Source organism: Candidatus Sysuiplasma jiujiangense, assembly GCA_019721075.1.
Lineage (GTDB): Archaea > Thermoplasmatota > Thermoplasmata > Sysuiplasmatales > Sysuiplasmataceae > Sysuiplasma > Sysuiplasma jiujiangense.
The window spans coordinates 1-91,986 of record JAHEAD010000011.1; the positions used below are offsets into that span (position 1 = coordinate 1).

Annotated in this window: 89 protein-coding genes and 4 tRNA genes; 47 read left to right on the forward strand and 46 right to left on the reverse strand. The window is 50.5% G+C overall.

Going from position 1 to position 91,986, the window contains the following annotated elements; all coding sequences use genetic code 11:
* The 5 genes from KIS29_07215 to KIS29_07235 all read left to right on the forward strand — a co-directional run.
* Nucleotides 1–184, forward strand: a 184-nt coding sequence (locus KIS29_07215; GenBank protein ID MBX8640108.1) for a hypothetical protein, incomplete at its 5' end; no start/stop codon positions are given.
* Between the two features lie 133 nt (nt 185–317).
* Nucleotides 318–1,961 (forward strand): TCP-1/cpn60 chaperonin family protein, encoded by a 1,644-nt coding sequence (locus KIS29_07220; GenBank protein MBX8640109.1) that lies wholly within the window; start codon nt 318–320, stop codon nt 1,959–1,961.
* Between the two features lie 126 nt (nt 1,962–2,087).
* Nucleotides 2,088–2,300, forward strand: coding sequence for an RNA-binding protein (locus KIS29_07225; protein MBX8640110.1), 213 nt, complete (start codon nt 2,088–2,090; stop codon nt 2,298–2,300).
* Between the two features lie 38 nt (nt 2,301–2,338).
* Nucleotides 2,339–3,319, forward strand: a complete 981-nt coding sequence (locus KIS29_07230; GenBank protein MBX8640111.1) for an NDP-sugar synthase — start codon at nt 2,339–2,341, stop codon at nt 3,317–3,319.
* A 2-nt stretch (nt 3,320–3,321) separates the two neighbouring features.
* The gene (locus KIS29_07235) at nt 3,322–4,908 is read left to right on the forward strand and encodes a DEAD/DEAH box helicase family protein (GenBank protein MBX8640112.1); all 1,587 of its coding nucleotides are present in this window, start codon (nt 3,322–3,324) and stop codon (nt 4,906–4,908) included.
* 17 nt (nt 4,909–4,925) lie between these two features.
* Here KIS29_07235 and KIS29_07240 read toward each other — a convergent pair whose 3' ends face one another.
* Entirely contained in the window at nt 4,926–5,684 is a 759-nt protein-coding gene (locus KIS29_07240; protein ID MBX8640113.1) for a TrmB family transcriptional regulator, read from the reverse strand.
* A gap of 177 nt (nt 5,685–5,861) precedes the next feature.
* Between KIS29_07240 and KIS29_07245 the strand changes: the two genes are divergently transcribed.
* Entirely contained in the window at nt 5,862–6,053 is a 192-nt protein-coding gene (locus tag KIS29_07245) for a 4Fe-4S binding protein (GenBank protein MBX8640114.1), read from the forward strand.
* An 84-nt stretch (nt 6,054–6,137) separates the two neighbouring features.
* Complete coding sequence (locus KIS29_07250; GenBank protein MBX8640115.1) at nt 6,138–7,331, forward strand: NAD(P)/FAD-dependent oxidoreductase; 1,194 nt, start codon at nt 6,138–6,140, stop codon at nt 7,329–7,331.
* Between the two features lie 25 nt (nt 7,332–7,356).
* On the opposite strand, the gene KIS29_07255 is transcribed toward KIS29_07250, so the two are convergent.
* The 4 genes from KIS29_07255 to KIS29_07270 all read right to left on the reverse strand — a co-directional run bounded on the left by KIS29_07255 (nt 7,357) and on the right by KIS29_07270 (nt 12,924).
* Nucleotides 7,357–10,017, reverse strand: a complete 2,661-nt coding sequence (locus KIS29_07255) for a hypothetical protein (protein ID MBX8640116.1) — start codon at nt 10,015–10,017, stop codon at nt 7,357–7,359.
* A 127-nt stretch (nt 10,018–10,144) separates the two neighbouring features.
* On the reverse strand, nt 10,145–11,377 hold the full coding sequence (gene hutI / locus KIS29_07260; GenBank protein ID MBX8640117.1) for an imidazolonepropionase: 1,233 nt from the start codon (nt 11,375–11,377) through the stop codon (nt 10,145–10,147).
* Nucleotides 11,355–12,293 (reverse strand): mevalonate kinase, encoded by a 939-nt coding sequence (gene mvk, locus KIS29_07265; protein ID MBX8640118.1) that lies wholly within the window; start codon nt 12,291–12,293, stop codon nt 11,355–11,357. The genes hutI and mvk overlap by 23 nt, the downstream gene beginning before the upstream one ends.
* Before the next feature lie 25 nt (nt 12,294–12,318).
* Nucleotides 12,319–12,924 (reverse strand): DUF1295 domain-containing protein, encoded by a 606-nt coding sequence (locus tag KIS29_07270; GenBank protein MBX8640119.1) that lies wholly within the window; start codon nt 12,922–12,924, stop codon nt 12,319–12,321.
* A gap of 153 nt (nt 12,925–13,077) precedes the next feature.
* Between KIS29_07270 and KIS29_07275 the strand changes: the two genes are divergently transcribed.
* From KIS29_07275 to KIS29_07305, 7 genes are all read left to right on the forward strand, one after another.
* Nucleotides 13,078–13,899 (forward strand): aldo/keto reductase, encoded by an 822-nt coding sequence (locus KIS29_07275; GenBank protein MBX8640120.1) that lies wholly within the window; start codon nt 13,078–13,080, stop codon nt 13,897–13,899.
* A gap of 75 nt (nt 13,900–13,974) precedes the next feature.
* Nucleotides 13,975–14,940 (forward strand): ABC transporter ATP-binding protein, encoded by a 966-nt coding sequence (locus tag KIS29_07280; GenBank protein MBX8640121.1) that lies wholly within the window; start codon nt 13,975–13,977, stop codon nt 14,938–14,940.
* Entirely contained in the window at nt 14,937–16,034 is a 1,098-nt protein-coding gene (locus KIS29_07285; GenBank protein ID MBX8640122.1) for an ABC transporter permease, read from the forward strand. The genes KIS29_07280 and KIS29_07285 overlap by 4 nt, the downstream gene beginning before the upstream one ends.
* A 131-nt stretch (nt 16,035–16,165) precedes the next feature.
* Nucleotides 16,166–16,894, forward strand: a complete 729-nt coding sequence (locus tag KIS29_07290; protein ID MBX8640123.1) for a TraB/GumN family protein — start codon at nt 16,166–16,168, stop codon at nt 16,892–16,894.
* Between the two features lie 40 nt (nt 16,895–16,934).
* A complete protein-coding gene (locus KIS29_07295) occupies nt 16,935–17,855 on the forward strand; it encodes an ABC transporter ATP-binding protein (GenBank protein MBX8640124.1) in 921 nt (306 codons plus the stop codon).
* On the forward strand, nt 17,845–18,591 hold the full coding sequence (locus tag KIS29_07300) for an ABC transporter permease (GenBank protein MBX8640125.1): 747 nt from the start codon (nt 17,845–17,847) through the stop codon (nt 18,589–18,591). The genes KIS29_07295 and KIS29_07300 overlap by 11 nt, the downstream gene beginning before the upstream one ends.
* A gap of 151 nt (nt 18,592–18,742) precedes the next feature.
* A complete protein-coding gene (locus KIS29_07305) occupies nt 18,743–18,934 on the forward strand; it encodes a 30S ribosomal protein S17e (protein ID MBX8640126.1) in 192 nt (63 codons plus the stop codon).
* A gap of 4 nt (nt 18,935–18,938) precedes the next feature.
* Here the strand turns inward: KIS29_07305 and KIS29_07310 are convergent, their stop codons facing one another.
* A complete protein-coding gene (locus KIS29_07310) occupies nt 18,939–20,138 on the reverse strand; it encodes an MFS transporter (GenBank protein MBX8640127.1) in 1,200 nt (399 codons plus the stop codon).
* Between the two features lie 108 nt (nt 20,139–20,246).
* Between KIS29_07310 and KIS29_07315 the strand changes: the two genes are divergently transcribed.
* Nucleotides 20,247–20,320: transfer RNA gene (locus KIS29_07315), tRNA-Arg, on the forward strand.
* 100 nt (nt 20,321–20,420) lie between these two features.
* Nucleotides 20,421–20,792: a DUF488 family protein gene (locus KIS29_07320; protein ID MBX8640128.1), complete on the forward strand. Its 372-nt coding sequence runs from the start codon at nt 20,421–20,423 to the stop codon at nt 20,790–20,792.
* Between the two features lie 6 nt (nt 20,793–20,798).
* Here KIS29_07320 and KIS29_07325 read toward each other — a convergent pair whose 3' ends face one another.
* Genes KIS29_07325 through smc form a run of 3 tightly spaced genes read right to left on the reverse strand, consistent with a single transcriptional unit; the run spans nt 20,799 to nt 25,789 of the window.
* The gene (locus KIS29_07325; GenBank protein MBX8640129.1) at nt 20,799–21,311 is read right to left on the reverse strand and encodes an SMC-Scp complex subunit ScpB; all 513 of its coding nucleotides are present in this window, start codon (nt 21,309–21,311) and stop codon (nt 20,799–20,801) included.
* A 14-nt stretch (nt 21,312–21,325) separates the two neighbouring features.
* The gene (locus KIS29_07330) at nt 21,326–22,198 is read right to left on the reverse strand and encodes a hypothetical protein (protein ID MBX8640130.1); all 873 of its coding nucleotides are present in this window, start codon (nt 22,196–22,198) and stop codon (nt 21,326–21,328) included.
* Nucleotides 22,199–25,789: a chromosome segregation protein SMC gene (smc, locus tag KIS29_07335; GenBank protein ID MBX8640131.1), complete on the reverse strand. Its 3,591-nt coding sequence runs from the start codon at nt 25,787–25,789 to the stop codon at nt 22,199–22,201.
* A 287-nt stretch (nt 25,790–26,076) separates the two neighbouring features.
* On the opposite strand from smc, the gene KIS29_07340 reads away from it, so the two are divergent.
* From KIS29_07340 to KIS29_07355, 4 genes are all read left to right on the forward strand, one after another.
* A complete protein-coding gene (locus KIS29_07340) occupies nt 26,077–26,439 on the forward strand; it encodes a DUF202 domain-containing protein (protein ID MBX8640132.1) in 363 nt (120 codons plus the stop codon).
* A 165-nt stretch (nt 26,440–26,604) separates the two neighbouring features.
* Complete coding sequence (locus tag KIS29_07345; protein ID MBX8640133.1) at nt 26,605–27,765, forward strand: glycosyltransferase; 1,161 nt, start codon at nt 26,605–26,607, stop codon at nt 27,763–27,765.
* A 117-nt stretch (nt 27,766–27,882) separates the two neighbouring features.
* Complete coding sequence (locus KIS29_07350) at nt 27,883–29,889, forward strand: APC family permease (GenBank protein MBX8640134.1); 2,007 nt, start codon at nt 27,883–27,885, stop codon at nt 29,887–29,889.
* 130 nt (nt 29,890–30,019) lie between these two features.
* Nucleotides 30,020–31,054, forward strand: a complete 1,035-nt coding sequence (locus KIS29_07355) for an aldo/keto reductase (protein ID MBX8640135.1) — start codon at nt 30,020–30,022, stop codon at nt 31,052–31,054.
* A gap of 48 nt (nt 31,055–31,102) precedes the next feature.
* Here KIS29_07355 and KIS29_07360 read toward each other — a convergent pair whose 3' ends face one another.
* The gene (locus KIS29_07360) at nt 31,103–32,287 is read right to left on the reverse strand and encodes an MFS transporter (protein MBX8640136.1); all 1,185 of its coding nucleotides are present in this window, start codon (nt 32,285–32,287) and stop codon (nt 31,103–31,105) included.
* Between the two features lie 208 nt (nt 32,288–32,495).
* Complete coding sequence (locus KIS29_07365; protein ID MBX8640137.1) at nt 32,496–33,173, reverse strand: hypothetical protein; 678 nt, start codon at nt 33,171–33,173, stop codon at nt 32,496–32,498.
* A 539-nt stretch (nt 33,174–33,712) separates the two neighbouring features.
* On the opposite strand from KIS29_07365, the gene KIS29_07370 reads away from it, so the two are divergent.
* From KIS29_07370 to KIS29_07385, 4 genes are all read left to right on the forward strand, one after another.
* Nucleotides 33,713–33,883, forward strand: a complete 171-nt coding sequence (locus KIS29_07370) for a DUF2080 family transposase-associated protein (GenBank protein ID MBX8640138.1) — start codon at nt 33,713–33,715, stop codon at nt 33,881–33,883.
* Between the two features lie 267 nt (nt 33,884–34,150).
* A complete protein-coding gene (locus tag KIS29_07375; protein ID MBX8640139.1) occupies nt 34,151–34,405 on the forward strand; it encodes a hypothetical protein in 255 nt (84 codons plus the stop codon).
* Between the two features lie 34 nt (nt 34,406–34,439).
* Nucleotides 34,440–35,309, forward strand: coding sequence for a hypothetical protein (locus KIS29_07380; GenBank protein ID MBX8640140.1), 870 nt, complete (start codon nt 34,440–34,442; stop codon nt 35,307–35,309).
* 188 nt (nt 35,310–35,497) lie between these two features.
* A complete protein-coding gene (locus KIS29_07385) occupies nt 35,498–35,989 on the forward strand; it encodes a hypothetical protein (GenBank protein ID MBX8640141.1) in 492 nt (163 codons plus the stop codon).
* 49 nt (nt 35,990–36,038) lie between these two features.
* Here KIS29_07385 and KIS29_07390 read toward each other — a convergent pair whose 3' ends face one another.
* The 4 genes from KIS29_07390 to KIS29_07405 all read right to left on the reverse strand — a co-directional run bounded on the left by KIS29_07390 (nt 36,039) and on the right by KIS29_07405 (nt 38,328).
* The gene (locus KIS29_07390; protein ID MBX8640142.1) at nt 36,039–36,425 is read right to left on the reverse strand and encodes a hypothetical protein; all 387 of its coding nucleotides are present in this window, start codon (nt 36,423–36,425) and stop codon (nt 36,039–36,041) included.
* Nucleotides 36,426–36,484: 59 nt separating this feature from the next.
* Nucleotides 36,485–37,735 carry an ATP-binding protein gene (locus tag KIS29_07395; protein ID MBX8640143.1) on the reverse strand — a complete coding sequence of 417 codons (1,251 nt, stop codon included), beginning with the start codon at nt 37,733–37,735 and terminating at the stop codon, nt 36,485–36,487.
* Between the two features lie 281 nt (nt 37,736–38,016).
* On the reverse strand, nt 38,017–38,175 hold the full coding sequence (locus KIS29_07400) for a hypothetical protein (protein ID MBX8640144.1): 159 nt from the start codon (nt 38,173–38,175) through the stop codon (nt 38,017–38,019).
* Between the two features lie 60 nt (nt 38,176–38,235).
* Nucleotides 38,236–38,328: transfer RNA gene (locus KIS29_07405), tRNA-Arg, on the reverse strand.
* A 112-nt stretch (nt 38,329–38,440) separates the two neighbouring features.
* Here KIS29_07405 and surE point away from each other — a divergent pair.
* A complete protein-coding gene (surE, locus tag KIS29_07410) occupies nt 38,441–39,226 on the forward strand; it encodes a 5'/3'-nucleotidase SurE (GenBank protein MBX8640145.1) in 786 nt (261 codons plus the stop codon).
* Nucleotides 39,227–39,257: 31 nt separating this feature from the next.
* Here the strand turns inward: surE and KIS29_07415 are convergent, their stop codons facing one another.
* Entirely contained in the window at nt 39,258–40,841 is a 1,584-nt protein-coding gene (locus KIS29_07415) for a hypothetical protein (protein MBX8640146.1), read from the reverse strand.
* A 184-nt stretch (nt 40,842–41,025) separates the two neighbouring features.
* Here KIS29_07415 and KIS29_07420 point away from each other — a divergent pair, with 184 nt between their 5' ends.
* Complete coding sequence (locus KIS29_07420; GenBank protein MBX8640147.1) at nt 41,026–42,042, forward strand: alcohol dehydrogenase catalytic domain-containing protein; 1,017 nt, start codon at nt 41,026–41,028, stop codon at nt 42,040–42,042.
* Between the two features lie 63 nt (nt 42,043–42,105).
* On the opposite strand, the gene KIS29_07425 is transcribed toward KIS29_07420, so the two are convergent.
* Both KIS29_07425 and KIS29_07430 read right to left on the reverse strand, forming a co-directional pair.
* Entirely contained in the window at nt 42,106–42,807 is a 702-nt protein-coding gene (locus KIS29_07425; protein MBX8640148.1) for an alanyl-tRNA editing protein, read from the reverse strand.
* 13 nt (nt 42,808–42,820) lie between these two features.
* A complete protein-coding gene (locus KIS29_07430; protein MBX8640149.1) occupies nt 42,821–43,711 on the reverse strand; it encodes a hypothetical protein in 891 nt (296 codons plus the stop codon).
* Nucleotides 43,712–43,913: 202 nt separating this feature from the next.
* Here KIS29_07430 and lsrF point away from each other — a divergent pair, with 202 nt between their 5' ends.
* The 4 genes from lsrF to KIS29_07450 all read left to right on the forward strand — a co-directional run bounded on the left by lsrF (nt 43,914) and on the right by KIS29_07450 (nt 46,001).
* Entirely contained in the window at nt 43,914–44,738 is an 825-nt protein-coding gene (gene lsrF / locus KIS29_07435; protein ID MBX8640150.1) for a 3-hydroxy-5-phosphonooxypentane-2,4-dione thiolase, read from the forward strand.
* A 278-nt stretch (nt 44,739–45,016) separates the two neighbouring features.
* Nucleotides 45,017–45,089 (forward strand) — tRNA-Glu (locus tag KIS29_07440).
* A 503-nt stretch (nt 45,090–45,592) separates the two neighbouring features.
* On the forward strand, nt 45,593–45,793 hold the full coding sequence (locus KIS29_07445; GenBank protein ID MBX8640151.1) for a type II toxin-antitoxin system HicB family antitoxin: 201 nt from the start codon (nt 45,593–45,595) through the stop codon (nt 45,791–45,793).
* On the forward strand, nt 45,786–46,001 hold the full coding sequence (locus tag KIS29_07450) for a type II toxin-antitoxin system HicA family toxin (protein MBX8640152.1): 216 nt from the start codon (nt 45,786–45,788) through the stop codon (nt 45,999–46,001). Before KIS29_07445 ends, KIS29_07450 begins: the two co-directional genes overlap by 8 nt.
* A gap of 254 nt (nt 46,002–46,255) precedes the next feature.
* Here KIS29_07450 and KIS29_07455 read toward each other — a convergent pair whose 3' ends face one another.
* The 6 genes from KIS29_07455 to KIS29_07480 all read right to left on the reverse strand — a co-directional run bounded on the left by KIS29_07455 (nt 46,256) and on the right by KIS29_07480 (nt 52,724).
* Nucleotides 46,256–47,374 (reverse strand): transposase, encoded by a 1,119-nt coding sequence (locus KIS29_07455; protein ID MBX8640153.1) that lies wholly within the window; start codon nt 47,372–47,374, stop codon nt 46,256–46,258.
* Between the two features lie 660 nt (nt 47,375–48,034).
* Nucleotides 48,035–48,535, reverse strand: a complete 501-nt coding sequence (locus KIS29_07460; GenBank protein ID MBX8640154.1) for a hypothetical protein — start codon at nt 48,533–48,535, stop codon at nt 48,035–48,037.
* A 77-nt stretch (nt 48,536–48,612) separates the two neighbouring features.
* Entirely contained in the window at nt 48,613–49,248 is a 636-nt protein-coding gene (locus KIS29_07465) for a helix-turn-helix domain-containing protein (GenBank protein ID MBX8640155.1), read from the reverse strand.
* A gap of 79 nt (nt 49,249–49,327) precedes the next feature.
* A complete protein-coding gene (locus KIS29_07470; GenBank protein MBX8640156.1) occupies nt 49,328–50,551 on the reverse strand; it encodes a hypothetical protein in 1,224 nt (407 codons plus the stop codon).
* A 177-nt stretch (nt 50,552–50,728) separates the two neighbouring features.
* A complete protein-coding gene (locus KIS29_07475; GenBank protein MBX8640157.1) occupies nt 50,729–51,388 on the reverse strand; it encodes a DUF2249 domain-containing protein in 660 nt (219 codons plus the stop codon).
* Nucleotides 51,389–51,461: 73 nt separating this feature from the next.
* A complete protein-coding gene (locus KIS29_07480) occupies nt 51,462–52,724 on the reverse strand; it encodes a hypothetical protein (protein MBX8640158.1) in 1,263 nt (420 codons plus the stop codon).
* Nucleotides 52,725–52,894: 170 nt separating this feature from the next.
* Here KIS29_07480 and KIS29_07485 point away from each other — a divergent pair, with 170 nt between their 5' ends.
* Nucleotides 52,895–53,335, forward strand: coding sequence for a ferredoxin family protein (locus KIS29_07485; GenBank protein ID MBX8640159.1), 441 nt, complete (start codon nt 52,895–52,897; stop codon nt 53,333–53,335).
* Between the two features lie 412 nt (nt 53,336–53,747).
* Here KIS29_07485 and KIS29_07490 read toward each other — a convergent pair whose 3' ends face one another.
* Together KIS29_07490 and KIS29_07495 are read right to left on the reverse strand one after the other, a co-directional pair.
* The gene (locus KIS29_07490) at nt 53,748–54,299 is read right to left on the reverse strand and encodes a hypothetical protein (protein ID MBX8640160.1); all 552 of its coding nucleotides are present in this window, start codon (nt 54,297–54,299) and stop codon (nt 53,748–53,750) included.
* 486 nt (nt 54,300–54,785) lie between these two features.
* A complete protein-coding gene (locus tag KIS29_07495) occupies nt 54,786–55,478 on the reverse strand; it encodes a class I SAM-dependent methyltransferase (GenBank protein MBX8640161.1) in 693 nt (230 codons plus the stop codon).
* A gap of 206 nt (nt 55,479–55,684) precedes the next feature.
* On the opposite strand from KIS29_07495, the gene KIS29_07500 reads away from it, so the two are divergent.
* Nucleotides 55,685–56,212: a CBS domain-containing protein gene (locus KIS29_07500; GenBank protein ID MBX8640162.1), complete on the forward strand. Its 528-nt coding sequence runs from the start codon at nt 55,685–55,687 to the stop codon at nt 56,210–56,212.
* 159 nt (nt 56,213–56,371) lie between these two features.
* Here KIS29_07500 and KIS29_07505 read toward each other — a convergent pair whose 3' ends face one another.
* A complete protein-coding gene (locus tag KIS29_07505) occupies nt 56,372–57,172 on the reverse strand; it encodes a class I SAM-dependent methyltransferase (protein ID MBX8640163.1) in 801 nt (266 codons plus the stop codon).
* 458 nt (nt 57,173–57,630) lie between these two features.
* Between KIS29_07505 and KIS29_07510 the strand changes: the two genes are divergently transcribed.
* Both KIS29_07510 and KIS29_07515 read left to right on the forward strand, forming a co-directional pair.
* The gene (locus tag KIS29_07510; protein MBX8640164.1) at nt 57,631–58,542 is read left to right on the forward strand and encodes a glycosyltransferase family 2 protein; all 912 of its coding nucleotides are present in this window, start codon (nt 57,631–57,633) and stop codon (nt 58,540–58,542) included.
* A 327-nt stretch (nt 58,543–58,869) separates the two neighbouring features.
* On the forward strand, nt 58,870–59,901 hold the full coding sequence (locus tag KIS29_07515; GenBank protein ID MBX8640165.1) for a glycosyltransferase family 2 protein: 1,032 nt from the start codon (nt 58,870–58,872) through the stop codon (nt 59,899–59,901).
* Nucleotides 59,902–59,929: 28 nt separating this feature from the next.
* Here the strand turns inward: KIS29_07515 and KIS29_07520 are convergent, their stop codons facing one another.
* Both KIS29_07520 and KIS29_07525 read right to left on the reverse strand, forming a co-directional pair.
* Nucleotides 59,930–61,018 carry a glycosyltransferase family 2 protein gene (locus tag KIS29_07520; protein MBX8640166.1) on the reverse strand — a complete coding sequence of 363 codons (1,089 nt, stop codon included), beginning with the start codon at nt 61,016–61,018 and terminating at the stop codon, nt 59,930–59,932.
* Between the two features lie 243 nt (nt 61,019–61,261).
* Entirely contained in the window at nt 61,262–62,047 is a 786-nt protein-coding gene (locus KIS29_07525; protein ID MBX8640167.1) for an NAD-dependent epimerase/dehydratase family protein, read from the reverse strand.
* A 205-nt stretch (nt 62,048–62,252) separates the two neighbouring features.
* Between KIS29_07525 and KIS29_07530 the strand changes: the two genes are divergently transcribed.
* The 4 genes from KIS29_07530 to KIS29_07545 all read left to right on the forward strand — a co-directional run bounded on the left by KIS29_07530 (nt 62,253) and on the right by KIS29_07545 (nt 64,173).
* Entirely contained in the window at nt 62,253–63,113 is an 861-nt protein-coding gene (locus KIS29_07530) for a glycosyltransferase family 2 protein (protein MBX8640168.1), read from the forward strand.
* Between the two features lie 245 nt (nt 63,114–63,358).
* Nucleotides 63,359–63,533, forward strand: a tRNA-Trp gene (locus KIS29_07535).
* A gap of 73 nt (nt 63,534–63,606) precedes the next feature.
* Nucleotides 63,607–63,849, forward strand: coding sequence for a hypothetical protein (locus tag KIS29_07540; protein MBX8640169.1), 243 nt, complete (start codon nt 63,607–63,609; stop codon nt 63,847–63,849).
* A gap of 54 nt (nt 63,850–63,903) precedes the next feature.
* Nucleotides 63,904–64,173, forward strand: coding sequence for a hypothetical protein (locus tag KIS29_07545; GenBank protein MBX8640170.1), 270 nt, complete (start codon nt 63,904–63,906; stop codon nt 64,171–64,173).
* A 79-nt stretch (nt 64,174–64,252) separates the two neighbouring features.
* Here the strand turns inward: KIS29_07545 and KIS29_07550 are convergent, their stop codons facing one another.
* The gene (locus KIS29_07550; protein MBX8640171.1) at nt 64,253–64,933 is read right to left on the reverse strand and encodes a PD40 domain-containing protein; all 681 of its coding nucleotides are present in this window, start codon (nt 64,931–64,933) and stop codon (nt 64,253–64,255) included.
* Nucleotides 64,934–65,033: 100 nt separating this feature from the next.
* Entirely contained in the window at nt 65,034–66,557 is a 1,524-nt protein-coding gene (locus tag KIS29_07555; GenBank protein ID MBX8640172.1) for a polysaccharide biosynthesis C-terminal domain-containing protein, read from the reverse strand.
* A 246-nt stretch (nt 66,558–66,803) separates the two neighbouring features.
* Here KIS29_07555 and KIS29_07560 point away from each other — a divergent pair, with 246 nt between their 5' ends.
* Together KIS29_07560 and KIS29_07565 are read left to right on the forward strand one after the other, a co-directional pair.
* Nucleotides 66,804–67,454 (forward strand): pyrrolidone-carboxylate peptidase, encoded by a 651-nt coding sequence (locus KIS29_07560; GenBank protein MBX8640173.1) that lies wholly within the window; start codon nt 66,804–66,806, stop codon nt 67,452–67,454.
* Nucleotides 67,455–67,523: 69 nt separating this feature from the next.
* On the forward strand, nt 67,524–68,141 hold the full coding sequence (locus KIS29_07565; protein ID MBX8640174.1) for a hypothetical protein: 618 nt from the start codon (nt 67,524–67,526) through the stop codon (nt 68,139–68,141).
* A gap of 77 nt (nt 68,142–68,218) precedes the next feature.
* Here KIS29_07565 and KIS29_07570 read toward each other — a convergent pair whose 3' ends face one another.
* The 7 genes from KIS29_07570 to rfbB all read right to left on the reverse strand — a co-directional run bounded on the left by KIS29_07570 (nt 68,219) and on the right by rfbB (nt 74,393).
* Nucleotides 68,219–68,659 carry a hypothetical protein gene (locus KIS29_07570; GenBank protein MBX8640175.1) on the reverse strand — a complete coding sequence of 147 codons (441 nt, stop codon included), beginning with the start codon at nt 68,657–68,659 and terminating at the stop codon, nt 68,219–68,221.
* Nucleotides 68,660–68,781: 122 nt separating this feature from the next.
* Nucleotides 68,782–69,219 carry a hypothetical protein gene (locus KIS29_07575; protein MBX8640176.1) on the reverse strand — a complete coding sequence of 146 codons (438 nt, stop codon included), beginning with the start codon at nt 69,217–69,219 and terminating at the stop codon, nt 68,782–68,784.
* Nucleotides 69,216–70,403 (reverse strand): FAD-binding oxidoreductase, encoded by a 1,188-nt coding sequence (locus KIS29_07580; GenBank protein ID MBX8640177.1) that lies wholly within the window; start codon nt 70,401–70,403, stop codon nt 69,216–69,218. The genes KIS29_07575 and KIS29_07580 overlap by 4 nt, the downstream gene beginning before the upstream one ends.
* 191 nt (nt 70,404–70,594) lie before the next feature.
* Nucleotides 70,595–71,176 carry a PH domain-containing protein gene (locus KIS29_07585; protein MBX8640178.1) on the reverse strand — a complete coding sequence of 194 codons (582 nt, stop codon included), beginning with the start codon at nt 71,174–71,176 and terminating at the stop codon, nt 70,595–70,597.
* Between the two features lie 221 nt (nt 71,177–71,397).
* A complete protein-coding gene (locus tag KIS29_07590) occupies nt 71,398–71,988 on the reverse strand; it encodes a DNA-3-methyladenine glycosylase I (GenBank protein ID MBX8640179.1) in 591 nt (196 codons plus the stop codon).
* A gap of 95 nt (nt 71,989–72,083) precedes the next feature.
* A complete protein-coding gene (locus tag KIS29_07595; GenBank protein MBX8640180.1) occupies nt 72,084–73,319 on the reverse strand; it encodes a GDP-mannose 4,6-dehydratase in 1,236 nt (411 codons plus the stop codon).
* A 90-nt stretch (nt 73,320–73,409) separates the two neighbouring features.
* The gene (gene rfbB / locus KIS29_07600) at nt 73,410–74,393 is read right to left on the reverse strand and encodes a dTDP-glucose 4,6-dehydratase (GenBank protein MBX8640181.1); all 984 of its coding nucleotides are present in this window, start codon (nt 74,391–74,393) and stop codon (nt 73,410–73,412) included.
* Between the two features lie 100 nt (nt 74,394–74,493).
* On the opposite strand from rfbB, the gene KIS29_07605 reads away from it, so the two are divergent.
* The 3 genes from KIS29_07605 to KIS29_07615 are packed head-to-tail and all read left to right on the forward strand — an operon-like array spanning nt 74,494 to nt 77,006.
* On the forward strand, nt 74,494–75,009 hold the full coding sequence (locus tag KIS29_07605) for a dTDP-4-dehydrorhamnose 3,5-epimerase family protein (GenBank protein MBX8640182.1): 516 nt from the start codon (nt 74,494–74,496) through the stop codon (nt 75,007–75,009).
* A gap of 6 nt (nt 75,010–75,015) precedes the next feature.
* Entirely contained in the window at nt 75,016–75,882 is an 867-nt protein-coding gene (locus KIS29_07610; protein MBX8640183.1) for an SDR family oxidoreductase, read from the forward strand.
* A gap of 56 nt (nt 75,883–75,938) precedes the next feature.
* Entirely contained in the window at nt 75,939–77,006 is a 1,068-nt protein-coding gene (locus KIS29_07615; protein MBX8640184.1) for a glucose-1-phosphate thymidylyltransferase, read from the forward strand.
* A 93-nt stretch (nt 77,007–77,099) separates the two neighbouring features.
* Here the strand turns inward: KIS29_07615 and KIS29_07620 are convergent, their stop codons facing one another.
* Nucleotides 77,100–78,314, reverse strand: a complete 1,215-nt coding sequence (locus KIS29_07620; protein MBX8640185.1) for an MFS transporter — start codon at nt 78,312–78,314, stop codon at nt 77,100–77,102.
* Between the two features lie 748 nt (nt 78,315–79,062).
* Here KIS29_07620 and KIS29_07625 point away from each other — a divergent pair.
* Both KIS29_07625 and KIS29_07630 read left to right on the forward strand, forming a co-directional pair.
* On the forward strand, nt 79,063–80,265 hold the full coding sequence (locus tag KIS29_07625; protein MBX8640186.1) for a S53 family peptidase: 1,203 nt from the start codon (nt 79,063–79,065) through the stop codon (nt 80,263–80,265).
* A gap of 353 nt (nt 80,266–80,618) precedes the next feature.
* The gene (locus KIS29_07630) at nt 80,619–81,014 is read left to right on the forward strand and encodes a hypothetical protein (protein ID MBX8640187.1); all 396 of its coding nucleotides are present in this window, start codon (nt 80,619–80,621) and stop codon (nt 81,012–81,014) included.
* A 928-nt stretch (nt 81,015–81,942) separates the two neighbouring features.
* Here the strand turns inward: KIS29_07630 and KIS29_07635 are convergent.
* Nucleotides 81,943–83,151, reverse strand: a complete 1,209-nt coding sequence (locus KIS29_07635) for a hypothetical protein (GenBank protein ID MBX8640188.1) — start codon at nt 83,149–83,151, stop codon at nt 81,943–81,945.
* A 1,489-nt stretch (nt 83,152–84,640) separates the two neighbouring features.
* Here KIS29_07635 and KIS29_07640 point away from each other — a divergent pair.
* Entirely contained in the window at nt 84,641–84,865 is a 225-nt protein-coding gene (locus tag KIS29_07640; protein MBX8640189.1) for a hypothetical protein, read from the forward strand.
* Nucleotides 84,855–85,241 carry a transposase gene (locus KIS29_07645; protein MBX8640190.1) on the forward strand — a complete coding sequence of 129 codons (387 nt, stop codon included), beginning with the start codon at nt 84,855–84,857 and terminating at the stop codon, nt 85,239–85,241. Before KIS29_07640 ends, KIS29_07645 begins: the two co-directional genes overlap by 11 nt.
* Before the next feature lie 357 nt (nt 85,242–85,598).
* On the opposite strand, the gene KIS29_07650 is transcribed toward KIS29_07645, so the two are convergent.
* From KIS29_07650 to KIS29_07675, 6 genes are all read right to left on the reverse strand, one after another.
* On the reverse strand, nt 85,599–87,032 hold the full coding sequence (locus tag KIS29_07650) for a glycoside hydrolase family 1 protein (protein MBX8640191.1): 1,434 nt from the start codon (nt 87,030–87,032) through the stop codon (nt 85,599–85,601).
* A 51-nt stretch (nt 87,033–87,083) separates the two neighbouring features.
* The gene (locus KIS29_07655) at nt 87,084–88,292 is read right to left on the reverse strand and encodes an ABC transporter ATP-binding protein (GenBank protein ID MBX8640192.1); all 1,209 of its coding nucleotides are present in this window, start codon (nt 88,290–88,292) and stop codon (nt 87,084–87,086) included.
* A gap of 6 nt (nt 88,293–88,298) precedes the next feature.
* Nucleotides 88,299–89,042, reverse strand: coding sequence for a carbohydrate ABC transporter permease (locus KIS29_07660; GenBank protein MBX8640193.1), 744 nt, complete (start codon nt 89,040–89,042; stop codon nt 88,299–88,301).
* 82 nt (nt 89,043–89,124) lie between these two features.
* On the reverse strand, nt 89,125–90,009 hold the full coding sequence (locus KIS29_07665) for a sugar ABC transporter permease (GenBank protein MBX8640194.1): 885 nt from the start codon (nt 90,007–90,009) through the stop codon (nt 89,125–89,127).
* A 49-nt stretch (nt 90,010–90,058) separates the two neighbouring features.
* Complete coding sequence (locus tag KIS29_07670) at nt 90,059–91,666, reverse strand: ABC transporter substrate-binding protein (protein MBX8640195.1); 1,608 nt, start codon at nt 91,664–91,666, stop codon at nt 90,059–90,061.
* Between the two features lie 136 nt (nt 91,667–91,802).
* Nucleotides 91,803–91,986: hypothetical protein (locus KIS29_07675; GenBank protein MBX8640196.1), on the reverse strand; the 184-nt coding region annotated here is incomplete at its 5' end.

Genomic DNA, 91,986 nt, shown 5'->3' on the forward strand with positions numbered 1-91,986 from the left:
CATGCGATCCAATGCGGAAACTGTAATGTCCATGCTGAAGAGGAGACTCCCGGCAAAGATAAGGAAGAAGCTGCCGGAGAGAAAGAAGACGGAAGAGTTCCTGAAGGCGGATGTGCACAATGTAAGGCAGTGCTGCTACCTCACATACACACATCCGGAAATGCTGAAAGGGACCGAACAGTAATTTTGTCCCAAAGCGAGACCACTAGAAGCCTTTTTATAGAAGTGCTTACTTAACAATTCGCAACAAACAGTACGGTCTGCCGTCCGGATGGCGGGGCAGGCCTGCACAAGATCTGAACGAAGGGGTAAAAACTATGATAGGACAAGCAGGAAATACACCAATACTGGTTCTGAAAGAAGGAACAAGAAGAGAAAAGGGAAAAGGTGCTCAGTTCGAGAACATTGCAGCCGCAAAGGCTATTGCGGATGCAGTAAGAACAACGCTCGGACCGAGGGGAATGGACAAAATGCTGGTCGGGGGCCTTGGTGATGTCACAATCACAAATGACGGCGTGACAATACTCAAGGAACTCGAAGTCGAACATCCGGCGGCAAAAATGATCATTGAGGTTGCAAAGACTCAGGATGAGGAGGCCGGCGACGGCACAACGACTTCGGTGGTTCTTGCAGGCGAATACCTGAAGAAGGCTGAATCGCTCATAGAGCAGAACGTCCACCCGACGGTCATCATCAAGGGCTACAGAATGGCCGAAGCAAAGGCAATCGAAGTCCTTGAGAAGATATCTCTTCCCGTTTCAGTTAAGGACAAGGATGTCCTTGTGGACATTGCAAAGACGGCCATGTACAGCAAGAGTGCCAGCAGCTCAATGGACGTGCTCGCGAAGGTTGCTGTTGACGCTGTTACCTCTGTTGTGGAGGAGAGGGACGGAAAATACCTGGTCGACGACGACAACATTCAGTTCGTGAAGAAGCATGGCGCAAGCATAGACGAAACAGAGCTCATTTCCGGTATCATAGTCGACAAGGAGGCCGCGCACACGGCAATGCCGAAACAGGTCGAAAAGGCAAAAATAGCACTGCTCGATGCGGCACTCGAAATCAAGAAGACGGAGATTGACGCAAAGATAGAGATAACCGACCCTTCGAAATTGCAGCTCTTCCTCACCGAAGAGGAAAACATGATAAAGAGGATGGTTGAGAAGGTGAACGAAAGCGGTGCAAATGTCGTGTTCTGCCAGAAGGGCATCGATGACCTGGCCGCACACTACCTTTCAAAGAACAAGGTCTATGCTGTCAAAAGGGTAAAGAAGTCCGATATGGAGAAACTGGCCAAGGCCACCGGCGCCAATATAGTCAGCAGAATAGACGATCTGACACCCTCGGACCTCGGAAACGCACAGCTCGTCGAAGAGAAAAAGGTGCTCGATGACAGAATGACATTTGTCACCGGATGCAAGAATCCGAAGGCTGTTTCAGTTCTGATACGCGGCGGGACAGAGCATGTTGTCGACGAGATTGAGCGTTCACTTGTCGACGCCACCAGCGTGGTCTCTGTTGCAATCGAAGACGGAAGAATGACATACGGCGGAGGCGCGACAGCCACAGAGCTGGCGCTTAAACTTAGGGACTATGCAACATCCATCGGCGGAAGGGAACAGATTGCGATTGAGGCATACGCAGAGGCGATGGAGGTCATTCCGACAACACTGGCCGAAAATGCGGGTCTCGACCCGATTGACATACTGATTGACATCCGGAAGGCACACAAGAACGGACAGGTATCAGCCGGCGTCAATGTTGTCACGGGCAAAGTTGGTGACATGAAGAGGGAGAAGGTCATTGAACCGATACGCGTCGGAAAGCAGGCAATACACTCCGCAACGGACGCGGCCGTTATGATACTGAAGATAGACGACGTAATAGCATCAAAGGCCAAGGATCTCACGCCTCCGAGGGGCGGGCCCGGCGCAGGCGGAATGGGCGGAGACGAATACTGAAGCCGCCGGCTCAGGGACACTGCATCGCAGACAGTTCAAACCATTTACATTTTTTCATTTATGTTTTTTTCACGGCAAAAGAGCGAAAGCATTAAATTTCAATCCAATGTTAGATGCGTGGTTGTTATGGTAATGCCTCTCGCACTCCTCGAGAAATCGCTGAACAAACGCGTAACGCTGATACTGAAGGACAGCAGGGTCCTGGAAGGCAGACTTATCGGATATGATGAATTCATGAACGTCGTTCTCGAAGACACCGAGGAAAGGACGGCAGACCAGACAAGGAAAATAGGCTCCGTCATACTGAGAGGGAACAACGTAGTTTGCATTTCGGCGTGAGTTCAATGGCCTGCACCCTGAAAATGGTGTGATGCCTGTTGGTCAGTGCAGTCATTCTTGCGGGAGGACTCGGTACAAGACTGAGACCGCTGACCAATCACATACCGAAGCCGCTGGTAAACATGGCGGGCACCCCGCTCATCAGGAGAATTGTTGATTCAATTCCTCAGGAGGTGGACAATGTATACATTGCCGCAGGATACAGATCGGATGATTTGCGCGCCTACTTTACCAGCGCGGAGAATGTGCGACCCGGAATTGAGGTCGTGCCCGAAGAGAAGCCGCTGGGAACTGCCGGTGCGCTATGGAATCTGAGAAACAGACTCGGCGACGAATTTATCGTTTTCAACGGAGACGTGGTTAATTCACTCAGGATTGGCGATATGCTCTCCTTTCACAGATCCATGGGGTCTACTGCAACAATATCTCTTTGGGAAGTGGATGAACCCGAACATTTCGGCATCGTGAGACTTGAGAAGGACTTCACAATCACTGAATTCATGGAGAAGCCCAGGCGGGAGGAGGCCTTCAGCCGCCTCATCAATGCCGGAACATATATCATGGACAGCACCATATTCGACTCGATGGACGGCAGATCGTTCTCGCTGGAAAAGGATGTGTTTCCCGGACTCGCAGGATCCAGGCTGTATGGTTATCAGTTCAGCGGTTACTGGGTGGACTGCGGCTCCCTCCGTTCCTACCTGACAGCGCAGAGGATATTGCTCACGATTGAAGGGCTGGGCATAGAGAAGGGTGCAAAAGTCGACGGCTGCGCAATAAGCAGGCCGGTGGCCGTCGAGCGCGGCGCCGCCGTGAAGGGTTCAAGGATAGGCCCCAACGTTTATATCGAGTCCGGTGCAGGCATTTCTGAAGGATGCGCAATAGAGAACAGCGTCATAATGAGGGGGGCCGAGGCAGGAAGGGAGTGCACAATCAGCGGCTCGATTGTCGGTCCGTCTGTGCGCCTGCCGGACGGGCTGGAGAGCCACAATCAAATATTAGTGAGTTCATCGCAGTAGGCGTGCAGAATTCCCAGTCGACACTTTTTGATTTCATCACAATAGACACTAAAAGGGGAATAGAAAGGGACGGGGAGTTTGTTTACCACCCGTTCCTGGCGGAGAAGGTTGTACAGTACAGGGAATTCCAGGTCGAACTGGCCAGGATTGCAGTTGACAGCAACCTGCTTGTTGTCCTGCCGACAGGTCTTGGGAAAACGCTGATTGCGATGCTGGCAGCAGCGGAGGTGCTGAGGAAGGGAGGGAAGAAGATACTTTTTCTTGCACCTACACGCCCGCTGGTGATGCAGCATCTAGAGAGTTTCAACAGAATGTTCTCCCTGAAATCGTTTGCGCTCTTCACCGGATCGATTCCGGCCTCTGACAGAAGAGAACTGTGGGTTTCAAAGCGAATAATTTTTTCCACACCGCAGTCAATAGACAATGATCTGAAAGAGAAGCTGTATGACCTCTCCGATGTTTCGCTCTGTGTGTTCGATGAGGCTCACAGGGCTGTAGGAAACTACTCCTACGTTGAGGTCGCAAAGCAGTGCACCGAAATGGGGGTGCGCATCCTCGGCCTCACGGCTTCTCCTGGAGCAAAGAGGGACAAGATAGAGGACATACTCGCAGCACTGAACATAGACAGGGTGGAAATCAGGGAAAGGGAGGACATCGATGTAAACTCCTACATCAAGGATGTGAAGGAGGATATCGTGAGGGTGAGGCTCACCGATGAGATGGACAAGCTGCTGAGGCCCATGGATGATCTGCTGCATGAGAAGATTGTCAGGCTGCAGAGAATGGGATTCCTGCGTTACAAGAAGGCTGACATGGTTTCCAGGAAGGATCTTCTCTCCGTGAGAGCGGCGATAATGGCAAGGAAAAAAAGAAGCGGCTACCTGTTCGGCGCCATGCACAACAGCATTGTTGCAATCCATGCGTATCACTGCTCGGAGCTTCTGGAGACGCAGGGAATAGAGCCGCTGCGTCTGTATCTTGAAAGACTGTCAAATTCTGAAAAGCCCAGCAGGATAGAGAAGGGGTTTCTCAACGACAGCCGGGTGAAGGAGGTCGTCGGAATGCTCAAAACCGCCGGCAGTCTTTCCCATCCGAAAATTGTACGCCTGAAGGAAATACTGGAAGAGCAGATGGCACGGAAACCGGGCAGCCTCATAATGGTCTTCACGCAGTACCGCGATACGATAGAGAGTATTGCACCCGTACTGGAGGAAAGGGGCATCAGGTTCGAGAGATTCATAGGGCAGGCGGATCGCGGGAAGAACAGGGGGATGACCCAGAAGGAGCAGAAGAAGACGATTGGCGATTTCGCGGCCGGCAGGTTCAATGTTCTGCTTGCAAGCAGCATAGGGGAGGAGGGGATTGATGTCCCGGATGTGGACCTGGTCGTTTTCTATGAGCCCATTCCCAGCGAAATAAGGTACATACAGAGAAAGGGGAGGACGGGAAGGAGCTCTGTCGGAAGGGTTGTAATCATGGTCGCGGAGAATACGCGTGATGAGGCTTTTCTGCGTGCAAGCTCGAAGAGGGAAAAGAAGATGAAGAGAATCGTCCGCTCTATGAAGGAGCGGGAGCGGGATGCCGGCTGATCCTGGTGCCGGTGCACTCATTCCCGGACAGAAGGGTTCAGTGCGAGCTTTGTAGTGAGCATCTTCAGAAATGATTCGAGATGCTCAGCAAGTGATTCATTGTCGGTGAAACCGCACGCATTAAGATCCGGGGCCGCAATAAGAGCCTTCTTTCCGTCGCACACTATATCTGTGGCGAGCAGTTCCGTAACACGGAAACTGTCGGTGTGCTCCGGCAGTTTGACGGAAGGGGCGGTTATGACGGTAATATGCACTCCCCGCTTCTTTGCATCGGCGAACTTCTTTCCGATCTTCTTGCGGATATCCCTGATGGCGGGCGTTGAGATTATAAGTCTGGAAGTCGCGGAATCGACGAGCTCGGCAATCTTCTCCATCACCTTTTCGTTTCCGACAATTGTATAGATGAGCTGCGGAACGCCTTTCTCGCTCAGCATGCCGCTGACGAGTGAAAGTTTTCTGAATGCATCCCTTATCTGCTCGGCAACCTCATCCCCTTTCGTAATGGGGTCTTCCGGATGAAATACCTTCGGCTTGCCGGCAGACGAACTTGCGTACCCCCTCTTTTCCAGCAGCGTCAGAGCCTTGTATGCGGAAGTCCGCGGTATCTGGGCAACCTCTGCGACCCGCTGGGGCGTCCCGAAACTCAGCACAACAAGAGCCATGTACGAACGTGCTTCATATTCGGAGAGTCCGCAGTTTTTCAGCACTGCTATGACACTTTCATACTCCTGGCGGAGCTCATCGAGATTTTCCCCCAGAAGCTTAATGAGATTCATGTATTTGTAGCACTTATGACTACAATACATTTAAACTTATTCAGTGAAATCAGTGGACTGGACCGGAAGGCAGAGAGACGCCGGACGGTTGTCCCGTCCACGGCGCTTTCAGTCGGAATAAACTGCTGAATAGGGTTTAATAGTAGTTGGAAGTTTGTTCGCGGAGGTATCGGATTGATAGAACTAAACGATGACAGGTGCATGCATTGCGGCGCATGCGTAGGTGCCTGCCCTGCAAATGCGATATACCTTAATGAGGTCATACTGGACTTCAATGACGACTGCACGGACTGCGGCCTTTGCGTAAAGGCATGCCCGGTGGGCGCCCTGAGTCTTATAAGGACGCGCGGTCTCAGGGTTCCCGCCTGAACGAAGGATAAGGTTTTAAGCACGCCTTTCAATCGAGTACAAACAGTGATTTGAGACAAATCACTCCCATTGTCCGGTGCAGCTATGTTCTTCAAAGACGAATACGATGTTGTTGTTGTCGGTGCCGGCCCCTCGGGCAGCACCGCAGCCAGATATGCGGCAATGAACGGCGCAGACGTCCTGCTGGTCGAAAAGAGACAGGAAATAGGGTCGCCGGTCAGATGCGGCGAGGGTGTCTCCATGGAAATATTCAAACATGTGGACATTCAGCCGGATCCGCGCTGGTTCGTCAATCAGGTCACCGGCGCCCGTATTTTCGGCCCTTCGGGAAGGCATCTGCTGATCGATGCCAAAAACGCCGGCGATGAGGTTGGTGCCGTCATCGAAAGGGACGAGTTCGACAAACATCTCGCGATGCTTGCTGCCAGGGCCGGAGCGGAAATTTCGACAAAGACGGCTGTCATTTCGCTCCTGCATGACGACGGAAAAATCTCGGGAGTCACGCTAAGGCGCATGGGAGAAACCCGGGATGTCAGGGCAAAGCTGATCATAGGAGCGGACGGTTTCGAATCGCAGGTTGCCAGGTGGGCCGGAATGAACACGAACCTCAAGACGCGCGACACCACCTCCAACCTGCAGTACCGTATGACAGGTCTTGACCTGGACCCCAGATTCACTGACTTCTATATCGGATCTGTGGCTCCAGGTGGGTATGTATGGATATTTCCCAAGAGCAGGCAAGTCGCCAATGTCGGCATTGGTCTTCTGCTTTCGAAAATAAAGGGTGCCAGCGAGGCCAAGGACTATCTGGATGCATTCATAGAGAAGGACAGCCGCTTCAGGAATGCGGACATACTCGAAACTGTCAGCGGGGGTGTTTCCGTTAGCGCACCGCTTGACAGGACTGTCTCCGACGGCATAATGCTTGTCGGAGATGCTGCGAGGATGATAGACCCTCTTACAGGCGGAGGAATAAGCAACGGCGTGATCGCCGGCAGCGTGTGCGGACGCATTGCAGCAGAGGCTGTGAAGGCCGGGGACGTATCGTCGGAATACCTCCAGCGTTACGAGGAAGGCTGGAGGGCGCTTCTCGAGGAAAAATTATACAGAGATTACATGGCAAAGGAGAAGCTGATATCACTTGACGATGAAACGCTTGACAAGCTCATTGATGCGCTCTCGTCCGTTCCGATGGAAAACCTGTCGACGAAGGAGATACTCAGGGCCGTCAGGGAAAAATATCCCGAACTCGTCAGGGAGTTCGAAGACCTGATCTGAGAACATCCGCCATGCAGGCTGATGATCAATGCGCTTCATCGATCAGGAAGGGTGAAACGGAGCCGACCACCGCCTCGAACATCCTGCCTTCCCTTTTTGAGAATGCCCAGGGTGATTTCCTCCAGAGCACCACCGAACCCCATGGAGATCCGCCGTCCGTTATCCTGCATACGAGAGCGGATCCGACCGACTGACCGAAGAGCGAGGGAATACGCGTGTTGTTTCTGGTAAGGCAATTTCCCTCATCCGGGTGCGAAGAATCGTAAACATCAGAGAGGGATATCAGTGCGTGACTGCCTGGACTTTCCTTTTCCCTGAGTGTGAATTTCCTTCTCGCAAAACCGTCTCCCGTGTCGGCAAGCAATTCCAGATCATCATGCGGAATGATTCCGTAAAGGGCCTTTGAAAGCGTCTCTGCCCTCGGGCGATCCCGGAAGTGCGCGTTGAAACTGGCGATTGCGGTTGCGAGCGATTTGTAGAACAGCTCACTGTCAGACATGTCCGCCATCTTCCGCCTCTGACGTTCAGAACGGGACACAATAGCCGACAGGACTTCAGCAAATTCGATATCGTCGAAGCTGAAACTTACCCCCTCCGGTGCCATGACAGAGACGACCCTGTCCACACCTCCGGCGGAACCGGCGGGAATGAGCAGCAGTTCGCGGACCGCTTCGGTGCCCACAGCTGACCTGCCGTCAGTCTTCACTTCCGCCTTCAGGCAGTCAAGGGATGCGGCGCATGCGCTTATCTCGGACTGAAGCTGCTTTGAAATTGTTTCGGCGGCCATCATGTTTTTAGCCATTCGCAGGTTGTCGGCGCCGGCGTAAACACCGTCCTTCAGCGAGAAGATCGCAGTTTCATCCGGGCGGAAGGATTCGCGGACACATCTGAGGATTTCGTCCAGTCTCCGCTCGTCGGATATATACGACATCGATGTTTCGGCCAACATATTCAGGAGCCTCGCTCTCATTGAGCTCCTTTCCTGTCTTTCTATCTCCCTCACGGACGATATGATGAAATTGATATGGCCGACGGCCATACGTGCGGCGTAAAACCCGGCGGATTCAGCATCGATCTTCTCCCTGCATGCCACCGCGGTGAATCCGTACAGGCCAGGTGAGGCATGCCTGACGATTACGACATCCACTTCCGCGTCGACCTGAAGCGCCTCACGGAGCGATTTCTGCTCCTTTCCGAGAATCCAGACGTCCGATTTAATGGCCTGACCGTCAAATGTTTCGCCGGAAACGGCTGACTTGCCCTTGCCCTCCGGCTTGGCTCCGTCCGCCGCAACCATTGTGTAGTCCGTTCCGTCTCCGGTCCTGAAAAATGTGAACGAGGCGTATCCGCTAAACAGATAGCGCAGTTCCCTGGAGAGTGACTGGTAGAGCTGAGACGATCTGAACGACTTTTCAAGCTTCCTTACAATATCCCAGAGAGTGCTGTGTACCTGCAATTCGAGCCTGATTCCCTGAATCCTGCGGAACACCGTCAGTTTTCTGGCAGCTATCCCGGAGAGCACTGTGAGATAAGAATGGTCGTCCTCCTCAGCCGGCCCTCGGTCCATATAGAGCATGAATATTGCGCCTACGGATCTTCCATCGTAAACAAGCGGAATGGAGACGAGCCTTTCAAACGGAGTGTAGAGATATCTGAGAGCGGTCTGGTACTGGCTGTCCTCGGTCACAACTGTCTCTTCTCCGCTCCGCATCAGTTCGCTTTCGAATATGTTTCCCCCCTCACACGAAAGCAGTCTCCTTGAAATACCGACGGGACACGCCGTTTCGCCTATCACCTTTGCCATGCCTTCGGCTTCTTCGAATATTATCACAGCGCCGGCGTCATATGCATCTGCAATGCCCTGCGCCATCTTGCTGAAGTAGCCGTCCTTTTCCAGAAACTGCTCTGTCTCGCTCAGCAGGTGCAGCAGTTTCACAGCCTCATCATCGATGCCGGCGCTTGATGCTGACGCCTGGTACTTCCTGTGTGTGCGGCCGATGAGGAAATAATATCTTCCCTTCTTTCCACCGTCATACTGCGTCACAGTAAATTTAACCGCATCCCGGCCGGAGGAAAAACTTCCGCCTGAGAATTCCAGCGGCCTGGAAATCTGTCCTGTGCCTGCGCTGCATTGCTTCAGCATATCGGCGAACAGCGGGCGGCTGGCGATCTCAAGGATGCCGGAAAAGGGTGCACCGGCTGTAAAATCAACATTTCTGTCGTGCAGCAGTTTGGACGCCTCGCGGTTCCACGATACACCGTTGCCTTCGGCATCTACGACAAAAAGCGGAAACGGAACAGCCTCTATCATACCGGAAAGGCCGAGACCTGCATCCCCCCGGTTCTGACCGGAGGGGTGCAGTGTGCAGTATACAAAATCCTTTCCGTCCCTGGTGACCACGGGCACGAATGTCGCTATGTAACCGGAATTCGCGGCAGTGAACGTAAATTCGAAGCTCTTTCCCGTCGAGATGAAAAGCAGTACATCCGATTTGTAGCTCTGCCATTCGCTTCCTACGGAAAGTTCGCTTCCCCTTTCGATGCCGCCCAGTACATTCAGCACTGCATGATTGAATTCGACAACAGTGAGTTTCCTGTCCGTGATTACGACAGCTTCAGGCAGCAGCTCTATGAATGCGCCCAGGTTGTAATTACCTGTTTCCTCTCCGATCGGCTCCGACTTCAATGGCAACCTCTCCATGCACGAAATGACTCCCGGGATGCCGGAAGCTGCCGAAATGAGCCATGATTCGTTAGATAAAATTATGCAGCAAAATATCCAGAGAAAAAGTCAGTGATACCGGACACCGCTCCTATTGCCTTCTGTATACTTCATGTCCTGCAGAGTATACAGACAATATCAGAGAGTCCGAATGGCTGTAAAACAGGCGTCCGAAGCTCGCAATGTCGAGACATATGAAATCCGCCCTTTTGCCCGCCTCGATGCTGCCGCACTCACTGCCCGTACCTGCCGCGCAGGCGGCATTCAGGGTTGCTGCCGTGAGAGCTTCCTCCTGCGTAAGGCCGCATCTGTATACTGAAAGAAGTGCGGAGAGCATCATGCTCTCGTTCCAGGAGTTGGGACTCAGGTCTGTCCCGAGGGCAACCGCCATGCCCTCCGAAATCATCCTTGAGGCTTTCGGATACTCCGAGCTCAGGGAAAACAGCGGCGTGGAGGGCAGTATGATGCCTATTGTACCGTTTTCAGCAAGAACGGAGAAACTGTCGGAGGAGGTATGTGCAAGATGAGAGAGGCTTGCCGCTCCCATTCGTGAGAGTATTTCGGATGCGCCGGTGCTTGAGAATTCATCCACATGCGCAGTCAGCCTGAAACCGAGTTTGGAGGCGGCGGCAAATATCCTGACCGCGTCTTCCGTCGTGAAAGCGCCCTCCTCAACAAATATGTCGCAGATTGAGGACAGGCCGCTCCTGATGACGGCCGGAAGCTGCCTGTCTATTATATTATCGACGTAAGTCCTCCTGTCCGATTCGGGCGGGACAGCATGCGCTCCCAGGTAGGTTGGGACGGTAAGCTGTCTTTCGGAGCCTAATCTCCCGATAGCACGAAGCATCCTGAGTTCCTGCTCCAGGTTCAGCCCGTATCCGCTCTTCACCTCCACACAGGTAATGCCGTTCCTGAGCATGCTGTCAAGCCTTTTACGTGTTTCCGACATGAGCTGCCGTACGCTTGCCCGCCTGGTTGAAGCGACCGTCCTCAATATGCCGCCCCCTTCCTTCAGTATCTGCATATAGGGCACGCCGCGCAGCTTCTTTTGCAGCTCGTCCTCCCTGCTCCCTGCGAAAAGCGCGTGCGAGTGGCAGTCGACAAAGGACGGTATGATCAGCCTGTCACCCAGCTCGATCTTCCTGCCTGTGAAGTCTCTTTCGATCCTCTTCCGTTTTCCGCATGCGGCGAATCTCCCGCCGGCTATTGCCATTGCTGCATCATCCGTCAGCGAAACCGAATTCATCCCGTCGCCTGAAAGCTGACCGCTTCCTTTCGGGGTTGCAATCTGGCCGCACTCAACTATCACGTCTGCCTTCAACCGGCTCCCTCCTGAGTCCCTCTTCTCCGGTCACGCATATATAGGGTATTCCACCCCTTGCGGCAATGGCGTCCGACGCCCTGGACGGTTTGTCGGTGAGCGCTATGATGCTGCCCCCTCCGCCGGCGCCGGTAAGCTTTGCTCCGTAAGAATAGGGCAGAACCGCGCTGATCAGGCTCTCGAGTTCACGCGTGCTCACGCCGATGACCGAAAGCAGTACCTGATTCCTGTTCATCAGATCCCCTATTTTCACAATATCACCGTTTCTCAGGGCGGACCTGGCTTCCATGGCAACGGCACCAATCTCCGCAACTGCGTCCCTGGCCGTGGCGAAGCGCTCGTACAGGTTTCTGACCTTTTCGACCATCGGACCCGTCGCGGCTCCCTGCCCGGTAAAACCGACGACCACGCCGAGTTTTCCGATGTCGAGTCTGCCCACATGCCACTGGACTGCAGCCCCCCTGACAAGCCATATCTCATCGGGAACGGTCCTGCTGCTTATGAAGATTGCATTGCCATGAACAGCCGTCGATGTGTCGATGGGGCTTGCCCGTCCCTGTGCATGGAATTCGACGTCGTATGCAGTCTGGGCAATCTCATGGCGTTCCGCGCCCGGAAGGAGGGAGGCAACAAGGGATGCTGAAAGGGCCGCCGAAGAGCCGAGACCGCCGCCGGACGGTATGTCCGATTTTACGGTTATCGATTTTCCGCGGTTTCCGGTGAGCCTCAGTGCATGAAAGGCATAGGGGGCAGCTTCCCTGGTTACCGGAAAACCGTTGAGCCTGGTGTCATCCGAGTCTGCGACCGTAACGTTGCTGCGAAGATTGATGGCCGTTGATATTGCCGGCTCGCCGAACACAACAGCATGCTCTCCGAAGAGTATTATTTTTCCCGGCGCTGAAAATGTATGAGGCATTGTGCAGAAGGGAAAGTGTCTTGGGTTATATTTTTTGCATCCGGTCCGGGGCATCCCCGCGCCATGCATTTTTCCGTGACGGAAACAGGGCATTTACGTCCTTCTGGTAAGCGGCATATGCCGCACCAGTCTTCGAACGCCAGTAAGCGTCTATGACATGCACCGACCTGACCACCACGGGTATTACGACAACGATGGCAACCACCGTTCCGGCAGGGCTCAGCTGTTCGATCGCAAGACCGAACGAACAGAGTATGAGACCGAAATACATAGGATGCCTGCAGAACCTGTAAAAGCCGGCGGGTGAAAGCGCCGGACCCTCCTCCCCCTCTGTTGCAATTATGCGTGAAAGCGGCGACTTTGCGCCAAAGAAAAACACGGCGCCTGCCAGAAACAGTGACATTCCGGCAAGGGCAACCGCATAGGAAAACAGGTCGTCTCTCCTGAAACTGAACAGGATGGATATGAACAGCAGAAGCACTCCGGACGCGTACCGCAGAAGGGAGTAGCGGTTGAACGGTATCCAGTATGTTGGATCACCGGGCTGTCTTCTGACTGTTGATGCGAACATGGACACAGCGGTAATCGCTATTACGAAATCCAGGATGCCGAAATAACCGTCGTAGAACATGGATTGCTCCGCAACGGCTCACAATACCTTCAATTATAGTTTACTGTTGCCCATGGTGGCAAAAAGACATATCTCCCTCCAGTCAGCCGATACCACCGGAAAAACCTCTCATTTTAATACAGGCAGAACAGATCCGGATGGCCGATACGCAACATGAAATCACTGGAATTCGGCCGCAGGGAAAAGGTGAGGATGCCTGACATCGGCCTCGGAACATGGAAGATGGGCGGAAGCTCGAAGCCGGACAACTCAAACGATCGGCGAGAAATGGATGCAATCAGGAACGCACTTGAAATTGGCTACAGTTTCATTGATACGGCTGAAATGTACGGGGGAGGCCATACCGAGGAGCTTGTGGGAGAGGCGGCAGAAGGCAGGGAGGTGTTCATTGCGACAAAGGTCTGGCAGACGAACCTCCATTACGACGATGTCATCAGGGCCGCGGAAGCGAGCCTGAAGCGTCTCAGGAGGAAGCAAATCGACCTCTACCAGATACACTGGCCAAGCGATGACATACCCCTGCGCGAAACGATGAAGGCGATGGAAAAGCTCGTTGATGACGGCAGGGTGAGGTACATTGGCGTGAGCAACTTCGGCCCGGAGCTCATACATGATGCCAGGAGCCATATGTCTAGGTACGACATAATCTCTGACCAGGTTTCGTACAGCCTTGCCGACAGGAATCCGGAAAACGGCCTGACGGATTACTGCAGGAAGGAGGGCATAGGCATCATCGCCTACGAACCACTGTCGAGGGGAAAGGTATTCAGCGGCAGAACCGGCAGAATACTCGCCGAAGCGGCAAGCATGGTTTCCAGGACGAAGGCCCAGGTCGCACTCAACTGGCTCATTTCCAAGGGAGCACTCCCGATACCGAAGTCGAGCAGCGCCGATCATCTTCATGAGAATTTCGGTGCAGCCGGCTGGAGGCTTCCTGAAAAGGTACTGAAATTCATCGACGACGGCATTCGCTGAAAGCACCGATGCTGAAATACAGTAACACCTGTCCGCCGCCAGGCCTTTTCCGTAAAGTTTTATAGGCACTTCAGGTTGAATGAACGGCATATCGGCCGAAGCCTGACGGCCGGAGGCAGTGATGAGGCAGTGGCGGAAACTGTCATTGAAGTGGAAGGACTGGTGAAGAGTTACGGCAGCCTGAAGGCTGTAGACCATCTCAATCTCAGCATAAAGAGGGGTGAGGTATACAGTCTGCTCGGTCCCAACGGCGCCGGGAAGACCACAACAATAGAGATAATGGAAGGACTGAGAAAAGGCGATTCGGGAAGCGTGTCCATTCTTTCGACAGACCCATGGAAAAATTCCCGGGCGCTCAGGAAACGCGTCGGCATAATACCGCAGGACTTCAATTTCATCGGAAAGATAACGCCGGCAGAGGCCATCAGGCACTACTGCAGACTGTTCGGCATACCGGACAGATCCGGCGAGCTTCTCAGGCTGGTGGATCTCCTGGACATGGAGAACACATATTTTGAAAGACTTTCCGGCGGGCAGAAACAGAAACTCGGACTTTGCCTTGCCCTCGTAAACAATCCGGAGGTAATATTTCTTGATGAACCCACGACGGGACTGGATCCGCAGGCACGCAGAAACATGTGGGATGTCATAAGAAAACTGAAATCGGAGGGAAGGACAATCATGCTCACAACGCACTACCTTGAGGAAGCCGAAATACTGGCAGACAGGGTGGGTATAGTAAACCACGGCAGAATGATGATCGAGGGAACGCCGGACGACATCATACGAAGCAGCGGCGGTGCAAGGATTCTGAGAATCAACGGTGACGCCTCGCTGCTTGAGGATATCAGGGCAGGGACAGGGCTGGAGTGCACCCTTGCAGGCAGCGTTGTCGATATACGCATCAGGGAAAACAAGCAGATACTTGATGCGCTGAGGATTGCCGGAATGAGCGGCAGGCCTCTCGAAAGGATAGAACTCAGGCAGGAAGGTCTCGAGGATGTATTCGTGAAAATGGTGGGGAAGGTGGAGGAAGAGTGATGAAAATTTCAAGGGTGCTGAGCGATCTTGCGGTATACACGAAAAATTTCAGCAGGAGCAGGGAAGGTATATTCTTCACATTCATATTTCCTGTCATACTGGTGGCCGTATTCGGCGCAATCTTTTCAGGCGGGAGCAGCGGGGCCGTGCCGCTCTACGTCCAGAATCTCAGCGGACCGGCGCCCGCCGCGCAGCAGTTCATGGAGGCGCTGAACAGCACACATCTCGTCAAGCTGCATTTCATACCTCCCGCAGCGAATCTGCACACCTACATTACACAGAATTCCATAACCGCCGCGCTGCTGATACCGTCGAATTTTCCTCAGATGGTGTCATCGGGCACCGCCGTCAACCTCTCTTTCTACTACAATCCAACGCAGTCCTCCTCACAGATTGCTGCACAGGCAATAAACATAGTGGTGGAAAACTTCAACCTGCATCTGAGCGGGGCTCACAGTGTCGTAGGCGTCAGCGAGCACACGAACTCCGTTGTTGCCACGAGCTACATAGATTTCCTCGTGCCGGGGCTTATAGGCTTCACAATCCTCACATCTCCGATGTTCTCGATGACATACGTCGTCAGCTCCTACAAAAAGGAGAAGATATTCAGGCAGTTTTCACTTACGCCGCTGACCAGGGGGGAGTGGATCCTTTCCAAATTCATCTTCTTCACTTTTATTGCACTTGCATCTGCCGCCGAAATGATAGCCATCGGGTACTTCCTTTTCAACGCGCATGTGACGGTTACGCCGCTTGTGATCCCATTCCTGCTGGCCGGCGTCATCCTGTTCGTCTCTCTCGGTACGTTTGCAGGCTCCATCTCGAGGACGGAGGAGGGCGCCTCGGTCATCGGCAACATAATCACATTCCCGATGATGTTCCTTGCAGGCACATTTTTCCCCGTTTCCATCATGCCGGGATGGCTGCAGGCAGTGGCGCATGTGCTTCCGCTCTACTACATCATCGACGGCCTTAATGCTGTCATGGTCTATTCCAATTTCAGCGGTGCGATGGTCGATCTTGCCGTGAGTGCCGTCCTTGCAGTGGTATTTTTCATACTCGCAATGTCAGTTTTCAGCTGGAAGGAGGCCTGAGAAACCGCCCTCTACGTCGTGCGGATTCATTCATCTGCCTGACTCTTCGGAAAGTGTGACCGCCTGCCGGCGAGGGACACGGGCATGGGGCTTGCGAAGATTGATATATTGACTGCCGGGATATTTGAATCGTGATTACACTAGTCGGAGTAGGTCATGTATTCAACATAGGGGACGCTGTCAGGTCCGTGATATTCCAGGAGAGGCCGGCAGCCGTCTGTCTTGAGCTTGACGAGGAGAGGCTGGCAGGGCTCCTTGCAAATGTCAGGCGGCAGGCGGGAGACGGACAGAGCAGGGTTTACAGATCACTCGGCGACTTCCAGGCGAAGGTTGCAAGCAGTTACGGCACCACTGTCGGGTCAGAAATGCTTGCAGCCAACGAGGCGGCCTCGCTCCTTGGCGTCCCCGTCCACTGCATCGACATGAAGGCGTCCGAGTTCTTCGACAGGGCATTCAAATCCATGTCACTGAAGGAGAAGATATACCTCGTTCTGAACTCAGTTGCGGCGAAATTTGCGGGGCGGAAGAGGATCGAGGGGGAGCTTGAACAGTATCAGGAAAATGATACGGCATACATAGATCAGTTTGGGAAGAAATTCCCGTCGCTTAAGAGAGTCCTGATAGACGAAAGGAATGAATACATGGCATCGGGGATACGCAAACTTGCCGGAGACAGCAGCAATGTTGTTGCGGTGATAGGGGACGGACATGTCGAGGGGGTAAGCAGACTGCTCTCGGGTTATCCGGTTAAACTTATTAGACTGAAGGAGTTGCGAGCAATGCAGGAGAGCCTCACGGATACGGGGCTCTCGAGAAACAGGGGAAACAGCGGGGTTTCATTCTCATTCAGCTACAGATGAGAGGCGCCTTCCCTCTGCACATGTCCGGACAGACGATACCATGCCGAATGCAATCGAAGCGTCAAGGCTTGAAAAAACATACCATACCAGAAGGAGGAGTGTTACTGCTCTCCAGGGAATAGACATAGAAGTGGGAAAAGGCACACTTTTCTCATTTCTCGGCAGGAACGGGGCCGGCAAGACTACATTCGTCAAGATAGCGTCGACGCTCCTGGTGCCGACATCGGGCAGCGTGAGCGTACTCGGCCATGACGTCATGCTTGAAACGGCACAGGTCAGGGAGAACATTGCGCTTGTGCCGCAGGATGTAAGGCCGTATTTCCACCTTACGCCGCGTGAGCATTCTTACAACTACCTGAGGATAAGGGGTTTCGGGAGGGAGGAGGCGAAGAGCAGGACTGAATGGGTCATGGAGGAGATGGGACTGTCCGGCTTCGCTGATGTGCCTGCACTTCAGCTTTCCGGCGGTTTGCAGCAGAGGACGATGGTCGCTACGGTCCTAGCAACGATGGCGCCGGTGATATTCCTCGACGAGCCGACACTGGGTATGGATCCGGTGGCAAGAAGGGAAGTGTGGAAGCTCATTGAGGAGATAAGGCAGAAGGGGTCGACAATCCTTCTAACCACCCATTACCTTGACGAGGCTGAGAGGCTGTCCGAAAAGCTTGCTGTGATCAGCAGAGGCAGGGTCCGTTTTACGGGCAGCGTGCCAGAGCTCAAGGTGGTTGTCGGCTCCGACTACAGGGCGATCATGAGTATCAGGGCACCGAGGGAGCTGCTTGACGGATATGGAAAAATTGTGGAGGACGGAAACAGGCTGCTCGTCCTGACCGACAGGAAGGGGGCAATGGAGCTTGCGGAAAGGGCGAGTCGTGCGAACACCGAAATATCTGTCGGTCCCGTGACGCTTGAAGAGGCATTCATACAGCTGGTCGGGAGCGCGGAGGAAGATGAAACTTAGGCTCCAGCTCCGGGCAATGGCCATACTGCTCGTGCTCAACGGTCTCATCGCTCTGAGAAGGCAGACGACGATACTGATATCCATATCGCTCTCGCCCTTTACGTTCATCTACTTTCTTTACCTCGTCAGCCCAAGGGCGGAGCTCCCTTACGGCATTGTCGGCGCAATAGTGTTCACGACGGTCTTCACCGGAAACATGATGCTCAATGATGCAGCATATGCACGCCTGGAGCGGCATCTGCAGGCGCTATATGTTGCGTCGCCGGTACGTGCATTCTCATACGCCACGGGGATAGCGATATCGGAGCTCGTGTTCATTGTTCCTCCTCTTGCGGTACTGTTTGCTGTGCTATCCCTGGTCGTGCACCTGACTGCATCTGTTTTCCTTTCCCTGCTCGGCATAATATTCATGACATGGGTGATGTCGTCGAGCCTCGGTTTCATGATATCTTCGTTCTTCAGGCAGCTCAGGGAGATATGGCCGATTGCGAGCCTGGTGTTTTCCGTGATATCGATAATACCGCCGATATTCTATCCCATAACAGCCATACCGGCAGGCGTGCGGTGGATTGCCTACATTGCACCGACAACCTATTCTGCCCTGCTGGCCGACAGTGTGGTGGGGATAACAAGGGTGTCCACGCAGACACAGTTCTTCTATGTCGCCGGACTACTCGTTGCAACGCTCATTTTCATGGGAATCGCGGCTGCCTTCACCAGGTGGAGGGAAAAGTAGCGCTGTTCCGCAGCGGTGGGGCACGCAAACACGCATTCCCCATGTGCATTCCTCTGCGCCGGCGCATGCTGTTAGATGAGGGGGCAATGAGCTGCTTCGACATGTTTAAATATGAACGCATTTGTGCGACTCACCTACAGCAGTGGATATAATGGGCAATATCAGACCTACGTACATAAAAAGGGTGGCGGTCGAGCTGGTCAGCAGATACCCCACGCTCTTCACGGCAGACTATGAGCACAATAAGCAGATCGTTGCCAAACTTACAGATGTCAAGTCCATCATGATGAGAAACAAGATAGCAGGCTACGCGACGACATTCAGGAAGAGGCCCAGGCTCTGATTTTTCATCCTGCCATATCCGGCAGGAGCAGGTAGAATGGCAGGAAGGCGACAGAGATTATTACCATCGAAAGCCAGGCGTATTCGAAACCGTAGCTGAATGCAATTGCACTGTAAACGAACGGAACCCAGAAACCGCCGATGACCTGGATTCCGTTCACCAGACTGACCGCCAGCGGTATGTTTTTCAGGCCGATAGATGGCATATGCGCAGGAAGTGCGTATGTTATGGACACGCCGGCAGTGAAGAGTATGCCTGTGAGTATGCTGCCTGCAACGGCACCGATCACAGAGCCGGACAGGAAGAAGAGCATCGAGAGGGTGAATGCGATCACGCTCACCACCAGAAGCTTGCGCGCATTCTTCATGTTTCTGTGCAGCGGACCGCTCAGCACACCTCCGATCAGGCCGATGAACAGTATGAGCGAGGAAAGGATGCTCGCGCCGAAGGTGTCGATTTTCAGGTAGTCCACCGAATAGATATAGAGATATGAGCTTGTCGCGGTGTATGCACCCCATACACCGACAAATCCGAGCGCAATGAACCAGACATTCCTGTTCTTCAGCACAGCGGCGATTTCCGCGGGCGTGACACCGGCGGAAACGTTCTCAATGGCATCCTCCATACGTATTGTGTACATGCTGGCAAAATAGGTCGCAAGTGCAATCGCGCCGCCGGCGATGACGCCTATCTGCCAGTCCGTGAACTTGATTATGTACGGCCAGAAGAGTATGGCAACGCCGGCGCCGAGATCAAATGCAGCATTGTAGTAGCCTATGACATGTGTCCGCCTCTCCCTGCTGAAGAAGGATGAAAGTATGCCGACCGCGGGAGAAAAGAACAGGGCCGCTCCAGCACCTGCAATGAACCGGAACAGCAGAAGGATGAGGTAGCTGGGCGCAAACGGGGTGGCGATGCTGAAGACAGAGAGCACAAGCAGGCCGTTCATGGCAGTCTGCTTCGCGCCAAACCTCGAGGAAAGGACGCCGGCAGGAATCTGGAATATGCCCACCGCCAGCAGAAACGATGAAGTTATCAGCCCCGACAGCGTCGATGAAACGCCGTACGCCAGCGCAATGGTGACCAGTGCCGGGGCTGTAGTGTACCAGTTCAGGGCGTAGGCAATCCTTGAAGAGAGAATGGAGGTGAGAACCGCATTGCTCCTCGTTCCGGTATTCGGCTGACTGTTCCCGCCGGTGGACATCCGGTAGTCCTTATAAAGCTGAAATAAGTAGTTTTACATGGGCGGGCAGGCACATGCAATGGATAAGAATAAGAACAGCATCGCAATGTTTTTTATTGCGGCGCACAGGCCCGAGTGGGGTAGCCAGGACATCCTTGAAGATTGCGGATCTTCGGACCCGGATTCGAATTCCGGCTCGGGCGCGCCCTTCCTGTACGGGAATGCAGCCACGGCTTCGGCCTGGTCCAATACAGGGATTAGCCTAATATTCCCGTAATCCGATCTGCCGCCTGATGAGTCCGCATGCCGTTAAAAATAAAGAGAATATATGATGTGCCGGAAAGTTCGGATGGATACAGGCTGCTTGTCGACAGGCTCTGGCCCAGGGGGCTCTCAAAGGAGAAAGCGTCCATCGATGAATGGCTGAGGGACATAGCGCCGTCCGACGAACTCAGAAAATGGTTTTCGCACGACAGGGAGCGGTGGAATGAATTCAGGGCAAAATACTGGAAGGAGCTGGAGGGGAAAAATACGCTTGTCGAAGCCATCAGGGAGAGAGCGGCAAGGGGAATGGTCACGCTGCTCTATTCAACCAGGGAGACCGTTGCCAACAACGCCGCCGCACTTAAAGAGTTCATAGAGCGGACCGATGTCAGGGGAAGGAAGAAAAAATGATGCGGTTCACCGCTTCTCGGACAGAAGCTTTTCAAAATACTGCCTGACCTCGGAGCTGTTCCTCGCCTCTATGCCGAAGAATTCAGCAAACCTGGAACTTGTTGTCAGTTCAAGAGAATGGGCCTTCGACCTAACACTGACGAGGCCGAGGTCGCGCAGTTTTGCGACGCTCTCATATATCCTGGGGCCGATTTTCCGGGCGAGTTCGCTCTGCAGCACAGGCTGGTAGTATGCAATCACCGATATCGTGTTGAGCAGATCCTTCGAAAGGCCCGTCGGCGCAACCGTCCTGGCGCTCACCTGGAATTCCTTCCTGAGCTGCATGGAGTACTTTTCACCTATGCGCAGTATCTCGACGGAAGTGCTCCTGCCGTCATAAATGCGCTTAAGTTTTCTAAGCGCCTTCCTGACCTCGGCTACCTCGATGCCGGAACTCGCGGATATCTCCCCGGGATGCAGCGGCCTGCCGGATGAAAAGAGCATTGCTTCGATGACGAGCAGCTTTTCCTCCAAATTCATTCCTCCGGCCTGTATCAGAGACCAGGCTCCTGCTGGGCTTCTCCGCTGAACTCAACCGTCACATACTGCTGCTGGCCGGTGGGCTCAAGATAAATCTCCCGGCTGCCTTCGTCCTCCTGCCATATCCGTATCTTTCCGAGCCTGGCGAGGAAGAGCATTGCCAGGAAGACGGTAACGACCTCATCCCTTGTCGACGCCATGTCCGAAAAGGCAACGGGTCCCGGTCCGAGCGAATAGAGTTTTTCCAGGACAAAGTTAATTTCCTTTTCAGGGTCCTCCCTGTGGGCATTGTCGCTGAACTTCCTTTCCGGCATGACAGCGGCAGACGAGGCGCGCGTCAGGTGCTCCTCGATCTCCTTCTGCGCCTCCGTGAAGGCGTCGAGCAGATCCATGATGCTGACCTCCCTCGAGAAATTGGACCTTATGGCAGGCTGAAGCTCGAATTCATCATCGAAGCTTACAGGATCGTCGTCGAATATGTAGAAGAAGTTGGGGTTTACATCAGCACGCTCCTCCTTCTCCTTCACTATTCTGCTCAGCATCATGTCGCTCTCAAGCCTCAGCACGCTCCACGCCATGAATATGATGCGGCCGGAAACGACAAAATTGACGGCGTTCTCCTCCCTGACCTTCTGCAGGTACAGACGGGAGAAATTCACGATGTCTATTGATCTCGGATCCATGTTATTGCTAATGACAAGTTCGAATACGATGGCAATGCTCCTGTCGAAAGGATCCCTGATGGCATGATGGTCGGCCTCTGGCAGCGATTTTGCGATCTCCATATACCTGTCAAGGCGGGTGTATTTCTTTGCATCCTCCACCAGCAGCGATTTCTGGAACAGAAGCTCGTTGAATATCGCCCTGAAATCGGACTCCTCCGTCATCTATTCCTCCGCCCCCTGCATTTCGGCCTGCTGCATATCGCTATCCTCCGGCATCTCCCTCAGGAACACCTCGGACACGCCTGAAAGCTGCTTTGTCACGCCTATGAGCCTGTCGGCGCTGTTCAGCGTCACTTTTCTGAGCGAAATCTGCAGGAACTGGGCAGTGTTGGACAGTCCCCTGACCATCTTCGACACAGCCTCCGTGTTTATGCCGTCGAGGAACATGTCTACCTCATCCAGGACGTAGACGGGGGAAGGGTCGTACTGCTGTATGGCGAATATAAAGGCAAGCGCGGCAAGACTCTTTTCACCGCCGCTCAGAGCCTCGATTCTGAGCGTCTTCTTCTCCTTCTGCTTTACGCGTATCAGCAGCCCGCCCTGCAGCGGGTCGTCGGAATTTTCCAGGACGAGCTCGCCTTCGTTGCCGCCAGAGAGCTGCGAATAGATTTGGGAGAAATTGCCGTTTATGGAAGTGAAAACAGTGATCAGGCCGGATCTCTTCTTCTTGTTTATCTCCTCGACAAGGTGTAAAAGCGACTTCTTCTTTTCTAGGAATGCGGATATTTCGGAATCGAGGTCCTCGCACCTCGACCTTGTGTGATCGTAACTTTCGATTGCAAGCATGTTGACACCGCCGATCGAACCAATTGTCTTTTCGGCCTCTGCAATCGCCTCCTTCAGCTTCTCCATCGTCAGGTTCTCCTCAAGTTTAACAGCACCGGCTTCGCCGAGCACCCTGATTTCCTCTTCAATCTCCCTCCTGCGTCCTTCGATTTCCACTATGCTGGTCTTGAGCCTGATCTTCAGGTCATTGAGCGTGTCGGCACGCTCCGATGATTTCGACAGCCCGGCTTCAAGTGATATCTTCGCCTGAAGCAGGGCGTCGCGCTGCGCCCTCAGGGATGACTGCGATCTGTAAAGCTCGTCTTCCATCTTCTGGAGGGCAGCAACCTCTATGCCGGACTTCGCTGCCTGTTCATCATACTCCGAGATCCTGGAGTCGAGGGAGGCAATGGCCTCCTTTGCCTCCGAAATGCTGCTCTCCAGCCCGGAGACCTCTTTCTCTATGAACTGCAGTTCCGTCCTGCCCGTGCCCAGACCCAGTCTGATGTTCTGAATCTGTTCATAGAGTGAGTGTACCTCCTCCCTGAGCGTGCTGATGCGGCTGCTGATTTCCCTGGGCTTGTCGGCCAGGAGTTCTTCTGATTTTGAGTTGAGCCTTTTGCCGAGTTCCTCTTCCTTCCTCTTGGCCTCGTCAAGCTGTGCCTTGACAGCCGCCTGTTTTTTCTCGCTCTCCGAAAGGAAGTCCCTGAGCTTCTTTATCTCAAATGTGAATGTGTTCAGTTCCTTCTCGATCAGCGACTTCTGGGAGTTGAGTGCGTCCAGGCTTACCGTTCCCTCTCCCATGTTCGACCTTATCGAGCGTATCCTCTCCTCCAGCACCTGAAGCTCTGAACGGACGGAGGAGAGTTCGGCCGATTTCTCCTCCGATTCGGCAACGAGACCCCGCAGCCTTGAGCCGAGCTCCTCCACCTTTCCCTTTTCGGTAAGCGCCTTTCCCGCTGTGCGGTCCAGCGAACCGCCAATCATGGCACCGCTTGCCTCGGCTATGTCGCCTTCAAGCGTCACCAGCCTTATGCCGCCCATCAGTTTTCGCAATTCGTCAATGCCGCCGACAACAAGCGTGTCCCCGAATACGTACCACATCGCCGGCCTGAATTTCTCGTCGAACGACATGTGGTCTATCATGAAACCGAGTGTCTGGGGCTGCATCATCACCGCTTTTCCCCTGGGTCTTCCCTCTATCATCTTGTTGAGCGGCAGAAATGTCAGTCTGCCGAGACCCGCCCTCTTGATAAGGCCTATGCATGCGGCCGCCACGCCATCATCCTCGACGATGACCGCCTGCATCCTGCTCCCTGATGCAGAGAATACTGCATCAGTGAATTTGTCCTCGATCCTGCAGAGTTCGGAAACTGTTCCGTATACGCCCTTTATCTCCCCCCTGTCCCTTGCCTCAAGGACGGCTCTGAGAGCCCCGCCGTTTCCGAGCCTTGCATCCGCCCTGGCATCGTTCTGAGCCCTTGCCCTTTCATATTCCCTGGTTACCTGCTTTAACTCCTTCTCCAGTTCCTGTACCGCGGAGGAGAGCGCCTCCTCACGCTTCTTCTTTATATTGAACGAATCCTGGCATACCTTAAGCTCGTCCTCCTTCTCCCTGCTGCTCTTCCCCGTCTCCTTGAGTTTCCACACGATGTCCTTGAACTCGAAATCCTTTGAACTCTTCTTTTCCTCCAGCAGTGCCAGTTCCTTCGCCTGCCTGTCGATGGCGTCGGCCAGCCTGTCGGATTCAAGCTGCATCTCCCTGATCCTGCCCTGCAGTTCGGTGACGCTCACAACGAGCTGATTCCTCTCCTTCTGGATCTTCTGCGACCTGTCGTCTCCCTCCACGAGCTTCTTTTCCAGCTCCTGGAGCTCATTCTTTTTTGAGTCATGCTCATTCTGAAGAGAGGAGAGACTTTCCTGCATTACGCCCAGCGATTTCTTCTGGCGTTCCAGCACCTTCTGCCTCTCTGCGAGCGTTTTCTTCATTCCTGAAAGTTCAGCCTTCTTTTCCTCAAGCTCTGTCCGGGATGTTGCGGATGCGTCCGTGTTCCTGGCCCTGGCAATTTTTGCAGCATCGAGCCTGTCCCTCAGTTCCTTTGCTTCCTGCCCGCCCGAATTGTTGAGTTCCTCGTCCTTCTTCCTGAGATCCTCCTGAAGCCTCACGGATTCCTCCTTCCCTTTTTCAATTTCCTCCCTCAGCTTCAGTATCTGCGATTCGTAGTTTTCAATCTGCCCGGTTACCGATTTAATCTCTTCTTCCGTTGTCGCCAGCCTTTTCATTGCCAGCGTCAGGCGTGAATCATCGAGCCTCTTCTTTTCTGCAATGTACCGTTCGGCGGCCTTCTTTTCCGATTCCAGCCTCCTGAGTTCAGACCTGAGTTCGTTGAGCACCGATTCAGCCGTGAGCAGATTCGTTTCAACCTGAGCCTTTTCCTTCTCCGCATTCTCAATCTCGGCATCAAAGGCGGTTATGCCTGCTATGTCGTCAAGAATCTTCCTTCTCTCGGTGTTGCCCATCTCGATTATCCTTGTTATATCCCCCTGCTGGACGAAATTATAGCCGTCCGCACTGAGCTTCGCATCGCGGAGGAGCGCGTCGAATTCGCTAAGGGAGGAGCGCCGCTCGTTGACGTAGAAGTAGGAGGTGTAGTCGTCACCATCCGATGCACGCTTCACCGTTCTGGTGAACACCACTTCGTCATTGTCTATTGGTATAGTCCGGTCGCTGTTGTCAAACACGACGGACACCGTGACAAACGAGGCTGCATTCCTGGACTTTCCGCCATTGTAAATCAGATCGGTCAGCTTCCCTGCCCTGATGACCTTGGAACTTTTAGGTCCCAGTACGAAGAGTATTGCATCCGATATGTTCGACTTGCCGGACCCGTTCGGCCCGGTTATCACCGTATAACCGGGGTGCAGCGGAACCCTTACCTTTTTTGCGAATGACTTGAAATTTTCAAGCGTTATCTCCTTCAGATACATTCAGATCTCACCTGCCAGAATGAGAAAAAGTGTCAACTCATATTCCGACTTCAACGTGCATCCCGCTCTGCACGGATAATGCTAGAGGTTCTTTATAATATATGCGACGGGGAGAAGACGGAAAGACCGCCACCTGATAAAGATGTCATGGGGAAATCGGCATCTTCTCCTGCGCTGGAATCCCAGGGCGTGAATCAGAATGCGTGACTGTGAGATGGTCGCACTGCATGACGAAGGCCGGTTGGTGGCTGGACAAAGCATAAGGTCACGATGGCTATTTCCTGCATATGGAAGAGGGTAAATCCCATGTGACGGATCACATGGCCAATGTGCGGACATACCTCGCATGGATTCGCACAGGCATAACCGTTATTGCGCTGGGCTTCGTCGTTGCAAAATTCGGCATCATAATCAAGGAACTGGTTCCGTCCGCGCCGACAACAACATACCACCTTTCATCAGCAATAGGGATAGCACTCGTTGTTGCCGGGGGTTTCATGCAGATAATGGCGCTCAGAACATTCCTTGTCAACAAAAGGAGCATCGAGGCAGGGGATTATTCACCTTCGTCGCTTGGAGAGATAGCGACAGGCATCATTTCCTTCTTTATCGCGGTCGTGCTGATAGTTTATCTCATACTGACGCTATGAGGACGGGAACAGAGCTTCCCCGCCCTGGGCATGGCATTGTTCCCTGTCTCTCCACGAAAACGGTTTGAGGTCCATTTTCATGGGACTGTCCGGCACGTGCGGCTGGCGGTCTGCGGACTCATTCTGGCAGAATTGGTAAATATGAAATTCGTATTCCCCTCAGCAATGCATTCATTCTCCCTTGCTGTCTCTATTGCTGCAGCCCTCCTCGTCCTGCTCTATTTTCCCATTGCGATAATGCAGGACTGGCTGCTCATCAGGAACAGAAAGACATTCAGAATAGAATGCGACCATTCAGCCAGCGCGGAACAGGGAAGACGTGTACTGTGTGTTGTCACGACAAGCGGGCAGAATCCCATGGTCGTCGAGCACATACTCTCAGTGTTACGCTCCTACAACCTTAGCATAGAGCTCTTCGTGATTAAGGAGGAAAAGGACAGATTCACCTATTCAGCGACCGAAATCACAGTTCCGGGTGCCTATGAAACAGGCAACAGGACAAAACACAAAATGAGGGCCCTGCAGTACGGCATAGAGCATCTGCATTACCTCGGATACGACAGGGAGACCTACATATGCCACCTTGATGACGACTCCCTCGTCACGGAAGAGTATCTTGAGCACATCTTCAGGATGAAGGAGGAGGCGGGACAGGGTTTCCTGCGGCTCAGAAAGACCGGCGTGCATATGCTCTCGACGCTCGCCGACATGGTCAGAGTGTCAAATTGCGATTCATTCTGTCATTTCTTCAATGCAGGTGGCCACCCCAAATCCGTTCATGGAGAGGGGCTGGTGATAAGAGCTGATGTGGAATATCAGCTCGGATGGGATTACGGAACGTATGGTGCGGATGACCTCATCATGGGGCAGCTCATAGTAAAGCAGGGGTACTCGTTCGGCTTCATCCCCCATCCCATATTCATTGCACCGCCAGTGTCCGCCAGGGACTTCTACAAGCAGAGAAGGCGCTGGATCATGTCGATCCTCTGGTCGAGCAGGAGAATCAGGGAAATAGATGCGGTGACGATGGACTGGTTTCTATACAGGTACGCAGTGGGGTGGACTGGCGTGCTCGGCATCGTCGTTTTCGCCTTCGGATTACTGGAAGGGTTTATGCTCCCTCTCCCGGTGGAGGCCATGCTTGTATTCAACCTGCTCAGCTATTTCCTCTTTTATCAGTATGGTTCAGCGAGAACTTCAAAGAAGTACATGATCCCCATGGCGCTGCTCCAGTTTCCGGTTGCGCTCTATGAGGGCGGAACACTGATCTATTCGCTCCTGTTTCCACCGGCCAGGGACTCGTTCGACGTCATAACAAAGGTCTGAATTCAAAACAAGCGATGCCTGCATACGGAAAAACCGGTGCTGGAATTGCTGTTTAGCTTAACTAAAATAATTAAACCAAAATCATTGTAAATTACGAGATTCAGTAAAAACTTTTAAATGCATTACCACTATAAAAGGGATTACAAAAGGGGGCTTTTGAAATTGGTCTCTAGTACTGGAACAACAGCAACAATTGAATCGGACAAGAAACTGAGGAGAGAACTGTCCTTCCGTGACCTTCTGATGCTTTCCCTCGGAGGCATCATAGGTTCGGGATGGCTTTTTGCAGTTCTTGCCGCAAGTGCCGATGCCGGTCCTGCAGTCATTGTCAGCTGGATCGTTGGGGGAATACTGGTACTGTTCATAGCACTGAACTACGCGGAGGTCTCGGGCATGATACCGAGAAGCGGAGCGATTGTGCGATATCCGCACCTGTCGCACGGAAGCTATACCGGTTACATACTGGGGTGGACATACATGCTTTCGGCAGTCACTGTCCCGACGATAGAGGCCGAGGCAGTGGTCGGATATGCAGCAACCTATGTTCCGAGCCTGACGTACAGCACCAGCACGCTGCTCGGCACGGTAACAATACTCAGCGGCACCGGAATCGCCCTTGCATTTGTGCTCCTTGTTTTCTTCTTCTTCCTGAACTACTTTGGAATAAGATTCCTTGGAAAGTTCAACCAGTACGTGACATGGTGGAAATTCATAATACCGGCGCTCACCTTTATACTGCTCTTCAGTGTCTTCAGGGCAAGCAACTTCAGTGCCTATGGCGGCTTTACACCGTTCGGCTGGGGACCCGTGTTCCTTGCCATACCCACAGCGGGCATTGTCTTCTCGTACCTCGGCTTCAGGCAGGCGCTTGAATACGGCGGCGAGGCAAAAAATCCACAGAGGGATGTACCCAAGGCGACCATCGTATCTGTGCTGATAGGCATCGTTCTCTACACGCTGCTCCAAGTAGCGTTTACCGGGGCGATAAACTGGGCCAACATAGACATAGTGAATTCAGCAGGCAAGGTTGTAGGGCCGATAGCTGCCGGGAACTGGGCGGCGCTGAAGTCCACAACCTGGGCTTCCGGGCCTTTCTACAACGCACTCAAATCTTCGGGGCTTGCACTTCTGGGAGCCTTTGCCGTATTCCTGCTGATAGATGCCTGGATTTCACCGTCGGGAACAGGCTGGGTCTACATGGGCACGGGAACGAGGACATTCTACGGTCTCGGTGCCGACGGCTACCTGCCGAAGGCGTTCACCCAGCTCTCGAGCTACAAAATACCATGGCTCTCCCTGATCGCAGCTCTGATTGTCGGCCTGATATTCCTTCTCCCGTTCCCGAGCTGGTACCTGCTTGTCGGTTTCATCTCAAGCGCAACGGTCTTCACATATGTGATGGGAGGCGTTGCACTTCAGGTCTTCAGGAAGACTGCACCGTCGATGAAAAGACCGTTCAGGCTGCCCGGAGCGCTCATACTCGCGCCTATAGGGTTTGTTTCCGCGGCGATGATCGTCTACTGGTCCGGAATAACACTTGTCATCATACTCGTATATGCGATACTCGCAGGTCTGCCGCTCTACATAATACTCTACGGCCCCAATAAGCTCGGAATTAACCGCGGCGTGGCTGCAGTGCTGGGCATTGTCTTCTGGATCCTGCTTGGCGTTTTCTTCTTCTACGGATACAACAGCATCATAACACCGGGCGTCACCGAGGCCACCGGCGGAGTGCCGAGTTCCATAGGCAACGGTATGACCGCAGCAATACTCAACACGAGATTCTTCATATTCTTCGGCGTGACTGCGTTGCTGTCACTCGGAACAACGGCAATCATACACGTGCTTACGGACAAGGAAAAGAAGAGGGAGATCGCCTCGGGGTACTGGCTTGTGCTGTTTGCGCTTGCAATACTCTTGCTTTCCTACTTCGGAGCATTCGGCTTTGACACCGTTATCGCGTTCCCGTGGGACAATGTCGCGGCGATAGTGCTTGCGATTGTGTTCTACATTGCTGCGGTACTCAGCGGCTACAAGACAGATGACATTACAGACATACTCGGTTCAGAGGGGGTTCCTGCGCCCGTTGTTGGAGCATCGGAAGCTGCAGAAGAAAAGAGCTGAAACTGCAGCGACAGGTACCATTCAAACCATTTAATAAACACTTTCCTTCATTCTTGTGAGCACCCCTTTCCATGGGCAGGGACTGTTTTTTGCTTATTTTATTAATCGTGAATATGCATGCGGCAGCCATATGAATACGAAATACCTGGGCAGGACGGGAGTCAGAATAAGCGAGCTGTGCCTCGGCACAATGACATTCGGCTGGAGGGCGGATGAACGAATCAGCCATGCCATACTCGATGCTTTCAGGGATGAGGGCGGAAATTTCATTGACACGGCCGATGTCTATGCGGGAGGGAAATCGGAACAGATCGCCGGAGAGTGGCTGAAGAGGAACGGGAGGGATGATTTTGTTGTCGCCACCAAGATCCGTTTTCAGACATCGGGGAAGGCAAACGACATCGGCCTTTCAAGGAGGCACATACTCAGCGGTGTGAGGAGCAGCCTGAAACGGCTGCAGACAGACTACATCGACCTTTACCAGATTCATGCCTGGGATCCGGCAACGCCGGTGGAGGAAACGCTGCGTGCACTCCAAACACTCGTCGATGATGGGGTTGTCAGGTACATCGGTGCAAGCAACCTCAGGGCATGGCAGCTGCAGCTTGCCCTGGACAGCGCAAGGGAAAACGGTCTGAGCGGTTTCGTATCACTGCAGCCGCAGTATAGCCTGCTCTGCCGCGCAACCGAATTTGAACTCATTCCTGCTTGCAGGCACAATGGTCTTGCCGTAAACCCATGGAGTCCTCTGGGCCGGGGCCTGCTGACCGGAAAGTACAGCAGGGAAATGAAGAGCCCGCCCGAAAACACAAGGATTGGCGCATCCTACAGGGAAGGCAGGAAGGACATCTGGGACAGGCAGAATAACGACCTGACATGGCGTATTGTCGAAACGGTCGGCAGGATTGCGGCAGAAACGGGAAAGACGCATTCCCAGATCGCACTCAACTGGCTGCTCGGCAGGGAGGGAGTGACCTCGCCGACACTCGGCGTTTCAAGCGTCGAACAGCTGAGAGACAATGCCGGTGCTGCCGGATGGAGACTGGAAAAGGGTCACTCCGATGAACTCGACAGGGTGAGCGCACCACAGGTCTCATACCCCTACGACCAGGCGGCCGAGGAGCAGCAGAAGAGGGGCAGGGAGGATTTTCAGGCACAGGAATGAAAAGAAGGACCATTTCAGATATAGCCGGCCGGACAGCATGATTATTGCTTATCGGACAGCGGCAATCCGCACCGGCACCTTTCTGAATTCCATCCTGTAGAAGATCACAGCTGCAAGAGCCGTTACTGCACTCGCCATGTACATTACTGCGATATAGCCGTTGAAAAGGCTGAAACCTAAACTCACAGCAGAGGTTGCGAGTACGCCCCCTGCGAGCGGACCGCCTATGCCGGACAGGGCCATAAGCGATGCGAGCATCCCTGCGGAAGCACCTCTTTCGGATGAGCGCTCGACCACATACCGCAGTCCGCCGACATACATGAATGCCCATGCCACACCGAGGAGTACCTGGGTCGCTGCCAGCTCGTCAAAATTCCTGGCAAATGCGAAGGAAACAAATGTCACGGATGAGAGCGCAATGCCAAGCTGCACGAGGTATCTCGGCTGCATGCCGCGCGTCAGGAATCGCATGGAAAGCACCTGTACGACCGAATTGAGGACGTATATGAACGAAACGAGTGCAAGCCTTACGCTGTAGGGGTAGTAGGACGGTGTGAGCTCAAGGCTGAAAATCGGAAAAATTGCCCAAATAGCAGTCGCACCGAAATGCCTGAGCGACAGAGAGATATACGCCGCCCTTCCCTTTCTGAAAACACCACGCGGAAAGAAGTGCATTCTTCCCCTCCGTCTCCTGAGTTCTGGCGCTCCGAGCGAGACGAAGAATGTTGCAAACAGCAGGATGGCTGAAAGGGCAAAAACAGGAGAAAGAAGTTCCCGCCCGATCGATTTGCCCGCAAACAGGTATATCACGATGCCTGCAAATCCCTGGCCTATCGCGGAGCCGAGTGATGCAAAGGAACTGAAGCTGCCAAGATCCCTCTTGAGATCTATTGCGTAGGCGATGAGTGAACTGCTTGAACCGGCGGAAAGCCCAAGAAGGAAGCGTACTGCCAGGAGCTCTGCAGGGCTGTCGGCGAGCAGCTGCAAAAAAGCCATGAGAGAGGCAAACAGAAGGCTGATCATCAGCACCGGCCTTCTGCCATAGATATCCGATAGGCGGCCTAGCGTGTAGTTGCTTACCAGGAGAGCAACGCTGTAGGAGGCGACAATTGCACCGATTTCGGCGCTTGAAGCGCCTATCTCCGAAGCATAGACAGGAATGAAGAGCGTCGAGGATGTGTACGCTATGTTTGTCAGCAGCTGCATATGCAGGTCGCTGTTCCGGAAATTCATTGCAGAATCTTCCCATGCGATCTGTTATTAAAATGCTTGACAAAATCCGTGTTTCGGCATGAAGCAGGACATGACTGGCAGGACCCGAACATGACACCTGGCAGGTCCGGCAGGCAGGGCATGTGTTGCGGCAGCCGGGAAGAGAAATCCGAAATCATTCTTTTCACTGTTTTTCATGGGATTCGAAGAGGTTTTCCGGCACCTTTTCCTATTGCGCGATATCTGCTGCATGCAGCCCGTAGTGGGACACAAAATGGACTATCAGCAGAAAGACAATGAATAACGGAACCAGCAGCAGGTCGGTGAAGCTCACCACCGTTTCCGCGTACCAGAATGCAGAGAATGTGAGGAGCAGGGCTGAAACAAGCATCTTCATGTTTGCCTGCTTTACCTTCCTGACCTGTGAATGCAGGGCTGCCGCGGCAATGACAACCACCGCCACACCGAAAAACAGGCCGAGAAGCGTGGAACTGTAGCTGTTTGGATAGAGGGCTACGAGGACGATGGCAGCCTCGAACGCTTCGACAGCACCAACTGAGAAACCTGTGGCCAGTAATCCCTTCTCCTCCTCATCGTGGTGGCCGCCCTTCCACTTGTTCAGACCTAGCGATGTTCTTACCGCCCTCCTGGCACTCCTTGTCAGTCTCAGCCCGAAGTAAAGGAGGAGGGTTGCGGAGATTAGCCTGACGTAAACAAGCGGAAGAAGAGAAATATAATTTCCGATGATTGCGGTCGGTATGAATATGACGAGCGCGCCTGCCGCAACGGCCAGAAAGGCAGATGAATCCCGTGTCTGCGCATACAGCGCGATGCCGACAGCCGCGGCTTCAGCCATCTCCAGGAGGGTTATACCTGCAGCCGCCAGGAAAATGCCAACATCAAGCATTATCTGGCAATAACCGGTGCTATTACTTAAAATATAAGCGGAGACAGCAAACGGATTGCTCTACGACCCCGACGATTCTCATCCTCCCCGCAGGGTAGAGTCTGGCTTCTTTGCCCCCCGTTTCTGTCGGTATCATGAAGTCAGTAATGCCGCCATCCCCACGACATGCCGGGACATGTTTTTTATCACCCGCGTGAATTTCATACCGCATTTTCGCAGGTATCAACTGAAATCATCCGGTTCAATGACTTCAAACTGTAACCCTTTGTTTCCCCTGAAACGCGACATCGCACCAGCCGGCAATTCACGAAAACCGCAGCATGGCCGAGGACAGGGCCTTTGCTGCATGCTTAATTCTCTGTCCGTATGACCGTTCATATGCACTCCAGTCTCTTCAGGCGTGCCCAGGTCTGGAGTACTGTTCCCTTTACTTCTTGACAATGAAATCGAACGCATTGTGAAATCTGTCAAACAGCTATTTAGTCAGTACAGGCAGTAGCATTTCTGTGCATTGTACATATATCAATATGCCAGTCGTTATGAGAACAGTTGAGGTCGTTGACGGCAATCTGCAACTGTCAGACGAGGTTGTTGCAGTCATAGAGAAGGAAGTGACAAAATTCGGTACAGGGGCAAAGGTTGACTGCCCCAGGAAGTTCCTGGGGAAAAGGGTCTATCTTGTGATATGCGAGAAGGGAAGAGAAAAATGACGTATGTCGCACTATCATCCGTGCCAAATATCATATATCCACCTTCAGCAAAATCCTACAGTACTGCAGACTATGTCCAGTGTCTGTTCTGTGAAGCGCGGTACTGTGGACGCAGAAAAATGTCATGGCCATGCACCGCAAAGTGGGGGCACGGAAGCAACTACAGACGGATAAATGAGGGGGAAGGCAGGAAAGATATTGGTCGGGCAAGGCGGCCAGGGGTCGCCGCCGCCGGTGCCTGAAAACAGTCGTGGTGAAGCAAATAAAATGACAAAACACAGGCGGAAGTATCTGATGGCTGCACTGGTCGTATTGCTGTTTTTATCAGCCACCACAGCATATGGTGGCCAGCATCTGACTGTAAAGCCGAATGCAATGCAGAATGTGGTGAGCAGCGGTTCCGCAGTTAACACGCAAGATAAGCAGCTGGGCATTACCATGGACGCCGTCCCTGGTGCCGATGGTGGCGGTCCGTCGATTCCCCAGCCATCCGGTGCTATAGTCATTTGTTCCGGTCTATAATGCATTCGTGTCGCACAGTACCACATCCGTGGTGGTGAACAATTCTGTAGTTTTCCCGACAGGGTCATTTTCAAGGATCACAGTTACGTTCTTCTGCACATACGTGAGCAATCCGTTCGATACGAGCTTTATTGTCGAGGTCGATAATGTACAGATTATTGCGGGAAACACGCTTGAGCTTGAGAACACATCCGTTACCCAGAATGTAACCGATTATTATTCCATACTGCAGGGTACTGCAAGTGTTTTGGTAACATGCCCGCAATTTAATCCAGGATATTCATCCTATCTGTCGGCCTGGTTCACATTCTACGGCGGCACGAAAGCCCCGCAACCGAATGTTGTCCTGCCTGCCTTTACTTCCGCCGCATTTCCCACGCCGGGAAATGCATTCCCGGTAAACGTGCCCATTCCGTTCAATGTGTCCAGATATGCCAATGTGACGTTTCCGTCAGACATCACCAATGCTTACATCAATTTTTATGAGCAGCAGAATGGAAACGATGAATTCTGGTACACATTGCAGCCGCCGTTCAGGGAGTTCAGAATATTTATCAACGGCACGCTTGTCGACACCACACAACCATATCCGAACATACAGGCAGGCGGGGGCGACCTGTTCCTGTGGCACCCGATACTTGCAATAGGTGCAGAGTTGTATCCGCCGCATGTGATACAGCTTGCTCCATATCTATCGCTTCTTCATGGAAAGCAGATGATCCAGGTAGAGGTCCTTCAGGACGAAAACCTCTGGATCAGGGTTGCGCTGAATTTCATGATAACAACGGGTAGCCCTACAAAGGCTTCAGTGCCTGCCACATCGTTCCAGTTCCTGAACGGTATACGCAATCTCCAGCCACCAATGCAACGACGGAGAGCATACCGCCTACTGCCACATATCTGAACGATTCCGAATCCGTCAGTGAGACATTTACCGCACATGGTTCTCAGAAATCTGCGTTATGGAGCAATGCCAGCATATTCAAGAAAACAGTATCGTTCAACGCAAATTCGACTATATTTGATCCAAATTTCAACATCACCGGATCCACGCAATACGGCACAGGTGTCGTATACAATCAGAATTTCGCCATGTATGAGTACATCAACACAACATACCAGACGGACAGCACTTACCACGCTTCGATGCGAGGACATGCACTACAGGTAATAACGACAACGCAGAAAAGCGAGTACATCCAGGTCAACGGGACGGACGTTTTTGATTTCATATTATCCTCGCCGTTTTCCATTCTAATCGGCTTCAATGTTACGCAGATACGCAACATCAGTACGACGGTGACAGTATCAACTATTACCGGGTCAGGTTATTTCACAACATCGCGGACAGATGTGAACAGCACAATAGTCAATGGCACAGAGGCGTTTCTCGGTGAAATCAATTCGGAATTCGAGATCACGGCATTGCTTGCCAATCATGCCTACACCCAGAAGACGGTGAATTCAATATCAACGGTCAACGGTCAGGTTACTGCATCCTTTGATTTGAAGGAAATAGCTGTCAATGATTCCCTCGTAAACAGAAATGGGACGCTGATTTACTATCAGGTTTCATCGACCTGACTTCTGTGTTCGTTCCATACCCTGCTGTTTCAAACCATTTTCCCTTTTTTTAATTTCCAGGCTGAAAAGCATCGCAGGCCGCCATGCAATTGCCTGCTATCTGCCCTCCTTTCCCTTTCTGCGGATCAAACTGTCCGTCGGTTGTTCCGAACCGCACCATGTCATCATGGATGCGGTTGGAATCTATCCCTTGGAAGTCAGGGTTTATGGAAGGAAGATCGTGCGATGCCGTGGAATCGGAAACGGCAGTGGACGCGCCCCGGAAAGACACCAGCGAGAACCTCATGTTGCGAGTTCTGTGGAATGCTGACTCAGACCGATGGACACTTAGCCAACCTTCCATGAAACCTGCCAGTCTATCCCTGAGAATGTGGCATTCGTTTACTGAAACAAAGACTGCCACAAAAACTGAATATTCAACATAGACGGATGCCATAAGGGATACCGCTGGTTTCAGGAAACATGGCAGAGACCGGAATTCAAGTCGTATATCTACTAAATACCTGGATAATTGGGTCCTAAACTTGTGCTGTCTTGCTCAAGAAACCACTTCCACACAGGCTTTATCGCTATCTTCCTTTCCGAGAACTCCATCTCATCCTCCTGATTGCAGGTCAGCAGCAGACCCTCTTTAAGCCCGAATGTCTCCATCGCTTCAACCAGACCTTTGATTTCACGATCCCTGTTATCGTCATCAATATCATAGCACACCTGAATGGCCCTGACTATACTGTTTCCTTCCCTGACAACGAAATCACATTCTCTCTTTCCCTTATAATAATAAACCTGCCGGCCATGTCTGCGCATATTCAGGAAAACCTGATTTTCCAGAATTCTGCCCTTGTTTGGTGTAAACGAAATAGAATTTGCTCTGTATAATCCCGAATCTATAGAATAAACCTTTTTCGGACTGATTGCCTGTTTTTTCATTGAATAATCAAATCTTGAAACTGTAAAGAGCAGGTAGCTGTCCTCCAGGTATGAGACATACGCAATCGCACTATTAGTAGAGCCAAGATTGAACATCTTTGCCAGCTTGTTGTACGAAAACTCGCCCCCCGTGTTGGACAGCAGGTACAGAGCCATTTCCTTCACTGTTTGCGGGTTTCTCAGCTTCTGTCTTACAACTATATCTCTTGCCAGTATATCATTCAACAGTTCCTGGAGTATCTCGTTTCTGCCATACCTGATGTATTCCGGGAAACCTCCCATGCGGGTATATTCACCGAAGGAATCCGGTCCGGCAGCTGAAGATGTGAATTTCAGGAATTCGCCGTACGAGAAGGGAAAGAGTTCGTGCCTCAGATGCCGCCCCGTCAGTTTTGTTCCCAGTTCCCGGCTCAGGAGCGAGGCGTTCGAACCTGTGATAACAAAATGTTTTTTCCGATCAAGCATCGAGCGAACGAATGTTTCCCATCCATTGATGTTCTGGATCTCGTCAAGCAGATAAATATCGAACTTTCCGTATGCCTCGGTGAGTGCACTGTCGAGCTTCAGCAGGTCTCCGCTTTCCATCCCGGCTGTTCTTGGATCTTCAAAATTGAAGTAAGCAAAACACCGGGCATTCCTCATGACCTGACGAAGGAGTGTACTCTTTCCGCAACGTCTTATTCCTGAGATCATAATTGCAAACGGCAGATTTACATCTATTCTGGACAGTTCATCACGGACAACACCTGTGTCCATAGTTGGAAGCTGCTCTTTCTGAGAGTTTACAACACCCTGCAGAGTCTCCTTTAGAATCACTGGATAATGTATGCATCAGTACTATACAATATTATGCATTTGTACTGAACATGACTCGTTAGCCATAGAGAAATAGTGGAATTTACCATCCTGACCGATGGCGCAATTTCTACATGCAGGTTTACTTATGATTACATCCATTGCCAGTTCTGTGGCAGACTGTTCCGTTCCATGAAACTTGACCGTTTATGCTTCGGGATATGGCATTCATTTTCTAAATCACAGGGGACACTGAGCACGGCCGTGTACCATACCGTCTTGTATTCAAGCTGTTTCCTTTACTAGACAAACGGCGTGTCTGAAATGGCAGCGGCAGGATGACGGTTCTTCACCATGCCGCCTGCATTCAGGTCTTCGACATCAATAACCGGCTCGGCATTCAGTTTCCCATAATAGCGATGAACATCCCTGCCTCCCGCCAGATTACTGTGCTTCGACAATACTGTCTTGAAATAAAGAAACAGCGTGTGTATAGGTTAGTATTTGCCGATTATGTTCAGCGGGCCCGCCGGGATTCGAACCCGGGACATCTGGCTCGCATCCGTTTCGTGCGTTAGAAGGCCAGTGCTATATCCGAACTAAGCTACGGGCCCGCATTAAGCGTATAGTCTGCATTATTAAAAATGTGTGTCGCAATGGTAAATATGCCGTTTACTCATGGATCTAAATAGATAACAAAAAAATACTGCGAGTGTATGAACAGCTATGCTGCTGTTAACAAACGATGACGGCGTCTACAGCCCGGGTCTGATTTCACTTTCAAAAGCACTGTCACCGATATCGAAACTGAGAGTTGTCGCTCCGAGGGGGGCGCAGAGCAGCACGGGAATGAGCATCACGTTCCACCGCCCCGTCAGGCTCGGGAAGGTGAAGTCGAAGAATTATGAGGCACTTGCCGTCGGCGGAACCCCTGCAGATTGTGTATTCCTCTCCGTTCACAGGCTCCTGAAGGGCAGGAAAATAGACATGATTGTTTCAGGCATCAACATAGGAGGCAACCTGAGCATGCAGTCATTCTTCTCATCCGGAACGGTTTCCGCTGCAATGTCCGGAGCCATAATCGGAATAAAATCCGTAGCCTTCTCCAAGGAGATAGAATCGGAGGATGAGCGTCTCAGTGAGGCTGAATTCAGGGATGCGTCATGGTGGGCGGCAAAAATAGTCAGCTTCCTCCTCAAAAAGGGTTTTCCGGAAACAGTGGATCTGCTGAATGTGAACTTCCCCGTCAGGACAAGGAAGGGCACCGGTGTAAGGATAACGCACATGGCCAGGGAAATGTTCGACGATTATGTGGTGGAAAGGGAGGATCCGCGCGGAAACAAATACTACTGGCTCGCAGGAACGAAAAAGAAGAAATTCGAAAGGGACACCGACCTGAACGCAGTGCTTGGCAAATCAGAAATCAGTATTACACCGATAAGCGTCAGGTCGATACAGCATCCGGACAGGAAATCGATTGCGGCACATTTCTCGCCGCTCAATGCGGAATGACGCGAAGCCCTGGCAGAACACGGAAGGCACATCACTTCAGCCCGGATGCTTCTGTTCCCTCCCTCTTTCCCGACGCGCCGGAGGGTCCAGCGCCAGCTACAGCCGATATGATTGTGAATGCGAATGTGGATATTATTATTGAAACCAGCGCGAGTACATATATGGTGCTCCCGAATTCTATGCCCGATTGCAGAATCAGCACGGATATTGCCGCAACGGTGACCCCCTTCGGCATCGTTGCCGCAACAAGGCCGTAATCCTTCCTGATGCTGTCTGTCGAATATCTGCTGAAGAATGCAATCGGAAGGCCGAACGAACCGCTGATGTAACGTAGCACAAGGAAAAGTGGGCCCATGGCCAGAATCAGTATCACTGCTCCCGTAAGTTCTCCCGAAGGAATGGCCTGAACGCCCTTCGGGGGAGCGAAAAGCATCATCCCCAGCTCAACGCCGATGCTGAAGTAGAATACAATCCTGACGAGGAGCTCGAACTCCTCGTGGAAGAGCATCATGCCGGTGAATGTCCTCTTGCCCGTTGCGTCTGCGTCCCTGTCGAGTACGAGTTTTTCACCGCCGGGAAAGAGGTAGCCTATGAAGAAACCAAGATAGAGCAGGCCTATGAGCGCGAAAAGCACGTTTGCGAAACCGGCGAAGGATGTAAGGTTCAGTATTTCCTCAAAAACAAGAAGGGCTATGCCCAGGACAATGCCGTAGAGAATCATCCCCATTCTGAGCTGCTTTTCATTCATCTCACTGCCGTCCGAAGCTGATTCGGTAACTATGTCATTCATGGAGAAAACAGCATACGCCTTGAGCCTTGTCCTGCCCCTGTCCACCAGCCGCCTCTTGACAAAAAACACTATTATCTTCGAACCGGCAAAAACAAGAACCGGGATTCCTGCAAGCACAAAGATCAGCACGATTGAGTGGTACTGTATTACACCCGCGAGGGAACTGTATGTTGTGGCAAGAAAACTGGCGAATGTGGGGTTGTAATTGCGTATATAAATCTGGTTATAAAATATGGCGACAAAGAGCAGCAGCACCACGCTGTTTACCGTCGATTCAAGCTTAAGCACACTGGTGAGTTTTGTAACATGGTCGCTGCGCCTTCCTCTCTCCGAAGACAGGTCCACAAGATGGTTCAGATAGGGAACAACCACGGCGGCAGAGGTCTCACCCAGAAGAGAGCCAAGCAGCGCTCCCAGTATCCACGGCCAGCCTAGCAGCCATTGACAGACATACCCGAAAAGTATTGCAGACGGTATGATATCGGCGAATGCCATTACCACGCCCGCAACCGCAACTCTCAGTCCGGAACCTCTGAGTTCTTTCACATCAGCTCCCAGTTTGAGACCCATGCCTGAATAAATCAGGACAAGAACGAGGTCTGTCACAAGCGGAATGGAAAAATTATTCAGGAACGAAACGAAGGAGTGCGGAAGCACGAGTATGCGATGAACTATGAAAAAGGCGAAGAGGAGACCGCCAAGAATCAGCACTATCACCTGGAAGGCTACACCTGAATTGAATTCATAGATGGCAAACGCAAGTATGGAACCCATCAGTATGAGATAGGTCGCGAACAGAAGGACCAGATCTGCGGACGGATACACTGTGGCCGTTTGATATTCCTCCTATTCCTGACGTCGGCTAATGGTTAATAAAGATATTTCAGCAAAACTCGGCAGCATCGAAGGAGAAATCTGTGAACATATTAAAAGGATACAAGTGGGGGCGGCGTATTTGCGGCACAAAATACAGACAGTTATATGTTTTAATTCCGATTCCGCAGCCGGTATGAAGACATGCGTAATCGGCAACAGGAATAATGTCGACATTGTAGAGACGGAGACACCGCACATATCAGAGGGAGATATGCTCATAGAGATGAGGGCATGCGGAATTTGCGGTACTGACATTGAGAAGGTCAGGGGAAATTACAGCTCGAGGATCCTGGGGCATGAAGCTGTCGGCATCGTGGCGAAAACAGGAGCAAAAGTCAAGGGTTTTCAGGTCGGAGACCGTGTTTTCCCGCACCATCATGTCCCGTGCTATCAGTGTCACTACTGCAGGAGAGGAAGCGAGACGATGTGCCCGCATTTTTCCAGGTCCAACCTGGATCCTGGCGGACTGTCCGAATATTTTCGCGTGCCTGAGTGGAATGTTGAAAGAAATGCGGTATTCAGAATACCAGACACCATGAACTTCAGGACAGCAGCATTGATTGAGCCATTTGCCTGCGTTGTAAGGAGTCTTGGAAAGACTGTTCTGAACGACGGTGATACGGCGGCGGTTGTCGGCGTAGGCCCGGTCGGATTGATGCACGTCGCTGCACTGAAACTGTACGGCAGATGCAGGATCGCTGCAGTCGATGTTTCGAAGAGCAGACTTGGTTTCGCCGGCGAAATCGGAGCAGGATTTACATTCGGTCCGGCCGAGAGCGTGGAGGGCGTGCTATCGATTACGGATGGCATCGGCGCGGACACAGTCTTTGTCGCGACCGGGAACAGGGACGCGATTGCTGCAGCACTGGCAATGGTCAGGAAAGGTGGAAGAGTAATACAGTTCGGTCTTCCGCCTCCAGGGCTTGCACTTCCGGCGGACTATTCGGAAATATTCAAGAGGGAAATCTCAATAGTAAGCACCTATTCTGCGGTTGAGAAGGATGTCGAGAAGGCAATTCGCATCATTGCAGGGGACACCGCGAATTTTGAGAAACTCATATCGCACACGTTCAGGCTGGAAAACGCCAGGGAGGCGTTCGATCTGGCAGAGAAGGCGGATGACGCGAGGAAAATAGTCATAGAAGGATGAAGGCGGGAGGAGGCGGAGACGCCGGAGATGCAGAGCTGAGCTGCAACAACAGGCGCTGTGCGGTCAGTCATCCTTAAGAGTGAAATAGATGCGCCTGTTTGATTTCCCCTTGTTTTCGAATCTGACAGGAATTATGCCTTTCAGTTCACCGAGTCTTTTCACATGGACACCGCCGTCCGCCTGAATGTCCAGCCCGGCAATTTCGACGATCCTGAATTTTTCAACCTGCGGGGGCGCAGTACCGGCAAGTTTTATCATTGACGGTATCTTCATCGCCTCGTCCCTGGGCATGAAATACGATCTTACCTCCGGATTCCTCTTTATTTCGCTGTTTACAATATCTATGTAGTGATTCATGAGATCCCTGTCGAGCGTTTCAATGCTGAAATCTATCCTTGACTCCTGCGGTTCTATTTTGTTGCCTGTAATGAGAGCGCCGCTCTCCCTGTTGAATACGGCGCTGAGCGCATGAGCTGCGGTGTGCATCCTCATTATCCTGTATCTTCTCTCCCAGTCGAGCACACCCTCTATCTCCATTCCGGGGGAGAAAACCGAAGCATCCTCCACAACATGCTGTATGGTTTCAGAATCCTTCAGTGTATCGGTGACTCTCACGCCGGACAGCATGCCGGTATCGCCCACAAGTCCGCCGCCCCTCGGATTGAAAGCGGTCCTGTCGAGTATGACCCTGCCGCCGTTCACCTCCATTACCCTTGCCGTGAACTTCGAAATGTACGCATCGTCCCAGAATATCTTGTCAGTCATTCAATCCTCACACTCACCGGCCTGCCCAGCAGGCGTTCCTGGATTTGTCATACCACGCATTTACATATTCTCCGGTTGATATTTTGTTGCAGACGAAATGAGCATCGCAGTAATCACATATTTCCTCATTCCCTATGACCCAACCGGTGCCCGGATCCATATCCGTCTTGAGCTCGACCATTTCTTCAGACAGGCCCATTGTCAGCGTATCGAATGCGTCCGCAGTGCACTGATTGCATCCGGAAGAACATGGGTAGGGTTCAACCGTGTAGAACGGACCGTTGACACCATCAACAGTGTCATGATAGTCGCAGAAATACGCGCACGAACTCTCGTTGGAAAGAGTAACGGTTACTCCCGGAGGCAGAAAGATGTTATATGCACCTCTTCTTCCCACATCTGTTATACTTCCTGACGAAATCCATGAGGCAAGCTTTTCCTTAATCTGTGAATTGGTCACAACCGAAGGAGGATCTTCAGGAACGGTGAAGCTTTTAGCCAGTCTCCCGATGCCGACGTTGTACTGACGCAGGCCGCCGGAATAGCCCGGGCTCGTTTCAATATCGGAAGTCGCTCTGTCCACCCTTGCAATCCATGCGCTGTTCTCCGGAGCGGCAAAGAATTTTCCCCAGTAGACGTTTATCCAGGAGTAACCGGTGCCCCAGAGCGGACCGCCGTTGTACACAATATCCGGAGAGGCCGCCTGGACAAGAATTCTGTGATCACAGGGCTGGGCGTAATGCCTTATTCCTGACGGATTGCTTGATATCGTTAGCCTGTAATCTATCAGCGGAACATTGAAGGCTGTTTCGTTTCCTCTTACGCCGATATGTGAAAAGGAAGTGATCTGCGAACCGCAGACAGGGCATGTGGAAATATCTGCGCATGACTTGCATCTCTTCATCACAGAGACAGAAGACTGCATCGTTATTTTAACTTTCATAATCCGCGCGTGCTGCCGACTGGAAGAGCAAGGGGAGGAATGAAACGCCATCACTGCACGCGGACCGTTTATCAGGCAGTGCTTCATCCTATCAGCGCACGCGGAAAGCAGAAAGGTTATTAATCCACAGAAATATGCAACAGCACCATCGAAGGGAGATCAAATGGACTGGGGAATGAATAACCGAATCTCGAGAATGATCAAGCCCTCCACCGGACGCTCTGTCATGCTGGCCTGCGACCATGGATACTTTATGGGGCCGACGCACAAACTGGAGAATCCACGCAGGACGATAGAGCCGCTCCTGCCCTATGCCGATGCGCTCGGCGTCACCAGGGGTGTGCTGCGCACTTCTGTTGATCCGAGGTCGGACATACCTATTCTTTTGAGGGTTTCAGGCGGATCCAGCATCCTCAAGGAGGATTTGAGCGATGAGGAGATCACTACTTCGATAAAAGATGCACTCAGACTGAACGTATCAGCTGTGGCACTTTCCATTTTCGTCGGGAGCAGCCATGAGAAGCAGTCGCTCGTCAACCTCTCAAAACTGGTAGATGAGGGGGAGGAGTACGGGATGCCGGTCATGGCTATCACCGCAGTTGGCAAGGAACTCGAAAAACGCGACGCAAAATATCTTGCTCTCGCATGCAGACTTGCGGCTGAAATCGGAGTGCAGATGGTAAAGACATATTACTGTGAAGACTTCGCCAGGGTGGTTGACGGCTCTCCGGTGCCCCTTGTGGTTGCCGGCGGACCCAAACTCAATTCAGTGGAAGATGTGTTCAATCTGGTTCACAATGCGCTTGAGGATGGAGCGGTGGGAGTGGACATGGGCAGGAACATATGGCAGAATGAAAACCCTGTCGGCGTGATCAAGGCCATAAGAGCCATAACACACGAAAACGTAAATGCAAGGGAAGCTCTTCAGATGTTTGACGCCGAGAAGAGTGACAAAACTAAACGAGTGGCTAACCCGGCCCGTCTATAACCCCAATAATGTTTCGCGGCTGATTCGGTCCATATACGCACCGCATTGACGATCGGTTTCTGTGTATTCACCGGTCCGGAACATACCGCCCGCCGGTGCCCATGTAGCCAGAAGACGGATAAGAATCTCACCCATACCTGCCGTTGAAAATTGTGAATTGCGAAATCAAAGGAGCGGAAACCACTAGTTGTGCATCTCAACAGAAAAGCGATCGGCTGAAGCGGCTTCGGAGGAAGTTTTAAGCCGAAGTCATTATACCAGTCCGGATACGCAACAGGGCTCCCGTAGTGTAGCGGCCAATCATCTAAGCCTCTCGAGCTTGGGACTCGGGTTCAAATCCCGACGGGAGCAAATTAAATTTTCGAACACAAACCCGGGTTCGATTTCATAGCCAGGGAAAAGAAACTGGCAACTATCCAGCATTTTGACACAACCATTTGTGGAATCCTTCCAATGAACCAGTCGCTGACGAATGACCTGAGCACGAGTTCTGTGAAATTGTTCCACGTCTTCGGCAATGTCCAGCATGCGGAGAGAATGTGTTCAAGCGAAGTCTCTCCATCCCACGCCCTCCTGCCGCCACTGACAGTGCGGCGCAGCACACAACGGTGCCATAGGATTGAACGACAGTACAACTGCCGTGGTTCACATGTAGAGCACGGCCCTGCATATATATTTTTAATAAGGACTAGATAAAATTCTGTTGAACAGGCACACGATTCACGCTCATTTGCCAAAAAGATGAACAGTCACAAGAATCTCATTGAAGATGCCACTCCGGCGAATTGCAGTTTTCAACAGTAACTGGAGATATTGTTAATATCTTGAACGTGCATAATACAATTGTGGAAAGGATGAAGTACAGGGTAATGATAGAACGCGACGAGGATGGCACGTACGTAGCCAGGGTGCCAGACTTGCCTGGCTGCGCCACGGAAGGCAAGACACGCAACGAGCTTATGAAGAACGTCAAGGAGGCTATTCAGGCATACCTGGAAGCACTCAAGAAACACGGCGACCCTGTGCCTGTTGAGATGGTGCAGGTAAGTGTCTAGGCTTTTACCGGAGAATTACGATAAGGTAATCAAAGCCCTCACCAAGCTAGGCTACGTAGCCATACACCAGAAAGGCAGCCACATTGTAATGCATCTTGCCGACAGGGAAAAATATGCAGCCATTTTTGGAGAGAGAAAGCCCGAAAGCATGATAGTGGTTCCAGCTCACATGCCCATAGGCAAGGGTATGATAAGAACCATAATATGAGAAGCGGACATAAGCGTTGATGAATTCAACAGGCTGGTTGATTAAAGTATTTGACCTGACAGTAGTCCCGCACATTAGGTGCCGCGACGGGCCGGAGCATGATGATGCCCGTGACTTCGCAGATTTCAGAACATGTTTCAGCATGAGCAATGTGAAGCATGGGCTGAAGAGTTGCGTCATGCAACGGAGTTCAGCCGTCTGATTCCTGCATTATGCGGTCATGGACCGTTTCACGTATCATTGTGAATGGCATATCAGGAAGAGACGTATGCCGTGAATACCTCCTTCTTCAGCTCTTCGGCGAATTCGTATGCCCTCATTCCACTCATGCCCTTCTCTGTCTGCACCGCCTTCAGCAGCGTCCATATGTTCCTGAGTATGACGGAGAGGAGGAGATAGAAGATGCGGATGGCATCGCTGTGCGATGTTGTCATGCCTGTGAACTCATGATCGTCTATCCTGTAGCCCGTCTCTATCCCCCAGCGTGCGTCGTAGTAACGGCATATGCCGGCTATGTTGCCGTCTGTCACCGGCATGTTCGTTACATAGAGCCAGAATACCTGTTCCGATCCCGGTTTGCTCTTTTTTGGCACCACCTCACTGCTGTCGATGATGATGAGCGTCGTTGTGTCTGTTATGCGCCTGTATGCCGTCGTCCATTCGATATGCCTGAAACGCAGGCCGTGTGCCGCCTTCACCTCCCGCTCTATTCTGTCATCTGTTTTTATGGGCATCAGGTAGCTGACGCCCATGCCTGTCAGCATGTGCCTGATTTCGACTGATGAAAAGCCTCTGTCCATGAGCAGGTGCCTTATGCGCACATATTTCGACGATTCATCCAGCAGCCTCATCACTACCTTCGGCAGGTTAGAGAATGCATTGTACTCTGTTGCCGCAATCTCGAACCTCATCCCATTCTCCACAACACAGAGTGTTGCAATCCTGTAGAACCAGGATGTACCGTTCTTGTGTTTGCCGCCGACGACAAGCTTTGAAGTTCTCTTACCGTAGTACTCTCTGTCGTTGCAGTCGATGGCGCATGTCACGGAATGCGTGAACATGCGCATCCTCACTGCCTTTGAGAGAACATCACTGTTTATTTCCAGCAGCTGCCTTTTCACATCGCGTGCCGGCATCCTGTTCAGTTTGCGCCTGATCGTGTCGCCGGAGGGAACGGGGAGGAGCCATGTCCTCCTCATCGTTTCCGCGAATCCGTCGACGAACCTGTGTGCCATGGCAGTCAGAACAAGCACTGCCAGATAGGCTCCCTCCGGATAGTCCGAATTGCCTGCAGGCAGCTGAAAATGGCGTTCAAACCGCTTGAGCACAAAATCCTTAACCCTTCTTTCGTTTACATTCTCTGTGGAGTGCATCCCTTCACCCAAACAACGGAATGCACTCTCACATCAAAAAACAGTGCCAGTGCAGTAATTTCCCTATGCGGGACTACTGCCTGAGGATTACGGGTTTTTCCTAAGGCACAATGTCAATCATCTTGTCAAAAAGATTCTGGCTGCGTGTATTTGCAAACAGCAATTGAGGAATGAAAACCCTGTAATGCCGGCAAAATTTTTCTTCTCGCAAGGGATTTTGCCAGCCCCGCGGTTAGCGCCGATCAGGATGGAACACGAACGTGAGAAAGTAACGTTGATACACAGCTGAAGAAATATCGATTCAAGAGCTTTGTCAAATGCTGCTGTTCAGTAAACCGGGAATTGTTTATGCCTGTTTTGATTTTCCAAGTTGTTATATATAATGAAGCTAGAAAAAGACGAAAAACCCGACCATGGATTTAGGACATTCAACCCATGGGACTCGGGTTCAAATCCCGACTGGAGTTGACCGGCTTGGATCCTCGTGTTCAAACGCGATTGAAAATGATTCGAAGACCGTCTCATACATCCATTTGAACTCAATTCAGGACAGACTTTCAGGTGAGCATTACAGTTCATGAACTACACACGTCACCGCTCGTTACAGAATATGCTCATTCATCGTTGGCAGGCTGCAGTCGAAGTCCTGTTTTCCCAATTTCAATGGCTTCGACTGTTTTCAGACACCTTCAGGGCTGCATATTTGCCCGCAAGTATGGAGAAAGGATAAAGCAGAAGCTCCTCAAGGAAGATATGGTGCTGAAGCCCCTCGATGATGGAGACGGCTTCTGCGTATCCGGCATTTCTAGCGATTCCCAGCAGGTTTTCCGCTTTCCCCTCAATGTCTGAATGTTCTTTGAGAAACTCATTGTAGGTTTCCGTGAGCTTGTTTCCCAGCAGAGACAGCTGCAACAATTCTTTTTTACCGGCGTTCCCTTCTATAAGACCTCTTATCGAAGACAGCAGTGTAATGACCGTTTTCTCCTCTTCCGCCACATGCGGCACGAGCGCCTTCAACAGGTTCCCTGCCGATTCGCCCATACTGCCGTCAATCGTGGAGAGAGATTTTAACGACTTCAGCAGTTCACTGTGTTCCTGATCAAGATGCTTCTTTATGTCGTACTTGAACTGAAGATGCAGATTCCCTTTACCTGAAATCATATTAAGGACCTGCAGCGATCCAGAGCATCCGCCGGCATATAGGTTTACCCTAAAACGTCAGGAACGCTGGCATAGGATTAATTCCACCTGGTCTGAAAATAGAAGGCGAGCACATTCTTTTCCACCCGCCTGAGGATCTCGGAAAGGGTGGGAGGAGCTATGTGCAGGCGTTCTGATAGGCTGACGAGAGTGATCTTTTTGGGAAAGTCGAAGTAGCCGAGTTCAAACGCTATTTTGGCTATTTCATGCTGGCGGGCCGTCAGCTCCCTTTTTGATTTGAGATTCCTGACCGAGACCACCCTGTAATTCAGTTTACCCTCATTCATCTTTTCAGAGAGCAGGTTGAGCGTTTCAGATCCGCTGATAAGCAGGTTCCACTCCATCTTTCCTTCCCCCCTGCTTTCTGCCGAAATGACGGAACAGTTCGGCCCGGCGAATATGGAACAGACGGGGCACTTGTCCGTGGTTATGGCACCCATTATCCTGTTTGGCTCTATCTGAACGAGATCCACTCCGCTTATTCCATCCATGCGGGAGAACACATCAAAAAGCTCTCTGATGCGGGCTGTAGTGGTGATTTCGACGAAGTCCTGGATTTGCCGGTCCTTGCTCGTCCCCCTTAAGTCCATTATCCTGATTTTGGATGAATGCTCGGTGCTGATATTCTTCACCCAGTTGTCTGGAAGATCCACCTCTATGCGAACTTCGATCATCTTCTGACCGAGCATACATAATTCGAACGGCTTCTTATCTGTGTCCCTGACCTGCCGCATTGCTGAACGGCCGATCGCCTTAAGGTTGGATGTCTGCCTGACCCTTCGCTGTGTCCTTCGTCCCGTTCCTCACACTCTTTTCCGACCTCATCATGACTTCGAGCAAGAAAATTATAAGTGCGGCAAATACCGGCCATCCGGAAAGGCCGACAAGAATGCCGTTTATGGGAATGCTGGCAAACAGCTGCACTATCCCGCCTCCGACCCTGACGGCATTTCCAGCGGTAAGCAGCAGCAACGGAACAGGCGAAAATCTGTCTGTTTTCAATCTCCTTCCCGCAACGGTGGGCATTATTATCGGGCCATGTGCGAGAATCATGGTGAGTACAAAGCCCACTGCAATCGAATGTATGAAAACGTCATGCGTGTCTACGCTGCCGAAACTCAGAAGGTAAATCAGCGAGAGAATGAGGCCCAGAAAGAGCCAGGCATATGCTATCCTTGTATGCATCGAGACATATCTCTGCAGCGGCATCGCGGATCTGGACAGAATGTTAAGGTTTCTCCGTTCGGTGCCATAGACAGACGCTGTGCCGATTGCCATCAGTATGATGCCTGCAGCAACAAGCATGTATCTGTATTCCACCACAGAGAAGGGCAGCGACAGCATGAACAGCGCAGCGGACATGGCATAGAGCGCCAGGGATGTTTTGAACCGATTTTCGGAATAGCCCTGTGAAATGAATCGGGTGAGTTCTATCCTCTCACCTATGATGAATATTACAGGAAATGAGAGCAGCAGCATGTCATAGCCAACCGGATAGGTAACTCCGAATACAGGGGAAAGGAGTTCAGATGCCCACAGATCGATGCCGGACAGTATCATGAATCTGAACGATGTCTTCATGTTGGAGAGACCGGAAAGCAGTTTCAGTGTTGCGATGAACAGAGTGCTGCCAAGCAGGAGAAATAACACGCCGGAATAGGAAAGGAGAACAGAACTGAGGGAAATTCCGGTAGTTACAAGCAGGGTTCCCAGAACCGTGAAAGGGACCATCAGGGAAAGCATGGATCTGCGCCTTGCCGAAATGGATTCAAGTGTAGTGAAACTTGCTACCCGTTCGGTCATTATTATGACAGCAATGAAGCCGAATACGACAAGCAGCGGATGGAATCCGTAGATTCCGGTGAAGACAGATGTCCTTATGTTCTCCCTTGCCATCAGCCTGAAAACGCCGTCCAGAAGGCCAACTATCATAAAGAGTATTGAGAATGCCAGGAAAATCCTAACCTGCTTTTTCAAACAGACCCGCCTTCGTAATGATCATTCATTGCCCATATGGGATGAAACGGCTCACTGTCAAGTTCTTTTGTACTTCGGCCGGTCGCTGCTTCGACCGGTCTGAGAAGTGGGTTTATCACAGGAATAACCGCGCCTGCCGGATGCCAGCCTGCCCGATGATTGAGAGCATTGAGCACGTTACTGCTCGAAGAGTCCCTTTTCAATCATTTCTGAAATCCTGTCATGGTCGCTTTCGCCCGGAGGAGGTACAACAATGTGAAGGATCTGCATGTCCGTTGCAGCCTTTATACCGCGCTTACTGCCGCCTTTGACAACAACCATATCGCCCTGTCTTACGCTGAACCTGGAAGAGGATGCAACAACTTCACCTTCGCCCTTATAGACAAAAATCATCACATCGTTTGCCGGAGTATGTACGGGAATGAACTGTCCTGCCCTGAAGTATGCCATTATGACGCGGTATCCCTCAGCTGAAAAAACAGGCACAGGAGAGAAGGAGTGCTCATCATATGTTCTCTCCTTTTCTATATTGGCAAATACAAAATCCCGTTCGTTTCCCTTCGCTTCAGAATCGCTGGCCGATTTTTTCCTGAAGACGGCAACCCACTCCGAATCATTCTTTTTGTACGCACTGTATGCCGATGAGTCGAAATCTTTCCGCTCATGTTTCATGAATTGAACGAGATGCACTGGTTCATGGTCGTTGACGACGAGCATTTCCCCGCCTGGCTCGAGTCCGTCGAAAATTCTTTCGATGTGGTTATGCCTCGCCGCGGGAGGCATGCTCCTCACATCAACAACAGTAGGCTCCGGATGTTTCTTTTCCTGATATGACATGGAGATTAAATGACGGCGTATGAATTAAATAGATGTGCCCTAACGCATTAGGGCAAGCCCACGTCAGTGAATTTTATCTCATTCTGAAAAGCATGACGATGAACATGGCAAAACCTGTTGCCGAAAGAATTACAGAATAGGGTGCGGACGCCGACAGGTAATTCAACCCTGCCGCATTGAGCACATCAACTGATATCCGCCATGCGTTTCCAAGCGTGTATATCAGGATGGGGATGCTGCTCAGTCCCCTGTAAGGTGCCCTTCTTGCCAGGACCGAGACCAGAAGCGTTGGAGTGAATGACATGATACTGACCGGCAGGAAGCCAACGCCGAGGGCGTGTATGAACGCATCCCGGATCCACGGCGCATCAGTGGAATGCAATGAAACCATCGACACGTACAGAGGCGCGAAAAGCAGGCCGGCAATGAGCCATGCGCCTGCCACCGATGAAGCGTTCCTGAAGTAGAAATATCTGCTTCTGTCACGCTCATTCATGCGGTTCATGACTTCTGGCTGCACATAATAATGAAAAATTCTGATTCCGTAGAGGAAAAGCAGGGCGCTGAGGCTCCAGAGTATTGTTACCGCAGCAATAAGAGGATAATTGCCGTCCTGCGGCAGAAACATCGAGAGAGCTGTCAGTAATATCGAGATAGATGCCGCCAGGTATGAAAGCATCAGCGACCGTTTGTTCAGTTTCACAAACCTGAAATGTATAGTTCTTGTCTCAACGCCGAAAACCATCATTGCCGGAAATCCGAAAAGTGTGATTTCCAGAAATGGAAAGGAACTCCAGCCTGCCCTGTGCAGGAACACGTTGAAATAAAGTTTCATAAATCCGGCAACTATCAGTGAAATAAGCGAAAGCCAGAAGAATGGCTCTGCAACTGCAAGCGGTCCTTTTGGCTTACCAAGAACGGGTGCGAGCAGCGCGAGGGATGTTACAGAGGCCAGTATAAAGAGAATGTCGCCCGATGCCTGCAATGTTGGGTTCTGGTATATCCATAATGAGTTTGCCGCTATCAGGAGGATAATTGACAGTGCGGCAGCGCCTCTTTGACCGAGTTCCGCGTTCTTGAATCTGGGAAGAACGGCGTATGATACCCCGAGAATAAACAGCGTAAGGAAGCCAAACACTTCCATTACCGGATGGACGTAAAACAGACCGGCGGATGAATTCTGTCCGGCAAAATAATCAAATGAATACACAGAGCCAATAAATGCAGCCAGAAGAGCTAGGAATATTCCCGAAGACACGGCAGCAAAGGTCAGATAGTGCGATTTTATGATTCTTCCCCGGCTGCCGGCCGTACCTTTCTCCGCCTCAATTTTCATAACCGTGTTGATACGACAAGAAAATCACGTGCACGATAAACCTTTTGTGCCGACCTTTCAGGCTCTGCACGCAATCACCGCGTTCACCCTCTCAAGCATGGTCCCGAATATTTGGGATTAATTAATTATATACGACATGCAGAAGATATCGCTGTAAGGAGTGTTTCAGGATGGTTGAACTCGATACTCTGGACTATAAGCCCAAACCGATTGATCAGAATTTTCTGAACGACGAGCAGAATTACCCTGTAACGGGTGAGCATTTCGAGCATTCGATAAGGGCAGAAGGAATTCAGAGACTTGATGCCGAAGGCAAGCCGTATCCGACAAAACTGGGCATACATGGAACAGCCGTTGCGGTTGACTGGGAAACATGCATTGCTGATGGAGCCTGTATGGACGTCTGCCCTGTGACACTTTACGAATGGGCGCTGAATCTTGGCCAGATGGGGACAGGAAACGACAGGAAGATTGCGGACGACAAGGAACTGTGGAACAAGTACAGGACAGACAAGTGCGATCCAGTCCGCGAAAAAGACTGTGTGTACTGCATGGCCTGCGTTCCGGTTTGCCCGACAAACGCCATAAAAATCACTGAAGGCGTAATTTAGCGGCGGAGCAAAAACACAAAACTCCCTGAGTGGGCTGCCGTAGCGGAAAATAGCCAGAAGGGTTCGTGGGACAGCTTCGGCGTGAGAAATTCGGTGGCAGAACTGATTATGTTTCCCGCCAGTTTGATGAATATTGCCGATCTTCCACGAACCGGGTGCGCGGCAAGGTCTGATGAACGGATGAACATGAATGTGCGCTCCAGAAACAGCACCCGGCTGGTTTCAGCATACAGAACTTCGGATGTGGCAATGTCGAACCGGAATCCTGCGGTATATGCAGCAGCGACTGCACGGCTACCGAATGTTCCAGCATCATGCAGACTAAATTGTCTTCGCCCTCTTGTAAGCAGTTACATTTCTATTTTAATATCAGTGTGCATTTTCAACGTTGCTGCCCGCAGCTCGTCTCCGATCAGCTCGTCATTGCATCTACCTCGGACTGTATCAACGACTTCATAGTTGAGGCCGATATGTAGCTGGACACAAGCGAAGAATGCTGACTGTATATTACCGCGAAGATGTAGTCGCCCAGCTTTCCGTACGCGAAGCCCGAATGGCCGAGAATGTCGAGCACCACGATGCTCGCACCCCTGTATGTCATGTTCTGCATACTCCCGCCGGAAATCTTGAGAAGAGGGCTGAACAGCGTGGTGAGGTTGAGAAATTCTTTGTTTGAGAAACTTGTGCTCTTGAATTGTATGATGCCGAACTGCAGACTGCCCGCCGTGTTATTGAAGTACCTGCTTTCCGCCTTCACTCCGCCCGGAGGAGAGCCGGCACTGGAGGCGGGGGTGCTGATTACGCTTGATGCGGTGTAGTTGCTGTCTCCAGTGGCACTGTCCACCTGTGATGTCGATGGAAATCCTAAATGAGGCGCTGCGAACAAAGGCATAACAAAGATGAAAACGACCGCTGCCACAACTATCAGTGCGATGATGCCTCCAAGGACATGAGTGACCTTCATGGCCCGTCCTCAGTGGGTTACGGTTTATATTGCTTTCAGTCAGTTTATCACTTCCGCAGATTTGTCCCTCGGCTATTCGGCGTTATAATGGCCTGCCGCACTGACATTTCAATTCAATTTCAGTCAGTGAGACATCCGCCGGAGCTCCGCAGGATTTGGCAATCACTGCTGAAGATGCCAATATACAGATCCTGACATGCGAGACCGACGCCTTAACAAGTGCCAGTGCACAGTTAACAAGCTCGATCCTCACTGCAACCGCACAGCGAGCTGTTTTCGGATATGAATTCCTGTTTCTGCAATGGTTTATTTTTAAGTAAAAAATCCGTTGCAGCCATCGTACTGATATCTGTTAATCCAGCATCCATTCTGTTTCACCGGAAACGAATACATCCATGGCAGTGAGCATACAGAGGCTCCAGGTATCGGATGCTCACACTTCAATGAGACAGGAAAAATTGTGAGAGAATCGACAGGATGCGGCAACTACACAGAGAGTATCGCCCAGCGCAGCCCGACATCGGATCCGCATTCAATGTGTGCGAAGGTTGTAAACAGCTTACCCCATTCAGCATCTGTTATCTGACTGACGCCCTCAACTGAAATTCGCGATACCCTGATGTATGCCGATCCTCCGGGCCTGAGTATCCTACCGATTTCACGGACCACCAAATCCCTTCTGTTCGTGCAGCAGAGCACATTGTTGCAGAGCACAAAATCGACAGTTCCCGATTCAATGAAACTGAGGTCATGCGCGGCAGATGTGTGCATCCTGACTCTTTTCCTGGATGCCTCACCGAGATTTGCCAGTGTCTTTCCTGTCATTTCCGGATTCAAATCCGTTGCATAAACCATACCGCCGGTGCCCACAAGCTCCGACAAAAGTGAGGTGTAGTTGCCGTTCCCGCATCCGATATCGGCTACCGTGTAACCTTCATGGACATGCGCTCGTATGACTTTCTCTGTTTCGGATGAGATGCGACGCTGATAACCGTCAGCGCAATCGGAACAGCAGAAATAATGATCCATTCCTTCGATGCGGCTGATGAATGCATCCTTCCCTTTGAATCTGCATCCGCATCCGTCTTCGCATTCGAAATCATTCTCCGGCCTGAAGGCATTGTTCGATAAGCTGTCATCACCTGAGAACGGTTTCCTGAGCTTTTCCACATCAATCACCTGCAAGGCTCCTGATTGTTTCCGGGAGAGAAATTCAGGAACGTACTCAATTCAACTCATTGGACTATTTATATTTCGTTTTGGCAGGAGGACAGCCCAAGATTGGTCCGATGCGCAAAATCTGTCAGATATGTTATAAAGAGGAATTCGCATTTCGGGTTCTGTGACGAATGTCAGTATGACGCGTAACGGAAGCGGTGACTGAATTGAAACTGAAAGACATAATGAGTACAGAGCTGATAACAATAGAGGAAGATGAATCTGTTTTCGCAGCCGTAAAGAAGATGCTGGACAACAAGATTTTCGGGCTCGTTGTGATAAACAGCGAAGGTATTCCGAGCGGCCTGCTCAGCGAAAGGAGTCTAGTCAAGCGTTTCATTCTCAGGAACAGGAAACCCGAGGAGGTGCCGGTAAAAGCCGTGATGAGAAGGCCGGTGCCATCGGTGCCGATTTCGCTTCCTCTAAGCAAGGTTGCGGAGTATCTCGTCCAGAACGGACTGGAGAGAACGACAGTCACTGACGGCGGCAAAATAGTCGGGTATGTCACGCTGACCGACATGTCGAGGTATCTTTCAAGGCAGAAAATATGGGATGTGCTGAAGTCGCACAGGACTTCCGACTTTATTTATTTCTGCCCGAAATGCGGGACAGGACACCTTAACCCTGTTTACGGGGAACATGGTGACATAAAAGTGTTTTCATGCGACAATGTGCAATGCAATTACCAGGAATAAGCGCGCGATTCGATAGCGGACAGCAGAATACCGATTCGTCTTGACTGGACTCTGTTTCCTGTCTGAAACGGAGATGGCACAGTAGAAGGCGTCTGTTGCCCGTATACCCCCCCTGAATTTGCATAAAGGGAATCAAGTCTGAACCTCTATGCCGTCAAGTCAATTCCGTTTTAGCGACACGCCTGTCGTTGCAGATTCTATATAAGTCCTGAAATCCGGCTGCTCTTTGTGGAATTTCCGCCATGCCATGTTCCTGTCGATGTCGTCAGAAATCAGGATACCGGAGGGTTTCAGATGCCTGGAAGCCCAACGGTATTCGTTCAGCATATGCGCTTCGGCGTGCCAGGAATCGTGTATGAATATGTCCGGTGTTTCGTTTATTTCCTCAAGCATTTTAATTGAATCTCCAGTGATTACCTTCCAGTTGTCCCTCAATTCATACGGGACAAGCCAGCCTGGAGCGAGCTTCGAACCGCAAACATCCACTTCATCAGCGATTTCGACACTTATCAGCTTACCGCCGGAATTAAGCCTCAGCGCCTCGAGTATAATCCGTGCGGAATAACCATGTGCGATTCCTGTCTCCACAATCAGGTGAGGTTTGAATTTACGTACGAGCATGAATGTAATGCCGTGTGTTCCCTGCAAATTCCACAGATCCGGCACCCATTTCCTGCATTTTTCTTCAAGTTTGGAATATATCTCCACACCTACGGAGTGCAGAGCTGAAAGGTCGTCCCTTGAATAACACTCTTTCCGGTGGGACCAGTAATAATAGCTTATCATCATCCAGGCTGCGCCGATTGGCAGCGATTCGAAGTGCGAACCGTCCTTGAAACAAATGTCCAATTCGCTAAAGCCGTCTTCTGAAAACTTGCTGAGACTCCGGATTGTTCTGAGCGGATTTCTCACAGACGATAGTACATATCTGGATTTTTTGAAATTTGCCCGGACGGTCATTTTCGAAGGGATGTGGCGGATTATATTTATAAATTAAGTTGGCGGTGATTGAATTCATATGCGACAAAATAACTTATCCGGATGCTTTGTTAGGAACAGCATTGAACGCTCCCTTCCGCTGATTTACGTAATCTGCCCTGCATATTGTTGTTTTTGAGTTCAAGCCGATAGGCATATCCAAATAGCAGATTGACAACAAATGCTATTTTGGCAGCCATGCTATACCAGTCACTGAAGTGCATGTAGAATGCAGCGAGATAAGACATTCTCAACGGACAGCACCACATCTATACCATGTAACAAACAAATGCCCGGTATCGCTATGCCAACCCGCTAAAAGCAGTAGCACAATTAATATAAGATTCACAATTTCCCCATTCAGGATGAATACCAAGCGGTCTGAGTTTACTCCCTTTATTACAGTAATAATCACTGCGTATAACCGAATGGAATTTGTCATGCGGGCGATTGAGTCCGTATCTGAACAGACCTTAAGCAGAGATTTTTTTGAAATTCTTGTGGCAAGAAACTTCAGCGACGATGAGATCGACAGATTCGCAGTCAACAATGGAGCCAGGCTGATCGGTCTTCCTCAATGCTCAATCGGAGAAATGATGCAGCTTGGCTTAAATGATGCAAGGGGTTCTCTGATATGCTTTCTTGATGATGATGATTTGTTTTCGAAGGATAAATTGAAACGTGTTTACGATACATTTTCTAAATTCCCTGATGTCGGATTCTACAAGCATCAGTTCGAATATATAGACACCGCCGGGAACAGGCTGCACAGGCTCACGGAAGAGAGACATATCTCAAACTTCAAAGGAGCTGAATATTTTTTGATCCGCGATTCAGAAAAACTTTCGAAAATCTCTCAATATTCATTGATCGGCCCTGACATGAACATCAGTACCATGTGCATAAGAAAGGATGTCTTATCGAGCGTCAGAAACTATCTGGAAAGTGTGACCTTTCTTTCCGATACTTTTTTGCTGGCGGCATCTTTGATATCACCCTATTCACTTTTTTTTGACAGTGCTTCATTGTCTAGCTATCGTGTCCACAGTAAAAGCACATCGAGACAGAGAAGGCCTTATCACTCCAATCCTGATATGGAAATGATATTGGAGATGATGGCGTCCCGGGGAAAAAGTGAGTTTGCATTCTTCTACAGGCAAAAGGAAGCTGTTGGAAAAATAATCGCGCTGATTGAAATGCAGAAAAGCAACAGAGTTGAAATGATTAAATTGCTGTTCAATTTTCTTTCCAGCAAGACTTTGCATGATCCAAAATCTGAGCTGTGGGCAGCAAAATTAGCGATCCTTTATCTGTTCAGTCCGAAAGCAGCTCTTCGGATCAAGAACAGATGACAGTGAGAACCGGATGCCGAACATCATGAATACCTTCTAGTGGCCTGGCATATTACCCTGACATCCAGCACCTGTAAAAGTGGTTTGACATTGTGTGTTACCCTTTAATTATATGAACACAAGCTATCCCTTTTTCGGGAATCAAATGCAGTTCTTGCATTCGGCCAGTACCCGCTTCGGCAAGTTGTTCTTTAGCAGTCATAATGACGATAATGGAAGCCGAAGGGGAAACGGCATTCCGACTGGTGCATCCTTAATAAGCAGGTAAATGATTTGAAATGGAAATATCTGAAACAGTGAACCCGCAGTAAAGAAGAGGAGACCGCTTTGATTTCCGTTATCATAACCGCATACAATAGAGAACGTTTCTTGCTTTCAGCCGTAAAATCAGTTTTGAACCAGAGTACGGACAGAAGTAAATATGAAATAATCGTCGTCAAAAATTTTTCGAACAAGGAAATCGACAGCTTTCTGGCAGCAAATAACGTGATACAAGGACTTACAGGCGACGTCTCAATAGGGGAGCAGCTATTAACCGGTCTCAACCTGTCAAAGGGAAGTATAATAAGTTTCCTGGATGACGACGATGTCTTTTCAAAAGACAAGCTGTTGTATATAGAAAGGTACTTTGATGAAGATCCTGAAATCGTCTACTGCCATAACAGCTACTATTCAATAGACGATGATTCGAATGCGTTGAGTATGGAGTTGAGTTCTCAGGTCAGGGAAGGATTGTACCTTAAGGTTAGTTCAGACGGGAGGATAGAACTAAAACCTCGGCCTCAGGTAAGGCTGAAAGAATACGAGTTGCTCTTCAATCTAAGCTGCGTATCTGTGAGGCGTGAGATAATGGAAGACGTGAAAGCGTTTCTGCCGCAACTGATTGACGGCACGGATCATTTTGCTTATTATGCGGGCCTGAGATCTCAGGGGAAAATGTTTTTCAGCGAGAAAAAACTGACCGGTTACAGAATTCACAGAAGCACATCAAACATGTTTTCTTCAGGGGAATCGCTTGACACGATAAGGGAACTGACAGGCACACTCTTCGGAAACCCCAACCATTACTCACGGCTGATACTGCGAATGGTCAGGGGAACAGTGCTGGAAAGCAGAATCCGTTGCAAGTTACTGGAAGAAAAGATGGTGATCCGCTCTCAGCAGAGAGATGATGCGCCAAAGGCGACAATAGAAGATGCTTTTCGCTATGTTTTATGTGGAAGTCGGGAATTCGGCCGGTTTTCGGCGTACGATGCTGGCAAAAGACTTGTTTTTTCAATGCTGGTCTTCCTGACTGGTAAATACTCAGGCTATTTGTACAACTTTTACAGAAGAGCATCAAGGCTGAAGAGAATTTAGAGTGTGAAGGTGTTCAAAATAACACAACTCATGAACCTGAGTGCCTGGGGCTGTTTGCTTTTAGGTGTTGAAACTGGAGGTAATAGAGAAACCTGATCTGCCGGGGAAAAAACAGATAAGCGAGTGACGATAGAGTAAAACTTGCGGCGTTAAACAATTTATCCGGACGCGCCTCATGCGAAATCAGGTACCTGACTGTTTCTGCCAAATTCTCAGTGACCTCCTTCTTTCTGGGATTTCTGTCGAATATATATCCCCACTGGCGGTACCTGAGCATATCCCAGAGTGCGGCTCCCCTCAAGTCTCGACATTTCATTATAGATGATATCAGCCTGAAGTCAGTTGACCTTTTCAGAAAAAATTTGCTCCTCTCATACATAAAAAAATGGTAGCCTGCATCCGCTGTTTTGCTTAAACTTCCGGAATGGATGGTAACGAATGTCAATTTCCTCTTCTCAAGTATGACAGAATGCATGGAGTCGACTGCACAGAAAATAATGAACCAGTCAGGTGTGTTATTATTCATTGACAACTCTGTAAGATACGGGAGCAGTAAATTCCTGCGAACGGCAATCGAGCTTGAGTTGGCATCTGCCATCAGAACATTGATATGCTCATACACTCTGCTGTGCAGTTCGGTTGTACTTTCGAAAGTGCTTACTCCAGAGGAGTATCCTGAGTCGCCTGAAACCTTGCTGTTTTCCTCATACACAAAATAATGCCCATTCAGATACAATCCCGCATCGGGATGTTTTTCGAAGGCTACGTATATCTTTTCCAATCGCTCCTTGTCATAGTAATCGTCATCCTCAAGAAAGGTGACCACAGTTCCTCTTGCAACTTTAATTCCTTCAGAAAATTTCATGCCCACATTCTGAAATTCTTCGTCACCAAGAATAATACTGAAGAGTTTTGATTCCTTTGCCATCTCTTCAATTTCCTGATCTGCATAGTCCTTTACCACAATAATTTCGAACAAATGCCTGCTGAGTGTCTGAAAATTGAGAGATTTTATCGCGTTCAGGAGAAATTCCTTCCGGGTATGATAGGATACAACAATCACTGAGATAACTGGTTGTTCATTATTGCCATAGCGCATTTTTAGCGACCTCATCATATTGATACGGTCATTTGCCAATCGCGGAAATCATATTTATCAAAATCCTCTCCGCAATGTGTCAGTTCAGGCATCAGTTTTCTTAAAACAGCCGGTTCTTAATAAAAGGAACAGCATAAGCGCCGCTTAGCCAGGGCCCGTGCCCGCTAAATGTCCTGTTTGCTGTCACCCTACAAACGCCTCTAATTTATGTGAATACGCTACACCCCAAAGTTATACCATCCGACTGCAAAGCAAACCAATTCATCTACCGTGTGCGTTCTGCTCGTTCTTAATGAAATCTATTACAAGTCTGATGCCCTGCTTAATGTCTATGAATTCAGTCAATGCCGGATTCTTTGCAACCAGCTTCCTGGCTGTCTCTATAACATCCGGCTGCAGCTGTATCTCCAGGCTGCCATCACCAACTTCTTCGCGAATCAGTTCCGCAAGCTCAAGAATGCTTGTCCCCACGCCAGTTCCAACTTCATAGCTACCAGGTTTGAACCTGCCTGCAACAGAAGAAGAAAGGAACTTTACAACATCCGTCACGTAAACAAAATCTCTTACGTCCTGGCCATCGCCAAGCACGACTATTGGTCCGCCCTGCAGCGCCATTTTCGAAAACAGGTACACTCCGCCCTTACGGCTTCCGGAGCCATAAATATTGAAAAATGTAAGATCGAAGGCTTTCAATGAATACAGCTTGCGGTAGAGATTAATCCATTCGACTGACTGTTTCTTCGAAAGAGAATAGGGATTTGAAGGATTTGAAGCTGAACCCGAAGACGGGAACATGAAAACAGAATCCCATTTCCTGGAAAGCTCGAGGAATTTCAGCGTAAGCGAAAGATCGTCCTCGAAATATTCGTGCGGCCTTTCCACAGATTTACGTATGAGGCCCCGGGCAGCAAGATGTATGACGTAATCGAAAGGCTCTTCCGGAAGTTTGTCACCAATATCATAGCCTGCAACTGTGTAGGATTTAGAGAGTTCAGTGAAGAGGTGCGAACCTATGAAGCCTTTGTGGCCTGTTATCAATACCTTCAAACTATCGATCACTTGCAATTCAAGCCCTCTAAAATAACTTTGCACCGCATCTGCGTTTCGTCTGAATCCAAGGAGCCGCCGAAAATGAGTTTGGGTTCACCTCTGCTGACTCGACCTGTAGCCTCGTTGAATCGTCTTCGCCTGAATCTCGCTTTGAAAGGCAATCGATACCAATATAGCAAATGTGTGAATTGCCTGATCTCCGTTGGCGGAAGAAGAAAACGCAAATACCGGGCGCAAAATGACGATCGGCGTAGACATAGCAGTGCTGAATGATCCGAAGCTCTTTGACACGTTGAACTCAATGCGTGAACAGTCGTTGAAACCTGAACTCGTTCTGATTGCTGACGGAGGCTCTCCCTCAGAATATATCGAAAAGATAAGAAATGATTTTTCCGATCTTCCATTGAACATTGCAATACTTCCCGGTTCGCACATAACGACCAAGAACGCCTCCATCGATCACATTACAACAGACATTGTTGCGTTCCTTGATTCGGACGAGGTTGCTCCGCGGGAATGGCTAGCAACAATCTCAAAGCCGATCGTTGAGGGAAAGGCAGACTTTACCGGCGGACCGACCAGACCTCCAGGGGAACCCAGGAACAGCATAGAACGCTATTACAATGAACTCGAGAGAAGGATATACGAAGGAGACGTTGAACAGGACGTTGTCTACATGCCGCTTGGAAATACGGCATGGAAAACTTCTCTCCTGAAACACCTCAGGTTTGACCGGCGGATTGTTTTCAGGGGAGGTGCGCCGGACTATGACCTGGAAATGCGGGCGGTTGATGCAGGATACAGGGGATTATTCGTCAGAGATGCATGGGTATATCACAACAAGGGCACCGTGAAGGGTTACCGAGCACTCGTGAAGCACAGGTACAGGTATCTGGTGGGAGCAGCCGTTGTGATGATCAAGAACGGGAGGTTGAGGAAGAGGGCGGGTGAAAAGCGAACAATGATAAAGATGCCTTTCGCCTATGTGGAGGAACTGATGAAACCGATTGCACTTGTTCATGCGTTTATTTACTGGGAATTTGTTGTGAAGAGGAAGGAATAGAATGTGAAGGAGCCACAGAGTGTTTTATTGCGATGTGGAATATCACCTTCAGACCAAGCAACAATTTATAAACATTGAGAGTTTCGTCAGCAACCACACTCAGGGTTACTGCATGAAGAGAAGTTCACGCGTATGGAAGAAGCGAGGCAAGATGCGCTGGAAGTGGCGAAAGAAGAGGATGAGGAGAAGGAAGAGAGCCCAGAAGATGAGGAAACGATAAACACCTTAGTTCAATTTCATTACCAGGGGGTTTGGGGTAGTCCGGTATCCTTGCGGGCTCCAGTGAAGTCAAACACCTGATACCTCCTGGCAGCGGATGAATTGTTCCTTTAACTGACGGAAGGATGATGAAATACTGGAGCGATGAGCTGCCTGAAGTGGAGGTACCCGCTGATGTGGGTTCAAATCCCACAACCCCCATGCAGAAAGAAGTATCTACCCTTCATCATATAATCTGCCGCATTCTGGAAATAGAAACCATTGCAGGAATAAAATGAAGATCGAATGGAAACTTAATGAACTTCAAATGCTTAAAAAAGCCGGAATATGCCATTCGTTCTTCATGGACGCACTTTCCAGAACATATAGAAAGAACAAATACCGAGAATGGAATGCTCTGGGTATCCGGGAAGCGGAAATACTCGGAATCATGTTCTGCGACGAAACGCCTCCGCAGTCTCTCTTCGAAATTTTTTTTGTGGCGATATGCGGCTACGAAGATTTTTTACCCGATTAAGGGCGATGTCGTTCTAGATATCGGTGCGGGTTAGGGCGATTCCGCGCTCTGGTGGTGGAAGAAATTTGGTGCCGCGATCTATTTTTTGAAGCTCTCCCCCTTATTTATAAGATACTCTCTGAAAATACAAAATTGAACAATGCCAGTGTTGATGCGTTCAACCTATCCATAGGCGAAGAGAATCTTGCAAGCGGCCATATGCCCGCTTCAGGAAATATACTTCAGATGGCGTATTCGTCTCAGGGAGAAAACAATATTTTGACGACAAAAGTTGATTCTTTGAATTTTCCCGGGCCTGAAATTATCAAAATCGACGTGGAATGATTTGAACTCAAAGTATCATGTGGTGCGGAGAGGACATTAGAAACTCACATGCCGAAAATAATCATTGAAACACTCAATCTTAGACAACAAGAACACTGCCACCATCGGTCCAACCAATAGCCTCGACAATGCCCTCTTCCACGTGACGGAGTATTTCAAAGGCCTTTGACCTTTTGGTGTCATAGATGAAGCTGTGCATATCGGTATTGCTGTTGATCTGGATTGCTGTGAGACGGACACCGCTCTTATCCCATAAAGGGTAAGACCATACCACGCCTTCCTCAAGCGGTCTCTTTTCTTTTCCGTTCCTGATGTTCCTTATAACAAGATCAAAGTCCTTGTTTGAGCGGCCGTTGTCGCAGTATGCCATCAGATTTCCCTGCGGATGTATCGAGCCTTTGTTGAGTTCGTGCCTCACCGATTCGTCGGAAGTAATGGGAACGGGTTCCCCTCCGGAGCTTGCTATGCTGTAGAGCTGGAACTGTTCATTTCCATCTCTGTCGGCCATAAAATATATCAGTTTCCCGTCAGGCGAAGCGGCAAATTCCCTGACTGTTCTGTCGTGGAATGCGGTGAGCATCCTCTGATAGCCCGGAACAGCATTTCCGGAATATGACTGTGCCCAGATGTTGAACTGCCCGTTTATGTCTGCGGTGTAAACAACGGAATTATCCCCAACCACATCCACGGCGCCATAGCGGAAATATTGGGTGAAACGGTCATATGATAGATGGGGGACAGGCTTCTTTCTCTTTGTCATAGCGACAAAAAGCAGGGAAGGCATTAAGTAATTTTCGAGCTGTCCCGAATTGGCGATTCCGGAGGGGACGGTCGACGTTTCCCGGCCCGCTGCGCCGAAATCATAGAGCCATTATCAGTTTGCGGATCCTTCTGAATCTGCCTGGAACAAAGGAGGACAGGAATTTCCTGTCCTCTTCGGAAAGAGCCGAAGTCAAGTGCAGTAGGGCAATGAATGACAGTATTCCCGCAATAATATAAACAGGCAGGAACAGGAGGCGGAAGTGCAGCAGCAGTTCGATACCGTAGACAATCAGTGCCATTGACACAGCAGAGAACCAAAGTCTCGGCAGAAATCTTCTGTCGAGCCTGACAAGGCGCGCGTTTCTTGCAAAAACAAGTATTACGAGCGTACTGAAAACGGTAGTCGATGAATATGCGATTGCCGCGCCTACAAGTGACAGGGAAGGTATAAGAGTGAATGAGAGGACAATGTTGGAGAGCAGTGCGACAGCGGTTGCCAGGATGAAGACAAAGGTTCTTCGCGTTCCCTGCATCGCATTGCCAAGCGGGCCGCCGAAAACAAATAATGCGTTGACTACAAGTATGATTGACAGGGGAAAGGCACCTGCGAGATAACCCGTGCCGGCAAACAGCGTTATCACGGGAACAGATATTGCGGCCATGCCGAGCGCCGCAGGTACATAGAGGATGGAGGCGGCGTTCGTGGCAATCCTCACCCCTTCCCTGATCATCTCGCTATCCCTCTTTGCATGAAATTCAGAAAATTTCGAGAATATCACGCTGCCTATCGGGGAGCTTAATATCGATGTACCAGAAGATATCAGCAGCGCGAGATTGTACACGCCAATGGAGCTGAGGTCCTTCAGCAGTGCAACAGTGAGCCTGTCGAAATAGACCGCGCCGTAGCTCAGGATGCCGGTAACGTACAGCGGCAGGGAATAGGTTATGACGGGTTTCATCCCTTCCTCCGGCACGGCTGCAGAAACGGATTCAGTTCTTATCCTGCGTCTCAAATCGAAGTAGTACAGAAGCGCCCCAACGAAATAGCCTACACCCCATCCGATCGGTATCGAGTATACCAGGTGAGTAGCATCGAGAACAGCGATAGAGGTTCCGTAGACCGTCATAACGTAAGTCATGCCGATTATGCCTGCCATTCTGAAATTCTGCAGTCCGAGCATTATGCTGTTCAGAAATGAAATCATGATTGAGGATGGTATGTCCAGAGCCAAAAGATAAACAAGTGGAAGATAGGAATACGAGTGGAAGAAGAGGAAGGTGATTGGCCTCGCCAGTATGAATAACGCCAGCACCGACAGGGCTGAAAGTAAGAGTCCAGCCCTGACAGCCCTGCGGAATAGTGTCCTGATATTGCTCATGGTGCCGGAGCCAATCTCATATGAAGTGAAGTGCTGCCAGCCGTACTGAAGGCCGAACGAAAATAACATCGGGAACAGGGAGAGGATTGCTATGAGGAGAGCAACTGAACCGACGATGCTCGAAGGGAAAACATGTATCACATAAATGTAGAATGCGGCACCGGCCAGCGTCAGTGTTGCAAAGTATGCATACTGATAAAGTATGCCTCTGCTCAACGGCTCGATATCCCTGATCTCGGTCACTGAACCAACTTCGCCGCTGTTAATGAATTGCCATTCGGAACATATCGACGAAACACAGAACCTGTGCCTTCTGACAAATCGCAACTTCCCATATGATTGCCTTTCCCGGATTAGGAAGATTGTGAAGGTACTTAATTTAATTGCGAAACCCTGTGGCTGTACAGCGCAAAAGCGATTTACCACCTGTGTTTCAAACATTGCCTTTTACCATCAATGCTAAAATAACAGCGTCGCACATATGCGGTCATGGGCAAAAAGACAGCCGTGATCTTCGGCTTCGAACCGTTTGACGTTTACAGGGAAAACCCCTCAAAGACGATCGCGATGAAACTGGATGGCCTGACGATAGGAGGAGCAAAAGTGAGTGGCCATGTCCTTCCCGTGGACCATGCCATGGTGGAAGACGAGATAATTGCAGAGTTCGACAGGCACAGCCCCTCGCTTGCCCTGGGTCTCGGTCTGGCGGCCGGCAGGTCAAAATTGAGCGTTGAGAAGGTGGCCATCAACTACATGCCTGTCAGGTCCGGAGGCAGAAACAGAAAATTGAATGGTGCGGCAAGAATAGATGACGGAGCGCCGGACGGTATATTTGCAAACATAAATCCGGAGAGGATAGTCGAAGTACTCAACGGAAGAGGCATACCTGCGTCTCTAAGTCTCTCGGCAGGTTCATTTTTGTGTAATCATGCAATGTTCATCATCGTCAGGGAGGCGGTAAAGAGAGGGATGGCCGGCGGTTTCATACATCTTCCCTGCGACGAATCGCTTGCTACGGCACTTAAGACAGACAATTGCCCCTCTATGAGCATCAGCACAATGGAGAGGGGCATAAGAATATCAGTGGAGTGCGTGCTTAAGGACTGGCACAAGGCAGAGTCTGAGGCATTTGCCCAATAGAGTGCCGAAGAACGCATCCCTGCAGTCCAAAAAAACGATCTTTATATCAAATGTGACAGATGTAGCGTTATGGCAAAGGTTGTCTGCCCGAACTGCGGGTACAAAAACAAAAGCGGGACGACAGTCTGCTACAAATGCGGCTACTATCTTGCCGACAACCAGTTCACAACACAGAAGAGCCCGGTATATACGGCACCCCCGACCGCGCAAATGCCGGCCATGAGCCAGATGCCGGCACAGAACAGCTACAATACAGGCAGCGGAACATCCAGGGTCATTGTAATACACACAAGGCACGGTATGGTCCAGTGGCTGCCAAGCATAGTTTCATTCATACCGCTGGTCATATTCATCGTTCTGGGCTTCCTGATTGTGCTACCCACATATTCATACATTATTTTCATAGCCGCAATACTTGTTCTTTCGCCCCTAACAAGAAGGCTGACAGGCAGCATACAGTTCTATTCGCGGAGTTTCAGGGTTACGGACAACGGCAAGTTCGAAGTATTCAACTACAGCGACATTGAAGGGGTGAAGGTCGATCTCAAAAATCCGGCTTCACGCACCTTAACGTTGCTCTTCAGGAACGGCCAGAACCCGGTCACCATGGATTTCGATTCCAACAACACCTTCAGGATGACGCTCGTTCAGCTCAACAGAAGAAGAATTCCGCTGAGCCAGAACTGATCGCGCTGCACATAGTGACCTAAAACATCGGTTGCAGGCTTTATTGCTTCATTACCGGCACTGCATGCAGTGCAGACTCACCGTTCCAGACCCGCGTCCTTTTCAAACTCCTTCAGATGGCCCTCGAGATCTTCCCTGAATCCCCTTTCAATTCTGCCTCGTACAAACGGCAGGGAAAATATCAGTTTCCATATACCAACCGGTGAAAGATCTGTCTCGGAGACTGCCTCGACAAATTCAGTGTTCTGAGTGAATGTGTATACACCGTGTGTCTTCCATATCCTGCTCTCGCCTCTGAATTCTATGACGGAAGGTGGTTTGAGCGTGACGGCAATCCTGTCGACAAATTTCAGAGGCTTTGAAAAATAATCCTCCATCAGAATGGCCGAACCGTCACGTGAAATGATCTTCCTGGTCACTGAGGCGAAACCGCCTTCGTCTACAATGCCATCCGTGTAATCCGACCACCATCTGAACAGTTCCGATACGCTTCCTCTTGCCCTCGCGTTCGCAGTCACATGCACACACGGAAAAACGATGCTGTGGTATAAATTACGGTGCCTTGAAGAGACGGCCGTAACACCGGATATGAAATCGTTTCATGCCTGTGAGGACAAAGTGCAGCCTCCGAGGCAGTAAGTCAAATACTGGCTTGCCTTCCTGACAGAAGGCAGTCCATGACGGTCCTGACAAACTTACCGATTGCATCGTCAACTGCATCACCGGCTATTGCGGCGGCAAGACCCTTGATGTCAGCATCCCCCCGATACTCAACCAATGTGGAGGATCCGGCCTGCGACAGCACCGCGGTTATGCTTCCTGATGCAGTGCCGAGGGTGCCGTTCATTTTGAAGAACAGGATGATTGTATTTCCCGCGGCTTCCATACGCGCATCGACTTCAAATGTTCCCTTCACCATCCCTTCCTTTATCCTGATCCTGCACATCAGCCTGTCTTGCGACACCGCATGGACCTTCACAACTCCGGCGAGGCATGGCAATATGCTTCTCATGTCAGCAATCGCTGCCATCAAAGCGCCAGGATCGGCAGCGGCCTCCAGTGAGCCCTGAATTCTCAAGGGAACGCGCTCCCTGACTCGAATCGTGAAATCGAGTAGGCGGAAGCGTCGATGCTGCGAGATCGTCCGTCGACTACAAACTCGGACATAATTTTTCCTACCATGGGTGAAAGCTTGAAGCCATGTCCGCTGGAGCCGCAGCCTATAAACAGGTTATCATAACCGGAAGACGCGGCGCTGTCCAGAATGGGTTCCCAGTCGGGAGTGATGTCGATATAGGGCATAAAGTCCCGGCACACAACGGCATTCTTCATAGCCGGAAAACGGGATAGAATGCCTGACGCATATGCCGATGCAATATCAAAACCCACACGTGCGGTGAAGTCCGGATCGCATCTTGACCAGTGCATGCTTTCCGGAAGCGAGAATGCCGAGGCATCACCGTAACTCATCTCCGAATGCATTGCGCCGAGCAGTATCTGGTCACTGCCTTCCGGCCTGGAATAAAAGTTGTTGACACCGTCAAAAATCACCCTCCTGGAGGATTTGAATCCCTTGGGCCTGATGAAATAACAGACAGGGAAGGAGAGCATGTAGACAGGAAGCCTGAGACCTGCCATGGATGCGAGCCTCGGCGTGTTGGTTCCTGCGACAATGACCAGTTTCCGAGTTTCGAAAACACCGCTGGTCGTGGTCACCGACCAGCCGCCAGCATTACGCCTGATTTCATTCACATTCAGACCCTGAAATATGCTGACGCCGTTCAGTTCAGCGGCACGTGCGAACCCCGTTGTGACGGCGGCCGGATTCGCAAATCCTGCCCCGGGCTCATAGGCTATCGTCTCATCCTCACCGATAAACATGCCTGGTTCGAGGCGAAGCGCTTCGTCCCTGTCTATCACGCTGCACCGGATATGCTCTCTTCCGAGAACACCGACTGTCCTGCCAATCTCATCCTTATCATCCGATATTACAAGCATTCCGGTTCTGGTAAAAAAGGGATCACTGCCCGTATGTTTCCTGAAGTTTTTGAAAAAACGCAGACTGAGCCTTGCAAGTCTCGCCGTTGACGCATTGGCATAAAACTGCCTGATTATAGCGCTCGTGTGACCGCTCTGGCCGTACGGAATATAACCCCTTTCAATGATGGCTATCTTCCCGCCTTCGTCCGGGTTTCTGGAAAGATGGAATGCTGTACTGCAGCCCCAGGCCCCTCCGCCTATTATCACTGTGTCGTATTTCAACGGAACACCACTAAAGTGAAAGCAGAGCGGTAAAGGATTCTGCCAATATATACTGCTGCACAAATCAGGGCAGTCTTGCGTCCGATTTTGCAGGAAAGGAAATACATTCCCAATCCAAAATTGCTGTGGCACTGCCCGAAATGCCGTACAGCGTCGGCAGACGGCACCTGTGCACGGCTACCCCGCGATTCCTAACTTGTCTTCAGGATGCTGAGCATCTTGTTGTACTGCTCTTCTGTAATTTCACCGCGGACAAATCTCATCTTCAGCTCAGCCACAGGATCAGAAACGGGCGCGGCGGCCACAGCCTGTCCCCTGTTCCGCGACTCGTCTATATTTTTCTGCGCCAGCTGAATTGCCTGGATGGTCAGCGGTCTAAGTTTCTTCCAGAAGGTCCAGTTCTCCACTGCCGACATGCCGTTGATGATGACATGGTCATCTATGACGCCCTGCTGCAACTCGACCGAATTCAGCTGATCCCATGTGAATGTCCTGCTCTCGAAAGACATCAGCCCTGTCGATGCGAGCATAAGTCTCCTGTTCGTGACAAGAAACCAGGGATGGCCTACCTGATCGCCTTCGTCTCCCCTGGCGGGATTCCTGAATCCGCCGGCTACGTTTCCTCCCTGCACATGCGATGCGCCTATGCCTCTCAGGGAGAATTCTATCATTTCTCCGGGCTGCAGAACCTGCTGCACCTTCTTCTGTACCTTCTCCGGCATAACCGTAAATTTTGAAAATTCCGGATCACTCTGGAAATTGCCTGATGTCATAGTATTCTGTATTTTCGACCCATTTAAAAAAGCTTACTCAACATTCCGGTCTTTGATTTTGAAGCCAGAAATGGGACTGCCGCAAACGCCCTGATATGCGAACATCCGCAGACATTCGCTCAGTAATTTTGCAGCCAGAATAACTTCCGGATTTCCATAACGCGGTTATAATCGAAACTGCCGACGGAAAACCGCCGGACCGTGCTGTCTGCACTGCTCGCTCAAACACACTCACTGTAGCGGAAACAGCTCCTCAGATGATCGTTGACCATGCCCGTGGCCTGCATGTGGGCATAGCAAACAGTGGGTCCGACAAACCTGAATCCCCTTCTGTATAGGTCTGAGCTCAAGGCCTCCGATTCGACTGAATAAGAGGGCACTTCCGAAAGTTTGCGCCATCCGTTGCGTTTCTGTCTTCCGCCGACAAATGACCAAATATAGCGGTCAAAACTGCCGAACTCCCTCTGTATGCGCAAAAATGCTGATGCGTTTCCAACCGCGGCGGCTATCTTGCTCCGATTTCTCACGATGCCGCTGTCATTCATCAGCCTGCTGACGTCCCTTTCCCGGTACCTGCTCACTGTCCCAGGATCAAAGTGGTGGAATGCCCTCCTGAAATTCTCCCTCTTCCTGAGTATGGTAAGCCAGCTGAGGCCTGCCTGGAAGCCTTCGAGCGTCAAAAACTCAAACTGCTTTCTGTCGTCATGCAGCTGCACGCCCCATTCCGTGTCATGGTACAGCATATAGAGAGGGTCTGCAAGACACCAGTCGCATCTTTGCACCGGCTGACTTGCCTTCAGGGCATCCTGCATGTTTTCAGACATCTCCTTTGCATCCGGTTCTCCGGCATCATACGAGACGTACGGAACTGCTGCCAGGGCATTTCCTTCCTCCCGCCTGAAAGGAGCTACCTCCTGCGATGATTTGGGTCGGCATAGTAGTTGAGCTGGTCTTTCACAATGTCGCCGAGGCTGTGCTTTGTTTCAAATCCGAGATCCTTTGCCCTTGTTGTGTCGGCCAGCAGTATGGGAACATCCGTCGGGCGATATCTTTCCGCGTCAAAAACAGCATTGTAACTGCCCCTGGAGGTATTGACGGTTATTCCCTTGTCTTCGATTCTGAAAGAGAGCTTGCCGTTCAGGATGCGATTATCGACCTCGAGCCCCTGCCATGTCTTTCCGAACATCGACAGTCTGACCGGTGCCGCAGGATCCTTTACCCTGATGCGCCTGTTCATTGTCTCGATGCTGTCGATGCTCGCACCCGAAGCGACGAATGTTTGCAGCATATATGACAGTACGGAATTGGTGCGTCCTGAACCGATATTGTATGCCTGCCCTTTCTCTCCCTTTTCAGCCAGGAGGCGGTAACCGCTGACCATGTCATTGACATGCGACCAGTCCCTGAATGCCTCGACATTGCCTATAGAGAGATATTTGGCCTCCTTGACCATCACGGACGAAACCTGTTTCGCTATGGACGCTGTAACAAAGTATGAACCGCGCCTTGCACCTTCATGGTTAAAGCCACGGGAAACAACATTTCTCAGGCCATAACTCTGCGCGTATTCTATTGTCATGTATTCGCCAAAAACTTTTGTAACGGCATAAGGCGAAATCGGTCTGAGGGGGTTCGTTTCCCGTATCGGGAGTTCAGGATAGTTTACCACAGGTGGAAAAATCCTGCCGTTCTTCTTTTCGAATTGCTCAACCTGTTTTCTGGACAGTGCGACAAAACCGTATTCTTCGCTGGAGCCGGCAAAAACGAGCCTTGCTCTGTTTCCGCCTTTGAGCCTCATAGCCTCAAGCACGTTTGCAGTGCCCAGCGCGTTAGAATTGACTGCCTCAAGCGGATTGATGAAGGACCGCTGTACAAAGCTCTGTGCAGCAAGATGGAAGACGATGTCCGGGTCCGCCCTGTCGAACGCCATCAGGAGGGATGTGAGGTCCTCTACGTTTCCTTCGACCTTCTTCACCTCATTCTGTATTCCCACCTCTGACAGTCCGCGGTTAAGGTCTCCGTCCGCACGTCGCCTGACCAGACCGAAGACCTCGTCCCCTTCATCGAGATATGACTTTGCGAGATGCGGTCCGACAAATCCGGATATGCCCGTTATCAGAACCCTTCTGCTCACTTGCGCCACCACATAATCCCCGGAAGACACATCTCATTTGAAATAACTTGCCTTCGGAAAAAGTGTTCAGTTTGATTCCTTGCCTGTCCAGAACCTGCGTCAAACGAACGAATACGCATCCCCGAGTGGTTTCCACCACCAGCTGTTACCCACATACCACTTCACTGTTTCTGAGAGGGCCTGATCGAAGGTAAGCGAGGGTTTCCATCCCAGCTCCTTTCTGAGTTTGGTGTCGTCGAGCGCATAACGCCTGTCGTGTCCGGGCCTGTCGCGGATGTACTCTATCCTGTCTTCGCCGTATCCCATAATCGAAAGCAGCTTCCTCGTGAGTTCTATATTCGAAAGTTCATTCCTCCCGGAGACCAGATAAGTCCCGCCTTCCTTTCCCTTCCTGACAATTGCGTCAATGGCAGAACAGTGGTCGCTGACATGTATCCAGTCCCGGACATTCAGGCCGTCTCCGTAAACCGGCACTTTTTTGCCGGCGAGAAGCATCGTTATGAAACGCGGAATTATCTTCTCCGGGTGCTGGAAAGGACCGAAGTTGTTTCCGCAATTTGAAATGGTTGCCTTCAGGCCGAATGTCTCGGCGTATGCCCTGACCAGATGGTCTGAGGATGCTTTGCTTGCGGCGTAGGGACTCCGCGGGTTGTAGCAGGTCTTCTCGGTGAATTTGGTTGCTGAGTTGAGCGGCAGCGAGCCGAACACCTCATCTGTGGAAACGTGATGGAATCTGCCGACGTCAAATTTCCTCGCCGCTTCCAGCATGGTGAGCGTCCCGTTTACGTTTGTCCTGATGAAATCGTCCGGGGCGTCAATTGACCTGTCCACGTGCGATTCCGCTGCCAGATGGATGACCGCATCGGCATCCTTCAGCGCAGCAGCCACGTCCTCCCTGCTGCATATATCACCCTTCCGGAATTCCACCTTTCCCTGATCAATCAGCGGCCTGATGGATTCAATGTGGCCGGCATATGTGAGCTTGTCAAGGCACACTATGTTGTCCCCGGGATACTTCAGGCTCCAGTAGTGCAGGAGGTTTGAGCCGATGAAGCCTGCACCTCCTGTAACAAGCAGCTTCATCGGAGGCACCTATCTACTAAGTGATATTTATCAGGGATTGATTATCCTGTCCACAGGAGAAGGCAGTTTCAAATATGTGCCGTGAAGGATGCGTGATGCCGTGTTAGATGGTATTGAAGTCATAGACCTGAGGAAAAACGCTGATGAAAGAGGCTCATTTACCGAAATAATGAGGGAAGACTGGAACGACTTTCTGCATGGTGAAAGACCTGTCCAGTCGAACCTGTCCATTTCCTATCCTGGAATGATCAGGGCATGGCACAGGCATACGAGAGGGCAGTATGACATTTTCGTTGTGCTGAAGGGAGCGCTCAAAATATGCGCCTACAACGACGTTGAGGAAAAGAATATGGGAGAGCTCGTGGAAATAGTGGCGAGCGGCGAAAGACTCCAGGCAGTGAAGATAAACGGAAAGTACTGGCACGGAACGAAATGCGTAAGCCCTGTTCCGGCGGAGACCGTCTATTACGTTACGAGGCTCTACGACAGGGAAAGGCCCGATGAGCTCCGCAGGGCATGGAATGACCCTGCAATATTGCCGAAATCGATTAACGGAAATGTGCATGACCCGCGTGCCGGCAGGACCTGGGACTGGAACTCTCCCCCACATAAGTGAAAAAGCATGTCTTCGGACTACCTGGTCCTCGGGGGAAGCGGATTTGTCGGCAGCGAACTGGTCGGTCATTTTTCCTGTCCGGGCACGAGTTTTTCAGGCAGAGAAGGATTTATCAGATGCGACGCAACAGACACGAAGGACATCAGGAAGGTGCTCGATGACCTCCGGCCGGGTTTTATAATCAACTCGGTCGGACTGGCCGATGTCGACATGGCAGAAACGAATCCCGGCCTGGCAGCCCTGCTCAACGAGGAAACCGTAAAGAACATCATGGCACTGAAAAAAACATTCAAATTCAAATTTTTGCACATCTCGACGGACTACGTCTTCGACGGCACAAAGGGAAATTACAGCGAGAATGACAGAACGAATCCAGTCAATGTCTACGGCATTACAAAACTCGCCGGCGAGCAGAGGGCGCTGGAAGACAGCGATTCTATCATCGCCAGAATTTCAACCCCGTTCGGCAGGGGGCAGGGCAGCACAAAGAAACAGTTTTTCCGTTTCGTCTATGAACGGCTGAAGGAGGGTAAAGAAGTAAATGCCGTCAACGATCAGTTTGTTACTTCCACTTACCTGCCTGATCTCGCAAATGCGGCTGATAGATTATTTGAAAGAGATGCCAGCGGCATATTCCATATCGGCGGCCCTGACCGTCTGAGCAGGTACGAATTTGCGCGCGAGGTGGCAGAAACAGCAGGTTTCGACGGCGATCTGGTGAAACCCATTTCGTCTGAAGAGATGAAGCAATGGAAGGCGAGGAGACCGCGCGATACCTCTCTTTCCCTGGAAAAATCTCTTGCCTTCGGCCTGAAATACACACGGACTGCTGATGCTCTGAAGGAACTCATTTCGCCGGGTGGCCGCCGGTAAATATGGAAATGACGGACCTAGAAGTGTTTTTTTAGAACATTGGTGTTCCTCGGTCGATGAAAGGCGTTCTTCTGCATGGCGGAAGCGGAACCCGTCTCAGGCCAATTACGCACACCGAGGTCAAGCAGTTGCTGCCGGTCGCAGGAAAACCTGTGAGCCAGTATGCGCTTGAAGACATGGTTGCGGCCGGAATAAGCGAGATAAACATAATAGTGGGGAGCGTTGGCGCGGATGCCGTGAAGCGCCATTACGGTGACGGCTCACAGTGGAACATCTCCATCACATACACATATCAGCCGGAACCGCTGGGCATTGCGCATGCAGTCGGCCTGACAGAGCGTTTCGTCGGGAACGAGCCGTTCGTCGTGTATCTTGGCGATAACATACTGCACAGCGGAATCGCGAAGCTGAGGGAATCGTTCGACGGCGGGCATTTTGATGCGCTTGTCGCCCTGTGCCGTGTCGCGAGGCCGGAGAGCTATGGAGTTGCTGAAATCGAAAATGGAAGAATTGCCAGACTTGTTGAGAAACCAAAAAATCCGAAATCGGATCTGGCGCTAGTCGGGGTCTATTTTTTCAGAAAGTCCATATTCGACATGATACGGACATTGAAACCTTCGAAGAGAGGAGAGCTGGAAATTACCGAGGCGCTGCAGGCTCTTATAGACGGCGGGCATCCCGTCGGGTATCATGAAATAAAGGGGTGGTGGAAGGATACGGGAACAATGGAGGAGATACTTGACGCGAACCGGCTGGTCCTCGACGACATACAGAGACAGGTAGACAGTGATACACACGCGCAGAACCTCATCGGCCGCGTCAGAATTATGAAAGGCTCATCGGTTGACGATAAATCTGTTGTCAAGGGTCCCTGCCATATCGGCGCCAACACGAGGATAGTCTCTTCGATAATCGGACCCAATACAAGCATTGGAAACAACTGCATTATCGAAGGCGTTGAGATAGAGGACTCCATCGTCATGGACGATTGCAGGATCGATGGCAAGGACAGCGTTCGCCTCTACGAGAGCATAATCGGCGCGTCCTGCACTATAACAAGGAACGACGGCATCAAGAAGGCTTCCAGGATGATTGTCGGAAGAGATTCAAACATAATGCTGTGAACGGGAGCGTAAGCACTTCAGAAGTGCAATACTGAGAGAAGGTACAGGCAGACAGAAACAGCTGCGGAGTGCACCTGCGGCCCGTCTTCCCCGTCATCCCTGTCTCCTGAAAAAGAAGTAATAGAGCACAGGATCGAAGATTGATATCAGCCCGGCGGATGCAAAAGCAAGCGCGGAAATGCCTATTGCGAAAAGAACGCCGCTGAGACTCGCTGCGATGCCGAACGGTATCCGGCGTGCAATGCCTGTGATTCCTGCGCCTCTCGCCCTCTCCGAAGGATGAAAAAGCTGCATCGAAAAGCTCTGCCTGAGCGGTATGGTCATGCTGTAGAGACCTGTACGCACAACAAACAGTGCCGCGGCTGCCGCAATCGAGCCGGAAAACGGTATGGCAATGAGCAGAACGGAACTCAGTCCGCGGAAAAACGTTATGCCCCTTATTCTTCCGACAGAGCCCTCCACGCGCGTCGCAAGGAGAACCGCGAGAGCCGTGCCAAGATAGGAGAGCGAGTAGATGACAGATATCTGCCCGTCGGTGGCATGCATTATGTCGCTGAACCATATCGGGATGAAAGGCATTATCAGTCCCAGCCCTACACTTCCAAACAGACCGGACAGTGCGATGCGCCCTATGCCATGAGCAGATTTAACAGGAACAACAGCCGATCCCTTCTCTGCCGGTTTATCGCTGAACTTCATAAGAAAAATGAACAGGAAGCTTGTTATAGAGAAGACGAGACCGGTAAGAAAGAGTATTCTGAAGTACTCCTGGCGGAATGTAAATGCGGAGACCGCCGTTGAGAACAACGATCCCGCAAGCGCCGCAAACACGGCACCGGACATGAGAAGGCCAAAGGATCGTGTCCTGCTTTCATCGGTTGTGAGATCCGCAAGAAGTGATGTCTGGAGCGGTGCAATGGGACCGCCGCCCGAACCGCCGCCTATCCCGCCTGTAAAACTGACTCCAAGGAGTGAAGTTATGAAAATATCCGGTATGCTGCGCAGCGTGAGCAGCAGTAGCATCATTGCAGGGAAGAGCAGGGACAGCAGTATGAGCATCCTCCGTCTTCCGTAGAAGTCCCCGAGGAAACCGCTCACTGTGGACAGCGCTGCGCTGGCAATAGTCGCAACGAGAGCGTAAATGCCGATGTCGATGTATGACATTCCGATGAAGCGCAGATAAAGCGGAAGGACGAAACTCACATAACCGAATGCGAAACTCCTGGATATCCTGTAGCCCAGAAGCATTCTTATGAAATGGGTATTGCTGCCTGCACCGGCATTGTCAAAATGCAATGCGCTTTCCATTTAAATCACTTCAGTACTGGTCCTGTTTTAATGCGCGGCGGACAATTCCAAGACCGCTCTTTGTTTTAATAGTTTGAGATCCGCATTGAATTTATTTGGAAACATGGAAATGTGGATTGAAGCCGCCGGGCTGAGCAATGATTTAATCTCCCTCCGGCCGAAGACAGGATGAAAAATCCAGAGCAACGATCATTTGCTCGAACGGATATCCGCCGGATATCAGGCACAGCATGTCTCAAATGCAACGAGAAAAGTCAGCAGAAGAATCGATTATTGATCGGGAGACAGTTTGTTTTGCCTGACTGCTGCCGGATCAAATCCATGGCAGATATCGGTATGCGTTAATTTCGGACAGGGCAGCTTCGGCGGGTCTTTTCAAGTGGGGAAGATTGAAAGAGAGTTGCGCAACTAATCCCTGGAAGGGCAGTCAATATTGTTCGCAAATATCCATTCTTCGTCCAGTTTGCCGGCATTCATTACGCATCATGCATAACAGGTCGCTTGGGTTGAAGGCCAGATGCTGTGGATGCCATCAGATCTGAACAATACGGCAGAATATAACGGTCCACTGTGGTTTTAACTGTTCTGTGGCACAGAAATAACGATGGATACTGGTAGCAGCATAATTGCTTCGTTCCGTAATACAAACTCGGCTTAAAAATGAATTAAATACTTCCTTTGAGATGTACGGTCGGGGAAAATAATGGGTCGTAAATTGATCTCTGCACTTACAGTGCTGATTTTTGTAATGATGGCTGCAATACCGCTGGTTGCAACCCAGCAGAACACCGCAATGAACGGAGAAACCATAATGCACACATTCATAACAGGTGTTTCCTCGGGAAACGGAAAAGGACCGAGTGGCGGTCCGGGCGGCCCAGGGTCTTCCGGGCCTTCATCATATCCTGCATATACACCAGGACAGATATTCTTCGCCTACAACTACAGTGCAAAATACCGCGGGAACAGAGAGACGATTGCGATTATAGATGCATATGGGAGCCCGTCCATACAGAACGATGTGAATGTATTCGATTCCCAGTTTAGCCTTCCATCCATCAGCCTCACAATCCTTACACCATTCGGCAAGGTAGGAAGAAACTCAGGATGGGCACTCGAGACATCACTCGATGTGGAATGGTCGCATGCGATGGCGCCAAACGCAAGCATTCTGCTGATAGAGACACCTTCCGCATCATCAACCTACCTCATAACCGATTCCGTCAACTACGTAGTGAACCATACAAGCGCCAATGTCGTTTCTATGTCATGGGGAACAGCCGAGAGCGGTCTAACAGCCTCAGAACTGGCGCAGTACTCGTCCACATTTGCCTATGCCGAAAATCATGGGCTCATACTTGTCGCTGCATCCGGAGACAGCGGTGCGAATGACGGCACCTCTTCTCCGACGGTAAACTATCCGGCTTCCGATCCGAGCGTTGTCGGGGCGGGCGGAACCACTCTGAATCTTACAGATATAACTTCCACAAGCGCAACGTACTCATACGAATATGCGTGGAATTCCTCCGGCGGCGGCGTTAGCTCCTACTTCCCTCTGCCGTCATACCAATCAGCTGCTGGGATAAAGGCTTCCGGAAGGGGCGTTCCTGATGTATCTTACGATGCCAATCCGAACACAGGCTTCTGGATATACGACAGCACTACCTATGAAGGACTGAAAGGATGGATACAGGTTGGAGGGACAAGCGCTTCTTCGCCGCAATGGGCTGCAATCTTTGCAGAAGCGCAGCAAGCACTGGGAACCACATCCTTCAATGGCGCATATGTCCATCAGGATCTCTATTCTGTTTACAGCAGCTCAACTGAATATGCGGCTGCATTCCATGACATAACCATTGGGTACAACGGATATTACTATGCCGGACAGGGATATGATGAAGTAACGGGAATAGGGTCTCCAAATGTCGGTGCACTCATAGAATATCTGTAAGCTGACTTGAAACTGAATTTCCTGATAAACCATTTCCGCCATATTTTTCATTTCGCACTACGGCAATTAGCCTAACAATTATCCTAAAGATCTAAACGTTTCTTCAGTGCAGTTGCATCTTCAAATTCCAGGTCAACAGTTAAGATTTGAACCGGCAAAAACAGCTTCCGCTCAACCGCCCCAAAGACAGAACGGACAGAACGCAACGTGACGGTGTCGGAAAACACTTTCAGTGTAGACACGCGTTCCGGGCACCTTTGTTCCCTTATCCACATCCGTCACATCACAAGTGAATTCGCAATTTTGACTCACAGGAATCAAATAACTCTAAATTCGAATACATACTGACGGTAATGAGTGAAAAGATGGTTAGCAGAGGAGTCGAAATCGGGATTCACCTTGCACCGGGCCTTGCAGATGAAGCGTTCGTGGCCCTCGCGCTTGGAAACTTGGCCGCCTACAAGCTCGCTTCGGAGCGAAAGGAAAGGCTGCAGTGGCAGGTGCTAAGGGTTACGGGAGGAGATGCGCACCATTTCAGGCTTGTCGTAAGACATCCCGACAGAATGATGGATCCGGGATTGCGCAAGAGACTGGAGGAACACATGATGGATATGTCATCAATGTCAGAAGCGAAGCTGAAGGCAGCCTTCGACGAGGCGGAGAAGAACGGGCTGAAACCGTTGCCGCTGCGAACCGTTGCCGAAGATCTGGACTTATGGAGCGATAACTTCTGGAACTGGCTTGGATAAACGGACAAAACGTGAAGAAATGTGTGATTTGAAATTCTGTCGTTCTTCACGACCTTCGATCGGCGAATGTTAAAAATATCTCCACTAATCAGAGTTGTTCTGAGGCCGTTGAAAACACACGCCGAATAAGGGAAATGACCGCTTCATAGCACTGTGCAGCAAACTGCAGATGCTTAGGTGGCTCGTTGATACAGTAATGCCCATGGTTATCAGAAGGAAGGGCTGACGAGCTAAGGCTGCTGGAACCAGTTTGGCAGGCTCTATGGATCGACTGCAGTAGCGCATACAGACTGCAATCTCAAGCCGTGCCTTCAAGCATTTCGGCATATCGCTCGACTTCCTCTATTATAACCCTTCAAACTTTTCCAGATACATATAGTCGCTTGATGACATAGACAACTTAATACCACAGAGGGGAAAGCAAAGGACTGCGGAAGGGACCTGCGTCTCATGTGCATCTCGCGCCTGTGCAGCAGAGATCTTAGCATACCGCCGCTCCACATGTCATATCCAGGCAACGCCCTCATGCACACAGTCGTCCTGAGGTGGGCATTGTTCAGGCGTTTCCTTCTCTTCGTCGTCTGTATGCCTGCAGCATCCTCATTTATGAATTCCGCAGTCTACTTTGAGAAGAACTGCATGCTGACTGCAAGTAGTTCCCCGACGGCGCCGATGGGTGTGCCTTCACCCCTCATAGTTAATCACGAGCACAAGTCTGTTTTCGCGCTTGCGTGTTCAATCGTCCATAAATGCAGACGTGACGTATTCTGATTGCATGAAAGCTGGATTCCCGGCTCTGGAGCCGTAATCATACCCATATCAAGGAAGGTTAACTTTTACTTGACTTCCCCCTTACTATAAGAAACTGTGATGAAAACTTTCGACTCCCTACGATAATCATCGGAGTAAAGTATGAAACCTACCTGTCTTACTCAAACATGCATATCGGAAGACAAGCCCAAGATTGCGGTTTCGCACCGAGACCCTGTCCTGTTATAGAGTTGAAATACTCACTGTAGTCACTTGCTGTCATTGCATTCAACGACTTTTCTGCCAATTCGTCTGCAAGATTGCTTCTTCCAGATCTTACAGCAGCCACCCAGAACAGGTAGTTCAATTGCGGCCATCCTGCACCTCTCCAATAACCGCCCGGCTCGAAGAATGGCTCTGACTTGTCAGTTCCAGCCACACCAAACCTAGATTCAAGCCGTCCACCGATTTCGATATCTCTAAACGCTTTACTTACAGCGCCCCTATTTCTCGAAACCATGACCGGAAGCAGTCCTTCAGCCGTCCTAGCCGATGAAGAATGTTTCCTCACAGAAGTCACGTCTTTCCAAGTGCCAAGCTCCTCATCCCACGACTTATCAAGTGCGTCGATTATCGATCCCGCCTGCTCAAGAAGTCTCTCGTTTCCAGTAACATGATATAGCTCAATCATATTGAAAGCGGTTAACGCGTTGAATGCCGCCGACTCAACAATGAACTGTGAACTTGAGATCGACGATCCAGTGGAAGAGCATTTAAGCGAACGCACAAACTCCGACTTTCGTTCCTTCCAGGCGATAGCGTCAAACTTCCCATTTGACCAGGAATCCCAGCGGGGAGAGCTCCCGCAGCCTGCCTCCGAAGGGTGGAGTATGAACAACAAGCCATCCGGCGCTCTTCTGTGAGTCATAAGAAAATTAAAGGCGTTCGCAGCCTTCTCTGCTAGACCAGTGACATCAATGCCAGATTCGTGCAGCAACCTTATTGAGTGACCGAACATCGGCGGCTGTGTTATGTCTGAATGACCCGGCTGCCTCCAGTCAGAAGTCGCAGCACTTGGATTGAATTGAAAACCCATGTGCGGGACAAAGCCATCCTTTAGCTGCCACCTGAAAACAGACGATAACTCGGTGATGGCTTTAGATTCATCTCCAATGGTCAACCAGATTATCGAATGAAAGCAGGAATCCCATAGCCAGCAGGCTGGGTATGACACGATATTTGGAGCAGTATATCCAAACTCGTTCCTCCAATTATGAAGCATGATTGCACGTGCTCTTTCCCGTATCTCGGAAGCATTGTTTATCCGATGAATGTTTCTTCTTTCTTCTACAGCATCTGCAATATCAGCTTTTCTCTCCTGGTTCATGTCTCGGCAGAGTCATTCTAACTATAATACATGTAATTATCATTCGTCATTCGACGCGTTCAGAGCACCGAAGTCAGTGGGCAACACTATCACACCCCGGAACTCTGAGGATTCATTACCTTGACTTCAACTGCTAAAAATATGAGGAGAGTTTACTTTTTCCAGGCTTTTCTCCAGAGACTAATGCGAGCAAATCTGTACACAGGAATACACAACACTTTGTTGACTTGTAGGTTTATTGATGGCTTTACTAATCTGTTACAAATCAAAGTCTAAGTGAGTGTTTCATAATTTAAAAACTAAAACGTCTCCTCAATTTCGAACACAGCACCATCCATCCTGATCATTTTGTTCTCAATTTCCCACGTTCGTTACAGTCAATTTCGTTGTATCGTAAACTAAGTCCTGAATAGTGATGTTGAGGCTAAGGACTGGTAAGGGGCATTGCGACTGGACAGTGGCCACTTCAAAGCGTATCGTAAACAGCCGATGCGAACAAACGCTGCTCATCTTCGGCCGGCTTGAGTGACTCAGTAAGATCCAGGTAAGCCATAAACTCAACGAAGTTTTACCGCACTCCGCTGTATAGCGTATTCGACGGCATATGGCTTGGGGCGGCTTATGCCCTCGACAATCCTTAGGCGGAATGATGTTTTGCCGAGTGCGGGAAACGCCGTTCTGATATATGGCATATGGTCAGAAAGGTGCTAGACCTCGACTTTCTTCAGGAAAAACCTGGTGAAAGCGGAATGTACGGACGTCGTTCTGAGGCTTAAGTGTCCTCGTAATTTAGCGAGCATACTCCAACCAGCGTGTGAGCCGTGAATCGGGTCGTAATCTGACACGCCAGCGTCTCCCTGTATCAATTACCAGTCTACGGCCTACAGGCAACCGGAAACCCCTTTATCCAAAATAAAAGAGAATGATGAAATGAAGCGCAACAATAAAAACTAAGTGCTGAATGCCGAGGAAGTACGACAACAACAGCATAGGCATGGAGCAGATGTAGAAAGAGACACGGTCGGTGGCCGAGAGGATAGAGCTGCCGATTGTCCATGCCATGGAGGTCACTGGCATATATCATGTAGACGTGCTGGCATTTCTGAATGAAAAACATGCAGCAGCATATTGCATAAATTCACTGCAGCCGAGAGGAAAACGACATGGAAAGTTGAGAAAGACAAATGATGCCGACTGCTAAATCATATCAGCTTAAGCAATGAAGAACCTTATGTGTCGAACGACCTGAGTGGTTGAAGGACACCCAAGACTCAAGGAAATAGCACGTTTGAGGCAGCGTGTCTTACAGAGCTCCTCCAGAACTGTAACGCAAATCAGAAGAGACTTGGATTTACTTTGTCGTGGTCTGTCGTAGATAACGTATGAAGCGGACTCCCCTTTCAGCATGGGCAGCTGAAGCATTTCTGCCTCCACTCCAGGCCCTTCGCCAGGATCGCACACGATATTGAAAAAGTGATTTCGTCTTTCCATGAAGCGAACAAGAAGGCGAAGGAAAGGACAGCGGGACTTGCATTATTTTGCAGGAAGTAATTCGGTGGAGGGGATGGAGGATGCACTTGTTCACGAGGTGCGTTACCTGATTAGGAAACTGGAGCTGATAGGTGAGTGTATGGAGCATCATGAGAAGAAAATCAGAAAGGAGATGGATGAGAGGGGAAGCCTCGTCGTCACTGTTCCGACATATGACAGGTAATATCGGCAACCGTGGAGAGCTGGTAGGGAATCCAGCCAAGTTCAGTGATGAGAATGCAATAAGGGTGTTAGCCGGCCGCGATCCCGAAATGGAAGATGCCGGCCAATACCATTCCGTCGGACTGCATATATCGAAGTGGGGAATCGAATTGCTGAGGACAGCACTCTACGACAGCTCGCTCCCTGCCATCAGATGCAATTCTGCCTGTTCAGATCCGTACAAATGGTTCAAAGAAAGAGGAAAGCACGGCAGTCTGTGGCGCGTTGGAGTTGCCGTCAAGCTTCTTTGGCAGGCAACTGCCGTCGCGACAAAGGGAGAACCATTCAAAATCCCTGAGAGATATTTGAATTCCGCAACAGACAATCAGACGGCATGAGTGAAAAGCGGTTGATTTTTTCAATGAATCCACAGGCGGGAAAAAAGGATATATACATTCAGACCCTGCTTGGAGAAATGCATCATTTCAGCTCACGTCTTGACCAGACAAATGGAAAATTGATGTCCCAGTTCCAGTCAGTGTAATGTGTGTAGCTAATTTTTGCCAAGAATGCCGACGAATAATTTACAGGATCGCAGGCTAATTCTTTACACCTGCAACCACTACGGTGAGTAGCAGGGTGCAGGAATTTGCTGGTAGAACAGGAATGGAACATTTTTAGTAAATGAACGGGCAATAATACGGTGTAAGTTCAGCCACCACTGGCGTCAGATATTGACAATTATGCACACTTTGTTATTCATCGACTAGCTTTTCAGGCACATTAAGGAAACCCTCAACCCTGCCACCAATGTCCTTTGCCAAAGCAATATCTTTTAGCACCAGGCTGCTTTGTCTTCGCTGAAGCTGGCATGTCTTGCTATTGAATGATGAAAGGCCGAATTTCATGGTAAAACCGTCAGCCCATTCGTAATTGTCGACCAAGGTCCAGTGAAGATAACCTCTAATATCCACCCCTTCCTCCAATGACTTCAAGACTTGGGCAAGATGGGAAACGATGAAATAAGATCTCAGGTTGTCCTTTTCGTCTGCGACACCATTTTCTGAAACCCAAAGAGGCAGAGAGTATCTATTCCAGAACGATTTCAAAACTTCCGACAGCCCTTCAGGATAAATTTCCCAACCGAAGTCCGAAGTGGGTAGACCAGCCTTGCTCTTTGAGTTTTTTGTGCATCTCCTCCCATAGCCATCCGATTCAGAGAAGCCTGTGTTAGTCTTGTGAACAACGCACCTGGTGTAATAGTTCAGTCCGATCCAGTCAAGCCTTCCCTTCAGGTCACTTCTGAAGATACTACCCTTCCGGCCGAATTTGACTGCATCGAAGAATGGCCATCTTCGCTCTTCACAAGCCTGTTGTGCCGCTGTTTGATCCTCTGGCTTCTCCGGCACATAGGACGGTGCTCCGGATATTATACCCACCGGCTTTTCAGAAACTGACTTGATCGCATCATATGCCCTCGCATGTGCCTCTATAAGGTTTGCCTCTACCCTTCTCGAAATGTCACCACCAAAGTAACCTGGCGGGAACTTTGGATAAAGCACGTTCGGTTCATTCATAGTGGAGTATGAAAGGACGAAATCGTCAAATTTGCTTGCTGCATATGCGGCGTAGAGTGCAAATTGCCCTGCAATATCCTTTGAAAGCCAGCCTGAAGGCGTCGCCTCGGGGCCAATATCCCTTACCTTGAGCGGATCGTGGAGCCATATCGGTAAGCTCCAGTGATAAAGGTTGAGTATCAGAGATATGTCATGCGAACGGAGATCACGGAAAATCTCTGTGTACCTGCGCAATGCGTTCTTGTCAACAAACATGTCGAGCTTCTGTAATTGTTCTTTCTCTATCTCAATAGATAATATATTATCTCCATCCGTCCTGCAAACAGGTTTAGGTAAAGGTCCTGTAGGAAAAAGTCTTGACCACTCAATGGAAAGCCTTGCTATATCTAGACCGAGAAATGCCGCTTCCCTGTGGAAATCCTTGAAATGCTCTAGATACCCCGGTCCATCCTCAGGGAAATCCCCGCTGACTCGTCCAGCCACTATATTACTACTGTCATGCACCCATTTGTACCAATCTGTGTTTGAGTCTACGTTCAGCCTGTTCCCCATCTCCGACTGAAATGCAGATTGTGACCAGCCGAATCTGAACCCTTTAGGAAATCCATTCATTTGAATCGTCAAATCCCCTGAACATAAAAATACCTCGGCATACTTGTCGGATTATGTGGATGCATAAATCCGCCTTCTCTCGTCATTAGAGCTGCCCTGTTTCCCCAAACTCATAGAGTAGTTCAGCATTGAATTGCCATTTGAGTCAAACAGCTTCAGGTCATCCCTCTTTGCATAAAGCGAAATTCTGCTGTCCGTATCGATTGACACATCGCTGCTTACCGCTATATCATCATCCAATCCGTCCAGCCTTATAAGCACCCTGAATATTCCAGCGGAATAACTGCATATTTTTACAAAACCGTTACCGATCAATACCCAATAATCCGAACCCTTCAGTGAGGTATTATTCTCCTCCAGTACTTCAAGCGATTCCGGCCTGAAACCGACTCTTACCTCTGTATTGTTCTCCGGAACTATGGCAATCAGCTCATCTCTCCTGAAGCCCAGTTTACATCTATCACCCAACTTTACTTCAACATCTTTGCCGGAACCCTGCGTCATTAAACCCTGTATGACACTCATCTCACCTATGGATCTTGCAACAGTTAAGTTACTGGGCTTGTGGTACAGGTCCGAAGTCCTGCCCATCTGGGCATTCCTGCCGTCTGTTATCGCAAGCGTGTCACTGGCGAGCGAAAATATGTCTGCAGGGTCGTGGGAAACTATGATAGCAGTGATGCTCAGCTCCTTCTGAACAGTGCGGATGAGAGATCTAGCATTATCCTTGATGGTTGCATCAAGATTGCTAAAGGGCTCGTCAAGCAGCAGAAGAGAAGGGCTCTTGGAAAGAGCCCTTGCAACGGCCACTCTTTGCTGCTGCCCGCCGCTGATCCTGCCAGGCTTCCTGACTAGAATTTCAGTTATTCCCAGCATTTTCGCCAGATGCAGGACAGTCGACTCAATATCATTTTCATCCATCTTCTTCGCTCTGAGCGGAAAAGCTATGTTATCATAACTTGTGAGATGAGGATAGAGAGCCCAAGTCTGGAATACCATGCCTATGTTCCTTTCCTCTATTGGCACTCTGATCTTTCCTTCCTCGGCGACGACCGTATTGTCGAACTTGACCTTTCCATGAGACGGTCCCTCCAGACCTGCAATTATCCGGAGGAGTGTCGTCTTTCCTGCTCCGCTCTGTCCAATTATGCCGAAGAAATTGCCATCTGCGACTTCGAAGCTGATATCATCTAGCACTTTGTTCTCAAGTTTCTTCTTCGTAAATATCTTAGTGACATTTTCAAGACCGATTTTGACCATTCCAAATCACCCTTTCGAGCCGCTCCCGAGAGCAAGGAAACCACGCATAAAATATCTTCCGAGGAGTACAAATACAAGCAGAGGTATGAGCGATGCTACTAGAGCAGCTGCGAAACTGTCGTTGTAGAGTGTCCCGTAGCCTCCAGTGTATGAGAGCAGTGAGATTGAGGCAGTGTACATGTTGGGTGTTGAAGTCAGAACGAGCGGTATGAAGAAGTTGTTCCATACCTCCACGAACGTGAGTATGAAGGTTGAGACCGCTCCTGCCAGTGTGAGAGGGAATGCCACTTTGCTGAATACAATCCAGTCACTCGCACCGTCAGCCCTGGCAGACTCAACTATGCTCTTCGGTAAATTACTCATGAATATCGTCATAAGCAATGCCCCGCCAGGCAGATGGAATATGACGAAGGTGAATATCAGGCCAGGGTAGGTGTTGAACAGACCCAGTGTTGATAATATTTCAGTTATAGGGACGAGCGTTATCTGATATGGTATAAACGTGGCTATCGCGATTATGACAAAGACAGTGTTGTTTGTCCAGGATCTGCCCTTGTAGAAGTAAAATGCAGCCAGTGCACCGATAAATGTAGAAATCGTTGCGGTCGCTATCGCAAGGATGAGGCTGTTAACAATTGGCAGTTCCAGCGCACTCGAAACTGTTATAAGAGGAGTGAAAGAGAGACCAGTAGGCTGCAGTATGGGTGTCGTCAGGACGCCTCCTGCCGATTTCATTCCGTCAATAAGCATGGTGTATACTGGTATTAGCCACAGGGCTGCAAGTATGATCAAAATGGCATGATGAATCGTTTTCTTCGCTATCTTCAGCGGCCTAATCACCGGATATCCACCTCTTTACTCCAAACAGAGCATACGGGACGATGACGGCCGACGCTATTATGACAACAATGATGCTAACTACAGATGCTTTTGAAAAAAACTCTGTTGTGAAATAATTGAACATCTGCTCGGCGAGCGTAATTGTGAAGGGGTCTAAACCAGTCGCCACATAGGGCAGGCTGAACATTCTGAGAACGAAAAGGAATATGGTCACAGTGGCGACTATGAATGCATTTTTTGCCTCCGGCAGAAGTATTTTAAAGACAATGGTGTGAGCCTTGGCTGCATCAGCTCTTGCTGACTCTATCACCTGGGAGGGAACACCCTGGAATGAGGAGTAATAGAATATCGCTGACAGGCCCGAATATATCCATATTGAGACAATTATCAGGCTCAGCTCAGAAGTTGATGGACTAGACAGACCGGAAAAGGTTGGTAAGTGCAACGCTACAAATATCGAATTGATACCCTCCTGCGGATTGTAAAGCCAAGTCCAAATTACAGCCGAAGCAGCCAGTGAAATCGATATCGGGTACAGGAAAAGGGAATTATATACTGACTTCAGTTTCCCATTTTCGAGAAAAAATATCAGTGAAGCTATAAGGATTCCCAGCGCATTTGTAACCGCGAGGCACACTACCACCCAAAGCATTGTTCTACCAAAAGCAGTAACGAACAACGGGTCTCCCAGTACGGACGAGTAGGTGCCGAAACCAACAAATGGCGGATTGTGGGCATGAAGTATCGAGTAATCAAGAAATGAATAGTAAAGATTCCAGATTATGAAATATAAAAGGAATGCTGCAAAAAATAAGGTAGGGACCACGAACAGAAATGTCATCTTGCGCCTTCCAGAGGCGTGCCTTTCACTGTTCATGGTTCTCAGTTTGGAGTTTCCCAGCTGGTTTCTGCCAGCTGGTCATAGCTCAATCAAATGCCTGTTTAAGCGACGGGGTAGACACTTCGGCCTTCAGAAGCGAAGTGCCTGTCATCAGGTTGTCCGACGAGCTGAAGGCCAATGCCGGGGTCAAAACGCTTGGAGCCTGGCGACCTGTCATAGGAGTTACGCTGTGCACAACGCTGCTGCCTGCAGTCGTCTGATGGACTGTCGAAGCTGTTGCATTTACCCACGGTGGCAGGTAACCGCCAAGCGGGTTAGACAACGTTCCCCAGAAACCAAGACCCATCTGGTTGGCCGACAGCCACTGCGATTTCTCACTCGCCATTTGTGAAGCGAATGTTGTGTTCCATGTGGACAGGTATGACGCACCGCCCTGAGTCAGTCCAGTGAAAGCTGTGTCTATCGAACTGAATACGCTCGGGAACAGTCCGCCTGGGAAACTCATTACGAAGTCATTGCTTGGAGTGGATAACAGTGCCTGATAGTCGTACCATTGAGCTGGATCGTTGTAGTAATCATTTGTTACATTGTTGTAAAATGTAACAGCCTTCCACTTTGTGAATATCTGCTGACCTGCATATGAACTGAAGTACTTGGCGAACAAAAGTCCTGATTTAGCAGATGGGCCAGTGGGCACCGCAACTGAGTCAATTACAAGATTGTAGTAATTTGCCGTTCCCGGGAATGGCATTTCCATCAGTGATACATTTGTCCAGTTTGTGTACGGTGCTATTGCGGGGTATGTTGTTGTGTTAAGATAATCGTAGGCGTAATTAACATAGAAATTGCCGTTTACCTGAAATGCAGCCTGACCACTGACAACATGGCTTATCGCTTCAGACCAAGTCAGCGTCGAAGCACCTAAGTAATTGTCTGATGTGAACTGCAGCAGGATCTGGTTAGTTTCGTAAATATAATTCTGTACTGTGGGGCTTGACAGATTAATTGTTCCGTAGGGTATCTGATCGTACAGCTTTGGTCCGGCTATTGAGAGGAAAATACTCTCCCAGAGATTCAGCTGATCCCACCCATTATCGTTCCCAGGGACCATCCAGGGGGTCAAGCCGTCTGCCTTGAGGGTAGCTGTTTCATTGAGTAACTGTGTGAGGTTCGTCGGTATAGATAAGTTGTGGGCTCGCAGAACCTGAGGGTTGAAATAGAGCAAGCTTGCCCTGTGCGTATCAACAGGCAGCGAAAGCATTGTGCCATTGTACATACCTGCTGCGATGACAGACGGCACGGCATTGGTCATTAGCCCCATCGACTGAGCAACCGGCGTCATGTTTACGAACGAGTTTAATCCATGTGGCGCTGCTTCAACATAGCTTATCATATCTGAACCGAAGTTCGCCTGAAAGGTGTTTGGAGCATGCCCCGACTGTATCAGGTCCAATATTGCAAGTCGAGCCGCTATGCCTCCGGCTCCCGGCTTGAGGGTTGAAACTTCCTGGTAATGTGGATACTTCGAATGGAATCCAGCAACAGTCTTAGTCAGCGCGATCTTTCCATCTGTTGCCCACCAGTTGTAGAAGTATATATCTGTTATTTTGTTCTGGTTGTTGTTATAAACAGTGTAGGCGACCACCGAGCCTATCAAAGCCACAACGACGACCACGGCGACGACTGCCCACATCAATCTTCCTTTCTTTTTCTTTGCAAAAGATCCGCTTCCAGTAGCTGCCAAAAAAATCACCAGTGCCTGATTAATAGCCGCACTCATACAAATTCGAGTATATATAGCATTCCTCGAAAGTCGCTTTGGGACAAAATTACTGTTCGGTCCCTTTCAGCATTTCCGGATGTGTGTACGTGAGGTAGCAGCACTGCCTCACATTGTGCACATCCGCCTTCAGAAACTCTTCCGTCTTCTTTCTCTCCGGCAGCTTCTTCCTTATCTTTGCCGGGAGTCTCCTCTTCAGCATGGACATTACAGTTTCCGCATTGGATCGCATG

Excerpts from the sequence above, each read along its gene's own strand:
- KIS29_07220 (MBX8640109.1), top strand. The coding sequence starts at position 318 with ATGATAGGACAAGCAGGAAATACACCAATACTGGTTCTGAAAGAAGGA.
- KIS29_07225 (MBX8640110.1), top strand. The coding sequence starts at position 2,088 with ATGGTAATGCCTCTCGCACTCCTCGAGAAATCGCTGAACAAACGCGTA.
- KIS29_07240 (MBX8640113.1), bottom strand. The coding sequence starts at position 5,684 with ATGAATCTCATTAAGCTTCTGGGGGAAAATCTCGATGAGCTCCGCCAG.
- KIS29_07250 (MBX8640115.1), top strand. The coding sequence starts at position 6,138 with ATGTTCTTCAAAGACGAATACGATGTTGTTGTTGTCGGTGCCGGCCCC.
- mvk (MBX8640118.1), bottom strand. The coding sequence starts at position 12,293 with ATGCCTCATACATTTTCAGCGCCGGGAAAAATAATACTCTTCGGAGAG.
- KIS29_07270 (MBX8640119.1), bottom strand. The coding sequence starts at position 12,924 with ATGTTCTACGACGGTTATTTCGGCATCCTGGATTTCGTAATAGCGATT.
- KIS29_07275 (MBX8640120.1), top strand. The coding sequence starts at position 13,078 with ATGAAATCACTGGAATTCGGCCGCAGGGAAAAGGTGAGGATGCCTGAC.
- KIS29_07295 (MBX8640124.1), top strand. The coding sequence starts at position 16,935 with ATGCCGAATGCAATCGAAGCGTCAAGGCTTGAAAAAACATACCATACC.
- KIS29_07300 (MBX8640125.1), top strand. The coding sequence starts at position 17,845 with ATGAAACTTAGGCTCCAGCTCCGGGCAATGGCCATACTGCTCGTGCTC.
- KIS29_07305 (MBX8640126.1), top strand. The coding sequence starts at position 18,743 with ATGGGCAATATCAGACCTACGTACATAAAAAGGGTGGCGGTCGAGCTG.
- KIS29_07310 (MBX8640127.1), bottom strand. The coding sequence starts at position 20,138 with ATGTCCACCGGCGGGAACAGTCAGCCGAATACCGGAACGAGGAGCAAT.
- KIS29_07320 (MBX8640128.1), top strand. The coding sequence starts at position 20,421 with ATGCCGTTAAAAATAAAGAGAATATATGATGTGCCGGAAAGTTCGGAT.
- KIS29_07325 (MBX8640129.1), bottom strand. The coding sequence starts at position 21,311 with ATGAATTTGGAGGAAAAGCTGCTCGTCATCGAAGCAATGCTCTTTTCA.
- KIS29_07330 (MBX8640130.1), bottom strand. The coding sequence starts at position 22,198 with ATGACGGAGGAGTCCGATTTCAGGGCGATATTCAACGAGCTTCTGTTC.
- smc (MBX8640131.1), bottom strand. The coding sequence starts at position 25,789 with ATGTATCTGAAGGAGATAACGCTTGAAAATTTCAAGTCATTCGCAAAA.
- KIS29_07340 (MBX8640132.1), top strand. The coding sequence starts at position 26,077 with ATGGAAGAGGGTAAATCCCATGTGACGGATCACATGGCCAATGTGCGG.
- KIS29_07345 (MBX8640133.1), top strand. The coding sequence starts at position 26,605 with ATGCATTCATTCTCCCTTGCTGTCTCTATTGCTGCAGCCCTCCTCGTC.
- KIS29_07350 (MBX8640134.1), top strand. The coding sequence starts at position 27,883 with ATGCATTACCACTATAAAAGGGATTACAAAAGGGGGCTTTTGAAATTG.
- KIS29_07355 (MBX8640135.1), top strand. The coding sequence starts at position 30,020 with ATGAATACGAAATACCTGGGCAGGACGGGAGTCAGAATAAGCGAGCTG.
- KIS29_07360 (MBX8640136.1), bottom strand. The coding sequence starts at position 32,287 with ATGAATTTCCGGAACAGCGACCTGCATATGCAGCTGCTGACAAACATA.
- KIS29_07365 (MBX8640137.1), bottom strand. The coding sequence starts at position 33,173 with ATGCTTGATGTTGGCATTTTCCTGGCGGCTGCAGGTATAACCCTCCTG.
- KIS29_07370 (MBX8640138.1), top strand. The coding sequence starts at position 33,713 with ATGAGAACAGTTGAGGTCGTTGACGGCAATCTGCAACTGTCAGACGAG.
- KIS29_07375 (MBX8640139.1), top strand. The coding sequence starts at position 34,151 with ATGACAAAACACAGGCGGAAGTATCTGATGGCTGCACTGGTCGTATTG.
- KIS29_07385 (MBX8640141.1), top strand. The coding sequence starts at position 35,498 with ATGTATGAGTACATCAACACAACATACCAGACGGACAGCACTTACCAC.
- KIS29_07390 (MBX8640142.1), bottom strand. The coding sequence starts at position 36,425 with ATGGCATCCGTCTATGTTGAATATTCAGTTTTTGTGGCAGTCTTTGTT.
- surE (MBX8640145.1), top strand. The coding sequence starts at position 38,441 with ATGCTGCTGTTAACAAACGATGACGGCGTCTACAGCCCGGGTCTGATT.
- KIS29_07420 (MBX8640147.1), top strand. The coding sequence starts at position 41,026 with ATGAAGACATGCGTAATCGGCAACAGGAATAATGTCGACATTGTAGAG.
- KIS29_07425 (MBX8640148.1), bottom strand. The coding sequence starts at position 42,807 with ATGACTGACAAGATATTCTGGGACGATGCGTACATTTCGAAGTTCACG.
- KIS29_07430 (MBX8640149.1), bottom strand. The coding sequence starts at position 43,711 with ATGAAGAGATGCAAGTCATGCGCAGATATTTCCACATGCCCTGTCTGC.
- lsrF (MBX8640150.1), top strand. The coding sequence starts at position 43,914 with ATGGACTGGGGAATGAATAACCGAATCTCGAGAATGATCAAGCCCTCC.
- KIS29_07445 (MBX8640151.1), top strand. The coding sequence starts at position 45,593 with ATGAAGTACAGGGTAATGATAGAACGCGACGAGGATGGCACGTACGTA.
- KIS29_07455 (MBX8640153.1), bottom strand. The coding sequence starts at position 47,374 with ATGCACTCCACAGAGAATGTAAACGAAAGAAGGGTTAAGGATTTTGTG.
- KIS29_07460 (MBX8640154.1), bottom strand. The coding sequence starts at position 48,535 with ATGATTTCAGGTAAAGGGAATCTGCATCTTCAGTTCAAGTACGACATA.
- KIS29_07465 (MBX8640155.1), bottom strand. The coding sequence starts at position 49,248 with ATGATCGAAGTTCGCATAGAGGTGGATCTTCCAGACAACTGGGTGAAG.
- KIS29_07475 (MBX8640157.1), bottom strand. The coding sequence starts at position 51,388 with ATGTCATATCAGGAAAAGAAACATCCGGAGCCTACTGTTGTTGATGTG.
- KIS29_07480 (MBX8640158.1), bottom strand. The coding sequence starts at position 52,724 with ATGAAAATTGAGGCGGAGAAAGGTACGGCCGGCAGCCGGGGAAGAATC.
- KIS29_07485 (MBX8640159.1), top strand. The coding sequence starts at position 52,895 with ATGGTTGAACTCGATACTCTGGACTATAAGCCCAAACCGATTGATCAG.
- KIS29_07490 (MBX8640160.1), bottom strand. The coding sequence starts at position 54,299 with ATGAAGGTCACTCATGTCCTTGGAGGCATCATCGCACTGATAGTTGTG.
- KIS29_07505 (MBX8640163.1), bottom strand. The coding sequence starts at position 57,172 with ATGACCGTCCGGGCAAATTTCAAAAAATCCAGATATGTACTATCGTCT.
- KIS29_07510 (MBX8640164.1), top strand. The coding sequence starts at position 57,631 with ATGCGGGCGATTGAGTCCGTATCTGAACAGACCTTAAGCAGAGATTTT.
- KIS29_07520 (MBX8640166.1), bottom strand. The coding sequence starts at position 61,018 with ATGATGAGGTCGCTAAAAATGCGCTATGGCAATAATGAACAACCAGTT.
- KIS29_07540 (MBX8640169.1), top strand. The coding sequence starts at position 63,607 with ATGAAGATCGAATGGAAACTTAATGAACTTCAAATGCTTAAAAAAGCC.
- KIS29_07550 (MBX8640171.1), bottom strand. The coding sequence starts at position 64,933 with ATGACAAAGAGAAAGAAGCCTGTCCCCCATCTATCATATGACCGTTTC.
- KIS29_07560 (MBX8640173.1), top strand. The coding sequence starts at position 66,804 with ATGGGCAAAAAGACAGCCGTGATCTTCGGCTTCGAACCGTTTGACGTT.
- KIS29_07565 (MBX8640174.1), top strand. The coding sequence starts at position 67,524 with ATGGCAAAGGTTGTCTGCCCGAACTGCGGGTACAAAAACAAAAGCGGG.
- KIS29_07585 (MBX8640178.1), bottom strand. The coding sequence starts at position 71,176 with ATGACATCAGGCAATTTCCAGAGTGATCCGGAATTTTCAAAATTTACG.
- KIS29_07590 (MBX8640179.1), bottom strand. The coding sequence starts at position 71,988 with ATGCAGGATGCCCTGAAGGCAAGTCAGCCGGTGCAAAGATGCGACTGG.
- rfbB (MBX8640181.1), bottom strand. The coding sequence starts at position 74,393 with ATGAAGCTGCTTGTTACAGGAGGTGCAGGCTTCATCGGCTCAAACCTC.
- KIS29_07610 (MBX8640183.1), top strand. The coding sequence starts at position 75,016 with ATGTCTTCGGACTACCTGGTCCTCGGGGGAAGCGGATTTGTCGGCAGC.
- KIS29_07615 (MBX8640184.1), top strand. The coding sequence starts at position 75,939 with ATGAAAGGCGTTCTTCTGCATGGCGGAAGCGGAACCCGTCTCAGGCCA.
- KIS29_07620 (MBX8640185.1), bottom strand. The coding sequence starts at position 78,314 with ATGGAAAGCGCATTGCATTTTGACAATGCCGGTGCAGGCAGCAATACC.
- KIS29_07625 (MBX8640186.1), top strand. The coding sequence starts at position 79,063 with ATGATGGCTGCAATACCGCTGGTTGCAACCCAGCAGAACACCGCAATG.
- KIS29_07630 (MBX8640187.1), top strand. The coding sequence starts at position 80,619 with ATGAGTGAAAAGATGGTTAGCAGAGGAGTCGAAATCGGGATTCACCTT.
- KIS29_07635 (MBX8640188.1), bottom strand. The coding sequence starts at position 83,151 with ATGAACCAGGAGAGAAAAGCTGATATTGCAGATGCTGTAGAAGAAAGA.
- KIS29_07640 (MBX8640189.1), top strand. The coding sequence starts at position 84,641 with ATGAAGCGAACAAGAAGGCGAAGGAAAGGACAGCGGGACTTGCATTAT.
- KIS29_07645 (MBX8640190.1), top strand. The coding sequence starts at position 84,855 with ATGACAGGTAATATCGGCAACCGTGGAGAGCTGGTAGGGAATCCAGCC.
- KIS29_07650 (MBX8640191.1), bottom strand. The coding sequence starts at position 87,032 with ATGAATGGATTTCCTAAAGGGTTCAGATTCGGCTGGTCACAATCTGCA.
- KIS29_07655 (MBX8640192.1), bottom strand. The coding sequence starts at position 88,292 with ATGGTCAAAATCGGTCTTGAAAATGTCACTAAGATATTTACGAAGAAG.
- KIS29_07660 (MBX8640193.1), bottom strand. The coding sequence starts at position 89,042 with ATGCTTATTGACGGAATGAAATCGGCAGGAGGCGTCCTGACGACACCC.
- KIS29_07665 (MBX8640194.1), bottom strand. The coding sequence starts at position 90,009 with ATGAACAGTGAAAGGCACGCCTCTGGAAGGCGCAAGATGACATTTCTG.
- KIS29_07670 (MBX8640195.1), bottom strand. The coding sequence starts at position 91,666 with ATGTGGGCAGTCGTCGCCGTGGTCGTCGTTGTGGCTTTGATAGGCTCG.